The following is a 115,343-nucleotide window of genomic DNA, read 5'->3' as shown; positions in this document are numbered from 1 at the left end:
TACTTTGTAAGGTTTTTAAAAGCACTTTGTATTCTTTTAAAAATTTACTTCCCAATCCTTTTCTTCTTGAATTTAAGAAATCACGAGCTTCTTTCAAATCATTGGCAACTCTTGGGTCAGCAACTATTTGGTACTTAATCATGGTTAGCCTTCTAATTCTTCTATCATTTTAAAAGCATCAACAGGAGGTTCTTGATTTTCAATACGTTGTAATACAACATCTTTGTGCCACTGAGGCACATCTTGACTTTCTTGGGAATACTTAAATGCAAGAAAATCAATGTATTTTTCCACTTCTTCTACCAAAGCATCAGGTAAATTTTTGAGTTTGGAATTTACGTGTTTGATTGCTGATGTTGTCATAATAAATTAAAATTACAGAATACAAATATAATAAATATTCAATTCAACTTCCTCTAATTAAGGAACTTTAAGATTTAAAACTTCACCCCAAACATCACACCATCACCTTGATATCCGTTTTGGTAACTTCTTACATAATCAACACGCAAGAATCTAAATTTACCCCAACCAATGTTATCAAAACCAACAGTAAACTCTTGATACGGTTTCATATTTGGAATGTTCAATTGGTGAAAACCGCCAATTAAATTCCATTGCAATTTGTTTAACAACGGAATCTTATTCATAATATAACCTTTAAAGTTGTGTTCTATATGTGTTTCCAAATAAGCATCATTTGTAGAATGACTATAATAAGGTAATAAATTAAACGAGTTTAATGAATTATTCAACATATTCACGTGAGTTTGATTACCATTAAAGTGTTTATAATCGGCAAACGAAATATTGTCAGCATCAAAGAATTTCCCTGCTTTAAATCGCAGACCAAAATCACCTTTATTGCCTAATGTTTTATTGTAATCAACACTTCCTGAAACAAAACCATATTCATAATTGCTATCGGAAGCACCAAATGCTTTTTCATAATACAAACTCAAAATAGGATAGTCATCATTTTGAATGTTTATTTTTCCATCAGGACGAGAAATATATTTTTGTCCAAAACGAATGCGCGTTCCCAAACTTGCTTTCATAATATGATGTTTTTCAAACGGCACCGAAGTATAATTGTAAGGTTGTAACGGATCATTTGAAAAATATAAATCATCGTTTTTAATGATGGTGTAATCGGTATTATTAAAAAGTGCACGGCGATTTTCATATAGTAATTTACCCGAAGCAAAAATACCGTTGACAACTTCTTGACCATAGTTGATTTCGGCAAATTCTTTATTATACAATTTCATGTAGTTGTTTTTAAAGAATAAGGTTGCAACCGAATTGATTATATTGCTAATTGGTTGGTTTGGATTAAACTGACTAATTGCACTTCCGCCTCCAACAGCAATGTAAGCATTGTTTCTATTGTTGAATCGGTGATAAAAACGTCCGTTTACACGAAGACGATCTTCTGCAAAACCATAATTAAACGTCGATGAAATAGAAGTGAATTTACCGGTTTCTTCATTCCATTTTCTGAATGAAAACCCAGAATCTAAATTCCAACCTTGAACTGTATTAAAACTTAATGAACTTAAATTGGTTAATCCTTGATAGTTGAAATTCCACTTTTTATATGTGTTTTTATAAGTATAGCCAGTAAATATTTTCATGAACTTGAATTTATTCCCTTTTGCATCTATAGAATCCAAATAGGTTTGTGATTTTCTAATGGTTTGAATGCTGTCTTTTTTTACATAATTAGAAGTTTCTTCTTCTGTTAAAGGAACCGGACGATATTCTGTCCAATAACTGTCTTCTTTTTTATTGGCATTTTCGGCAAAAGTCACGATTTCTTTACCAAATGTTTTCTTTTCAAAAGCATCTTTAAAATTGTAATTCGTGAATACGTGGGTAAATTTTCCGGTGAATTTCATTCCAAATATTCCCGCGTTAAAATCTAAAGATTGAATGTTTTTAGCCCAAAGTTTATTTTCTACATTATAACTGAAATTTTGGGTAAGCTTCATGGTTTCTAAAATTGGTTGTTGCATACGATATCCTTTAATATCTAAATCAACACCATAAATTGCCCAAGAATCCTCTACTATATATAGGTAACCTTCAAAAACAGGTTCTTTATCTCGTTTAGGCGTAACTTGTATTTTATTGATAAGTTGGTTTTTATCGTCGTAAAAAGTGCTTTCTAATTTGTATCTGTAATAGTTAAATGCATTGTCAGCAATTGGCGAAACCATGTTAATACCAAAATCAACATAGTTTTCGTAAAAATCATAATTAGTGTTCAATGCCGTGTTGTAACTAAAACCATTGTCGTCTCCAGCAATTTTAGAAGCAATAATTTCTTCTTTTAAATCGTTTGGTTTTTGAAATTTGATTTTTGAAACGGTTTCCGATTGGTAAATAATACCGCTTCTTGTAGAATCTAAGTTGCCTTCTAAATCACCAATTTCAATTCCCATAAACTTTTTAGGAATGTCTTTAGCTCTAAAAATTCCTCTTGAATAAAAATCTGCTTCAAACTTATCAGTTTTTGCCGCGTTTTTCTTTTTGTCTCTTATTGCATTTCGAATAATTTCATTTGCAGGATTTTCACCATTTACAACTACAACTTCTTTTAATTGAAAATCTTCTTCTTGTAAAACAACATCAAATTCATATGGAAATTGAGTAATGGTAAGAATATGTTTTTGTGTTTTATATCCTAAATACTGGAAAATCAAATGAACATTTTTTTTATCATTTACATTCAATTCGTATTTTCCTAATTCATTAGAAGTTGTACCTATATAAGTGTTCTCAATATATATGTTTACAAAAGGGAGTGGATTTCCTTCTTTGTCTTTAATTGTTCCTTTTATTTGAGCAAATGAAATGGATGAAAAAATAAATAGTAAAGCAAATAGAATTTTATTCATAAGTTAAGTTTATTATATAGACGTTTGTACCTAATAAAAGGTTGTATTATAAAAACGATTTTATTGCTAAATCGTAACTCTGTAATCCAAATCCAATAATAATTCCTTTAGCATTTGGGGAAATATAGGATTGATGTCTAAACGATTCTCTTGAAAAAGTATTCGAGATATGAACTTCTATAACGGGAGTAGTAATTGCTTTTATTGCATCGCCTATACCTATAGATGTATGCGTATAAGCTCCAGCATTTAAAATAATACCATCATAAGAAAATCCGGTTTCTTGAATTTTAGTAATAATTTCACCTTCTATATTGCTTTGAAAGTAGTCTAAGTTTAATGAAGGAAATTGCGATTCTAATTTTTTAAAATACGTTTCAAAAGTTTCGTTGCCATAAACTTCTGGTTCGCGCTTTCCTAAAAGATTAAGATTTGGACCGTTTATAATGATGATGTTCATGTGGATTGTTTTTGTAAAAATAAAAAAACCATTCTTTCTAAGAATGGTTTTAGTAAAATATTGTGAATTTGTATTAAAACAGAAATCCTACAGAAAATTGTATCACTGAATTTTTCACATCGGCATCTTTTTTAGCTTCAGTTAAACCAGCAACATATCTTCCTGAAACAAATATACCATCGGTTATTTTATAACTTAAACCTCCAGCTAAACCAAAGTCAAAAGTATTACTATCATTTGTATCAACTTCATTACGCTCGCTTACCAAGGCAGAAAATTGTGGGCCAACTTCTAAACTGAACTTATTAGGTGTAAGATAAAATTTTGCTAAGACAGGTAAAGATAAATAGCCCAACTCGTTTTTAATTTGATCTCCTAATCCATCAAGTTCTGAACCTTGTGTAGAATACAAGAGTTCTGGTTGAAGTGCAAAATTTTCAAAGATCTTAATTTCGGAAACTACACCAGCATGATAACTAGTTATGGTGTTAAAATCTACTCCCGAAATATCACCGCCTGTATAGTTAGCAAAGTTTACACCGCCTTTAATTCCGAATTTTAGCATTTGAGCCTGTGAAAAACCAATTCCTAGAATTAGTAAAATCAATGTTGCAATTCTTTTTTTCATATATAAAGTATTTAGTGAACTGAAAGTTATAAATGATACCTTGTGATAAACTATAGAAACGCTTTATTTATAGTAATTGACAACGTTTTTGTACTTGTAAAAACGTTTTCTAGCGCTTTTTATTGTTTTTATCGACAAAATGCTAATTTTACCGATTTTAGGAAGTTGTTGAAAATGAAATAGTTGGTTAATTTTTTAATTTTTAAAAAAGAAAAAAAAGTATTAAAAAAACTTTAATTTATTATTTTTTATGCTTTTTAACTGCTTGATTATTAACCACATTGATTTTACTTGTTAATAAAATTGTTAATAACATAACAAATTTTGTTATTTTGTATAGAAAAATGCTATAAATTTGCCCTATTAACTTTAAATTTAAACTAAACATGAAAAAAGTTTTATTATCTGCTGTAGCATTATTGGCTTTTGGTTTTGCTAACGCACAAGAAGAAGAAAAAGGAAATGGTGGATTTTCTAAAGGAAGTATTTTTATGTCTGGAACTGTTGGATTTAGTTCAGAAAAACAAGATGATGTAAAAGTAAATGAATTTACAGTTGCTCCTAAAGTAGGTTATTTCGTAACAGAAAACATTGCGTTAGGATTAGGATTAGGATTAGGAAGTGGTAAAGTTGATGAAGATGGAGATACAGCTGCTGAAAACAAAACAACTTCATTTGGAGCTTTTGGTAGATATTACTTAAAAACTTCTAAATTTGCACCGTTTGCAGAATTAAATGTTAATTATGCTACAACAAGTACTGAGTATGTGGAATTTATGGGGGGATTAACTCCATTTGGATCTGGAGAAGATGTTAATACATTCTCTATCAATTTAGCTCCAGGTTTTAACTATTTTGTTTCTGATAATTTTGCATTAGAAACTTCAGTTGGTATCTTAGGTTATTCATCATCTAAAGAAGATGTATCTGGTGCTGAGGCTAAAAACAAATTCCAATTAGGATTAGATTTCGCTTCAATCAATTTTGGTTTAGTTTACAAATTCTAATTTGTATAACAAATAAGTCAAAAATCCCGCTTCGGCGGGATTTTTTTATTACATCAAATTGCTTACATTTGATACATGAGTACATGGCAATCGTATATTAAAGAATATCAAAATTATCTGCGATTAGAGCGTGGTCTTTCTAAAAATACCATTGAAAACTATACGTTTGATATTGAAAAATTAGTGTTGTTCTTACATCAACACGATATTGCCGTTTCTCCAATTCATATTTCAGAAGAAACCATTCAGCAATTCATTTACGAAATTTCATCAAAAGTAAATGCACGAAGCCAGTCGCGAATAATTTCTGGTTTAAAAAGCTTCTTTAATTATTTAGTATTTGAAGATTATCGTAACAACACTCCTTTAGAATTGATAGAAGTGCCTAAAACAGGTCGTAAATTACCCGATACTTTAGCAACAGAGGAAATAGATGCTTTAATTAACGCCATTGATTTATCTACTCCAGAAGGAGAACGCAACAAAGCTATGTTAGAAACGCTATACAGCTGTGGTTTGCGAGTGTCAGAATTGGTGGGTTTAAAGATTTCAGACCTTTTTTTTGAAGAAGGTTTTATTAAAATTACAGGAAAAGGAAATAAACAACGTTTTGTGCCTGTAGGAGGCTCTACAATTAAATATATTACTTCTTATGTAAACTTAATACGAGTGCATTATCCAGTTCAAAAAGGGCATGAGGATACGCTTTTTTTAAACAGGAGAGGGAGGCAATTAACGCGCGCCATGGTTTTTACGATTATTAAAGATTTAGCCGTAAAAATCAATTTAAATAAAACAATCAGTCCACATACATTCCGACATTCTTTTGCAACGCATTTATTAGAAAATGGAGCCGATTTACGTTCGATACAATTAATGCTCGGACACGAATCAATTACTACTACAGAAGTATATATGCATTTGGATAGAAAATTCCTTTCTGAGGTGTTAAATAATTTTCATCCTAGGAGATAAAAAAAAGACACTAATTTGATAATTAATGTCTTTTTAAAAGATTTAAAATTTAAAACCTAATCCTACTTGAAATACTGAATTTTTAGCATTGGAGTTTTTGACGACTTCATTTAAACTATAGGTATATCTTCCAGAGATAAATACAGAATCAAAATTCAGTGATATTCCTGCCGCCAATGCTGTGTCAAAAGCATTAACGTCATTTGTTTCAGTTGTAGAATTATTAGTTTCTACATTTTCGTTTATTTTTAGACCAAATTGAGGTCCAGCTTCAATAGCAAATGTTTTGCCTAAATATATTTTGGCTAAAACCGGAACATTGATATAATCAATTTTATATGTGGTTTTGTAATTGTTTCCCAGAAGTGTAAAGTTGTTTTCAAAACCTTGTCTCGAATAAATGAATTCGGGTTGAATAGAAAATACTTTGTCAATTAAAGGAATTTCTGAAAAGAAACCAATATGAAAACTTGTTCTTGGATCTGGTCCTTCGTCAAAATCTCCTTGAGTTACTGTTGAGTAGTTTAAACCACCTTTAATACCAAAACTTCCCTCGCTTTTTGTTTTTTCTTGTCCAATAACATTTTGTGTTCCAATAAAAACTAGGACTAATAAAATTACTTTTTTCATATCTATAGTTTTATGATTACCATTTTAGAACGAAAAAATTGTGCCAAAATTGCAAATCATGTTATCAGAATTAAAAAAAGACCTGTTAAATGAATAACAAGTCTTTTGCGTTTTGTATGATGTTTTATCCTTTTATTTGGCAATATTTACTGCTCTAGTTTCTCTAATTACAGTAATTTTTACTTGACCAGGATAAGTCATTTCCGTTTGGATTTTTTGTGAAATATCAAATGATAAGTTTACTGCAGCATCATCAGATACTTTTTCACTTTCTACAATTACACGTAATTCTCTACCTGCTTGAATCGCGTATGCGTTTTTAACACCACTAAATCCAAATGCAATATCTTCTAAGTCTTTTAAGCGCTGAATGTAAGAATCTAATACTTGTCTTCTTGCTCCAGGACGTGCTCCAGAAATAGCATCACATACTTGAATAATTGGAGAAATTAATGATTTCATTTCAATTTCATCGTGGTGGGCTCCAATAGCGTTGCAAACTTCTTCTTTTTCACCATATTTCTCAGCCCATTGCATACCTAAAATTGCGTGAGGTAATTCACTTTCAGTATCAGGAACTTTTCCAATATCGTGTAATAAACCAGCTCTTTTTGCTAATTTAACGTTTAATCCTAATTCAGCGGCCATAATACCACAAAGCTTCGCTACCTCTCTTGAGTGTTGTAGCAAGTTTTGTCCGTAAGATGAACGATATTTCATTCTACCTACCACTTTAATTAATTCAGGGTGTAATCCGTGGATTCCTAAATCAATTACCGTACGTTTACCAGTTTCGATGATTTCTTCATCAATTTGTTTAGCTGTTTTAGCAACTACTTCTTCAATACGAGCTGGGTGAATACGACCATCAGTTACTAATTTGTGAAGTGCTAAACGAGCGATTTCTCTTCTTACAGGATCAAAACAAGATAAGATAATTGCTTCAGGTGTATCATCAACAATTATTTCAACTCCTGTTGCAGCTTCTAAAGCTCTAATGTTACGACCTTCACGACCAATGATTCTACCTTTAACATCATCTGATTCAATATTGAAAACAGAAACACAATTTTCAACTGCTTCTTCAGTTCCAACACGTTGAATTGTATTAATGATGATTTTCTTAGCTTCTTGCTGTGCTGTCATTTTAGCCTCTTCAACAGTGTCTTGAATAAATGACATAGCATTTGTTTTGGCTTCAGCTTTTAAACTTTCAACCAATTGATTTTTAGCTTCTTCAGCAGATAAGCCAGAAATAGCTTCTAATTGCTCAACTTGACTTCTGTGAAGCTTCTCGATTTCTTGTTGCTTTTTCTCTAAATACTCAATTTTAGTGTTGTAATCAGCAATTTTGTTTTCTACTTCTTCATTAACTTTTTTAGTTTTAGCTAATTCGTTAGAAATTTGCGATTCTTTATCACGTGTTCTTTTTTCGGCTTCAGCCATTTTTTTGTCACGCGCTAAAATAACTTGTTCATGTTCTGCTTTTAATTCTAAAAACTTCTCTTTAGCTTGTAGAATTTTATCTTTTTTCGCTGCTTCAGCTTCTGTTTTAGCGTCTTTTAAAATCGAAGCTGCTTCTTTTTTTGCGTTTTTAATTAGGTTAGAAACATTGCTTTTTTCTAAAAACTTAGCAATTCCAAAACCTCCAGCAAGACCGACAACAATTCCAATTATTATACTTAGTATATCCATATGTGTTAAAAAAATTATATAAAAAAAGCCTACATTAGATGTTTGTATAAACTCGGTTATACAAGATTTGAGCTAACCTGCAGTTCAAACTTCCCACTGAAGGGCCTGTTATAGTTGCAAAGATTCACTCGTTTAATTTGTTAGTGTTGAGTTTATCAAATATATACTAATGTAGGCAGTATCGTATTTATTATGTAAGAACGTATTTATTTTGAGAGAAGTTCGCTCAATTTTTTATCTAGACTTTGTAATCTAGTTATGTTTGATTCATTATCCTGAGATTTATTGATTTGTTTTTGCTCTACTTGTGCAGCAAATTGCAAAGCGCACATGGCTAAAACGTCTTGTTTGTCTCTTACGGCATAGCTTTGTTCAAACTGCTTTATCATAGCATCTATTTTCTTAGAAGCAATTCTAAGTCCTTCTTCTTGAGACGGATCCACAGTTAAGGGATATACTCTGTCTGCTATAGATATTTTAATTTTCAGTTTCTCACTCATACGGTTCTAATCCGAAAGTTGGGCTATGCAATAATCGATTTCTCTGATTAATGAATTTATTTTGAGTTTCGTTTCTCTTTTATTTTCTTCACTGCCTAGTAATGAGTTTACCATTTTTAGAGTATCTAATTGGTTTCTCAAAGCTTCAATTTCACCAGTTTGCTTTTGTTGATTTTTTTTAGAAAGCAACAATTCATCCTGCAATTCTTGGTTTTTCTTTTCAAGCTGTACCACTTTTTGGTTAAGCTTAAAAAATTTAACTTCGAGAGAATCAATTAATTCAGATAATCCATTCATTAATGATAAAATTCATTTCATTATTTCACAAAGTTAGCATTAGTAATCAAAAATAGCAATACTTTTTCTTAAATTTTGTGAATAAATTTTTATTATTTCTAACTGTTTGATTTTTAATCAATTCAACAAGGTATGGTTTTTGTTTACTTTATATAAAAATATTTTATTATTTTAGCACTAAACACAAGCACTATGAAATTTGTATTAGCCTTTTTATTTATTCCGTTTATCATTTTTAGCCAAGATTATCCTCAAGATTACTTTCAATCTCCTTTAGATATTTCATTAGATTTATCAGGTTCGTTTGGTGAACTTCGAAGCAATCATTTTCATTCCGGTTTAGATTTTAAAACAAAAGGTATCGAAGGATTGCCTGTTTATGCTGCTGGAGATGGTTATATTTCACGTATTAAAATTTCTACTTTTGGTTATGGAAAAGCAATTTATATAACACATCCAAATGGTTATACTACTGTATACGGACATTTGCAAAAAGCCAATGGTGCTATTGAGAGCTACATAAAAAATAAGCAATACAAAGAACAATCGTATGAAGTAGAAATGTATTTGTATCCTACTGAATTGCCTGTTAAAAAAAGAGATATTATTGCTTTTACTGGAAATACCGGAGGAAGTGGTGGGCCACATTTGCATTTTGAATTCCGAAACACAAAATCGGAAGAAATTTTAAATCCAATGCAATTTGGTTTTAAGAAAATCATTAACGATGAACGAAAACCTGTAATTCAAGGTGTGGTAGCGTATCCTTTGGATTCTACAGTGGTAAATAAATCACAAAAGCCTATTGCAATTAATTTTTCTAAGCAATCCGACGGAAGTTATTTGAGTACTAAGATTCAGTCTAATGGGAAAATGGGAATTGGAATAAATGCGTATGATTTTTGTACCAATGCCTACAATAAAAACGGATTGTATAAAGTAAAAGCGTATTTAAATGGTGTTTTATATTACCAGTATGGGTTTGATGGATTTGCTTTTGATGAGTCGCGTTATATTAATAATTTTATGGATTACGAGCGTTTTCATTTGATGGGACAACGTGTTCAAAAATTATTTCAATTATCCGATTATCCGCTTTCAATTGTTGCAGGAAATAAAAAAGATGGAACCATTAAAGTGCAACCAGGCGCTAATTATACTTATAGAGTAGAAGTGTTTGATTTTCATGGAAATAAAGTAGAATTAGTCATTCCAATTGAGTTTTATTATGCGCAAGCCACTATAAAAAATACCGTTCAAAAAACACCTTACTACGTAAAAGCAAAAAACGAATCTATTTTTGAAAAAAACAATGTAACGGTTCAGATTCCTGAGAATGCGTTTTACAATAATTTTTATTTAAATTTTGATGTTAGTAATGATATTTTGACGCTTCATGATGATAGTGTTCCAGTACATAAAAATATTACCGTTACTTTTAGTGATGTTCAAGGATTAACTGAAGAACAAATGGCTAAAACGTACATCGCTACTTTAGATGGCTATAAGTTAGAATACAATAAAACTTATAGAAAAGGCAATACGTTTTCGATTAGAACGAGAACATTAGGTAAATTTAAACTGGCTCAAGATACTACGCCACCTAGGATTTATAACGTAAATTTCGTTGAAGGTAAAACCATAAAAGATCAAAAAACAATTAGTGTTTCAATCACTGATTTGCATTCAGATATAGATACTTACAATGGTTATATCAACGGAAAATGGATTTTGTTAGAATACGATTACAAGACAAAAAAGCTCGTACACAATTTAGATGATAATATTTGCGTTCAAGGAAGAAATGATTTAAAGATTGTTGTTACTGATAATTTACAAAATTCTACTACCTTTGAATCTTACTTTTTTAGATAATTAAAATACATTCTTTTGAAAAATATATTTTTTGTACTATTTGTTGGTCTGTTTTCACTAACGGTTTCGGCTCAAAAGGCTAGGGTAAAAGGCGTTATTTTAGATGAATTCAATAATCCTGTTGAAAATGTAACGGTAAAAGTTGGTGATAAGGGAACGGTTACTAACGAAAACGGATTTTACATTTTGGAAATCGATGCTAATAAAAAAGTAACTATTACATTTTCGCATGTTTCGTTAAAAAAAATCACTTTAGAGATAAATTTAAAACCCAACGAAGATTTTGAATTAAATCCTGTGATGAATTCAAAAGTTGAAGAATTTGGTGAAGTTTTGGTTACGGCAAATAGTAAAAAACGTATTGAAGGTATCACCACCATTGATCCTGTAATCATTAGAACTATTCCAGGGGCAAACGCAGGTATTGAGAATATCATAAAAACTTTACCTGGTGTATATTCTAATAACGAATTAAGTACTTCGTATGCTGTTCGTGGTGGTAACTACGATGAAAACTTGGTTTATGTAAACGAAATTGAAGTTTATCGTCCGTTTTTAATTCGTTCAGGTCAGCAAGAAGGTTTGAGTTTTACGAATACCAATATGGTGCAAAATGTAGATTTCTCTGCTGGAGGATTTCAATCGAAATTTGGCGATAAATTATCATCTGTTTTAGATATTACTTATCGAAATCCAAAACGTTTTGGCGCTAGTTTGGAAGCAAGTTTATTAGGCGGAAGTTTAACAGTTGAAGGTGTTTCTAAAAATCAAAAATGGAGTAACATTACAGGTGTTCGTTACAGAGATAACAGTTTGTTAGTCAACAGTCAGGAAACAGAAACCAATTTTAGACCCACTTTTTTTGATGTTCAGACTTTGTTGAATTTTAATGCTTCAACCAAATGGAACTTTAGTTTTCTCGGAAATATTTCGCAAAACAGATACAATTATCAGCCTTTAACGCGTCAAACCAACTTTGGTACTATTGATCAACCTATTGCTTTGTTGGTATTTTATCAAGGACAAGAAAAGGATAAATACCTAACTTTTTTTGGTGCCGGAAAAGCCGTTTATCAATACAATGAGAAAAATAAATTGAAGTTTATCCTTTCCGGATATCATACACAAGAACAGGAATATTATGATATTTTGGCGCAATATCGTTTAGGTGAAGTGGATGCAAATATCGGTTCGGAAACCTTTGGAGATGTTGTTTTTACGCGCGGAATAGGTTCGCAATTAAATCACGCTCGCAACGATTTAGATGCTTTAATCGTAAATGCAGAAGTTAAAGGTTTTCATGAAATTAATGAAAAATCGCAAATTGAATGGGGAGCCAAATTTACGCTTGAAGATATTAGAGATCGTTTAGTAGAGTGGGAAGTTGTGGATTCTACAGGATTTTCGCTGCCTGATCCAGATTTAAATTATCAAAATGACCAACCTTACAATCCTTATGTTGGACCTTTAGCACCATATCAAAACATTAGAGCGACAAATTTTACTAAAATAAATCGTTTTTCTGGTTATACACAATGGAATTATAGAGGAAATATCGGAACACATGAGTATTGGTTAAATGCAGGTGTTAGAACACATCAATGGCAAGTTACTGCTGATGGAAGACCAGATGGTGATAGTCAAATTACATTCTCACCAAGAGCTCAATTTGCTTTCAAACCTGATTGGAGTAAAGATATGATGTTCCGTTTGTCAGGAGGTTTGTATCATCAACCGCCATTTTATCGAGAACTTAGAGATTATAATGGTACAGTACAAACGAATGTAAAAGCCCAACAGTCGATTCATGTAGTTTTAAGTAATGATTACAGTTTTAAAATGTGGTCGCGACCTTTTAAACTTATTTCAGAAGCGTATTACAAAAATATTACGGATGTAAACACCTATACTATTGATAATGTTCGCATTCGATACAGAGCTAACAATAATGCTGAAGCTTATGCTTATGGATTTGATGCGCGTTTGAATGGGGAATTTGTTCCAGGAACAGAATCTTGGTTTAGTTTTGGCTACTTAAAAACTGAAGAAAATCAAGATGGAAAAGGTTTTATAGCGCGACCAACTGATCAAAGATTGAAATTTGGTATGTTGTTTCAAGATTATATGCCTAATATTCCAAATTTAAAACTGTATTTAAATTTAGTTTATAACACAGGATTACCTGGCGGTGCACCATCTTACGTAGAAGATTCATACGCTTATCAAATGAGATTGAACGATTATCGCAGAGCTGATGTTGGTTTTTCTTATGTGTTTAAAGATGAAGGCATCAAGTCGACAAAAACTTGGTTGAAACCTTTTAATGAATTCTCTTTAGGATTGGAAATTTTCAACATATTCAACAATCAAAATGCGATTACGAATACTTGGGTTCGCGATGTGTACACGAAATCTCAATACGGAATTCCTAACTACATGACCACTCGTGTTTTCAATATCAAATTAATTGCTCGATTGTAAGCCAATAATTATTTTAGTATATTTGACTATAAAATTCAAACAGATGAAGCGTATTCTTTTCACTTTTAGCTTGGTTGCAACTTTAATGAGTTGTAAAGAAGAAACGGAAACTCCAAAAGTTATCTACGAAGAAGGAAAAACTAAGGTAGAAGCAGAAACGAGAGATACGTCATCTATCAAGGTGGCTGATTTGCCAATTTTGATGGAAGGAACCAAGTATTTGATTCATCCTATTGGTGATGTTCGTGTGTATGACTCGAATAGTAAAGTGTATGGAAGCAGCAAAACCAACCAAGTAAGCTATGCGATTTCCAATTATAACCGATTTGAAATTACAGGTTACTTCGATAATTTGAATTTTCAACACATTGATTCTACGAATGTAAAACCATTAACCGATAAGAAAATCCAAATTCAAACGGCTACTTTTTTAGACGGAATTGCAGCTAAAACGAAAAAGCAAATTATCGTTTATACTTTAGTGGATTCAGATACTAACAAAGATGGAAAAATTAATCAAAATGATATTCGTTCGTTGTATTTAAGTACTATTAGTGGTGACAACTTTACTAAACTTTCAGAAGAATTTCAAGAATTAATCGATTGGAATATTATTGAAGCTCAAAACCGTTTGTACTTTAGATGTATTGAAGATATCAACAAAAACGGTGCTTTTGATAAAAATGATAAAGTACATTACCACTTTGTAAACTTGTTAGCTGACGAGTGGAAAGTGGAAGTTTATACTCTGAATTAGTTTTTCAATAATTGATGAGAATCAAACTGATTTTTCTTTCCTGTTTTATCTTGTTTTGTAATTTATCTTTTGCAGAAGGTCAAGATGGATTGGAAAATATTTTGAGTTTTGGAAATTTCTTAATGGTTATCACCAATCTTTTAGTTTACATTTTTGTGCTAGGTATTCTTGTAAAGTTTCTTTTTTATAAAGGAAATTCAAAAAATGGATTTACTAAGTCTTTTTTGATTTCTACACTAATCTCGCTTTTACTTTTAGTAATTTTTAAAGACGAGTTTACTTTTTTACTTTTTAATGTTTTATAAAGATAATGGTAAAATATGTCATCCCTAAGGGATTTTAGTTACGATTGATAATTTTTACCAACATTTCATGCCTAACGGCATTTTTAAATTCTGAAGCTGACTTGTGTTTATATAAAGTTCCGTAGGAACGAAATTTTGGTAAAAGCAATCCTAAGTATGAACAGAAGTCCAGTAGGGACGACATCAAAACATAAATAATAAAATCAGTTTTTATTTGCGTTGCAAAGCATCCGTTTCATCCGCGTTCTATTCTAAATCAAAATATCACTCTCTAAATCCGATTTTTCAATTTCAAAATCAAATCCTAATTTAGAAACCAGTTGAATTACCAAATTCTTATACCAGTTTTCACTTTTAGGGTGAATGTAGATTTTTTCGATTAATTGATTTAGATTAACATCGACTTTTAAACCGTTATCGATTTTCATTCCATTAGCTGAAACGTCTGAAATAATACGAATTTCTCTTTCGTATTGAAAACTTTTACGCTTAAACAAAAACGGGAAAAAGGTATCTTCAAACGGAATAAATTCTTTTTTGTAATCGATGTAATTTACAGCACCAATATATTGTTCGGTTTGTCTTTCAGGTTGTAAGGCTTCTTTTAGTCTGCCAATTGTAGTTTGAATGGCTAAACCTTCTGTGTTTTGAGTAAAAATTTGCCACATCGCAAACGATTCGTACTCGTTGATGTGCCAACTACTAATCACTACTTTCTCACGATGCGATTTGTAGTAATCCAAAAACTTCGGATTGTTAGCAGCAATTTTCTTGATTTCCTCAAAAGTGGGTTCCGAAAATGTACCTTCGTATTGATCTTCAAACTTATCCGAACGCGACATAAACAACTGTTGCGATAACAGCATGTCTAAAAACTTAGACAAGTCCAAATACTTCCAAACAACGGTGTCATTGTCATCGGGTAATGTGATATTTGGATGGTTTACGTACATAATTGTTTAAGTTCAAAAATCAAATTCAAGTTCAAAATTCAAGTTTTGGAACACAGATTTAAGAAATTTACATAATCTAAAAAATCTTGAAAATGAGATTAATTTATTTTGCTAAACTCCTAACTTCCATCTCCCAACTCTTCACTTTTATTCGAAACTTTGCATCATCACTAACTTCGAATATGTTCCATTCAAAGCTAATAATTCGTCGTGTGTTCCTTGTTCTACGATTTCACCTTTCTGCATTACGACAATTTTATCTGCTTTTTGAATCGTAGATAAACGGTGCGCAATTACAATTGACGTTCGGTTTTGCATCATGTTTTCTAACGCCACTTGAACGAATTTTTCACTTTCGGTATCCAAAGCCGAAGTGGCTTCATCTAAAATCATAATCGGTGGATTTTTTAAAACGGCTCTCGCAATCGATAAACGTTGTTTTTGTCCACCCGAAAGTTTGCCACCAGCATCACCAATATTCGTTTCAATTCCGTTTGGTAAGTCTTTTACAAATTCGTAAGCATTTGCCACTTTTAAAGCTGCAATTATTTCTTCATCGGTTGCGTCTTGCTTGCCTAATAGAATATTGTTTTTAATTGTATCATTAAACAAAATAGAATCCTGAGTAACCAATCCCATTAAATGACGTAACGATTCTAATGTCATGTCTTTTATGTTAATGCCATCGATTTTCACGCTGCCTTCTTGAACATCGTAAAAACGCGTTAATAAATTAGCAATCGTACTTTTTCCAGAACCTGATTGCCCAACTAATGCTACTGTTTTTCCTTTTGGAACTTCAAGTGAGAAATTTTTAAGTACGTTTTCTTCTTCGTATTTAAAGTTGATTTTTTCAATAGTGATGGAAGTGTCAAAAGAAGTTTTTATAATTGCATTTTCTTTATCAGTAATAGTGTTTTCTACTTCTAATACATCAAAAACACGTTCGGCAGCAGCTAAACCACTTTTAACTTGATAAGAAGCTTTAGAGATTGCTTTTGCAGGTGTTAAAATGTTGTAAGCTAATCCCATATAAGCTATAAATTTAGAGCCTTCTAGAAGAGGAGAACCATCTGCAAAAGTTTCTACCAAAACCATATTTCCACCATACCAAAGTAAAATAGCAATAACCACAATTCCCATGAATTCACTCATTGGAGAAGAAAGGTTGTTTTTTCTTCCGATACTATTTGTTAAACGATATAATCTTTGAATAGAATTATTGAATTTATTTGTAAAGCTAGTTTCAGCATTGTAACTCTTTACCACTTTTAATCCGCCCAAAGTTTCTTCAACTACCGAAATTAAATAGCCATTTTCATCTTGCGCTTTTTTTGATTTTGCTTTTAGACTTTTACCTATTTTAGAAATGATGAATCCGGAAATTGGGATAAAAATGAATACAAAAAGTGTTAATTTAAAGCTAATAGCAATCATAGCACCAATAGTGAAGACAATTGTCATTGGTTCTTTGATAACTAACTCTAAAATGTTGAAAAATGAATTTCTTACTTCATTAACATCACCAAGCATTCTAGCCATCATATCTCCTTTTCTTTTTTCAGAATAATAGGAAATTGGAAGACTAATAATTTTGTCAAACATTTTATTGCGTAAATCTTTTAGAACGCCATTTTTTAACAACATTAAATGGTTTAATGCTAAATAGTTAAAAAGATTTTTTAGTAAAAATGTAGATATGATTATAGAAACTACTAAAAGTAATGCATATTGCGCACCACTTTCGCTAGTTAGTTTTGTTATGTAATAGTACAAATAATCATTTCCATATTTTGCAATTTCCCAAATAGACTCAAGTTTTGGTTCTTCGGTTATTTTTTCAGCATCTTTAAATAATACATCTAACATTGGTATTAGTGCAATAAAAGATAGTGTACTAAAAAGTGCGTAAAGAATATTGTAAAAAACATTCATTACAATGTCTTTCTTATACTTCAGTGCAAACGGAATTATTTTCTTTAAATTTTCGTCCATTTAGTTTAATTTCATTGCCGAAATGATACCAGCAATTTTGTTATCTAATTCTTTTTCTACTGATTTTGCATTTTCAACATTATCTAAAACGCCATTAACACTAAAGTAGAATTTTATTTTTGGCTCTGTACCACTTGGTCTTGCACAGATTTTACTTCCGTCTTCCAAATAGTAAATTAAAACATTTGATTTTGGAATTAAAATATCAAATTCTTCATTATTCATGAAGTCTTTTCCTTTAGAAGCTTGATAATCCTCAATGCAAATCACACGTTGTCCGTTGATTTCTTTCATAGGATTTTCGCGTAAATCAATCATCATTTGCTTGATTTCATTCGCACCTTCAATTCCTTTTTTGGTAATCGAAATTAAATGTTCTTTATAGAAACCAAAATCAACATATAAATTCAATAATTCTTGATATAACGAACTTCCAGAAGCTTTTGCTTGTGCCGCGATTTCACTTACTAATAAGATAGCAGCAACTGCGTCTTTATCACGAACAGCATCTCCAACCATATAACCAAAACTTTCTTCACCACCTCCAATAAATTTCTGATTTGGAAAATCTTTAATGAATTTTGCAATCCATTTAAAACCTGTTAATCCAACCTTGCATTCTACATCATAAGCAGAAGCCAATTCCAACATCATTGGAGTAGAAACTATAGTTGAGCCAATGAATTCGTTTCCTTTGAATTTATCAGCACGTTTCCATTGTTCCAATAAGAAAGCAGTCATGATAACCATCGTTTGGTTTCCGTTTAATAATTTGATGTTTCCATCTAAATCACGAACCGCAACACCTAAACGGTCAGAATCTGGATCGGTTCCTACGACCATATCCGCACCAATTTTCTCTGCCAAAGCAATTGCCATTGACAACGCTTCTGGTTCTTCTGGATTTGGAGAAACTACGGTTGGGAAATCACCATTAGGTTCTGCTTGTTCTGGAACGATATTTACATCAGTATAACCTGCTTTTGCTAACACGTTTGGAATCGCTTTAATCGATGTTCCGTGTAATGAAGTATAAACAATTTTTAAATTTGCTTTTGCATCAGAAGGCGTATTAAAGCTTGCGTTTTCAACGGTTGATTTTGCAAATGCTTCATCTACTTCAGTATCGATATATTGGATTAAATCGTTATTAGCTTCAAATTTAATATCGTTATATTTTAAATCTTCAATTACTTTGATGATTTCTGCATCTTGTGGCGGAACTAATTGACCTCCATCTTGCCAATATACTTTGTATCCATTGTATTCTGGTGGATTGTGAGAAGCGGTTAAAACAATTCCTGCATGGCAATTCAAATAACGAACAGCAAATGATAATTCAGGAGTTGGGCGCATATCCGAAAACAAATACACTTTAATTCCGTTTGCTGAAAACACATCAGCAACCACTTTAGCTAATGTATTACTGTTGTGGCGACAATCGTAAGCAATTGCCACTTTTAATTGTTCGTTTGGAAACGATTTGTGTAAATAATCCGATAAACCTTGCGTGTTTTTACCTAGTGTATATTTGTTGATACGATTTGTTCCAACACCCATAACACCACGCATTCCGCCTGTTCCAAACTCTAGGTTTTTATAAAAACATTCTTCTAGCTCTTTAGGAGCAGAAGTCATCATTTCTTTAATAGCATCTTGAGTAGCTTCGTCAAAAGTTGGTGTCAACCACTCGTTTACTTTGTTTAAAATATCTTGTTCGATGTGCATATACAATCTGTTTTGAGATATGGAATATCTCTAAAATTATAATTCTTCTGAAATTTTGTAACGTTCTTCGTTGTTTTTTGTTCTTAGGATAATTTCTCCTAAAAATCCAGCTAAAAACAATTGTGTTCCTATTAACATTGCTGTTAATGCTAAATAAAATTGAGGTCTTTCGGTAATCAATCGACCGGTAGTGTTGATGAATAATTTATCGATTCCTAAATAGAAAGCAAAAAGGAATCCGATGGCAAACATAATAGAACCTAATAGTCCAAATAAGTGCATTGGTCGTTTTCCAAAAGTTGAAAGGAACCAAATTGTAATTAAATCCAAAAACCCATTGATGAAACGGCTCATTCCAAATTTAGAACTTCCATACTTTCTTGCTTGATGAATAACTACTTTTTCACCAATTTTTCCAAATCCAGCATTTTTTGCCAAAACCGGAATATAACGATGCATTTCGCCAGAAACTTCAATATTTTTAATTACGATATTTTTATACGCTTTTAATCCGCAATTGAAATCGTTTAGTTTAACACCAGAAGTTTTTCGAGCGGCCCAATTGAATAATTTTGACGGAATATTTTTCGCCACAACCGAATCGTAACGTTTTTTCTTCCAACCCGAAATTAAGTCAAAATTGTCGTTCATAATTAAATGATACAATTCTGGAATTTCGTCTGGACTATCTTGTAAATCGGCATCCATAGTAATAACAACATCACCTTGTGCTTTTGCAAATCCGGCATGTAAAGCTTGCGATTTTCCGTAATTTCTTAAAAAACGAATTCCTTTTACATTTGGATTTTCTTTCGATAAATTAGAAATTACTTCCCAAGAACTATCGGTACTACCATCATCTATAAAAAGGATTTCATACGAATAGTTGTTAGATTGCATGACTTTTACAATCCAGTTGTGTAATTCTGGTAACGATTCTTGTTCGTTAAGTAATGGGATAACTATGGATAAATTCATTATTTAGAATACAGGTTTGTTTTTTTTGAAAATTGCAGCTAAGATTAATCCAAAAATAATAGATCCTAATAATGATTTTAAAACTCCATACAATAGACCAGTTGTAGAAAATTGTGGATTTTCTTTCATACCTTCAACTACTTTCTTTATTTCAGAAGAAGGAACATTCCACTTTTGAAGATTTTCTACTTGGAACGTAATTAATGCATCATGTATTAAATCTCTTGTTTCTGTATCAATAACATTAAATAAAACAATTGAAAAAGTAGTAGAAATTAATATTCCGATAAGAGCAGCCACAAAATAACCGCTAAAACCTTCTTTAAAAGTCATGAAGCCTCCTAAGTTTTTTCTTAATTCTGATAACTGAAAAATACCAATTGCTAAAAAGCCTAATAAAATTGCTAGTCCTAACCAAATGTTAATGAATAGTTTGTAATCAATAATGTATAATATTAATACATAAAAAACACTAAATAAGCCACTGATTACTCCAAATTTAATTCCGTTTTTTTTGATAATTTCGTTCATAGTTTGTTTTGGTTTAAATAATTTACAAATATAAGAATTCTAATCGTTGTACTATTAGAGTTAAAAAATAAAAAAAAGTTACACAAACATTGTTAGATTAAAAAATAAATGTAATTTTGCACTCTCAAAATAAAATGTTTATAAACCAAAAGGTTATAAGTTGTTTACACCTCTGCTAAAGTAGAGCCGCGAAATAAGTTATAATCGCTTAATAAAAGATTTACAAAATGAAAAAAGGTATTCACCCAGAAAATTACAGATTAGTAGCATTCAAAGACATGTCAAACGAGGATGTTTTTATTACTAAATCAACAGTTGAAACTAAAGAAACTATTACACACGAAGGTGTTGAATATCCAGTGTATAAAATGGAGATTTCTAGAACTTCTCACCCTTTCTATACAGGTAAATCTAAACTTATTGATACTGCTGGTCGTATCGATAAATTCAACAGCAAATACGCTAAAAAAGCAAAATAATTTTTTGCTTTTTATAAATAAGAATAAAGCCTTACATTTTGTGAGGCTTTTTTTATTGCTCAAATCTTCCTACTTTTGAGTATTGTTTCAAACAATTTATCACACTAACAATTCTACAAAATGAACTACATACTTTTTGATGGAACTATTCGCAATGCATTACTTCCATTCACATTCACTCGTCCTGTTGCAGATATTCGCATTGGAATTTTAACCATTCGCGAAAAATGGGAAAAATACTTGGGATATACCACAACAACTTTAACTGAAGAGTATTTAATGGAGAAATATCCAATGGTTGAAATGGAAGAAAACATTATGATTAATGCTTCTTTTTTACCAAATCCTATTTTAGTTGACATGGTTCAAAATTTGAATCCGAAAGAAGCCATTCTTTATGGAGAGGAAATTATCGCTTTTCATACGCATGACACTCAAGAAGATATCGATTTTGATGAGTATGAACTGATTGAATACGAAGGTGATGTGCTTAGGATTGAAAACACTTGGGATATTTTTGCTAAAAATGATGCCGCAATAAGAGAAGATTTTGAATTGTTAACGGAAGATAGATTCTCTCAACCAATTCCAAAAAGTGTAAATGTAATTGCACCTGAAAATATATTTATTGAAGAAGGAGCAAAGTTAGAGTTTGTGACTTTAAATGCATCAACTGGACCAATTTACATCGGTAAGAATTCCGAAATTATGGAAGGTTCAGTTATTCGTGGACCATTTGCTTTGTGTGAAGAAGCACAAGTAAAATTGTCAACTAAAGTTTATGGAGCTACAACAGTAGGGCCGCATTGTCGTATTGGTGGCGAAGTAAATAACTCGGTTTTATTTGGTTATTCTAATAAAGGGCATGACGGATTTTTAGGAAATTCTGTTTTAGGAGAATGGTGTAACATTGGTGCCGATTCTAATAATTCAAACTTAAAAAACAACTACGAAGAGGTGCGTTTGTGGAGTTATGAAACAGAAGGTTTTGCTCGTACAGGTTTACAATTCTGTGGATTAATGATGGGCGATCACAGTAAATGTGGCATTAATACCATGTTCAATACAGGAACAGTAGTGGGTGTTTCTACTAATATTTTCGGAAGTGGATTCCCTAGAAATTTTGTTCCAAGTTTTTCATGGGGTGGAGCTTCAGGATTCACAACTTATATTACTAAAAAAGCTTTTGAAACTGCTAAAATTGTAATGAGTCGCCGTCATGTAGAATTTACAGAACAAGATGCTAAGATTTTAGAACACGTTTTTGAAGAGACTAAAAAATATAGAAAAGAGTAATTAAAAATCAGGCTGGATTCCTACCCAATGTAAATTACTTACTAGATAAATTATTAGTATAGCAGCTATTAAAGAAAGAAACGCTAATAGAATTTGGTGTTTCTTTCTTTTTTTGTTTTCTAACTGCATGCGAATGCGAATAGCTTCCAATTGTTCAGGAGTAGATTTAATAGGGTCGTAACCAACTTCATCTTTAGTTCCCAAATAGTTTTTCCATTCTGAACGTTTAGCTTTGTTTCTTAAAGCTAAATTATTTTTCAAACTTATTATAGCTCCCATCATGGAGCCACCGCCTCCCATCATAATTTTATTTTATTAATTGTACGGGCAGTTTAAAAAAAAGTTACAAATCAATTAAAATAATTGACCAATTGTTGTATTGCCTAATTGACACATTAGCATTATCTTTGCACACTCAATTTTTTGACAACGATTTCATTAATTGAGCTTTACTTATGGAAAACAAGAAAAAAGTCGCATTCTACACTTTAGGATGCAAATTGAACTTCTCAGAAACGTCTACTATTGCACGTGATTTTCAAAATGAAGGTTTTGAGCGTGTTGATTTCGAAGAAATTGCAGACATTTATGTAATCAATACTTGTTCGGTTACTGATAATGCCGATAAACAATTCAAACAGATTGTAAAAAAGGCAATGAAGCTAAATGATAAAGCTTTTGTTGCTGCTGTGGGTTGTTATGCGCAACTAAAACCAGAAGAATTAGCTGCTGTTGATGGAGTAGATTTAGTTTTAGGAGCTACAGAAAAATTCAAAATCACAGATTACATCAACGACTTGTCTAAAAACGATATGGGTGAAGTACATTCATGTGAAATTGAAGAAGCAGATTTTTACGTAGGAAGTTATTCTATTGGTGATAGAACCCGTGCCTTTTTAAAAGTGCAAGATGGTTGCGATTATAAATGTACGTATTGCACCATTCCTTTAGCTCGTGGTATTTCTCGTAGTGATACAATGGAAGGTGTTTTAAAAAATGCTAAAGAAATTTCTGCAAAAGGAATTAAAGAAATTGTATTAACAGGAGTAAATATTGGTGATTACGGAAAAGGAGAGTTTGGAAATAAAAAACATGAACATACTTTTCTAGATTTGGTTACCGAATTGGATAAAGTTGAAGGAATTGAGCGTTTGAGAATTTCTTCAATAGAGCCAAATTTACTAAAGAATGAAACTATAGAGTTGGTTTCAAAATCAAGAGCGTTTGTGCCACATTTTCATATTCCATTACAATCGGGTTCAAACGATATTTTGAAAAAAATGAAGCGTCGTTATTTGCGTGAATTGTATGTTGATCGTGTGAATAAAATAAGAGAAGTAATGCCTCACGCTTGTATTGGTGTTGATGTTATTGTAGGTTTTCCTGGTGAAACAGACGAACATTTCTTAGAAACGTATCATTTTTTAAATGATTTGGATATTTCTTATTTACACGTTTTTACCTATTCGGAGCGTGATAATACAGAAGCTGCTGAAATGGAAGGAGTTGTTCCTGCGAATGTGCGTTCAAAAAGAAGTAAAATGCTTCGTGGACTTTCGGTTAAGAAGAGAAGAGCTTTTTATGAAAGTCAAATAGGAACTAATAGAACGGTTTTGTTTGAAGGAGAAAATAAAGAAGGTTACATTCATGGTTTTACCGAAAATTATGTAAAAGTAAAAACACCTTGGAATCCGGAATTAGTAAATACATTACACGATATCCAATTAACAAAAATTGATGAAGATGGTAGTGTAAGAATGGAATTTATAAACGTAGAAGCATAAAAAAATCCCGATTTACTCGGGATTTTTTATTGTTTATATTTTGATACCAGGAGGTAACATTTCCTGAAATCTTCTGTTTTTTCTAAAGAAACTTACGAATTTGGAATGCGTAGGTACTACTTTTAGTTTTCGTTCTTCTGCTAATTCTAACACTGTTTTAATAAACTCATTATGCAATTCTTCATCTTCGTTATTGTTGTTGCAAAATTTGGTTAAAAACAGTTTTCGTTCTTGAACAGAATACTCGATAGCAACCAAGCCAGTTTCTGTCATAATTTCAAATTGTCTTAAAAGTTCATTATCTTTGATTTCCATGATGCCTTTCAATTAAGGTGCAAATTTACGAAACTTTTTTAAAATAATGGTAATGAGTAAGATTCCAGTTTATTTTATGCCTGGTTTGGCAGCAAGTCCTGCAATTTTTGAGAATATTAAATTACCAGAAGACCAATTTGAAATGCATTTTTTGGAATGGTTTTTGCCCAATGATAAGGAAAGTATAGAAAGTTATGCGTTGCGAATGACTGAAAAAATTCAGCATGAAAATCCGGTTTTGGTTGGAGTTTCTTTTGGAGGAGTTTTAGTTCAAGAAATTGCAAAACAAATAAGTGTAAGTAAGGTTATAATTATTTCAAGTGTAAAGTCAAACGTCGAATTTCCACAACGATTTAAAGTAGCCAAAACAACAAAAGCGTATAAATTAATTCCAACTCAATTATTATCGGATATTGAAAAATTGGCTAAATATGCATTTGGAGATAATATTGTAGCCAAACGATTGAAATTGTACGAAAAATACTTATCGGTTAGAGATAAAAAATATTTAGATTGGGCAATAGAAACTATTTTGTGTTGGAAACAAAATAAAATCAATGATTCTGTAGTTCATATACATGGAGATGCAGATGAGGTTTTTCCGATAAAGAATATTAAAGATTGTATTGTTCTTAAAGGAGGAACTCATATAATGATAATTAATAAGTTTAAATGGTTAAATGAAAATTTACCAAAAATAATTTTAAAGTAAAGAAATGATGAAAAAGTTAATGACAAGAAAAGTTGCTGTAGTTCTTTTAATGGCAGCTTTGGGAAGTTTTTTTATTTATGGAGTAGTTTCAGATAAAACAAAATATGCTCCAATAGGGTATAATCTGAAAATGGATTTTGCAGGGGAAGAAGTGCCTACTTTTATGGCGGATGTTCAGGAACGTTTGGATAAAGAAATGATAACGAATATGAATTATCATACAAATACAACTTTAGTTATCAAGCGAGCAAATAAAGTTTTTCCGGTTATTGAACCAATTTTAAAAAAATATGGTGTTCCAGATGATTTTAAATATTTAGCTGTAATTGAAAGTAGTTTGGTTAATGCGGTTTCTCCAGCAGGTGCAAGAGGTGTTTGGCAATTTATGCCAGCAACAGCAAAAGAAAAAGGAATGGAGGTTAGCGATGAGGTTGATGAAAGATATAATTTAGAAAAATCTACTGAAGCGGCTTGTAAATATTTACTAGTAGCTAAAGAAAAATTTGGTTCTTGGACATTGGCTGCGGCATCTTATAATGGCGGAATGGGTGGAATTTCTAGAAAAATGGATGAGCAAGGAGTAGACAATTACTACGATTTATTACTTACTGAAGAAACATCTCGTTATGTGTTCCGAATTTTGGCATTAAAAGAAATTATGTCGCAATCAGATAAATATGGTTTTAGTATTCCAAATGAGGCTTTGTATTATAGTATTCCTACCCGTAAGATTGTTGTAGATACGTCAATAACTGATTTGGCCAAATTTGCAAAAACACAAGGAGTGAATTATAAAATATTAAAGATTCACAATCCGTGGTTGCGTGATAAAAAGCTTACAGTTACTTCTGGAAAAAAATACGAAATCGAAATCCCAACGGCTGGATATAGCAAACAATAAGAATAAAAGAAGTTGATTTGCTTTTTAGGAAGTAAAAAACCATACAGAAAATCAATAGGTTTTGAGAATGTAGAGTAGAATTTAAGCGACTCAAAAGGGTGTTTTTCTGTATGGAAATCTTATGTTTTGTTTTTCAAAGCTTTTTAAACTATTGGTTTATACGTTAAAAAGCCATACAATTGAGAGATGAAGTTTTTAAAATCTTTACTTAACTTCTTTTTTTAGACCAACGAGTGTGCGATTCTCTTATATATAAAAGCGTTGAAATCTTAAAGCATTTTTAATTGTATGGCTTTTGTGTTTTTGTCGTTTTTGTTTTAAAAAAACCACTATAATTTTTAATTTTATTCATGTTTATTTGTTATTTCGTTTTTAAGATGGAATTTCCCCCCTTTGCATCTTTTATAAAGAAATTTTTCTCATAAAAATTATAGTGGGTAATTTATTCTTAGGGGAATTTGCATTCATTTTTACATTGGTAAAGCTATGAAAATGAATTGTTTAATTGTAAAAAACTCGTTCAACAAAAAAATAATTCGATTATTAACAATAAAAGCACCTTTATAGGTGCTTTTTTAAATTATAAAATGATTGAGTTACATTTTTTTCATTTGCTCTTTCATCATTTTTATCTGATCTTTAAGCATATTTTGTTTGTCAAGTTTTTTAGCTTCATTTAATAATGAAGTAGCTTCCATTTTTCTTCTTTTAGTCATGGCAATTCCGGCTAACTGTAATTTTGCTAAAGCTAAATCTTGATCCATAGATAAACCTAATGAAATTGCTTTCTTAAAATAACGCTCAGCTTCGTTTAAATTAGTTTGAGAAACCATTAATCCGTGTAAGTAGTTAAAATAACCTTGTTGTTTAGTTACTAAAGCTGCTTCTGGGTTCTTAATATGTGATAACCATTTTTGTGCTCCAGGAAAATCTTGTTTTCTTAATTTTAAGAAAGCCAATAAAATAAACTCGTTTTTAAAATATAAGAAAATGAAAATAGTAGAAAACAATAATAAGAATATACCATTTCCTATGTTGTTTTCAGTAAATTGATAAATTCCGAAAGCTATAATTAATGCAGCTAAAACTAATTTGATATTTTTGTGAAACATATTGTATTTTTTAGTTGTGTGCAAAGGTAATAAAATCAATTAAAAATATTTTTAAAAAAGTGCTTGCGAATGAAAAAAGTCTTTGTATATTTGCACTCGGTTTTCAAGAAAGGGAACCTATGAGTTTAAAAAAGATTTTTATTTATAGATTTTAAAAGATACTACAATGAGTAAGAGAACGTTTCAACCATCAAAAAGAAAAAGAAGAAATAAGCACGGTTTCATGGATAGAATGGCTTCTGCTAATGGAAGAAAAGTGCTTGCTCGTAGAAGAGCTAAAGGTAGACACAAATTAACTGTTTCTTGCGAACCAAGACACAAAAAATAATGTTTAGCTTAAACAATATATCAGCCGTTACTTTTATTAGTAACGGCTTTTTTTTAAACTGTTTATAAAATAAGAATAAGTTTTTGTCGTAATTGAATCTCAAATGCCTCAAACTTAGTAATTTTATACCCAACAAGACTACAAATACAACAACACAAAACAACATACAATGCCTAAAGACACAACTATCAAATCGGTTTTAATTATTGGATCTGGACCAATCGTTATCGGTCAAGCTTGCGAATTCGACTACGCAGGTTCTCAATCAGCCCGTTCATTAAGAGAAGAAGGAATTGAAGTTATCTTAATTAACTCAAATCCGGCAACTATTATGACAGACCCTTCGATGGCTGATCATGTTTATTTAAAACCATTAACAACAAAATCAATTATTGAAATCCTTAAAGCGCATCCGCAAATTGATTCGGTTTTACCAACAATGGGTGGTCAAACAGCATTAAATTTATGTTTAGAAGCTGATGAAAAAGGAATTTGGAAAGATTTTAATGTAAAAATGATTGGTGTTGATGTAAATGCCATTAATATTACAGAAGATAGAGATCAATTTAAAAAGCTTTTACAAGATTTAGGAGTAGGAGCTGCACCTGCTAAAATTGCCAACTCTTTCTTAAAGGGAAAAGAAATCGCTCAAGAGTTTGGGTTTCCATTAGTAATCCGTCCTTCATTTACTTTAGGAGGAACAGGGGCTGCTTTCGTGCATACTAAAGAAGAATTTGACGAAAAACTAACGTATGGTTTAGAAATGTCTCCAATTCACGAAGTACTTATCGATAAAGCACTTTTAGGATGGAAAGAATATGAATTAGAGTTACTTAGAGATAAAAATGACAATGTAGTAATTATTTGTACTATCGAGAACATGGATCCAATGGGAATTCATACTGGAGATAGTATCACTGTAGCGCCGGCTATGACATTGTCTGATACAACGTTCCAAAAAATGCGTGATATGGCCATCTTAATGATGCGTTCTATCGGAAATTTTGCTGGAGGTTGTAATGTTCAGTTTGCTGTTTCTCCAGATGATAAAGAAGATATTGTTGCAATCGAAATCAATCCTCGTGTATCGCGTTCTTCTGCATTAGCATCAAAAGCAACAGGTTATCCAATTGCAAAAATTGCTACAAAATTAGCTTTAGGATACAACTTAGATGAATTGCAAAACCAAATTACAAAATCTACTTCAGCTTTATTTGAGCCTACATTAGATTATGTAATCGTAAAAATACCACGTTGGAATTTTGATAAATTTGAAGGTTCTGATAGAACTTTAGGTCTTCAAATGAAATCGGTAGGTGAAGTAATGGGAATTGGACGTTCGTTCCAAGAAGCGTTACATAAAGCTACTCAATCATTAGAAATTAAGCGTAACGGTTTAGGAGCTGATGGTAAAGGTTATAAAAATTACGAGCAAATTATCGAAAAACTTACTTATGCAAGTTGGGATAGAGTATTCGTAATTTATGATGCTATTGCTATGGGAATTCCATTAAGTAGAATTCATGAAATCACAAAAATCGACATGTGGTTCTTGAAACAATACGAGGAATTATTCTTATTAGAAAAAGAGATTTCTAAATTCACTTTAGATACACTTCCAAAAGAATTGCTTTTAGAAGCAAAACAAAAAGGATACGGAGATCGTCAAATTGCACACATGTTAGGATGTCTTGAAAGTCAAGTTCATGCTTTGCGCGATAAGATGAATATTCAACGTGTTTATAAATTAGTAGATACTTGTGCTGCAGAGTTTAAAGCAGTAACACCTTATTTCTACTCTACTTTTGAAGCAGAAATTGAAAAAGCAGATGGAACTAGATATGTTGCTAACGAAAGTATCGTAACTGATAAGAAAAAAGTAGTTGTATTAGGTTCTGGACCAAATAGAATTGGACAAGGAATTGAGTTTGATTACTCTTGTGTTCACGGAGTATTAGCTGCAAAAGAATGCGGTTATGAAACTATCATGATTAACTGTAATCCTGAAACAGTTTCTACAGATTTTGATACAGCTGATAAATTATATTTCGAACCTGTTTTCTGGGAGCATATTTATGATATTATCCAACATGAAAAGCCAGAAGGCGTAATTGTTCAGTTGGGTGGACAAACAGCATTAAAGTTAGCGGAAAAATTAGCAAAATATGGAATCAAAATCATCGGAACTTCTTTTGATGCTTTAGATTTAGCAGAAGATAGAGGAAGATTCTCAGAATTGTTAACCGAATTAAATATTCCTTTTCCAAGGTTTGGAGTAGCTGAAAATGCTGAAGAAGCTGTAAAATTAGCTGACTCATTAGATTTTCCACTTTTAGTTAGACCATCTTATGTATTAGGAGGTCAAGGCATGAAAATTGTCATCAACAAACAAGAATTAGAAGAACACGTTATAGAGATTTTAAAACATATACCAAATAATAAATTATTATTAGACCACTACCTAGATGGTGCTATCGAAGCAGAAGCAGATGCAATTTGTGATGCTGATGGAAATGTTTACATCATTGGTATTATGGAACACATTGAGCCATGTGGAGTTCACTCTGGAGATAGTAATGCAACATTACCACCTTTCAACTTAGGAGAATTTGTAATGCAACAAATAAAAGACCACACTAAGAAAATTGCGGTTGCTCTTAAAACGGTAGGTTTAATTAACATTCAGTTTGCGATTAAAGACGATACGGTTTATATCATCGAAGCAAATCCAAGAGCATCTCGTACCGTGCCATTTATTGCAAAAGCGTATGGAGAGCCTTATGTGAACTATGCTACTAAAGTAATGTTAGGTCATAATAAAGTTACTGATTTTGATTTCAATCCACAATTAAAAGGATATGCAATTAAACAACCAGTATTTTCATTTAGCAAATTCAAAAATGTAAATAAAGCTTTAGGTCCTGAAATGAAATCAACAGGTGAAAGTATTTTGTTTATTGATGATTTAAAAGATGATCAATTCTATGATTTATATTCTAGAAGAAAAATGTATTTAACGAAGTAATTGGTTAAATAAAAAATAAAAAATCCCAATCGTAAGATTGGGATTTTTTTTACAACTCGATAAAATTATACACCCAAATTAACAAATCAAGTTGTTTAATTTAAACAATGAAATGGATTAATCATCGCTTAAATTAGTTAGTGAAATTTTTAACCCCTTAAATATTTTCACCAACGATAAATTAAACTATAATATAAGAAGGAATATAGTTTACTAGAACTTTTAATTCGTATAGTTCAAAATTAATTTAAATAAATTTAGGTGTTGCTGTAGTTTTTCTGCAGTTTGTGTTAAAATTTCGATTCTCTTTTGAGTAGTTACAAAAAAAGTCTAACATCTGTTAGACTTTGTTATTATCAATTTTTGTTAGAATTTAAATCTTGCTAATAGCAGTTTCGTATTTAGCATTTACTACATTCCAATCAATCACATTGAAAATAGCAGTTAAATATTCATTACGCTTGTTTTGATAATGTAAATAGTAAGCGTGTTCCCAAACGTCTATAGCTAAAATAGGGGTTCCTCTTACTTCTGCGTTTGGCATTAAAGGATTATCCTGGTTAGCAGTACTTGTAATGGCTAATTTTCCATCTCTTGTTACTACAAGCCAAGCCCAACCACTTCCAAATTGTCCTGAAGCGGCATCGGTTAGTTGTTTTTGTAAGTTGTCAAAAGAACCTAGTTCTGCAGTGATGGCTTCTGCTAAAGCGCCTGTTGGATTTCCGCCTCCTTTTGGATTTAAAATTTCAAAGAAAAGATTGTGGTTGTAGTAGCCACCAGCATTATTTCTGATTTCTTTGTTATTGGTATCAAGGTTTTTAAGAATATCTTCAACCGTTTTTAATTCTAAATCGGTTCCAATTACAGCTTTGTTTAATTTGTTTGCGTAACCCAAATGATGTTTTGAATAATGAATTTCCATTGTTCTGCCATCGATATGCGGTTCTAAATCATCGTAAGCGTATTTTAATCCACGCATTTGAAAAATGCCACCTTCGGTAACTTTTACATCGGCTGGATTTCCTAATGCAGAAATTTTAGTTTCAACTTCAGGATCTGGAATTTTTACTTCTTCTAACTGATTTTCTTTCTTACAGCTTGTCATCATTAACGATACACAAGCGATCCATAACAATGACTTTTTCATTTGTAATGTAAATTATAAATTACGCTCTTTCAGTAATTGATTGATGATTTTAATGTATTCTTTTTTTGCTTCTTCAGGCTTGATGTGTTTTACCTGCATCCAAGCATTTAATTTGAAAGCGTTTCTAAGGTCTTGAGGATTTTGAAATAATAAAGGGTTTGACGTTTCGGAAGTTGCTTGTTTGTACAAACCATACAATATTAATTGCATATCCTGTGGCACTGATTCTTGAGGAATCAATTGTGCATTAGCAAATGCTTCGTCAAATAAAGTATTTAAATCCTTTTCGCTCATGCTTTATGCTTTTTTACTAATAATGGTTTTATTTCCTATAGCTTTATCGCCTAATTTTACATTTACTTCTGTTCCTAATGGTAAATAAATATCTACTCTAGAACCAAATTTAATGAAACCTGCATCTTTACCTTGAACAACTCGCATTCCTTCTTCGGCATAGTTTACAATACGTCTTGCAAGAGCACCTGCAATTTGACGGTATAAAATTTCACCATAGATACGATTGTTAATAACAACAGTAGTTCTTTCGTTTTCTTCACTTGCTTTTGGATGCCAAGCTACTAAATATTTTCCTGGGTGATATTTGCTGTATTTTACAATTCCATTTACACAATATCTTGTAACATGAACGTTTATAGGGGACATGAAAATAGAAACCATTAAACGTTTATCTTTAAAATACTCAGGTTCGTAAACTTCTTCAATAACTACTACTTTACCATCAACTGGGGCTAAGATGTGATTATCGCTATTATCTGCAACTCGTTTTGGGTTTCTAAAGAATTGTAAAACCAAAACTAATATTACTAATGCAAATAGGTATAAAATTGTTTGTAACCAACTTACAGATACAAAAGTGTCGGTTAAGAAAATAATTGCAACTACTAAAAGCAGTGTAATGAAAATGATTTTTGAACCTTCTTTATGAAACATAATATAAAATTAAATAAAATAAGTTAATAAATGGAATTACAAATATAATACTATCTAGTCGATCTAAAATACCACCATGACCTGGCATGATATTTCCGGTGTCTTTAATTCCGGCAACTCGCTTTAATTTGGATTCGATTAAATCGCCTAATGTGCTGAAAATGCTAACAATAGAAGCAATGATAATCCAAATGTAAAGATTTGATGTCATGATGTAAAAATGTGCTAAAAGTGCTCCACCAATAATGGTAAACACGATTCCGCCGATAAATCCTTCAATTGTCTTTTTTGGAGAAACACTTGGAAAAAGTTTGTTCTTTCCTAAATTTTTACCAACTAAATATGCAAATGTATCGTTTGTCCAAATAAGTATAATAACTGAAATAAGAATTTTAGGATTGTATCCTTTTACTCCCATAGCTACGTAATTTGCTAATATGAATGGAAGAATGATATATCCAAACAACAAGAAATAACGTGTATAGGTTTTAAAATGGGTTTTGTTGTGATTAAAAAGATAGAGTAGGAGTTTTATCGAAATTATAATAGCAATTGCTGTAAGTGCAGTATTTGTGTTTAGATCCGAATTTTTATTCCATAAATAAAAATAAGAACCTCCTGCTAATGGAATACTAATAAAGTAATTTAGTCCGCACATTTTGCAAAACTCGTATACTCCAATAATCAGAAAAGCGCCAAAAAGAATTGCTAAACCCTCTCTAGAATAAGAAATACAGCCTAATAATAAAATTACATAAACGGCTCCAGATAATGCTCTTTTTAGCGTTTCGTTCATTATAAGTCCTCTAAAAGAAGTAGGTAAAGGTTTTTATGACAACTTCCGTAATGTAAAAAATCTTGTTCCTTAACTTCTTCAAAATATTTTATGGTTGTAATATTAGAAGGATAGTTTTTTTCGTGCATGTTCTTAATTCGCCTCAAGCCATCACTCTTACTATTCACAATTTGACTGGTAGTTGCAAAAATTACCATATTAGTTGGTAATTCATTTGGTTTGTAGTGTTTGAATTGGTTTGATGAAAACAATATAGAACCTTCATCTGCAATTAAATTTTCGCAAGAAGAAAGAAAAAATACTGCTGGTGAAGCATTGTTGTAAGTTAATTTGTTTTCGTCTAAAAGATGTAATAATCTCGAATTATAGCAATGAGCATTGCATTCGAACCAATCGTTTTCGGCTAATATATTTTCGAAATTTTCGGCGATTTCATCTAAGTTTTCACAATAGATAAACTTTCCTCCATTATTTTTAAAATTGAAAGTGAATTGTTCGTCTATAGGCAAAGTAATATCGGGAGTATAAGGACTTTTAATTTCTTGTTTTTTGTCGTTATCCTCTTCTTCTCCTAGGCTGCCAAAAATTTTTCTAAAAAGACTCATGTATCTTTCGTCGCTTTTTATAGTGTGAAAATCAAAGATAAAAAAAAACTTAGTTCTTTCAATAAGGAACTAAGTTTTTTATTAATATATTTTTGTTGATAAGTCCTTATTCTGTAACAGGAATTTCGCCTTCTTTTTCAAAGAATCTTTTTCCAAAAATTGTTTCTAAATCATCTTTGAAAATTACTTCTTTTTCAATCAGAATATCAGCTAATTGAATAAGTTTATCTTTATTAGTTTCCAAAATATGAATTGCTCTTTGGTATTGCTCTTCAATTAATTTTGAAATTTCAGTATCGATAACTTTAGCTGTTTCTTCAGAATATGGCTTAGAGAAATTGTAATCCGATTGACCTGTAGAATCGTAATAAGTAATATTTCCTAGCTTATCATTCAATCCATAAATCGTAACCATAGCTCTTGCTTGGCGAGTTACTTTTTCTAAATCACTTAATGCACCTGTTGAAATTTCGTCAAAAATTACTTTTTCAGCAGCTCTTCCTCCCATAGTAGCACACATTTCGTCTAACATTTGATCAGGACGAACAATTAAACGCTCTTCAGGTAAATACCAAGCAGCTCCTAAACTTTGTCCGCGAGGAACAATTGTAACTTTTACAAGTGGTGCAGCATGTTCCAACATCCAACTTACAGTTGCGTGTCCAGCTTCGTGAATTGCAATTGCACGTTTTTCTGCCGGAGTAACAATTTTATTTTTCTTTTCTAAACCACCAACAATTCTATCAACAGCATCTAAGAAATCTTGTTTGTCTACTGCTTTTTTATCTTTACGAGCGGCAATTAAAGCAGCTTCGTTACAAACATTTGCAATATCAGCTCCTGAGAATCCAGGTGTTTGTTTTGCTAAGAATTCAGTATCTAATTCCTCTGATTTTTTCAAAGGTTTTAAGTGTACTTCAAAAATTTCTTTACGCTCTCTAATGTCCGGTAAATCTACATAAATCTGTCTGTCAAAACGTCCAGCACGAAGTAATGCTTTGTCTAATACATCAGCACGGTTTGTTGCAGCTAATACAATAACATTTGAATTAGTACCAAAACCATCCATTTCTGTTAATAACTGGTTTAACGTGTTTTCTCTTTCGTCATTGGCTCCAGTCATGTTGTTTTTACCACGCGCTCTACCTACAGCGTCAATTTCGTCTATAAAAATAATTGCAGGTGATTTTTCTTTCGCTTGTTTGAATAAATCTCTAACACGAGAAGCTCCAACTCCAACAAACATTTCCACAAAATCAGAACCTGATAAAGAGAAGAAAGGAACTCTAGCTTCACCAGCAACAGCTTTAGCTAATAATGTTTTTCCTGTTCCTGGAGGTCCAACTAATAAAGCGCCTTTTGGGATTTTACCTCCAATTGATGTATATTTTTCAGGATTTTTAAGGAATTCCACAATTTCTTGAATTTCTTCTTTTGCACCTTCTAATCCAGCAACGTTTTCAAAAGTTACTCTGGTATCATTCTTTTCGTCAAATAATTTAGCTTTTGATTTTCCAATGCTAAAAATTTGACCTCCGCCACCACCAGAACCACCTGACATTCTTCTCATCATGAAGATCCAAAGTCCAACTAATAAAACAATAGGTAAAAGCATTGAAATTACTTCACCCCACATGCTTTCTGGCTCTTTTTCGTAGTCAGTTAATTTGCCTTCTTTAGCCGCTTTTTGTAAATTTTCTTGGAACGTTTTTAAATCACCAATTTCAAAGAAATAGTGCGGTCCTTTTGTATTTGGTTTTCCTAAAACATCATTTTTTACTTTATCATGAACTTTGTCAGTCAAAGCCGATTTTTTAAGAAATACTGTAGCTTTATTATTCGTGAAAACTACTTTTTCTACTTGGTTTTTATCTAAAAATTGATAAAATCTTGAAATTGTTGTTGGCGCAGGATTGCTTAAATCAATTCCTTTTGTAAATAAACTTATTGTAAAAAAAATAGTTAGGACAAGTACAATACTCATCCATGGACTAAACTTAAAGTTAGAATTATTATTTTGTGCCATAAGAAATTTTAGTATTTAGTTTCAATGGTTGTGATTTTAGCATCACCCCATAAACTCTCAATTCGGTAGTATTCGCGTATATGTTTTTGGAATACATGAACTACAATATTTACATAGTCCATTAAAACCCACTCGCCATTTTCTGCACCTTCAACGTGCCATGGTTTGTCTTTTAATTCTTTAGAAACGATTTTTTGTACAGAACCTACAATAGCGTTTACTTGTGTATTTGAATTACCATTACAAATAACAAAATAATCACATACCGTATTGTCTATTTCTCTTAAATCAAGAATATCAATATTTTCTCCTTTTACTTCTTCAATTCCTTTGATGATATTCGCTAATAGATCATCATTATTAATCTGCTTATTCGCCATTTATTATTTTTCTATTTATGCAAAGGTATCATTTTTTGTGATTATTTTTGAACCTTAACATAAGATTAAATTTTGTTATTGTATTATGAAGATAATCAAACTCGATGCCATAGATTCTACTAACCTTTTTTTGAAAACTCTTGCAGCTCAAGAAAGTTGCGAAAATTTCACTGTTGTAAGTACAGAATTGCAAAAAGAAGGTAGAGGACAAAGAGGTGCTGTGTGGGCTTCTGAAGTGGGTAAAAACTTAACATTTAGTGTTTTATATCATCAAAAAATAAATCAAATTACAAGTCTTTTTGCTTTAAATATTGTGGTAGCTTTAAGTGTAGTTGATGCATTAAAAAGTGTCAGTAATTTGAATTTTAAGATAAAATGGCCAAACGACATTTTGGCAGAAAATAAAAAAATTGGTGGCATTTTAATTGAAAATACGTTCAAAAATCAAAATGAAGTACAATCCATAATTGGGATAGGTTTGAATGTGAACCAAGAAAATTTTCAGAATTTACCTCAAGCATCTTCAATTTATGTTTTAGAAAATAAAATTTTAGACAGAGATACTTTGCTAATTTCGATTGTAAATCAGTTGGAAATGAATTTAAAACAACTTTCAATTGTTGGTGAAGATTATTACTGGGATGCATATCATACAATTTTGTTTAAAAAAGATATGGTTTCAACTTTCGAAGATATTTCTGGAAAGCGTTTCGTTGGTAAAATACAACAAGTTACTCCAGAAGGAAAACTAGAAGTAATGTTAGAAGATGATGCTGTTATTCATTTCGATATTAAAGAAGTAAAAATGCTTTATTAAATGAATCGTATATTAAAAACATCAAACCTTTGTTAAACTTCTAAAAAAAGTTTTTGTTTTTGAGTATATTTGTGCCAATTTAAAAAAACGTATTCCCAACTATCTCATGGAGAAAAAAATACTATCCCTTTTATCATCTACTCGATTAATGGCCGTTTTGTTTATTCTTTTTGCATTGGCCATGGCAGCAGGAACTTTTATTGAAGATGCTTATAATACTGATACTGCACGTGTTGTAGTTTACAATACAAAATGGTTTGAAGTTATTATGGTGTTTTTTGTGATTAATTTTATTGGAAATATCAAACGCTATCAATTGCATAAAAAAGAAAATTGGGCAACTTTAATTTTACACCTTTCATTTATTCTAATTATTGTTGGAGCATTTGTGACTCGTTATATTAGTTATGAAGGAATGATGCCAATTCGCGAAGGAGAATCAGCTAATATTATTTATTCAGATAAACCGTATTTGACTGTCTTTGTAGATGGAAATCATGAAGGAGAAATGCGTCGTAAGACATTTGAAAAAAGTTTGTATTTAGCTCCTGAAGTTAAAGATGACGCTTTTTTAAACACATTTGCTGGTAATCATTTTTCAATTGATGAAGAATTTAGTGGAATTCCATTTGAAGTGGAACATGAAGAATTTATTTTGAATGCTTCCGAAACTGTTGTTCCGTCTGAAAATGGCGAATTGATGATAAAAATGGTAGAGTCAAGTGGAGGAACACGCCATGAGCACTACTTAAAAGAAGGCGAAGTTCAAAATTTACACAATGTACTTTTTGCTTTCAATAAATATACACAAGGTGCAATTAATATTACTAAAATTGCTGATGCTTATACTATTCAAACACCTTTTGAAGGAGATTTTATGCGAATGGCAGATAAGTTACAAGGTAAGGTAGTAAAAGATTCTGTTCAGCCATTAATGCTTCGCTCATTGTATAATATTGGAGGTGCTCAGTTTGTATTTCCAGAACAAGCGATTAAAGGAGAATTAGCTTTTAAATCGAATAATGATTTTAAAGACAAGCAAACGGATGATGCTTTAAAGGTTAAAATCAAGACACAAGGAAAAGAAGAAGTTATAACTTTAGTTGGTTCTAGAGGAAAACAAGGAATGCCACAAAGTGTTAAGATTGGCGATTTAGAATTTACGTTGTTCTTTGGAAGTAAAATTTACAACACACCTTTTACAGTAAAATTAGATGATTTTATTGCGGATAAATATCCAGGAACAGAAAAAAGTTATTCGGCTTTTAAAAGTAAAATTGAAGTTGCCGATTCTGAGCAAGGAAAAACTTTCAAAGACAGTGTTTTCATGAATCATATTTTAGATTACAGAGGATTCCGATTTTTTCAAGCAGGATTTGATCCAGATGAAAAAGGAACGCAATTATCGGTTAGTCACGATTTCTGGGGAACTTGGATTACTTATATTGGATATTTCTTGTTGTACTTTGGTTTAATGGCCATTTTGTTTACAAAGAATAGTCGTTTTACAAGTTTAAAAGAAAAATTAGAAAAAGTAAAAGCAAAGAAAGCTGGTTTGTTAAGTGTATTTTTAATTTTGTTCTCAACATTTACATTTGCGCAAGAACACAATCATGTTCCTAGTAAAGATGAAGTTTTAAAAATATTGAAGAAATACGAAGTTTCTGCTGATCACGCTAATGAGTTTGGAAAAATAGTTATTCAAGATGGTGGTCGTATGAAACCTATCAATACGTTTTCATCTGAATTACTTCGTAAAGTATCAAAAAGCGATTCGTATGAAGGAATGAATTCTGACCAAGCTTTTTTATCAATGACTCAATATCCTCAGTATTGGTATTCGTTACCAATTATCTATTTAAAAAGAGGAAATGATAGTATTCGTAATTTAATTGGAGTTGAAAAAGAAGCAAAATATGCACCATTAATTGCGTTTTTTGATGAAACTGGAAACTATAAATTGTCAAAGTTTTTAGAAGATGCTTACAAAGAGCCAGTTCCTAATCAATTTCAAAAAGATTTTATTGAAGCAGATAAAAAAGTAAATCTTTTATATTCGGCTTTAAGCGGACAAATTTTAAAAGTTTTCCCTGTTCCTGGTGATAAATCAAATAAATGGGTATCCTATTTAGAAGTAAATCAACCAACAGGGACTGCTTTGGATTCGATTAAAAACGTAATGCCTTTTTACTTGAATGCATTAGAAAAAGCATCTCAAAACAACGATTACAAATTGCCAAGTAGTTTATTGAAAGGCTTGACAGAATATCAAAAGAAATACGGGAAAGCAGTTATGCTTTCAGAAAGTAAAATCAACTCTGAAATTACTTATAACAAATATGATATTTTCAAGAGATTGTATTATTTGTATATGACGGCTGGAGTTTTAATGTTGATTTTCTGTATAGTTCAATTATTCAATAATTCAAAGTTTGTAAAAACAACAATCAATGTTTTTCATGTGCTAATAGGAGTGTTTTTTGCTCTTCACTTGGCAGGATTAATTGTTAGATGGTACATTTCGGGTCACGCTCCGTGGAGTGATGCATATGAAAGTATGATTTATGTAGGTTGGGCAACTATGTTTTTTGGATTGGCATTTGGAAGAAAATCTAAACTTACTGTAGCATCAACAGCATTTGTAACTTCTATGATTTTGATGATTGCGCATTGGAATTGGATGGATCCATCAATTGGAAACTTACAACCCGTTTTAAATTCGTATTGGTTAATGATTCACGTAGCCGTTATTGTTGCGAGTTACGGACCATTTACATTAGCCATGGTTTTAGGTTTAGTTTCATTATTCTTGATGATTTTCACCAACGAAAAGAACAAAGCAAAAATGAAATTAAGTATAGATGAAATCACCTACATCAACGAAATGGCATTAACCGTAGGTTTGGTTATGTTAACTATAGGAAACTTCCTTGGCGGACAATGGGCAAACGAAAGTTGGGGACGCTATTGGGGGTGGGATCCAAAAGAAACTTGGGCATTAATCAGTATTATGGTGTACGCTTTTGTAATTCACGCTCGTTTTGTACCTGCATTAAGAGGAAGATGGATTTACAACGTAATGAGCGTTTTAGCTTTTGCATCAATTTTAATGACTTATTTTGGAGTAAACTTTCACTTGAGCGGTTTACATAGTTACGCTTCTGGAGAAAAACAAAATGTAACATATTATATTTATATTTTATTAGGAGTATTGATAATAGCTGCATTAGCGTATTTTCCATACAAGAAATATTATAAAAAATAAAAAAGGGTCGCTAATTAGCGACCCTTTTTTATGAAATGTTTATCAGAATAAAACAAATTAAAAGCTTAAATTTGAAATAAAAAGAAATATGAAAAAACTAGTAACCTTGTTTTCAGTAGTAGCTTTGTTTTGTAGTTGCCAAAATCAAGCGCAAAAAAAGCCAACTGCAACAACAGCAAAAACAACACCTATGGCAAAAGAAACAATTTATCAGTTTAAAGTAGAAGATTTAGGCGGAAGTGATTTTGACTTTTCAACGTTAAAAGGAAAGAAAATTTTAGTTGTAAATACGGCTTCTGAGTGTGGTTTAACACCACAATACGAACAATTACAAGCTATTTATGAAAAATACAAAGATCAAAACTTCGTAATTGTAGGTTTTCCAGCAAATAATTTTGGTGCTCAAGAGCCAGGAAGTAATACAGAAATCGCAACTTTTTGTCAGCAAAATTATGGTGTTTCATTTCCAATGATGGCTAAAATTTCTGTAAAAGGAGATGATATGCATCCAGTTTATAAATTCTTAACACAGAAAACTAAAAACGGATTAGAAGACAGTGATGTGAAATGGAATTTTCAAAAATACCTAATCAATGAAAATGGTGAATTGGTTGATGTAGTGGATCCAAGAACATTACCAACAGATCCAGTTATTATCAATTGGATTGAAGGGAAATAATTTAGTTTTCAGTTTTCAGTCTCAGTTTGCAGAATTTGTTGACTGCGACTGAGAACTGCGACTAATTCTAAAGCATTTTTTGCATAAAAACAGAATGCAACCATCGGTTAAACTTAAAGCCTGATTCTTTAATAAAACCAACTTCCTCGAAACCAAATTTCTTATGAAAATCGATGCTGTTCGTGTTTTCTGAATCGATTACACCAATCATGGTATGCAAATTTTGTTTTTTGGCTCTTTCAATTAATTCGGTGAGTAATAATTTTCCAATTCCTTTACCAATGCAGTTTTTATTTGCATAAACTGAATGCTCAACAGTGAATTTATACGCTTCTCTAAAGCGAAATTCACTATAGTAACCAAAACCTACTATTTCATTATCTAATTCGGCTACAATTACAGGAAATCCTTTATGAAGTTTTTCTTCAAATATAGCTTTTTGTGTGTTTAATGTTCGAACATTGTAATCGTACAAAGCAGTTGAGTTTAAAATTGCTTCGTTGATGATGTCTAAAATTGCAGGGCAATCTTGTATTTGGTAGTCTCTAATTTTTATATCCATTTCGTAAAGAAATTACGTAGTAAAAGTACTAAAAACCTTTTCAACTTCGTAACTTTGTAGCTCAGTTATTTTTAAAAATGATGTATCCAAAAATTCCTTTAGCGCAAAGCATTATCGAAATTTGCCAACAAAAAGGAGTCCAACATATCGTAATTTCACCAGGTTCGCGCAATGCTCCTTTGACAATTGGATTTACTAACAATCCGTTTTTCAAATGTTACAGTATTGCTGACGAGCGTTGTGCTGCATTTTTTGCTTTGGGAATTGCCCAACAAATTCAGAAACCTGTTGCTGTTGTTTGTACTTCGGGTTCTGCGGTTTTGAATTATTATCCTGCGGTGGCAGAAGCTTTTTATAGCCAAATTCCGTTAGTTGTTATTTCTGCGGACAGACCACAAAATAAGATTGATATTGGCGATGGACAAACGATTCGTCAGGAAAATGTTTTGGGGAATCATTGTTTGTATAATGCCAACTTGAATGAAGAAGTTTCTGTTGAAAACGACAATCACATTCAAACAGCATTGCATGTTGCTATTTCGAAAAAAGGACCAGTTCATATCAATGCACCATTTGAAGAACCTTTGTATGAAACAGTTTCTGAATTACAAGTACAACCTGAAATTAATAATTTCAATAAAGTAGAAAAGCCTTTTTCATTAGAAACTAGTATAAAAGAATCTTGGACAAAAGCCACTAAAAAATTGGTTTTGGTAGGAGAGTTGTTTCCAAATTCGGTTGAACAAAAGTATTTAGATATCTTAGCGAATGATCCAAGTGTGGTGGTGCTAACGGAAAAAACATCCAATTTGCATCATCCGTCATTTATAGATCAGATTGATACTTTGATTACACCATTTTCAGATGAAGATTTTAAAGCTTTTCAACCTGAAATTCTTTTAACTTTTGGAGGAATGGTAGTTTCTAAACGTATTAAAGCGTTTTTAAGAAAGTACAAACCTGCTCATCATTGGCATGTTGATACATTACGTGCTTATGATACTTTTGGTGCGTTAACCAATCATTTTGAAGTTGAAATCAATCCTTTTTTCAAGGAATTACTTGAGGTAAATTCTGTTGAAAGTAACTACAAATCGAAAATTGCGGAAATTTGGAAAGATAGAGTAGTGAAACATAAATCTTATTCGAAACAAATTCTGTTTTCTGATTTTAAAGTATTCGATTTTATTTGTAAAAATATTCCAGCGAATATCCAATTACAAGTTAGTAATAGTTCGGCAATTCGTTATTTGCAATTGTTTGATTTAGACAAAAGTGTACAAGTGTTTTGCAATCGAGGTACAAGTGGTATTGATGGAAGTACTTCAACTGCCATCGGAGCAGCATTAGTTTCTGATTTGCCTACAATGTTAATTACAGGTGATATCAGTTTTTTATACGATAGTAACGCTTTGTGGAACAATTATATTCCAAAAAACTTCAAAATCATTTTATTAAACAATAGTGGTGGTGGGATTTTTAGAATTTTACCAGGTCATCAAGAAACCGAAACGTTCAATACCTATTTTGAAACGTCACACCAATTGAATGCTTCGCATTTATCCAAAATGTTCGGATTTGATTATTTTGAAGCAAATGATGAAACTTCGCTTGCAAAACAATATCAATTATTTATTAGTCAGAACGAAAAGCCAAGTATCTTAGAAATTTTTACTCCTGAAAAAGAAAACAATGGTATTTTGTTGGAGTTTTTTAGAAGTTTGAAATAAATAAAAGCGCAACTTTTCGGTTGCGCTTTTTGTTTTAAAAGTTATTAGCTATTAGATTTATTAGTTACTCTTTTATAAATTTATGCGTAATGGATTGTCCGTTGTTTTTATAGAAATGACAGATATACATTCCTTCAGAAAGTTGGGTTAGATTAATTTTATCATTTTGAATAGAACCTTGCATTACATTTTGTCCAATTACATTAAAAATTTCAAACTTTTCTATTTCGGTTGAATTCAAAATATTCAATTCATCTTTAACAGGATTTGGATAAAAAGAAATAGCAGTATTCTCAAAGCTTTCTGCACTTAATGTACTACATGGGAATAAGATTGGATTTGCATAAGAAGTAGCAGTTCCATCTCCTAAATAACCGCCACTATAACCCCAAGCATATAAAGTGTTGTCTTCTTTTACAGCATAAGAACTAGAATAACCTGCTGAAACTGATTTCCAATTGGTATCAGTTCCTACTTGAACTGGTGCATGACTTATTGGAATCATTATACTACCGTTTATCCATCCATAAGAACCCCATTGCCAAAGTGTTCCATCCGATTTTATTCCGATAGCATGAAAGTTTCCAGCCGCAATATCTTTCCAAGTGCTGTTTCCAATTTGAACAGGTCCAGTTCTATTAATAGTTGTACCATCTCCTAAACGGCCATTTTCATTATTTCCCCAAGCCCAAAGTGTTCCATTAGTTTTTAATGCAAGTGTATATCGATCACGAGCAGCCGAAATTTTCTGCCAATCAGAATCTGTTCCAATTTGCGTTATATTATAAACAGTGATGGTAGAACCAACTCCTAAATCTCCAGAATTGTTTCTGCCTATTCCCCATAAAGTTCCATTGTTTTTGATAGCAAATGTTTTGAAATAGCCACCATAAATTTTATTCCAATCGGTATCTGGACTTAATTGAACAGGACTTGTAACAACGTTTGAACCGCCATTTTTTAATTCGTAAGCGCCGTTATTTCCCCAACCCCAAAGTGTGCCATTTGATTTTAATGCAACTGTATGTAGATTTCCTGGAGATATTACAGACCAATCAGAATCAGTGCCAACTTGCACTGGAACATAACTATCTGTTGTAGTTCCGTTGCCAAGTTGTCCAACAGCATTGTTTCCCCAAGTCCACAAAGTTCCGTTTTGATGAATCGCTACTGTGTGCATACGCGCATGATTGATGTCTGCCCAATCGCTTCCGTTTATTGTTGGAATTGGTGAACTTTGTAGTGTAGTTGTATTGTTGCCTAGCTGACCGTATTGATTTTTTCCCCAAGTAAGTGTAGTTCCATCAAGAAGAAATATTGTTATGGTGTCATCAGAGCAAACAACTTTGTCAACACAACCTTGTGAGTAATTGTAAATAGAAAAAAAAGTAAAAAAAGAGAGTAGAATTTTTTTCATTTGAGTTGATTTTAATTGTTAGTAGCTGTTTTTATTTTGCCTTAATCATGTATTAGTTATTATAATTTATTTCATTCTATTTAATTCTGTTGCATCATGAATTGCACCAATAGCTTCAAAAACTTCATCTTGACATTGTTTTTCAGACCAACCTTTTGACGATAATTCTTTTCTAACTTCAATTTCAGTTTTATCTTTTACTAAATGATAATAAGCAAAATCAACAACTTCAGTTGGAATTCTTTCTAATTGATAAACAGTTATAGATGTTATTAATTTTAAAAGCCCAAAATAATATGTAATTACAAATTGTAAAACCCAACTAATTACTAGACCTATCCAACCTGTATTTAATTTTTTAATAGTTAGGCCATGTTCTAATCTAAGCTTAATAAATTCAAAGAATCCAATTCTATCATAGTTGTTTTCTCTTAAAATTATTTCATATTGGAAATATTGATTTAGAACATAAATTAATATAACCATTCCAATTAGCAAATATTGAAGCTTTTTAAATTCTGTAAAATTTGATAACTTAATCATTTGGTTTAATGAAAAACCAATTATAAAAGCAACTACAAATTCAAAAAGACCAATTATATAAAATCCATTTGTCGATAGTTTAGCAATAATAAAACTTATAATTATAGAAATAATTAGTCCTCCTATGACAGGAATAGTAAAGTCAGGTTTTTTATTTTTTGTTGGATTAGGAAGGCTGTCGGGTATGATATAGTCATCCCAATTATTTTTTTTATCAACTTCTATTTCTATTTTTTCTAAAGCTTCTTTATCATAATTTTTTTCTATTTCTTTTAAAGTATGAATAAATAATTTAACTCTTTTTGAGTTACGTCCATTATCCCACATTTCATTTCCTAATGATTCACTTTTAACGTTAACTTTGCCGTGACTAAAGTTAATTGTAATTGATTCTGTCCATTTATCAAAACCAAAATTATTTTCTTTTCGTCTAGCTTCAATATTTGTTTGATCTTTATAAACTAAATCCCATTCTAATTTTTCAATAGTTTTCTCAGCAATTGGAATAAAAGTCTTTTCGCTTAAATTAGTTCTAAATTCTTCTTCAAATTTTGGTGACCAACCAAAACTGTGTTTTTTTTTAATCGTTTTTTCGTAAGCTTTTAAACTTTCTTCCATTTTTTATTTGTTAATTCCTTTGCAATATAGCAAAATTCGTACAAAGCTAAGTTGTAGTTTTTCTACAGTTTATGTTAAAATTTAACTTGTTGTTATAAAAAAAAGCCTCAAATTAATGAGGCTTTTTTTAGAGTAATATTGTGGCAAACTACCAATCGCTTTTTGATGCGTTAGATTTAGCCATTTCTTTTTTAATGTCGCTTTTAATGGTTGCAATTGTAGAATTGATTTCTGCATAATATGCTTTAAGAGTTTCCATTAATTTTGGATTATCTACTGCTTTTTCCGAAGCCAATTTATCAAACATTTTCTCTACAGTTGTTTCAGCACTCGACTTTACAAAGATATTTTTTATTTCGTATTTATATTTGCCATCTTTTGACATAATAGAAATAGTATAAAATAATTTTACTTTTGTCTCGCTTCCGTTTGCCTTAATTGTCATGAAAGAATATTGGGTATCACTAACCGATAGAGCTTCCTTGTCCTGTTTAATCTTATCCTGTGTTTCTTTATAAATATTTACAAAGAACATTTTGGAGTTACTAAACAAGTCGTCTTTTGTTTTTCCATCCGCAGATACAACTTCCGTGAAAATAATCTGCCCGTTTTCATTCAATGGAAATTCAAATTTTTCTTGGGCATTCATGGTGAACGAAGTCAATACTAATAATAAAAGGATTTTTTTCATATTTATGGAGCTTGGTTAAATAATAGTTTAGTTGAATACAATGATAATATATTTTTTTTAAAATATAAAAACCTTTGAAATAAAATACGTTTTCAATTTAGCCTATTATTAATTAATACAAGTAATCATGAATTATTACCATTTAAAAGGTTGTCTTATTATAAATTGTTTTTTTGTATGAAAATAATGAAGTAGCCATTGAAGCAAACCGCTGTTTTGTGAAGCCATTATCAGAGGTTATATATAAATGATAAACGGATTGGAATATTTTGTATATCATTAGCTTCGTTGTCATAAATAATAGGCGTAAAATAAATTTTAATCCATGTTGTACTTTTTTCTGAATTACTCCAACCAAGTATATGAGCGTAACTTATTTCTCCCAATATTCTATCATAATTTGATTTTGGTCGAACATCATGTTTATCTGAAACCACTAGAATTTTAGAATAGCTAATTCCAACTCCAATATTATTCGAGGGTGAAAATTTCCATAAACCTTCAGAGATTAAGTTTAAATGCATGAAACTAGGGACAGACGAGTTGTTTGTCTGATTAGTATTTTTATCATCATTTGAGCCAGGAACATATCCTATTTTAGGTCCTAGATTTATTGAAAAATTACTAGTTGAAATTACAGATCTAGTATATCCTACATTTGCAAATCCCAAGTTTCCCAAAATTCCAAACTCAATATTATTTTTCAAATTTTGTTCAAAAGAAAAGTAGCTACAAATTGTCAAGTTTAAAAAGATTAAGATTTTTATTTTCATTGTAGGTTTATGGTTTTATACAACGTTTCACTGTTTGATTTCAGTGGCGTAAACCAGCCCAAACCCTAAGAAAAACAAACTTATTTTATAAGATTCGGAGAATTTTTAAAATAGTAATAAAAAAAACATTACTTATAACTTTTGTTATCTAATTTTTTTTAATTTTTAGTTCCAATCCAATTGCCATTCATTTCAGCTTCAGAATTGTTCCAAATTCCGTTAGCGTTATTTCCATTAAGTTGTCCAATAAATTCACCACCAACATCAGAAGTGCCAATTGTAGCTGTTAATTCTCCATTGTTATTAACACTTCCTTGAATTTGATAGTTATCTGAAAAAGTTATTGAATAAGCAGTTCCACTGACAGTTCCATTTGAAGACACATTCACATCCCATGTGCCCGTATCATCACCATTAAATGTTCCACTCCAATTACCAACGAAATTACTGTTAATATTAGAAGATGAATCATCATTATTTAAACACGAAAAATTAATAATTAAAATTAGAATTAAGACTGCTTTTTTTAATAAATTTTTCATGAATTTTAGTTTGAAATTTTGTGATTTGTATATACGCTACAAACATTCGCTTATCAATCCTAATTTTGTTAGTTAAGCGCTACTGAGTTGCGTTTTTCAAATATAAAAAAAAAGTTGCAACTTACTTCAAAAAAAAATCCCCAATTGCTTGAGGATTCTTAATATCAATTAGAAAATCAAATTATTTTCTTTTCATTACTTTTTCTACTGCTTCAACAATCGCTTGATTGTTTAATTTGTATTTTTCCATTAATTGGTCTGGTGTTCCACTTTCTCCAAAACTGTCGTTTACTGCCACAAATTCTTGTGGTACTAGGTGGTTTTGAATTAATGTTCTAGAAACACTTTCTCCTAAACCTCCAATAATGTTATGTTCTTCTGCTGTAACTACGCAACCTGTTTTCTTAACCGATTTTAAAATCGCTTCTTCGTCTAACGGTTTAATCGTGTGAATGTTGATTACTTCAGCTGAAATTCCTTTTGCTTCTAATACTTCTGCCGCTACTAAAGCTTCCCAAACCAAGTGTCCAGTTGCAATAATAGTTACATCTGTTCCTTCGTTTAACATAATCGCTTTTCCAATTACGAAAGGCTCATCTGCAGGCATAAAGTTAGGCACTACGGGACGACCAAAACGTAAGTAAGCAGGTCCGTGGTGATCTGCTAAAGCAATTGTAGCTGCTTTTGTTTGGTTGTAATCACAAGTGTTGATAACGGTCATTCCAGGTAACATTTTCATCAAACCTATGTCTTCTAAGATTTGGTGAGTAGCTCCGTCTTCTCCTAATGTTAATCCAGCGTGAGAAGCACAAATTTTTACATTTTTATCTGAATATGCTACCGATTGACGAATTTGATCGTAAACTCTTCCTGTAGAAAAGTTAGCAAATGTTCCTGTGAAAGGAATTTTACCCCCAATTGTTAATCCAGCTGCAATTCCAATCATGTTTGCTTCAGCAATTCCAATTTGGAAAAAACGCTCTGGGTGATTCTTTTTGAAATCATCAAATTTTAACGATCCAATTAAATCAGCACAAAGTGCAACTACATTTTCGTTTTTTTGACCTAATTCAGTCATTCCAGCTCCAAATCCCGAACGAGTATCTTTGCTTCCTGTGTTTATATATTTTTTCATTTGTTTGTCGCTATATGCTTTATGCAGTATGCTTTAAGCGAATTACATAATTGCGTATTGCTTATGGCATATTGCTTACTGCTATTAATAATCTCCTAAAGTTTCAACATTTTGTTCTAACGCTTTTGCTAGTTGCTCATCATTTGGCGCTTTACCATGCCAAGCGTGTGTGTGCATCATATAATCTACACCGTTACCCATTTCTGTATGCAATAAAATACAAACTGGTTTTCCGTTACCCAATTTTGATTTTGCCTCAGCTAAACCAGCTTTGATAGCGTCAATGTTGTTACCTTCTTTAATTTCTAAAACAATCCAATCAAATGCTTCAAATTTAGCTTTTACGCTACCCATTGCCAAAACTTCGTCTGTTGTTCCGTCAATTTGTTTACCGTTTAAATCGATTGTTGCAATTAAGTTATCTACTTTTTTTGCAGAAGCATACATAATAGCTTCCCAGTTTTGACCTTCTTGTAATTCACCATCACCTAAAAGTGCATACACTAAATTGTTGTCGTTGTTCAACTTTTTAGCTTGTGCAGCTCCAATTGCTACCGACATTCCTTGTCCCAATGAACCAGATGCCATTCTTACTCCAGGTAAACCTTCGTGAGTGGTAGGGTGTCCTTGTAATCTTGAATTAAGTTTTCTAAATGTTGCTAATTCAGAAACTGGGAAATAGCCACTTCTTGCTAAAACACTGTAGAAAACGGGAGAAATATGTCCGTTTGATAAGAAGAATACATCTTCACCAATTCCGTTCATATCAAAACCTTCTTTGCGTTTCATAACGTCTTGGTAAAGTGTAACCAAAAATTCAGCACATCCCAAAGAACCTCCTGGGTGACCTGAATTTACGGCATGAACCATACGAAGAATGTCTCTTCGAACTTGTGTTGTAAAATCCTGTAGTTGTTGCGTGTTAGACATTATAAAATGTATATAAGTTAATTAATTGCAAAAGTAATTTTATTTTTTGGTGTTACAAATCATTTTAAGAGAAGTTATTAATAATCAGTGTTAATCATAAATAATTCTAAAATCTAAATTCTAAAATCTAAAATAAATTATCTTTGCGGTTCGTAAAAGCACAATATGAAGTTTGATTTATTAAAGAAAGACCCAAAAAGTCAAGCAAGAGCAGGTGTTGTCACAACAGATCATGGTGTGATTGAAACTCCAATTTTTATGCCTGTAGGAACGGTAGCTTCTGTTAAAGGAGTTCACCAAAGAGAATTAAAAGACGATATTAATCCTGATATTATATTAGGGAATACATACCATTTATACCTTCGTCCGCAAACTGATATTTTAGAAAAAGCAGGTGGATTGCACAAATTCATGAATTGGGATAGAAATATTTTAACCGATTCTGGTGGATACCAAGTGTATTCTTTGTCTTCCAATAGAAAAATTAAAGAAGAAGGTGTAAAGTTCAAATCACACATCGACGGATCGTATCATTTCTTTTCGCCAGAAAATGTAATGGAAATCCAACGTACTATTGGTGCCGATATTATTATGGCATTCGACGAATGTACGCCGTATCCATGTGATTATCGTTATGCAAAACGTTCGATGCACATGACACATCGTTGGTTAGACCGTTGTATCAACCATTTGGAAAAATTACCTTTTAAATATGGGTATGAACAAACATTTTTTCCAATTGTTCAAGGAAGTACTTATAAAGATTTAAGACAACAATCAGCTGAATATATTGCAAATGCAGGTGCTCAAGGAAATGCTATTGGAGGATTATCAGTAGGAGAACCAGCAGAAGAAATGTATGCAATGACAGAAGTTGTTACGGCAATTCTTCCAGAAGATAAACCAAGATATTTAATGGGTGTAGGAACGCCTATCAATATTTTAGAGAATATCGCGTTAGGAATTGACATGTTCGACTGTGTAATGCCAACTCGTAATGCAAGAAATGGTATGTTGTTTACAGCTAATGGTTCTATTAATATCAAAAATAAAAAATGGGAAGCCGATTTTTCTCCAATTGACGAAATGGGACATACTTGGGTAGATACAGAATATTCAAAAGCGTATTTACGTCACTTGTTTGCTTCAAATGAGTTTTTAGGAAAACAAATTGCTACTATTCATAATTTAGGATTTTATATGTGGTTGGTTCGTGAAGCAAGAAAACAAATTCTGGCAGGAACTTTTAGAGAGTGGAAAGATAGAATGGTGGTTCAAATGAGTCAACGATTATAAAATAAGAATATAGAACTGAGAATATAGAACAAAGAAGGCAATTTAAGATTTGGTTTAAGCAAAATTGTCTTTAATCTTTTTTCTATTCTCTTTACTCTTGCAAGATGAGAATAATAGATAAGTACATTTTAAAGCGCTATTTAGTCACTTTTTCGGTGATGTTGATTATGTTTATTCCTATTGGAATTACAATTGATGTTTCGGAGAAAGTCAACAAAATGATTGAAAAGAAAATTCCATTTGTAGATATTTTGGTTTACTATGGAGATTTTACAGTGTATTTTGCCAATTTGTTATTCCCAATATTTTTATTCTTATCCATTATTTGGTTTACTTCAAAGTTGGCCAACAATACTGAGATTATTGCGATTTTGAGTTCGGGAATTTCTTTCTATCGATTTTTAAGACCATTTATGTATGGAGCTGTAATTGTTTCCATTTTTGCGTTATTAATGGGATTCTTTTTGGTGCCAAAAGCAAGTAAAGGTTTTAACGATTTTAGATACCAAAATTTAAAAGGGAATTCGCAAACTAGAGAAACAGCGGATATTTTTAGACAAATTAAAAAAGATGGAAAGCTTGAGGAGAATATTTATGTAAGCAATTACAATTATTTATCACAAACAGGTTTCAGCTTTACTTTTGAGAAATTTGAAGATAACGTATTGGTTGAAAAAGTAACAGCAAATAGAATTCATTATGATGAGAAAACCAAAAAGTATGAACTTTATGGATATAATCAACGAATTGTAGGTGTAACGGATGATATTATAAGATCAATTGATAAAAATGAAGTTGCATACAATTTTGAACCAGATGATTTAACTCCAGTAGTTTATATTGCCGAAACCATGACGATTGGTGAACTGAATTCGTTCATTAATAAAGAAAGAGCTCGTGGAAATGCAAACATAAATACGTATTTGGTAGTTTTTTATAAAAAGTTTAGTTTACCAATTTCAGCTTTTATTTTGACGATTATTGCCGTAGCTGTTTCTTCAATGAAACGCAGAGGAGGAATGGGAATAAATTTAGCGATTGGAATTGTTATTGCTTTTACGTTTATTTTCTTTGATAAGGTTTTCGGAACTTTAGCTGAAAAATCGAGTATTCCTCCATTCTTAGCAGTTTGGCTTCCTAATTTAGTTTTTGGAATTTTAGCAGCTTACTTACTTCGCAATGCAAAACGATAATTTAAAAAGCTACTTACATCTTCACGTAATTGTTTTTATTTGGGGATTTACTGCCATACTTGGTAAGTTAATTTCATTACAAGCTTTAGATTTAGTTTGGTATCGTATGGTATTTGCTTCATCAATCATGACGGTTGTAGTGTTGTTGAATAAAGAAAAAGCAAAAGTTCCGTTTAATATTTTTGTTGGCTTTGTTGTTGCCGGAATTATTATAGCAGTACATTGGCTCACGTTTTATCAAGCTATAAAGGTTTCTAACGTTTCTATTACATTAGCATGTTTGTCTACAGGCGCTTTTTTTGCCTCTATTTTAGAACCCATTTTTTACAAGCGAAAGATAATTTGGTACGAATTGCTTTTTGGAGTAATTGTAATTGTTGGTTTAGGAATCATATTTAATGTAGAAACCAAATTTAAAGCTGGAATTTATCTTGCAGTAACGTCTGCCTTTTTATCTGCATTATTTTCTGTGATAAATGGGAAATATGCGAAAGAATACGATCCAAATATTATTTCTTTGTACGAATTATCAAGTGGCGTATTCTTTTTAAGTTTGTATTTGTTTTTTACAGGAAGTTTTACACCAGCATTTTTTAGTATCTCAGTTAACGATTTAATCTGGTTATTTTTATTGTCATCTATTTGTACAGCTTATGCTTTTTCAGCTTCAGTAAAAGTGATGAAATTTTTGAGTCCGTTTACTGTTATGCTGACAATCAATCTAGAACCTATCTACGGAATCATTTTAGCCTTATTAATTTTTGATGATACCGAAGAAATGTCGCCCTTATTTTATATAGGAGCTTTGATAATTTTAGCTACTGTTATTGCTAACGGAATTGTAAAAAGTTATAAAAAAGTAGCAACTAATTAACGATTAGTTTACTATTGTTAATTGAAAATTTTATCTTTGTCACAACAAACACAAACCCTAATAAACCGATTTATGGAATATTTAGATTTTGAATTACCAATTAAAGAGCTTGAAGACCAATTAGATAAATGTCAAATTATTGGTCAAGAATCAGACGTAGATGTGTCTAATACATGCAAGCAAATTGAGAAGAAATTAGAAGAAACTAAGAAAAAAATATACAAAAATCTTACAGCTTGGCAACGCGTTCAATTATCGCGTCATCCAAATCGTCCTTATACGTTAGAGTATATCACAAATTTAACAAATGGTACTTTTTTAGAATTATTTGGTGATAGAAATTTCAAAGATGATAAAGCCATGGTTGGAGGTTTAGGTCAAATCAACGGACAATCGTTTATGATTATTGGTCAGCAAAAAGGTATTAATACTAAAATGCGTCAATACAGAAACTTTGGGATGGCTAATCCTGAAGGATATCGTAAAGCTTTACGTTTGATGAAAATGGCTGAAAAATTTAATATTCCTGTTTTAACGCTTATTGATACTCCTGGAGCTTATCCTGGATTAGAAGCAGAAGAAAGAGGGCAAGGTGAGGCAATTGCAAGAAATATTTTTGAAATGGCTCGTTTAAAAACTCCTATTATTTCTGTAATTATTGGAGAAGGTGCTTCTGGAGGAGCATTAGGAATTGGAGTAGGAGATCGCGTATACATGTTAGAAAATACATGGTATTCTGTAATTTCTCCTGAATCTTGTTCTTCTATTTTATGGAGAAGTTGGGAATACAAAGAGCAAGCTGCTGAAGCATTAAAATTAACATCGTTCGATATGAAAAAACAAAACTTAATCGACGATATTATCCCAGAACCGCTTGGTGGCGCTCACTATGACAAAGAAACCACATTTAAATCAGTAGCTGAATATGTAACTAAAGCTTTTAATGAGTTAAAAGATTTATCAACAAAAGATTTAGTTGTACAGCGAATGGATAAATACAGTAAAATGGGTGAATTCAAACAATAACCACTTATTTTTAAATAATAAAAAAAATCCGGAGCATTAAGTTTCGGATTTTTTTTGGCTTATCAACATTATTTTTGAGTTATTAACACTATGCTATTAAGAACTCAAAAGGAATTTTTATAAATTTTGGTTAACTTCGCAATATGGAAAATGTCAGAAATATAAACCCGATAAAAGTAGATAAAACTACAATTATCAATTTGGAAAAAGGAAAACTACCTCCTCAAGCGCTAGACCTTGAAGAAGCTGTACTTGGCGCCATGATGATTGATAAAAAAGGGGTTGATGAAGTAATTGATATTTTGCAACCAGATGCCTTTTATAAAGACGCTCATAAGTACATTTTTGAGGCGATTGTTCAGTTGTTCAATGAAACTCAGCCTATCGACTTATTAACTGTTTCTGCCCAACTTAAGAAAAACGGCAAATTAGACTTATCTGGTGGGGATTTTTATCTAATTCAGCTTACACAAAAGATATCGTCTTCGGCTCACATTGAGTTTCACTCACGTATTATTCTGCAAAAATTCATACAAAGAAGTTTGATAAAAATTTCAAGTGAAATTATTGAAGAATCATATGATGAATCGACTGATGTTTTTGATTTGTTAGATAAAGCCGAATCTAAATTATACGAAGTAACGCAAGGAAATATCAAGCGTAGCTCTGAAACGGCTCAAAGTTTGGTAATTCAAGCAAAAAAGCGAATCGAAGAAATTGCAGGTAAAGAAGGTTTAAGTGGAATTCCAACAGGTTTTCACAACTTAGATAAGTTAACTTCTGGTTGGCAACCATCCGATTTAATTATTGTTGCAGCTCGTCCTGGTATGGGTAAAACAGCTTTTACCTTATCAATGGCTCGAAATATGGCAATTGATTATGGAGCTCCAGTTGCGTTTTTCTCTCTTGAGATGTCATCAGTACAGTTAATTACACGTTTGATTTCTTCCGAAACAGGTTTGTCTTCTGAAAAACTAAGAACTGGAAAGTTAGAAAAACACGAGTGGGAACAGCTTTCTATTAAAGTAAAAGATTTAGAAAAAGCACCACTTTATATCGATGATACACCATCGCTATCCATTTTTGATTTACGTGCAAAGGCTAGACGTTTGGCTTCGCAATACGGAATTAAAATGATTGTAATTGATTACCTTCAGTTGATGACAGCTGGTGGAAATGGTAAAGGTGGCGGAAATCGTGAGCAAGAAATTTCGACCATTTCTCGTAACTTAAAAGCTTTAGCAAAAGAGTTAAATGTTCCGGTTATTGCACTTTCTCAGTTATCTCGTGCAGTTGAAACACGTGGATCGAGTAAAAGACCTTTACTTTCTGATTTAAGGGAATCTGGAGCGATTGAGCAAGATGCTGATATCGTATCGTTTATTTACCGCCCGGAATATTATAAAATTGACGAGTGGGATGATGAAGAGCGTTCTCCAACACAAGGTCAAGCGGAGTTTATTGTAGCAAAACACAGAAATGGTGGTTTAGATAATATTCGATTAAAATTCGTTGGAAGTTTAGGTAAGTTCGATAATTTGGATGATTTCAGTTCTCCTTTTGATGCTTTGCCTTCTAAAATGAATTTAGATGATAGTAATCCTTTTATTACACCAAATTTACCAACACCAAATGAAGCTTTTGGAAGTACAATGAATTCATTTGATGATGATTCGGATGTTCCGTTTTAATAAAAAGATAATTTTAGTATATTAAACAGGCTTTTGGCCTGTTTTTTTTATAATTTTTTTATTACATTTATAATTCAATTATAAAAATTATACAATATGCCAAATTACACAATTACTCTCGATGAAGCTAAAGAATGGACATCATCATGGAGAACTAACCCCCCAAAAGATTTAGCAAAAGGTCATTTAATTCCTGGAGATGCTCTAAGAGAATTATTAGCAACTGATGGAGTTGTTGATGTTAGAGCCTACATGGGTGTTGATTCAACTGGAACACAAAAATTAATGTTTGTTGGTGTTGATGTAAACGGAAACGATATGATTGACAATAATAATTTAATTTACGATTCTACAAAACCGTGTCCTCCAAATTGTGATCCTACAAGCCCTTTATACAAGCCATAATTTTGTTAGACTCAAATTATTTATATTTTACATCAGCAATATTATGCTTACTTTATCTTATAGGTTTTTTCAAGAATGGGAAAGCCTATAAGATTTTTGCTATTTATATATCGGGAGTTCTTCTAATAGATTTTATTGGTTCAAACTTATGGAGTTGGTTCAGAATTTATAATGTTTTTATGCATCATTTTTATGAATTGTTCCAATTTGTAATATTGAGTTATTTTTTTTCCCTATTATTAAAAACAAGAGCACAATTACTTACAGTTTATATATTACTAATTGTACTTCCAATATTTTTATTATCACGATATCTTATTGATCCTAATTTGTTTTTAGAATATAATCTTTTAGAAACATACTTAACAACAATGCCTTTAATTATTTATTCAAGTATGCATTTGTATAATAATCTTGGGGAAAAATCAGATTTTTATTATAGTAATCTTGGTTTGTTATTTTATTTGTTTACAAGTACTTTTATTTTCTTATTATACAAATTATATGTTGTTTTGGATATTGAAGATAATTTAAATGATATGATGGTTGATTTGAATATTACGCTTCAGTATATAAAATTTGCATTTTTCTTTTATCAATGGAAATTAATTTATTTTAATAAAAATGAACACATTTAATTTAGAAAATAGTGAAGTAATTCAAGTGGTACTTTTTATACTACTGGCTTTTATATCCATGTTTTTGGTGTTGATATTGTTTTTCTATTTTTCTAGAAGAAAAATTGTTCAAATAGAAGTAGCCAAGAAAAACTTAGAAATTGATCATCAAAAAGAGTTGTTAAATTCTATCCTAATTACACAAGAAGAAGAACGCAAAAGAATTGCTCAAGACCTGCATGATGATATTAGTTCAAAACTAAATGTAGTTTCATTAAATAGCCATTTGTTAAAAACACCTAATCTGAATGAAACAGAGCAATTAGAAATAACTAATAATATTATTGAGTTAACTCAAAAAGCTCTCGAAAATTCTAGACGCATTGCTCACGATTTATTACCACCTGTTCTGGAGAAATTTGGTTTACATGCTGGTATTGAAGAACTTGTTGAAGAGTTCAATAGTACCAAAAGTGTTAAAGTTTCGTATGAGAATAGTATCGACTTTGAAAGCTATCCTGTTGAAAAACACTTACATATATTTAGAATTTTACAAGAATTGTTAAATAATTCGTTACGTCATGGAAAAGCTACTATAATTTCAATTCATTTTACTACTTTCGAAAACCGAAAAACCTGTGTCTATGTTGATAATGGATTGGGTTTTGATAGTTCAGATAGTGAAAATCAAAAAGGATTGGGAATGAAGAACATAGAAAGTAGAATTAACTTCTTAGGAGGGAATTTTAGTTTTACTTCAAAACCAAACCAAGGAGTAAAAATGGAATTTAATTTCAATTAATGGAGAATAAGATTAAAATAATATTGGCTGATGACGAAGAATTATTCCGTAAAGGGATATACTTTTTATTGCAAAGAGAGCCAAATATTGAGATTATTTTTGAAGCTTCAAATGGAAGTGAATTGATTGAACATTTAAAAACAACATCTGAACTTCCGGATATTATTATGATGGATTTGAAAATGCCATTATTAAATGGTGTTGAAGCAACTAAACTTATTCATAAAGATTTTCCAGGAATTAGAATTATAGCACTAACTAGTTATAATACAAAATCATTTATTGCGAATATGATTAATGTGGGAGCAGCTTCTTATTTAGTTAAGAATGCTTCTCCGGTTGATATGATTAAAACAGTAAATGAAGTCGCTCAAAAAGGATTTTACTATAACGAAATTGTTATGGATGTAATTCATCATAACATGCTTTCAAATGCGAATTCGAAAACTGTTTTAGATGATAATTTCTTGACTGAACGCGAAAAGGAAGTGTTAGAGTTAATCTGTAAGCAATATAGTTCAACAGAAATTGGAGAAAAAATGAACTTGAGTGCTCGCACAGTCGATGGTCATAGAAACAACCTTTTATTAAAAACTAACTCAAAGAATATGGCTGGATTGGTAATCTTTGCCATCCAAAATAAAATCATAAACTTAGAAGACTCAAATAGTGATATTGAATCTTAAAAGGTAGTATTTTGTTTAAGAAATTAATAATTTCTGCAGAATTGAAATACTAAAATAAAATATGCTAGGATAGTTACAATAAGAACAATATATCCGATTTTCTTTAATAATTTCATTTCTCTTGAGTTTATTAGCGATAAATTACTGCTGTTTGCGTCCATCTTTTTTTCTATTTTGATATAAGTCAAAGCTAAAGCAAAAAAAAATCCTGTGTAAGAGTAAAAATACCTGATTTTCAAACCAGGTAATTTTACGGGGGTAACCAGGTAAATTTACGGGGGTGGTACTTTAACATTTCAATAAATGTTATTTGCTAGAAATGTTTTAAATTAGTCCAATTATATTACGAAACCATGAAATTTAAAGCCTTAAGCTTATATATATTGTTGTTTTTTCTTTGCTCATTAACAAGCAAGGCTTCCTTTGTTTTACTTCCTATGGAAGCCGAAGGACAACAAAATCACTTAAAAGCATACGGAATTACTTATTGGGCTTTAGATAAAAGTTACAAAGTAAGCTGGCTTTTAAATTATAGAGGCGGTTCTTTTTTATTGCCAGATGCACCTGAAATTAGAAAAGAATGCCAAATTCGCGGTGTTACTTTTGAAGTTTTATCAGATGCGGCTGCTAATTCAATATTAGAAGATATAAGTTCGCCTTCTCAAAATATGGAAACAGTTGTATTAGAGAAAGCTCCAAAAATAGCAGTTTATACACCTAAAGGGAAACAACCTTGGGATGATGCCGTTACTATGGTATTAACTTATGCAGAAATTCCATACACTGAAATCTATGATGAAGAAGTATTGTCAGATCAATTGTTGCTTTATGATTGGTTGCATTTACATCATGAAGATTTTACTGGTCAATATGGTAAATTTTTTGGAAACTATAGAAATACGCCTTGGTATATTCAACAAAAAGCAGAATCAGAAGCTTTGGCTAAAAAGTTGGGTTATAATAAAGTTTCAGAAGAAAAGTTAGCTGTTGCAAAGAAAATAAGAGATTTTGTTATTGGTGGCGGATTCATGTTTGCAATGTGTTCGGCAACGGATAGTTTTGATATAGCACTTTCGGCTGATGGTGTTGATATTTGCGAACCAATGTTTGATGGAGATGATTCGGAAGCTAATTATCAATCTAGAATTGACTACTACAATACATTTGCATTCAAAAATTATACTTTGGAAAGAAATCCTATCGTTTATGAGTTTTCGGATATCGATACTACCGATGAACATGGGAAAGGTTCGTTTAGTATGGATAAAGATTATTTTACATTAATGGAATATTCTGCAAAATGGGATCCAATTCCTACAATGCTATGTCAGAATCATACACAATTAATCAAAGGTTTCATGGGACAAACCACAGCTTTTGATCCTGAAAAAATTAAATCAAATGTTTTGGTAATGGGAGAGTGTAAGATTAATGGTGAAGCACGTTACATTCATGGAACAAAAGGAAAAGGAATGTTTACTTTTTATGGTGGTCACGATCCAGAAGATTACCAACATAGAGTAGGAGACGCGCCAACTGTTTTAGATTTACATCCAAATTCTCCAGGTTATCGTTTAATTTTGAACAATGTTTTATTTCCTGCAGCTAGAAAGAAAAAGCTAAAAACATAATTAATTATTAAAAAAAAGGCTACAATTAAGTAGCTTTTTTTGTTATTCGTATACAAAATACTGCATTTCGTACCAAATTTGAATTCTGAATTTTATTTAAAATTAACTTTATGGTACTAAAAATTAATATTTTGAGTCATTTGAAGATATATAATTACAAAATGTTAGTGCTGTTATTAGTACTAATAGTTCTAATACTAAACATCATTTATGTTTTAAATTGATGCTTTCAAAATATCATTAATAATAAGCAAGTGATGTTTGGTGTGCAATACTAGAAAGTTTTCTGTTTCCTTCTTGTTTAAAATCCCAAAATAAGGATGCGGAAAATGAGCATTCTTATCCAAACTTTCCCAATTCATTAAGTTTTCATTTACTTTCTTCAAACTTAGGTGTAAAGTTTCTATAGTAATATCGCCTTCAGGTCTAACGATTTTTGGAGCTTTTGCTTTTCCTCTTGGAATCTTTTTCGCTACTGACATAATCAAAAAGCGTTTAAAATTAAAATGCCATTGATATTCCGATGGGTTCGAATGTTTACAAGCCGTTACAATTTGGTCAATCGTTTTTAAGCTATGAGCAATATGCCAACCCACACTTCCCGAAGAAACCGCTAAATTCACTTTGTCAAAAGACGAAATATCCGATTGTAATTGATCTAAAAGCTTATGTAATTCTTGCATAATGTTATTTGTTAATATATTACTCTTACGTCACTTCGAGTGTTTTGTATTTGTAAATCCTAAGATTTATAAATACAAAATGTATCGAGAACTATAGAAACATTTAATTTTTTTTTACTCCTTAAACGTCCAAAACAAAATTCTACTCACTTTATTTCCGTGTTTCATTTCTGTAATTTGGTATGTAGCTTTTACTTTTTTAAGATGTGAAAGCAACGGTTTCAAATTATCCTTTTTCGAAACTAACGACGAAAACCATTTTACTTGCGCTTTAAAATGCACACTTTCATAAATCATATTACTGATGAACGCTAATTCGCCACCTTCGCACCACAACTCGTTATTTACACCACCAAAGTTTAACGTAGGTTTTTTCGAATCTTCAATACCTAAATTCTTGTTTTTTCGAATCGTGCCTTTATTCGCTTCTTCCTTTGAACTATGGAAAGGCGGATTACAAATCGTCATATCAAATTGATCTTCTGGAAGAATGATATTCTTGAAAATATTTCGTTTAGAAGTTTGCAATCGCAACGTAACGTTTTCTTTTAATTTTTGATTCGAATTGATATTTTCCTGAGCCGCTTCAAAAGCTTGTTTGTCGACTTCGCTACCCACAAAACGCCAATCGTATTCCGATACACCAATAATCGGATAAATGCAATTCGCTCCAATTCCGACATCTAGAATGCGAATTTTGTGCTTGGTTTGAATCGTGCCATACGTATCTTCTAAAACATCGGCAACTTGATGAATATATTCCGCTCGTCCTGGAATAGGCGGACAAAGAAAACCTTTTGGAATATCCCAATTTTTCAAATCATAATAATGCAACAACAACGCTTTGTTTAACATTTTCACCGCATCTGGATTCGCAAAATCAATCGTTTCGGTGCCAAATTCATTTATCGCAACAAATGGCGCTAAATCAGGATTAGCCGCAATTAAAGTTTTGAAATCATATTTGCCGTGGTGTTTGTTTTTCGGATGAAAGCCGGTTATGGTTTTGGTAGTATTCAAATTGTAAGTGTTTTATGCAAAGTTAGCGTTTTGCAATTTAAATGAGTAGAAGAAAGGAGTTTTATAATTGCATAAAATGATTTGAATGAATTTTAGTATATTGCTGTTTTTTTACTTAATCAGATTAATACATTTAAAAATAATAAGTTGGTTTGATTTTGTCGAAAAGATTATTTTTTACTTTTATTTTGAACAAAATTTATGATTTTATGAACTCAAAACCTGCACAATATTTAGATAAAATTCTTGAAATTCTTGCAAAGGATTTTGGAAAATCATTTTCAATTCAGGAAATTCAAAATGAATTGACACCAATAGAGCTTTTTGGTAAAAAAGGGAATGTTTTATTTAGTTCAGATCTTTTAGTTGACTCTCAACATGCAATCGAGTATCTACGAAAATTAGACTTAGTTATAATTAGTCCTGGTGATGGAAAAGTAACTTTAAGTTATGAAGGATTTATGAAAATTAAAACAAACAGTTTTTCTAAAGAAGTCAGGGATAAATCTGCAAATCAATTTCTACAGCGTTTGGCATGGATTTTACCAATAATAATTTCTTTAATAGCTTTAGGCCTTTCATTATCAAAAAAATCAAACGAGTATAAACCAATAAACAAACAGAAATTTTCGCATAAACATTGTATAATGAAAAATATAGAATAGAATTTTAGTTTTAAACAATTAAATAACATAACAGAATTTTTAATATATTTGATATTGAAATGTCATTTGTTTGAAGCTTACAATATTATTAACATAATAATGAAAGATTTATTAAGTTCTATGCTTCTTGAAAAAAAATAATTTTTTTAATAATATAATCACATATGAAAAAAATACTTTTAATTTCAATTTTATTTTTCAATTTTAGTTTTGGTCAAAGTAAAAAAGAGACAGAAGAATGGATTGCATCAAAATATGATTTTTATAAATCAGATATTTATTTTGAAAAGAATAATACTCTTTTATTTGACAATGGTAATTTATATGTAATGACTCAAAATACAGACGAGATAACTTATCAAAAAATAAGTTTAAAAGACATATCAGAAATTTTTATTGAGTATACAGGTGAAAAAATAAAAAGTGAAAGATATCATATTGAATTAATATGTAAAGTCAATCAAAATTGTATTGAGCATGGAAAATATGTGTCCGGTAATTTTATTCCTGAAAGACAAGGTGGAAGGTGGAAAATAGAAGGGAAAAATAAAAAATATTTTCTAACATTAACTTTGGATAAATCGTTTAAAAAAGATGATTTACCGATGAGAATGGAAAAAGCCTTATTTCATTTGATAAAATTATATGGCGGCAATGCTAAAAAGTACGTGCATCCAAAAGAAACTTTTTAAAAAGCCAGATTGCGCAAAATCCCGATAGTGCGGAATCACATTCGTTCCAACAATCCAAACACACTGCAAATAAAAAACCCCGATTTTCATCGGGGTTTAATATATAAGTAAGATAAACTGAGTTAGACGTAATTATTTAATTTTGTTAACGATAGCTGTGAAAGCTTCTGGGTGGTTCATAGCTAAATCAGCAAGAACTTTACGGTTCAATTCGATGTTGTTAGCTTTGATTTTACCCATAAATTGAGAATAACTCATACCATGTAAACGTGCACCAGCATTGATACGCGTAATCCATAAAGCACGGAAATTTCTTTTATTTTGTTTTCTATCACGGTAAGCATAAGCCATTGCTTTTTCTACCGCGTTTTTAGCTACAGTCCAAACGTTTTTACGTCTTCCAAAGAAACCTTTGGCTTGTTTTAATACTCTTTTTTTTCTAGCTTTAGTAGCTACTGAATTTGTTGCTCTTGGCATAATTTTAAATGTTTTTTGAAGTAAGGCGGTTTCTCAACACTTTTAAACGTAGAACATCATACTTTATACTTTGTACTTTTAACTTTGTTCTTCATTCAGCCCACTCCAGGGTTACTAAATTGTTTTAACCAAACAACTAATTAAATAATATTCAATTGTTGTTTAATGCTTCTCTCATCTGTTGGGTGAACCAATGTAGAGTGAGTTAAAGCTAATTTACGCTTTTTAGATTTTTTAGTCAAAATGTGACTTTTAAAAGCGTGTTTTCTCTTGATTTTTCCAGAGCCAGTAACTTTGAATCGTTTCTTAGCACTAGATTTTGTTTTCATTTTAGGCATTTTCTTCCTGTATTTATAATCTATCTTACTTATTATTTTTTAGTTTTCAGTCTCTGTTTTCAGATTAACTACTGAACACTGCGACTGCTAACTGCTTACTTTTTCTTTTTCGGAGCAATATACATAATCATACGTTTTCCTTCTAAAACTGGCATGGCTTCTACTTTTCCATATTCTTCCAATTCTTGAGCCAAACGTAATAATAAAATTTGACCTTGCTCTTTATAGATAATCGATCTTCCTTTAAAGAATACAAATGCTTTTAATTTTGCACCATCTTGTAAAAATTTAAGGGCATTCTTTTTCTTAAATTCATAATCATGCTCATCGGTTTGAGGTCCAAAACGAATCTCTTTAATTACGATTTGAGTTGATTTAGCTTTAAGTTCTTTATCTCTCTTTTTTTGTTGGTACAAAAATTTACCATAATCCATCAACTTACAAACCGGTGGTTCAGCATTTGGAGAAATTTCAACCAAATCAACTTCTTGCTCTTCAGCTAATCTAAGAGCTTCTGCTATTTTGTAAACTCCAGGCTCAATATTTTCGCCTACTAAACGTACTTCAGGAACACGAATCAAATTGTTGATACGGTGCGCTGCTTTTTTCTCTTCGCGAGGTTGAAAACCTCTGTTGTTTCTAATTGCTATGGCTGTAAAATTTTAGTTAAACTTAAAATTGTTTTAATGTTTTGTTTATTTCTTCGTTAATTATTGCAGCAAATTGCTCAATAGTTACCGATATATTTCCTTTTCCTTCTTGACCACGTTGTCTCACAGAAATGGTTCCGTTTTTCTCTTCTTCCTCACCAACAATCAGCATAAACGGGTATTTGTTCATTTCCGCTTCTCTGATTTTTTTACCAATCGTTTCGTTTCGGTTGTCAATTAGGGCGCGAATTTCGTGATTTTCTAGCAAATCTAAAACTTTTTTCGCATAATTTTCATATTTCTCACTCAAAGACAAGATAATAGCCTGTTCTGGCATCAACCAAATTGGGAAATTTCCTGCAGTGTGTTCTAATAAAATCGCGATAAAACGCTCCATTGATCCAAAAGGCGCTCGGTGAATCATAACAGGGCGATGTAACTTGTCATCAGCTCCTTTATATGATAATTCAAAACGCTCTGGTAAATTGTAATCTACTTGAATTGTTCCTAATTGCCAGCTTCTACCTAAAGCATCTTTTACCATGAAATCCAATTTCGGGCCATAGAAAGCAGCTTCTCCTGGTTCAATCACATAATTTAAACCTTTGTCTCTTGCAGCACTGATAATCGCATTTTCAGCTTTTTCCCAGTTTTCAACGCTACCTATATATTTATCCGGATTGTCTAAATCACGAACAGAAACCTGAGCAGTAAAGTTTTCAAATCCTAAAGATCCAAATACATATAATACTAGGTCAATTACATTTTTAAACTCAGCATCCAATTGGTCTGGTGTACAGAAAATGTGAGCATCGTCTTGAGTAAATCCTCTTACACGAGTTAAACCATGTAATTCTCCCGATTGCTCATAACGATAAACTGTTCCAAATTCAGCATAACGCTTAGGTAAATCTTTATATGACCAAGGTCTTGCATTGTAAATCTCACAGTGATGAGGACAGTTCATTGGTTTTAATAAGAACTCTTCTCCTTCAGCAGGTGTATGAATTGGTTGGAAACTATCAGCACCATATTTTGCATAGTGTCCAGAAGTTACATACAAGTCTTTCATTCCAATATGAGGAGTAACTACTTGTTCGTATCCTGCTTTTTTCTGTGCTTTTTTCAAGAATTGCTCTAATCTATCGCGTAAAGCAGCTCCTTTTGGTAACCATAAAGGTAAACCTTGACCTACTTTTTGTGAAAAATGGAATAATTCCAATTCTTTTCCAAGTTTTCTATGATCTCTACGTTTTGCTTCTTCAAGTAATTCTAAGTAATCCGTTAAGTCTTTTTGTTTTGGGAACGAAATTCCGTAAACACGAGTTAACTGTTTGTTCTTTTCATCACCTCTCCAGTAAGCACCTGCAACAGATAAAATTTTCATCGCTTTAATGATTCCTGTGTTAGGAATATGTCCACCACGACATAAATCGAAGAAGTTAGAGTGGTCACAAAAAGTAATTGTTCCGTCTTCTAAGTTCGAAATTAATTCTGTTTTGTACTCGTTATCTTTATAAACTTCTAATGCTTCTGCTTTAGAAACCGGACGCATTTTAAATTCGTGTTTCTCTCTCGAAATTTCTAAAACGCGATCCTCAATCTTTTTAAAATCTGCATCCGTAATTTTTTTATCGCCAAAATCAACATCGTAATAGAATCCATTATCAATCGCAGGACCTAATGTTAATTTAATTCCTGGATAAATTTCTTCTAAAGCCTGAGCCATTACGTGCGATGTAGAATGCCAAAAAGCTTTTTTACCTTCTTTGTCATTCCAAGTATATAATATAAGAGTACCGTCCGTGGTCAAGGTTGTGGTTGTTTCAATAGTAGTACCATTATAGGAAGCAGAAATAACGTTTCTAGCCAATCCTTCACTAATGCTTTTCGCAACATCCATCGGAGTAACTCCTTGAGCCATCTCCTTAACCGAACCATCGGGTAAAGTAACTTTTATCATTTTTTAAAATTTATAAGCTGCAAATATAAACCATAAATAAAATCCATACAATATATATAAGGTATAATATCAAAAAAGATTCGTAGCACACCTATATATTATGGTGCTACTTGTCCCGCTGTTTGCTACAATCTGTCATTGCGAGCCTGTGGAGCAATCCTATATATATAAGAGTAAAACTCATTTTTTAAAAAAGATTATCACGTCTACTATAATATATAAGTAAAGAGAATCTCATGTATTATATATATAAGATAAAGGGATAATGTCTTTCTTGTTTATGAAGTACAAAAAACATCAAAAAAACTTTCATGTATTAAGTTCTTGTTATCAGTGAGTTAAGAAAAAAGGTGAAAAAAAGACAAAAAAAGATTGGTAAAAGGCTTGTGGTTATGAAAAAGATTCCTACTTTTGCACCCGCATTAAAGCAGAAGTTCATACACAAACTGAGAAATTAACCAAGTCAAAAAAACTTTAAAAAAAGTTGAAAAAAGATTTGGATAATAGAAAGTAAAGGTAGTATCTTTGCCGACCCGAAACGAAAGAATTGGGGAGTGCAGGTTCTTAAAAATAGTGGAAAAGTGGTCATGAAAAAATAATCAAAAAATTTTTTCAAAAAAGCTTGCCAGATTAAAAAAGAGTTGTACTTTTGCACCCGCTAATCGAATGAGAGGCGAGATTAAAAAAAAGAATGACACGTTCATAGACATATTGAATTGACAGCACAAAATTACAGTGATGTAATTTTGAAAATAAGAGAGAGTAAGATTTTTCGAGTAAATTGAAAACAACCTAGCGACTTGAATCGAATAAAACAAGATAGAGTAATCTATCAAACAATATACGATGAAGAGTTTGATCCTGGCTCAGGATGAACGCTAGCGGCAGGCCTAACACATGCAAGTCGAGGGGTAGAACACTTCGGTGTTTGAGACCGGCGCACGGGTGCGTAACGCGTATGCAATCTACCTTGTACAGGGGAATAGCCCAGAGAAATTTGGATTAATGTCCCATAGTATTACGAAACGGCATCGTTTTGTAATTAAAGTTCCAACGGTACAAGATGAGCATGCGTCCCATTAGTTAGTTGGTAAGGTAACGGCTTACCAAGACGATGATGGGTAGGGGTCCTGAGAGGGAGATCCCCCACACTGGTACTGAGACACGGACCAGACTCCTACGGGAGGCAGCAGTGAGGAATATTGGTCAATGGTCGCAAGACTGAACCAGCCATGCCGCGTGCAGGAAGACGGTCCTATGGATTGTAAACTGCTTTTATACAGGAAGAAACCCTCCCACGTGTGGGAGCTTGACGGTACTGTAGGAATAAGGATCGGCTAACTCCGTGCCAGCAGCCGCGGTAATACGGAGGATCCAAGCGTTATCCGGAATCATTGGGTTTAAAGGGTCCGTAGGCGGTCTTATAAGTCAGTGGTGAAAGCCCATCGCTCAACGATGGAACTGCCATTGATACTGTAGGACTTGAATGCTTAGGAAGTAACTAGAATATGTAGTGTAGCGGTGAAATGCTTAGATATTACATGGAATACCAATTGCGAAGGCAGGTTACTACTAAGTGATTGACGCTGATGGACGAAAGCGTGGGGAGCGAACAGGATTAGATACCCTGGTAGTCCACGCCGTAAACGATGGATACTAGCTGTTCGGCGCAAGTTGAGTGGCTAAGCGAAAGTGATAAGTATCCCACCTGGGGAGTACGCACGCAAGTGTGAAACTCAAAGGAATTGACGGGGGCCCGCACAAGCGGTGGAGCATGTGGTTTAATTCGATGATACGCGAGGAACCTTACCAGGGCTTAAATGTAGATTGACAGGACTGGAAACAGTTTTTTCTTCGGACAATTTACAAGGTGCTGCATGGTTGTCGTCAGCTCGTGCCGTGAGGTGTCAGGTTAAGTCCTATAACGAGCGCAACCCCTGTCGTTAGTTGCCAGCGAGTCATGTCGGGAACTCTAACGAGACTGCCAGTGTAAACTGTGAGGAAGGTGGGGATGACGTCAAATCATCACGGCCCTTACGTCCTGGGCCACACACGTGCTACAATGGTAGGTACAGAGAGCAGCCACTGCGCGAGCAGGAGCGAATCTACAAAACCTATCTCAGTTCGGATCGGAGTCTGCAACTCGACTCCGTGAAGCTGGAATCGCTAGTAATCGGATATCAGCCATGATCCGGTGAATACGTTCCCGGGCCTTGTACACACCGCCCGTCAAGCCATGGAAGCTGGGGGTACCTGAAGTCGGTGACCGCAAGGAGCTGCCTAGGGTAAAACTAGTAACTGGGGCTAAGTCGTAACAAGGTAGCCGTACCGGAAGGTGCGGCTGGAACACCTCCTTTCTAGAGAAGATTTAACCGTTAGGTTTGATTGAAAGGGAAATATTACTCTCGCTGTTAATTTAAAGAATAAGAATAAGCAAAAAACAGAGTCTCGTAGCTCAGCTGGTTAGAGTACTACACTGATAATGTAGGGGTCGGCAGTTCGAGTCTGCCCGGGACTACTTTTTAAGCTTTATTTAAAGGAAATTCTAGAAGTTGGGATTCATAATTCGTAATTCTGAATTCATAATTCTGAATTCAAATTGGGGGATTAGCTCAGCTGGCTAGAGCGCCTGCCTTGCACGCAGGAGGTCATCGGTTCGACTCCGATATTCTCCACAACGGCTATGAAGTCAAAGCTGATAATTTTTGTCAGTGGCGACGCGCCACAAGTTCATTGACATATTGAGATAAAATACATTTAAAAAGTAGAAAGTACAGTAGATGTGTAGCAATACACATTTATAAAGAAAGTCCTAGTTTTATTATATAAAATTAGGCGGCACATAAGCAAAATAAGGGCGTATGGGGGATGCCTAGGCTCTCAGAGGCGATGAAGGACGTGATAAGCTGCGAAAAGCTACGGGGATTGGCACACACGAATTGATCCGTAGATATCCGAATGGGGCAACCCGGCATGTTGAAGACATGTCACACCGATAGGTGAGCAAACCCGCTGAACTGAAACATCTAAGTAGGCGGAGGAGAAGAAAACAAAAGTGATTCCGTAAGTAGTGGCGAGCGAACGCGGATTAGCCCAAACCAATGTTGTTACGGCAATGTTGGGGTTGTAGGACCACGACATTCTATGCGGATTGAACCGGAATAATCTGGAAAGGTTAACCAAAGAGGGTGATAGTCCTGTATGGGTAAGAGAAGATATAGATAGTGGTATCCTGAGTAGCGCGGGGCACGTGAAACCCTGTGTGAATTTGGCGGGACCATCCGCTAAGGCTAAATACTCCTGAGAGACCGATAGTGAACCAGTACCGTGAGGGAAAGGTGAAAAGAACCGTGAATAACGGAGTGAAATAGATCCTGAAACCATACGCTTACAAGCGGTCGGAGCCCTTTAGTGGGGTGACGGCGTGCCTTTTGCATAATGAGCCTACGAGTTACCGTTGCTGGCAAGGATAAGTACTTCAGGTATGGATCCGTAGCGAAAGCGAGTCTGAATAGGGCGCTTTAGTCAGTAATGGTAGACGCGAAACCGTGTGATCTACCCATGGGCAGGATGAAGCTGTGGTAACACATAGTGGAGGTCCGAACCGGTTGACGTTGAAAAGTCTTCGGATGACCTGTGGGTAGGGGTGAAAGGCCAATCAAACTCGGAAATAGCTCGTACTCCCCGAAATGCATTTAGGTGCAGCGCTGGGTATAAGTTATATAGAGGTAGAGCTACTGATTGGATGCGGGGGCTTCACCGCCTACCAATTCCTGACAAACTCCGAATGCTATATAATGTTTACCAGCAGTGAGGGCATGGGTGCTAAGGTCCATGTCCGAGAGGGAAAGAACCCAGACCATCAGCTAAGGTCCCCAAATGTATGCTAAGTTGAAAAAACGAGGTTTGTCTGCCCAGACAGCTAGGATGTTGGCTTGGAAGCAGCCATTCATTTAAAGAGTGCGTAACAGCTCACTAGTCGAGCGGACGAGCATGGATAATAATCGGGCATAAGCATACTACCGAAGCTATGGATTTAACGTAAGTTAAGTGGTAGGGGAGCATTCTAAACTGGGTCGAAGGTGTGATGTGAGTCATGCTGGACTGTTTAGAAAAGAAAATGTAGGCATAAGTAACGATAATGCGGGCGAGAAACCCGCACACCGAAAAACTAAGGTTTCCGCAGCTATGCTAATCAGCTGCGGGTTAGTCGGGTCCTAAGGCGAACCCGAAAGGGACAGTCGATGGCCAACGGGTTAATATTCCCGTACTACTTATAATTGTGATGGAGAGACGCAGTGGTGAAAGTACCGCGAACTGACGGAATAGTTCGTTAAAGCACTTAGCTATAGGCCCGGTAGGCAAATCCGCTGGGACTGGTGAAATGCGATAGTACTCAGAGTCTTCGGACAACGAGATAGTGTACCTAAAGGCTGCCAAGAAAATCTTCTAAACTTCAGATTATAAGTACCCGTACCGTAAACCGACACAGGTAGTTGAGGAGAGAATCCTAAGGTGCTCGAGAGATTCATGGCTAAGGAATTAGGCAAAATAGACCTGTAACTTCGGGAGAAAGGTCGCCAGCAGCAATGCTGGCCGCAGTGAAAAGATCCAGGCGACTGTTTATCAAAAACACAGGGCTCTGCAAAATCGTAAGATGAAGTATAGGGCCTGACACCTGCCCGGTGCTTGAAGGTTAAGTGGAGATGTTATCTTCGGAGAAGCATTGAAATGAAGCCCAAGTAAACGGCGGCCGTAACTATAACGGTCCTAAGGTAGCGAAATTCCTTGTCGGGTAAGTTCCGACCTGCACGAATGGTGTAACGATCTGGATACTGTCTCAGCCATGAGCTCGGTGAAATTGTAGTAGCGGTGAAGATGCCGCTTACCCGCAGTGGGACGAAAAGACCCTGTGCACCTTTACTATAGCTTAATATTGACCTTGGACACGTGATGTGTAGGATAGGTGGGAGACTATGAAGTGGCGTCGCTAGGCGTTGTGGAGTCATTGTTGAAATACCACCCTTTGCTTGTCTGAGGCCTAACCCCGAAACCGGGGGACATTGTTTGGTGGGTAGTTTGACTGGGGTGGTCGCCTCCAAAAGAGTAACGGAGGCTTCTAAAGGTTCCCTCAGCACGCTTGGTAACCGTGCGTAGAGTGCAATGGCATAAGGGAGCTTGACTGAGAGACATACAGGTCGATCAGGTACGAAAGTAGAGCATAGTGATCCGGTGGTTCCGCATGGAAGGGCCATCGCTCAAAGGATAAAAGGTACGCCGGGGATAACAGGCTGATCTCCCCCAAGAGCTCATATCGACGGGGGGGTTTGGCACCTCGATGTCGGCTCGTCACATCCTGGGGCTGGAGAAGGTCCCAAGGGTTGGGCTGTTCGCCCATTAAAGTGGCACGCGAGCTGGGTTCAGAACGTCGTGAGACAGTTCGGTCTCTATCTACTGTGGGCGTTAGAAATTTGAGTGGATCTGATTCTAGTACGAGAGGACCGAATTGGACTAACCGCTGGTGTATCTGTTGTTCCGCCAGGAGCACTGCAGAGTAGCTACGTTGGGAAGGGATAAGCGCTGAAAGCATATAAGCGCGAAACCCACCACAAGATGAGATTTCTTTTAAGGGTCGTGGAAGATGACCACGTTGATAGGCTATAGATGTAAAGGCAGTAATGTCATAGTCGAGTAGTACTAATAACCCGTTAGCTTATGTATAAGACTCCCCCTTCGGGGGGAGTGAAACTTTCTTTAAATTAATTTATCTCAGTATGTTAAGATATTGTTCAATGGATAATTAGTAATTAACTATTGAAAAATTGCTCAAAGCAATTTAACCTCTTAAGGTGGTTATTGCGTCGGGGCTCACCTCTTCCCTTTCCGAACAGAGAAGTTAAGCCCGACTGCGCAGATGGTACTGCAGTTATGTGGGAGAGTATGTCGCCGCCTTTCTTTTGAAAACCCTTCATCATGCGATGAAGGGTTTTTTGTTTTGTAATGAATCTAAATACTTGAAGTTCATGAGATTCATTTTTGTTAATATCAAATGCTCATTGGAATAATCTTGATCATTTGAAAATCCTTCATCTAATAATGAGATTTATTTGTTATTCATTTTTATAGATTTCATTTTTTATAAAATTAGCAAATTCTTCTGAATCTTCTTTTGCAACACCATTAACAACTATTCCAAAAGATTTGCCCATGCAAATAGTATCAACTCTTTCTGGAGAATGTACTAAAAAATGTATTCTAGCATCAAATCTTTCATCTTTTGCATCTTTTAAATTCTTATAGTACGAAATTACTTTTTCAGTAAATTCCTTATCATTGATTTTTTTATAATTTGGTTTACTATCAGTTTGTCCGCTTGTTAATTTTCCACAAGAATAACTCATAGGATATTTTGCATGCTCATTGTGATAGAAAAATTCAACAAAAGAAGTATTATCACTCTGTTTATTTGATTTTGAATTATTACAACTTAATAGTGTCATTGTTGATATTAAAAAAAGATAATATTTCATTATGGTAGATTTAATTGAAGAATTATTTCTTTAAATATAATCTCTATATAACAAATAAAAAAATATTTATAAAAGTGTTTGAAGGTACTTTTAATTATGAAATAATGAAAATTTTAATTCTTAGAATTAGTATAATATAAAATATGATATAAAAAATCCGACTCTTTTGAAGTCGGATTTATATTTTATAGTATTTTTTTTATTTCAAAGTGCTCGGACAAACATAAGCCGTTAAAGGAATTTCGGTAGTTCTTATTCCAGCCATTCCTTTTTCTACGTTAATCATGTTATGGTAACCTCTTGCTTTTAAGATTGATGACATGATTACTGAACGATATCCTCCTGCGCAATGAATGAAGAATTTTTCATCTTTTGGTACTTCGGCTAATTGTTCGTTAACGTAATCTAATGGAATGTTTTTAGCGTTTACCACATGTTCTGCTGTGAATTCTCCTGGTTTTCTTGAGTCGATTACTGGAGCAGTTTCGTATTGTGTTGCAAAAATTTCAGGAGAAATAGATTCAATACTATCTGTTTCATAGCCAGCTGCTTTCCATGCTTCGATTCCGCCAGACAAAAATCCTAATGTATTGTCAAAACCTACACGAGACAATCTAGTAATGGTTTCAACTTCTTTTCCTTCTGGTGTAATTAATAAAATAGGTTGTTTAGTATCCCTAATTAAAGCACCAACCCAAGGCGCAAATTGCCCATGTAATCCAATAAAAATTGATCCTGGAATATGTTCTTTTACGAAATCATTCTCATTTCGAACATCTAAAATTAAGGCATCTGTTTGATTTGCAACGGCTTCAAATTCTTTTGGATGTAAAGGTGTTTCTGCTTTTGACATTACCGCATCTAAACTTTCATATCCTTGAATGTTCATCAATACATTTTGTGGAAAATAAGCAGGAGGAGGCGTTAACCCATCTAATAATTCTTTAATGAATTCTTCTTTAGTCATATCGGCTCTTAAAGCGTAATTGACTTTCTTTTGATTGCCTAAAGTATCGGTGGTTTCCTTACTCATGTTTTTTCCACAAGCACTTCCAGCACCGTGATTTGGATATACAATTAAATCATCGCTCAAAGGCATGATTTTATTACGTAATGAATCAAATAAATGACCCGCTAAAATTTCTTGCGTTAAATCTTCTACCAATTCTTGTGCTAAATCAGGACGACCTACATCACCAATAAATAAAGTATCTCCAGTGATAATTCCGTGTTGTTTTCCAGTTTCATCTGTAACTAAATAACACGTACTTTCTAACGTGTGACCTGGAGTGTGAATCGCTTTAATAGTTACTCCGCCCACTTTGAACTCTTGTCCATCAGCGGCAACAATGCATTCAAAATTAGGTTTTGCAGTGGGACCATAAACAATTGAAGCTCCTGTTTTCTTAGCCAAATCTAAATGTCCCGAAACGAAATCTGCATGAAAATGCGTTTCAAAAATGTACTTTATAGTCGCATTGGCTTTTTGTGCTTTTTCAATATATGGTTGTACTTCTCTTAATGGATCAAAAATTGCTGCTTCTCCATTACTTTCAATGTAGTAAGCTGCGTGAGCGATACATCCTGTATATATTTGTTCGATTTTCATAAGTTCAATATTAATTTTTACAAATTTACTTTCTAATTTTTATTTGGTAAGTGATAAATGTCACTTTATATTTCTTTTAACAAGATGATTGCGGCCATTATTAATACAAAGTAAGCAAAAATCTTCTTTAATTGGTTTTCGTTTGTGTATTTTGTAAGATACATTCCAATAAAAATTCCGGTAACTGAAATTGCCGAAAATAGTAACAAAAATGCCCAATCTATTGTTATGTTTTGTACATCGCCTATAAATCCTACTAATGAATTCATAGCAATAATAAATAATGAAGTTCCAACAGCTTTTCGCATTGGTAATTTAGCAAATAGAATTAAAGATGGGATAATTAAAAATCCACCACCTGCACCAACTAATCCTATGATAATTCCGATTATAAAAGTTTGAATTCCAATGAAAATTATACTTTTATTTTCTTCCTTACTAGTGTTTTTATTTTTTAGGACCGAAAGTGCTCCAAGTACCATAATTACTGCAAAAAATACCATTAAAAAAGTGTTTTTGCTTAATAGAATTGGCGTTTCTATTATGATATCTGGAATTTCTGGAACTATGAATTTTCGAGTTAAATAAACCGCAACAAATGATGGAATTGCAAAAATGAATCCGTTTTTGATGTCGACTAAGTTTTTACGATAATTTTGAATGGCTCCAAAAGTTGACGTTGTTCCTACAATAAATAATGAATAAGCTGTTGCTGTAACAGGATTAATACTCATTAAATAAACTAAAATTGGAACAGTTAAAATAGAACCACCACCACCGGTTAGTCCTAAAACTAAACCAATGAACAAAGCACCAATATATCCTAAGATCTCCATTAGAATTGAAGAATTTCTATTTTATTACGATGTAACTTGATCTTTCCTTGTAGCTCTAAGGCTTTCAGTAATCGTGAAATTACAACTCTAGAAGTATGCATTTCATAAGCAATTTCCTGATGCGTATTTTTGATTTCGGTATCGCCAATAACTTTTGCTTTATCAGTCAAATATTTGTACAAACGTTCGTCTAAATTCATGAAAGCTAAAGTGTCAATCGCTTCTAGCATTTCGTTTAAACGCACGTTGTAGCTGTCAAAAACGAAGTTTCGCCACGTTTTATATTTGGTTAACCATTCTTCCATTTTTTCTACAGGAATCATTAACATCGCGCCATCAGTTTCGGCAATAGCACGAATGCGACTTTTCGATTGTCCCATGCAACAAGTTAAAGTCATTGCACAAGTATCTCCGCGTTCTAAGAAATACAATAATAATTCATCTCCATTTTCATCTTCTCTCAATATTTTAATAGCACCAGTAAGCAATAAAGGCATAGTTTTGATATAATCACCAATTTCAATTAAGTAATCATCAGCTTTAAATTCTTTATAAATTGCCACTTTAGCAATCTCATCTAATAGCGCTTCTTCAAAAATATAGCTGTAGGCCTGATCTAAAATATCTCTCATTTAAAATCCTTTTTGTAAAGATACTACTAATCTTTAAAAATGTAATGTTACTTTTGTTACAAAGAAATCTATTTAGCTTATATGACTTCAAAAAAATACAATAAAACCAATTTTCATAAACATACTTTTTGTGAGTTTACAGAAGTTGATTCTATGACTGTTTCTGAATTAAAATGGGATTACAAAAGTAAATCAGGAAGTAGTTATAGTTTTACTAATGAAGGGGTTTATCGTATTTCAAATCATTGGGGAAGAGCAGCAAATTGTAGATGGCGTTTGATTTCAAATAGTAATTTAAAAGTCAATAATAGTCAAGCCCGAATAGGTTATGCAAAATGGTCTGATTTTTATCCGAACAATGAAACTGAAAATCTTTTTTACATTGAAGTTAATTTCAATACAAATGAAGTAACATTTCAGCATAAAAATAATCCAAAATACAATAGCAAAGCTGTTTTAAGAAATGCTTCAGAAACGGCAAAAGTTATCCGACAAATAAAAGAAATTTTGGAAACAGATGCTTGGGCAAAATATTTAGATTTTGAGAATTTAGACGAGTTGCGAAAAGAAATCTGTATTAAACTTATTGAAACTTCTATTTCGTTTGCCGAGATTAAAAGAAGTTTATTGTAAACTGAAACATAATTTTCATAAATTTGAGAACAAACCTCTCAATTTATGATGAAACGAAACCACTTACGTGAAGCTATTTTTAGACATTTAGACGGAATAGTTGTTGTACCTGTTGCATATTCTTTGTTTAAGAAAGGTATTTTAGCTCATATTTTAAAAGAAAAGAAGACAGCTTTAACGCAATTAACAAAAGAGTTTAAAGCCAATGAAGGTTATTTGAATGTAGCATTACGTGTCTTGGCTTCACAAGGTTTTTTAAACTACAAGGGGGATAATTCCTCAGGAGAAATTACAATTTCAATTTTAGATACTAGCGAATTTGCTTTCAAACAGTTTTCTATTTACGAAGACACTTTTCAGTTGTTAACGCAAACATCTGTTTTTACTGCAAATAAAATTGATTCGGATTCTATTACGTTAATTGAACCAATATTAAAAAAGTTTACCGAAAACTATCATATTCATTTTGAAGATAATGAAAGTTTAAGAACTATTCAAGAGCAAATTTTAACGCATATTGAAGGTTATTTGGTTGGACCAATTGTGGTTAACTTAGGAATGACCGGAATGTTTCATAAATATTTTATGGAAAGTTCGTTTCGAGCCGATGAGTTTCATAAGCATCCTGAAGCTTTTTCTAAAATACTCGACTTTTTTGTTCATTTGGGATGGTTTTCTAAAAAGAACGAAAACTATCAATTTACTGAGGATGGCTTTTTCTTTGCAAAACGAGCTTCTGCTTATGGTGTTACGGTTTCGTATCTTCCAATGTTTAAGCATATTGATAGTTTGTTGTTTGGAAATGCAAGTGAGTTACGAAATATAGCTAAAAACGAAGACGAAATTCACGTAAATCGCGAAATGAATGTTTGGGGAAGTGGTGGTGCGCATGCTACTTATTTTAAAGTAATTGACGATATTATTATTGAATTGTTTAATAAACCAATAGCCGAACAACCAAAAGGAATTTTAGATATGGGTTGCGGAAATGGTGCATTTTTACAACATATTTTTGAAGTAATCGAACGTCAAACTTTGAGAGGTAAAATGTTAGATGATTATCCTTTATTTCTCGTTGGTGCCGATTATAATCAAGCAGCGTTGAAAGTTACTAGAGCCAATCTGATTAAAGCCGATATTTGGGCAAAAGTCATTTGGGGCGATATTGGTAATCCAGATTTATTAAATAACGATTTACAAGAAAATTACAATATCGATTTGAAAGATTTGTTGAATGTGCGCACATTTTTAGATCACAATCGCATTTGGGAAACACCAAAAGTTACTACAAAAGGAAGAGTAAGTTCTTCAAGTGGAGCATTTGCACATAGAGGTGTTCGAATATCAAATAATGATGTAGAGGATAATTTATTAGAACATTTTACAAAATGGAGTCCTTATGTTCGTAAATTTGGACTTTTAATAATAGAATTGCACACCATTGCACCAGAATTAACAGCTTCTAATCTTGGAAAAACTGCTGCAACTGCTTATGATGCTACGCATGGTTTTTCGGATCAGTTTATTTTAGAAATAGAAGTTTTACAAAAAATTGCAGCTGAAGCTGGATTGCATTCGGATGCCAACTATTTTAAAAAATATCCAGATACCGATTATGCAACAGTAAGTATTAACTTATTGAAAGGAAAAAATTAAAAACAAGAATGGAAGAAAAATTTGATGCAATTAAAAAAGATATTCAATTGATTATTGATAATATAGCGTATAAAAATTTTCCAGAAGCTAGTATCAAATTAATTGAGGTGAGTGATAATTTAGATGATATGATGGATGCTACTGATGACGAAGTAGTTTTGAGAGAAATCAGTAAGTATCAAGTTTTATTGAATCATTTGCAAATTAAGATGAGCACTACAGAATAATTAAAATAACGTCCATTCATTTTCAATTGGTGGTATTTTACTTTCAAAAGGTATGGTTTCTAAAATATCGTATTGCTTTCTTTCAGTATTAAATTTTCTGATAGTAATTCCTGAACAAACAAATTGCAATTGAATAGTAGAAACTAAATTGTAAGCTGTTTTTAATTGTTCAGGTTTTAGTTGTCTACCAATTGAAATATGTGGATTTGAACTTTTATGAGTAACAGGAAATTGAATAATTTTAGGAATTTCCTTCATTATTTCAGCTAATAATAATTTGCTTTCTTGTTCTGGAGCGATAAAAAAGGCACCATTAGTATAATTATTAAAAGAGTTAAAAGTTACGTCAAAAGGTTTTTTATACTGGGCAAAGTTTGAAAGTCTTTCCGCAATTTTCATGTATGAATCCGAATCATAATCAAATTCGCAAATGGTTATATGAGCCAATGAATTCTTACTGGGAAACCAACCAATTTTGTCACTCAATTGTTGTTTGAGTTCTTTTACTGTCTCTATCACAGCATCTGATGGATGAAATACAATTGAATATTTTGCCATTTAATTTCCTTTTATTCGAGTAAAAATCTTCTGCAATAATGCTTTTCCATCTCTTTTAGCTTTTGGGACTTCTTTAGCCCAAAACATTCCATCTGATATTGGAATCATTTGGTAACTAAATGCAAACTGAGGATTTTCGGGAGTATCATTCAACAAACCAAATCGCAAATCATTAAAATACAAACGTTGATTTTGTATGTTAACTAAATACCAACCTTCGCTAATTTTTTTAAGTTTTTGAAAATCAAATGAATTTACTAAAATTTCTTCTAATTTTTTATTTTTTGGATAGAATTTAAAACGAATTGGTTGCGAATCGAAGAAAGAATAATCCGCTAAATAATAACCTTCTGTCGTGGAAATATTTGCATTCCAAAGAATAGAGTTAAAAGCCGTAGGTTTTACAATCAGTTCTTTGTAATTTATTTTTTGACTTTCTAAAGCTTTTTCAAATTGATTTAAAGCACAAAGTTTTAAAATACAAGTCAACAATAAATAAGAAGAACTCATAATCAAACCTCTAATAAGGAATTTTCTTCGTTTGATATGGTCTTTATTTCTCCAAATTAAAATCAATGATATTAAAAGTGGAATTGTATACAACGGATCAATTACAAAAATCGTTTTTAAGGCAAATCGGTAGTCGTGTGGCCATAAAATTTGAGTTCCCCATGAAGTGAATAAGTCAAGAAAAACATGAGTTGTTAAACACCAAAAAGCCAATAATGAAGCCTTTTTAAAATTAATTTTATCTTTTTCGATTTTAGAAATCAACCAACCCAAAACAGGTGACAAAAACCCAAAAAAGAATAGGGAATGACTCAATCCTCTATGAATAGCAACACCATCCACATCACTCAGAAATTTACCAATTACAATGTCTAAATCAGGTAAAGTACCCAAAACAGCACCATATAAAAAGGTCTTGTTTTTTAGTTTTTTACCGGCTACCAATTCAGCAGTAGCAATTCCGAGTACAATTTGAGTAAATGAATCCATTTTTAAGAGCAAATATGCTTTTGTAATATTTAACTTATTTATTTAAATTTAGCACTATAAAATTACAAAATGAAAATGAAAAGCAATTTTAAAAATACTATTGTAGGTTTTGCGTCTATTTTATGGGTGTTTTTATTGTTTTCTTCTTGTAATTCTTCTGATAGTGAAACTGTTGCTTCAGAAATAGCTTCTAATTTTAAAGTTGAAAAAAAACAAGCTACAGATACAATTCAATTAAAACAATTAATAAAAGAAGCTGAAACCCTTAGTGAAGAATCTAAATTTAGAGAAACAATCTATGTTTTAAAAAAGATTGTAACAGATTATGAAGATTATCTTTTAGAAAATAATCCTAAAGATTTAGCCAATGTATATTTAGATTTATCTTTTAATTATTCGAGTATTCACAATCAAAAATACGAATTGGTTTACACCAAAAAAGCAATTGAAATTTGTGAGAAGAAAGGATTAATAACTACTACAGATTATCTTACAGCTTATAATAATTTATATGTTTTTCAGCAAAATTATGGCGATTTAAAAAGTGCAAGTGAAACAATTAATGCATTTGAAAAGTATATCGAGAAACTAAATAAAGGAGAAGTAATTTTAAGTGAAAAAGACGAGATTTACGCCAAAAGGATATTTTACAGAATGGAAATATCTCGCATGGATATTAATACACAACAAGAATTAATAGAAAAGAAGCTTCGAGATTTTTCCAAATTTGCATTGGATAGTGGTAATGAAAGAGAAGAAAACTTGAATTTTTATTTATCTACTTATGATGAATTTTGTTATAGATTGTACGAAACAGAACAATACTTTTTAGCAGAGAAACATCTAAATCGATTTAATGAACAAGCATTAGCCTATAATTTTCTTTTTTACAGTATGAAAGCTAATGCAATTTTAGGTTCCGTCTATTATTTTTTAAATAAATATGAAGAAGGATGTAAAAAAATAGATATTGCACTTAATACTATCGAATTTGGTCGTTTTAATTCGAGTAAATACTCTCTTGAAACGATTAAAGCAATGAATTTGGTAGGTTCAAGGAAATTTTCTGAAGCATCTAATTTAGTTGAGCAGAATATAATCGATTTAGTTCAAAATCATACGCAAAAAAAAACTGAAATAGTTGATTTAAAATTTAATTCTTTTAGAGATTTAAATTCTCATAATTACATTAATATTTTTGCTACTTCGGCTCTTATTTTTAAAGATAGTTACATCAATAGTAAGGATATTGATGATTTGAATAAAGCTGAAAAACTGAGTTTAATTGCTGCCGAAATGTTTAATGAATTTTATTTGAATGGCAGTTATAATCCTACTCTAAATAAACTACAAGATAAAATTTCAGAAGGCTTACTTTTTGTGATTTCTGAAAAATATCAAAAAAATGTACCTAAGAAAATTGAATTGCTCAATTGGATTGAAAGAAATGCTTCACAACATTTGTATAAAGAAGTGCAAAAGAAATTTCTTTTGGCAAACGAATCTTTATCTAAAATTTACGATGAATTTACGGAATTAGAAGATAAGAAAAAATATCTGGAAGGAATTAAACAACAAGGAAATCAAGCAAATAAAGAATTAAACGCTATTTCAAATAGAAGTAACCAATTGAAAGCTTTAATTAAGAATAAATTCCCCAATTTTATTCAAGTTAATATTGATTTCGATATTACTTCAATTAAAAATAAAATAGCAGATGCTAATTTGATAAAGTATTATGTTGCTTTTGAAAATGTGTATGTTCTTTTAGTAAATGCAACTTCAATTGAAATAAAAAAAATAGATAAGGTAGATAGAATTTCGCTAGAATTAGAACAACTAATCAAAGAATACAAAGAGCCAGATGTTGGTTACAAGAATGAAAACAAAGCAATTTCAAGCCAATTAGTTCCTTTTAATATTGATGGAAAAATTACGATAATTCCAGATAAGTTTTTAAATTATTTACCTTTTGAAAGTTTAGAAGTAAATAACAAATTATGGATTGAAAGCGCACAAATTACTTATGCTTATTCTTTTCCGCTTTGGTTGCTTTCAAAAGAGAATAAAAGCAAGTCGGAATTCAATTTGGTTAGTTTTGCTCCTAAATACAATAAAAGTAAATTTCAGTCAAATAGTGTTGTGAATTTACCTTTTGCAAAAGAAGAATCTGAAAAAATTTGCGACATTACAAATGGTAGTTTGTTTTATGATAATCAGGCTACAAAATCAAATTTTATAAAATCATTTACAAACTATTCTATTTATCATTTGGCAATGCATTCGTACTTGTATGCGAATGATTTTGAAAAGTCGTGTTTACTTTTTGCTAATAACGAACCATTATATTTTTATGAATTGTATGAGCATTTTCTACCTGCAGATTTAGTGGTTTTAAGTGCTTGTGATACAGGAAATGGAACGTTAATTAAAGGAGAAGGTATTATGAGTTTATCAAGAGCTTTTGCTTATAGCGGAGTTAAAAGTGCTGTGGTAAGTTTATGGCAAGTTCCAGATAAAGAAACATCTGATTTGATGATTTTGTTTTATGAAAACCTCGAAAAAGGATTAGAAAAAGATAAAGCGTTACAATTGGCTAAATTGGAATTTTTAAAGCAAAATCCTTTAAAATCGCATCCGTATTATTGGTCAGGGTTTGTTTTAAACGGAAACAACAGTGCATTAAAAACAAAATCCTATTATTGGTTCTTTATAATAGGATTTGGATTATTTACGCTTTTAATTTTATTAAGAAAAAAATTAATCTAACTTAGACAATAATTCTTTCGATTTTGACTGAAAAGGATTTACGGTTTTAACGACTTCGTTTAATAGCTTTTTAGAATTTTCAATGTCATTTTCTTTTAAATAACACAAGGCTTTGTACCATTTTACGTAGTAATAAAAGTTGTTATTACTATCACCTTCAAAAAGTGAAAATGTGTTTATCGCTTTTTTATGCTCATTTAATTCCATTTCAGATAATCCGATATAAAAAATAGCATAATCGGTTTTTTCTACTTTATAAATTTCTGAAAACAATTCTGTTGCTTTTTTATAATCTTTAGAATCATAAGCATAAAAAGCTTCACTTTTAATATTTAAATTGTTTTCACCTCTAGTTGTTGGTGCTTCAATATTTGGAAAAGTCTCATAGAAATCAGCATATAAATCATCATTTGTAGTTGAACTATTCCAAAAGAATATAAAACCTAAGCTTAAAACGACAACAATACTAGCCGCAATTGATAACCAAGTTTTGTTATTATTTTTTAGTTTTCTAGAGTTTTCAATTTCTTTTAATTGGTTTTTCAATTTTTGTCGTTCGCTTAAGGCAACGGCTACTTTTGCTTTCTTTTGAAATTCAAATTCCGTTTTAAATTCCGAATCATTTGCAAGCAATTCGTCAAATTGTTGTTTCTCTTTTTCAGAAAGAATGCCTTCAAAATAGTTGTTTAATAATATATCTTTATCCATGACTAATTATTTTTTTATTAAGTCTTTGAGTTGTTTCATACATCTCGATTTCTGACTTTTTAATACATCTTTATTGGTGTAATTAAGAATATTCAATATCTCATCTAATTTTTTTTCTTCATAATAAAAGAGTTGAATCACCTTTTTACATTGTTCACCTAAGTTCTCAAAAGCAGTTTGTAATAATTTAATTTCAGTATCTTCTTTTTCTTCCTCATACGATTCAAATTCATAATCAACTAAATTAAAATCGTCAACTACATGCATTTTTTTTTCTTTTTTAAGCAATTGAAAAATCATAAACTTACCAATACTAAATAAATAAGTGCTTATTGAACTCTGTATACTATCAAGTTTGCCTTTTTTTGCATTTTCGCATAGAGCAATAATCGCATCTTGGTATACATCCAAGATAACATCACCATCTAAATTATACTGAGAAGCAAAAGCAATAAATTTTTTTCTATTGTCCTCATATATCTTTTTGATTGTCCTACTATCATTTTCTTTTAATAGTTGTATCAACGATGATTCTTTATTCATTAGTGTAGACTTTTTTCAAAAGTAAACAAAATTCAAAATCGATGTTTACTTTTTTTTATTTCAAACACTAAATAGAAAATCATAACATAAAATAACTCATTATGAAAAAAAATGTTTATACTTTAATTTTATTAGGACTTAGTTTTTTTATAACTAACGCACAAGAGACTGTTGGTGGTAGAGTAATAAAAAATGCAAAAGACAAGACTTACAATAAAGGAGAGCAAAAAGGAGATGAAACAGTTGATAAAGTTCTAAACAAAGCTGAAGAAACTTTAACTAATATCTTTAAGAAAAAAGATAAAAAGAAAAAGAAAGGAAAAAATGAATCAGATAATGAGTCATCTAATATTAATTATGATCCACCAATAACTAAAACAGATGAAGCGGGTAATACAGATTACTCTGCTTACAAAGATTTTGAATTTGTGCCAGCAGAGAAAATTATTTTCTTTGAAGATTTTGCTGATGGTTCTAAAAGTAGATGGAAAGCTTATGATAACACCCGCATAAATGTAAGAAATATAGAAGGTAAAAACTGGCTTGAATTGAATGATGGTGGGACATTCTTTCCTATTGCTTTAAAAACTTTACCAAACGATTTTACCTTAGAATTTGATGTATATACACCCAATACAGAAACAGGTACTTTAAGTGTACGTTTTATTGAAAAAGCACAGGCAGGAAGATTAGAAGACCCCAACTTTGATATAAGTAGTGGGATAGATTTAAGTCCTATCACTCAAATACCTAAAACAGGTTTGGTACAATATTCAGTAAAATCTGATGGAGTAGTTGTAACATCGAAAGAAGGTGTCAACTTCTATAGTTGGCAACCTGAATTAGGTAATTTTTATGCAAGAATTAGTTTAAAAAGAACTGGAAATAAATTATCAGCTTGGGTAAATAAGGAAAAAATAATGGACAATGAAGAATTCTTTTTAAGTAATAAAGAATATTATTTAACATTCCAACATGATATTTATTTTGTAGATGCATTTAAAATGAATTTTTCCAACATTCGCTTAGCTACAGGTAATGCTAATCCTAAAAGCGATATAACCACTAAAAAGAAGTTTGTTACTCAAAACATCTTCTTTGATGTTAATTCTGATGTTATTCGTCCAAATTCTTACGCAATCTTAAAGCAAATTGCAGAAAGCATTCAATCTATCGAAGGCAACATTAAAATTGTAGGGCATACTGATAGTGATGGAAAAGATACCGATAATTTAATCTTATCTCAAAAAAGAGCAGAATCGGTAAAGAGAGCTTTGGTAAATGAATTTGGAATTGATGCTAACAAACTAACCACTGAAGGAAAAGGAGAAAGCGTACCATTAAATAAAAATGCCAATGCTTCAGAAAAAGCTCAAAACAGACGTGTTGAATTTATTAAACTATAGTATGAGAAAGTTACTATTTATATTTCTGTTATTGCCCATATTTGGGATAGCTCAAAATTGGGAGCAAATTATTATAGCTTCAGGAACAAATAGTTCAAATCCAATGTTTTTTACAGAATATAATGGCGAATTGTATTTCTCTGCTACAGGTACAAATGTTAGTGGAATTGGAACTGAATTATATAAAACTAATGGAGCTCAAGCTGGAACAAGTTTGGTTGTGAATTTGAATCCAAATTTTTCGGGAAGTAGCTATCCTAGCAATTTTACAGTTTTTAATGGCGAATTGTATTTTACTGCAGAGGACGGAGTGCATGGAAGAGAGCTTTTTAAAACTGATGGAACAACTATTACTTTAGTAAAAGACATTAATGTAGGTTCTGGATCTTCTTCAAATCATTCAGATAACATGATGGCAATGTTAGAAGTTAACGGTTTTCTATATTTTTTTGCGGAAGACACATCAGGAACTGGATACGATTTGTGGAAAACAGACGGAACCGAAATAGGAACTGTAAAGGTTTCGGAACTTAATACAAACGAAAGTTCAGGTTTAAACTTGAATTTTAAGAAGTTAGGAAATGATTTATACTTTGTTTATACAGATAATAACACGGGACATCGTCAGATTTTTAAATATGATGTGTTAACAAACAACAATACTTCTGTTTTAGATGTTTATCCATCTAATAATACAAATGGCTATCTTTATTTAACCATTTTTGATAACAAGTTATTTACAGTTGCTGATGGTAAATTATATTATACCAATGGAACAACAAATAATTTTGTAACTCTAGGCACAACCGGAATAACATCATTTGATAAATTAACAGTTTTAAATGATGCAATATTTTTCTTTGGTAACACAGCAACTTATGGAAATCAAGACGTTTATAAATGTTATTACAGTGTTGCAGATAACGATTACAAAGTAGAAATAGTTTACAACTTCAATGCTAGTGGGAATAATTTTTTAACACCAGTTTCGGGCTATTTAGCAGATGAAGGAATCCCCTATTTCACTGCACTAAACAACAAACTTTATTTTGCGGCTAAAGAGCAATCGTCTCCAAATGGAGGTTTAGTGTATCAAATTTACGAAACAGATGGTATTACAACCCAAGTTTCAATTCCTGTAACACACAGCGGTTCACCAAGTTCACGACGTATTTATTGGATTACAGCTAATGATAATAAATTATATTTTTTAATGAGTGGCGATAATAGCCCAGAGCAACTTTGGGAAGCTAATCCAACAAACGGAAATTTTACACAACTTTCATCTTACACAGGTCCAACCACGCAGCCAAGTCAAATTTTTACAAGACCATTAAAATCTTGGAATAATGAAATGTATGTAGTAGGAACAACATTACCAGAAGGTTATGAATTATGGAAATTTGGAACGGGAACTTTAGGTGTTGATGAGGTTACTTTAGAAGATAAAATTAAAATCTATCCGAATCCAACTCAAGATTACGTAAAACTTACAATTGAAAATATAGAAGTTTATCAAATTGATATTTTCAATGCTGTTGGTCAAGAAATAAAGTTAAGAATCAATAATGAAACTATCGATTTTACTTCAGTACCAGAAGGATTTTACTACATCACAATTTCAAATTCAACAACTAATAAAAAAATCACTCAAAAAATCATTAAGAAATGAGAAAATTAATTTTCATTATAACGTTACTAATAAATTTAATTAGTAATGCTCAAGAAATAAAATGCGATTCTATTATGAAACAAATGGATGTTGAAATAGAAAACGCAAAGAAAAATGGAGCAGATGCTACCATGATAAAATATCTTGAACAAGCAAAAGAAACCTTACGTGAACAGTATTGTAAAAATCAAGTTTTTTATAATAATGGAGGAAATAATGGAGGTAGTTCAAATTCAAATGGAGATTCAAATGGATCTTTAAACGAGAATAATAACCCTTATATCAAAACAAGACCTTATACTGGAACACCTTTTTACGGGAAACAAAAAATTTCAATATCAGTTAAAAACTATGGTGCAGAAGGAAGTGCTTTTGCAAATTATGATTATTACGTAAATAAAGAAGGTACACTTATTTTGTTAGACAAACAAAGTTTACAAGGAAGTTTGAGCTTAGTTCCTGCTACAGATATGATTGACGGCGGAGGTCAATTTCAATATTGGGCCATCAGAAATGATGGATTGAGTACGGTTTTTGCGCTTTCAGATAAAAATGAAAAAATAGCAGTTACTACTTATACTAAGAATTTTATGTTTTCTCCAAATAGCAGTAAACCAACAATGAAAAAGTTAAATCAAACGAAAGTTATAGCAGGTCATTTATGTAACGCTTATCAAATAACGGCACAAGATGAAAAAGGAAGCATGACAATGACTTGGTGGATTACAGTAAAACCTTTGCCTTTTTATCATGATGTAATGCCTTTTACCACCATGTTTATGGCAGATAAAGTAGGCTTTCCAAATTTGAAAAATCACGGTGTTTTAGAAATTGATGGTAAACACGGAACCGAATCTATCAATTTAAAAGTAACCAAAATTGAACCGGCAACAAAGTCAGTTCAGTTTAACGGTTATAAAGAGTATTTCTTTGAATATTAATAAAATAAAGAATTTAAAATGAAAAAAATATTATTAATTATAGCGTTAGCATTTAGTTTAATTTCTAATGCGCAAAATTGGCAAGGCACATTTCAAACAAAATTTGGAACATTAAAATTAGTAGAAGAAAATGGTATGATTTACGGAGATTATGCAAATAATGGAACCATTTTAGCCTATGAAGTTATTGATAGATATAAAACAACACTAAACGGGATTTATTTTAACGGAAATGAAAGAGGGAAATTTCAATTAATTAGAAATAGTTATAGTGGTAATTATGAAGATAAATTCATAGGATATTATGGAGCTTCCGATAATTCTACATGCATTGCAGATATAAAAGCTAACAGTAAAAATTGGACATTTACAATTGAACCTAATTGGCAATGGACAGGAACTAAACAACCAAGTGGACAACCTAATGATTTACAAACTGCTGTTTGGAACGGAAAATGGAATACCACTTTTGGTGAAATAAACCTTGAACAAATTGGAAAAAAAGTTAAGGGAAAATATAGCAATTTAGGAGATATAGATGCTGATTTTGATAAAGTAACAAAAAAATTAAAAGGAACTTTTACCAATAAAGGAAAAAAAGGATATTTCGAGTTCAGTTTTGAAGGAAATTCATTTAAAGGAAAATGGGGTTGGAATACTTCAATGGCAGAAGGTATTTGGGATGGCACAAAGGTTGTTAAGACAAATAAAATTATTGCTACTTCAACTACGTCAACAAATGCTTTAACAACTCAATCAAATACGGCTACAACTAAATATACAGTAAGTGCAGTTTCTATATTAACAGGTGAATCAAATATTTATGGATTTTGGGGATTTAAATTGTTTAAAGTAACGCAAGATGGTAGAGTTCAAGTACCGAATTTTGGTAACAAATCCTCTGATGTTTATAATGAAACAGAGAACAGCAGCAAGATTATCAAATCTTCTAGTTATAATTTTCCAAATAGTCCTGAGTTTTTTAGAGAATTCATTATTCCAAATACTGATATCAATAACCCTAATATTAAGTATGAATTGGAAGTTTATGTACATGCAAAAAACAAAGTGCTAGGTACTAATACCAATTATGGCTATCAAAAACAAATTTACCGACTAGATAATATTCAATTTAATAAAAATATTAGAATATCACTCTCACAGCAAAATTCAAGTCTAATAGGAGGATATATTGGTTTTTTTGAATTCAAAATTGTGAAACAATAGTATGAAAGCAATTTATTTTTTACAATTATTATGGTTAGTATCACTCTTGTCCTGCAATAAAGCCAAAGAAAGCATGCAAGATGCGGTTACCGATGCCATGGAAAATGCTATAGAGCGTAAAACTGGTACTCAAATAGATTTGCCAGATACAAGCGAAATGGCTGATAATGGTGGTTTTATCAACTATAAGTCTGCAACTAAAACGTATCTTACTGAAAAGGAAAAAATGCAAGCAACCGTAATTTTTCAAAAAGACAATGACGGATTGTCAATTGCTTTTCAAATGACTGGTGAAAACGGGAAATCTTTTGTTACAACGATAAGTCACATTTCTGAAAAATTCAAATTGCCTTTAAAAGCAAAATTTGCAATCAGTAACAAATATGACGGTGAAAATCCGACTGCAAATATAACTTTCATGGAAGTTAACGATACTGGAATGAAATCTTCAGAAGTTCCTTTTGAAGGAAAAATGGTCATAACAAAACTTTCAAAAGACGAAGTTGTATTTGAAATTAACGGAAAAGGAAGTGATGCAATGAATATCGATAGTCCTTCTAATTGGAATGAAATAACAGGTAACGGAAAACTTGTTCATCCAATTATTTTGAGTTACGGAATTGATAAAAATAACATTTTAAAATAAACAAACATGAAAATAGTACAACTCATATTATTAAGTATTTTTCTTTTTGCCTTTTCGTGTAAAGAAGAGAAGACAAACGAAATAGAAAATCAATTAGAAACAGCGATTGAATCGTCTGGTGGAAAAACTGCTGAAGAATGGAATGGTAAATTAGACCTATTATTTACACTTGAAATGGCGGCTAATGTTACACATTACAATGCTTCAGAAGCGGTTAAAGATTATAGTCAAGTACTAAAAAATCCTCAAACACATAGTATTCAATATAAATGGGATAAAGGCAGAATAGAAGTTTCTGATAAAGTTAAAAACCCAATAACTGGTAAACCTATGGAAATTCCAACAAATGATTATGTTGAGGTTTCATGGGTTAAAACAATTACTTTAAAAGAATTTAAGCACAATTATCATACACCAACAGAAGAAGAATTAGCTAATGCAGACAAGGCTATAGATTCAAAATTACAAGAGATGCAAAATGAAGGTAAAGCAAATTCACAACAAACAAATATGGCAAAAGAAATGGCATCTGCATTTGCTAATGGATTGAGTTATGATGAAATACCAAATGTTGGAGATTATTCGGTGTGGAACAATAAAGACAAAAAATTATGTGTGTTTTATAAAGGACTACAATTTCAGGTTTATGCTAATTTGGGTAATGCCAATAAAAATAAAGAAGCTTGTATAGCAGCGGCAAAATTAATAATAACCGAAAAACTTCAATAAAATGAGAATAACTTTTTTGTTTATTGCCTTGTTCTTTGCGCTTAGTTCGCAAGCACAATTGCAGTTTTGGAACACAAATGCTACATCTAATATGCCATTATTTGAGGTAAAATGGGGTGAAAAAACAACTATTTACTCGAAAGTAGGATATGAAACCAAACCTACCTATGTTTTTAATAAAGTGGCACCACAAGTTTACAATGGCGACGGCAGAACAAAATTTAAAATGATTGTAGAATCGGTGGATAGTGTTGCTAAACGAATTTTTGAAATTCATTATACACATTATCGTCAAACGAATTATTATTTGGGCTACATCAAAGCTACCTATATCTACCACGATAAAAGACCTATAAAAGTTTTAGAAGAACATTATGAAACCGTTAAAAACCCGTAATATGAATTCGTTAAAAAAAATAATTGTAACATTACTTTTAATAGCAACTTCAAATAGTTTTGCTCAATATGTTCAAGGCGAAATAAAAGTAAAAGAACAATCAAAACTTGAAATAAGTTTAAAATCAAATAAAGCAGTAAATCTATTTGCCGATTTTAGAGAAAATAAATTTCCTATACAATTTGTGTTCACTGGGAATTCGTTACCATTAAATTCTGATAAGAAGATTGTTGTGTCATTTGTTTTTACAACAACTTTGAAAAAGGATGGTAAAGTAATCGCTTCAAGTAAAAGAAGTCCAATGCCTTTTTTTCCGGGCGATATGTTAATGCCAGTTGAAACCTTTGATTTTATTTCAATGTTATCTTACTTAAAAGAAAATTCAGATGCTACAGTTTCTGAAATCCCTAAAGGGAATTACGAAATCATCTTAGAAGCAAAACCAGTAGGAGTTAAAGGAGAAATTAGTGTAGCAAAATTGAATTTAAAAATTAATTAATTATGAAAAAAGTTATAGATGGAACTAAAGTTGAAAGAAGTAAATAGAAAACCGAACAATCTTGATGATATAGAATATTAATAAAGATCATATCAAAAAAATATAGTTTACCAAAATAGGTTATCTTTAGATAACCTATTTTGGTAAACGTCTAATAAATTATTGAATAGTATTACTTCCCAATACAGAAGTTTGCAAATATATTACCCAAGAGCTCGTCGTTAGTAACTTCTCCAGTAATCTCTCCAAAATAGTGTAGAGCAGAACGAATATCAATCGCCATTAAGTCAGAAGAAAGTCCCGAGTCTAATCCCCATTTTACTTTTTGTACTTCTTCTAATGCTTTTAATAATGAATCATAGTGACGTGTATTGGTAACAATCGTTTCATTATTTCTTAATGCACCAGTGTTTACGAATGAGAGTAAAGTGTTTTTTAATTCATCTATTCCTTCTTTATGTTTAGCACTTAAAAAATGTATATTGTCGATTGTAGCTTGTATAGTATTTTTTTGTTCCAATGAAAGTAAATCAGCCTTATTAGCAATAACTACAACAGTTTTTAAAGGATATTTGTTTTTAATCTGTTCAGTTTCATTTTTTAGCAAAGCTAAACTGTCAACAGACAACTTAGAACTGTCAACCAAGAAAAGAACTACTTGCGCTTGCTCAATTTTCTCAAATGTCTTCTGAATTCCAATACTTTCCACCACATCCTTTGTTTCACGAATTCCAGCCGTATCAATAAATCGGAAACCAATTCCATCGATTACTAATTCATCTTCAATCGTATCACGAGTTGTTCCTGCAATGTCAGAAACAATGGCGCGTTCTTCATTCAATAAAGCATTCAATAAAGTCGATTTTCCAACATTTGGTTCGCCTACAATAGCTACTGGAATTCCGTTTTTAATTACGTTACCAACAGCAAACGAATCAATCAAACGTTTTAAAACGAATTCAATTCTTTCCAATAAATCATGAAATTGTGTTCTATCGGCAAATTCCACATCTTCTTCTGCAAAGTCTAATTCTAATTCGATTAGAGAAGCAAAATTCAATAATTCTTCACGCAATTTAGCAATCTCGTTACTGAAACCGCCACGCATTTGTTGCATCGCAATTTGGTGACTCGCTTCATTGTCAGAAGCAATCAAATCAGCCACCGCTTCCGCTTGTGATAAGTCCAATTTCCCGTTTAAAAAGGCTCGTAAAGTAAATTCACCCGCTTGTGCCATTTTAGCGCCTTTACGAAGCAATAATTGGATGATTTGTTGTTGAATAAAAGTAGAACCATGACACGAAATTTCAATCACGTTTTCCCCTGTATACGAATTCGGGCCTTTGAAAATCGAAAGTAACACTTGGTCGTACACTTTGCCAGCCTGTCCTGAGCTTGTCGAAGGGTCTACAATATGCCCTAAGTGAATCGTATGCGTCTTCTGTTTCGTAATATCTTTCCCTGAAACCGATTGAAATACTTCAGCAGCTATCGTAATAGCATCTTTACCAGATAATCGAATAATAGCAATCGCACCCGCTCCAGACGGTGTAGCTAACGCAACTATGGTTTCTTGTGGAATCATGTTCTAAATTTAGATTGCAAAGATAAATCAAAGTCAGAAGTTAGAAGTTAGAAGTTGGAAGTTTTTTTAGTGTTACACAAAGTCTCACGAAGTTTAGCGCTAAGTTACACCAAGTTTTTCTTTGCGTTCTTTGCGACCCGAGACCAAAAGTCGAATTGACGAAGTAAAAAGCTTTTTGTTCTTTGCGTTTAAATTTATTCTAAAAATTAAAAAACCACTAAAGCCAAAGCCAAGTGGTTTTTAAGTTAGTTAAGGTTGGTAATAAGATTCTCAGTTAAAACTGTAAAATCAAATATTTTTGAATTAGTTGCTCAACATTACTGGCATTACTAGCATCGTAACGGTTTCGCCTTCGTCTAAGCCATCTACTGGAGTTAAAATACCCGCACGGTTTGGCATCGACATTTCTAATTGGATTTCATCACTTGATAAATTATTCAACATTTCGGTTAAGAAACGTGAGTTGAACCCGATTTGCATATCGTCTCCTTGGTAATCACAAGTTAAACGCTCATCGGCTTTGTTAGAGTAATCGATATCTTCTGCCGAAATATTCAATTCAGTTCCTGCGATTTTTAAACGGATTTGGTGCGTAGTTTTGTTAGCAAAGATTGCCACACGACGAACCGAGTTTAAAAACTGAACTCTGTTGATTAATAATTTGTTTGGATTTTCTTTTGGAATAACCGCCTCGTAGTTTGGATATTTTCCATCGATCAAACGACAAGTTAATACATAATTCTCGAAAGAAAAAGTTGCATTAGAATCGTTATATTCAATAGCTACTTCAGCATCTGATGCTGCTAAAATTCCTTTTAAAATGTTTAAAGGTTTCTTTGGCATAATAAAATCCGCTACTTGAGATGCTTTTACATCGGTGCGAGCATATTTTACTAATTTGTGTGCGTCTGTAGCAACGAAGATTAATCCTTCTGGTGAAAATTGGAAGAAAACACCACTCATTACAGGGCGTAAATCATCGTTTCCAGCTGCAAAAATAGTTTTACTCACAGCTGTTGCTAAAACTTCAGCAGGAACAATAGTTTTTGAAGGATCATCTAAAACAACCGCTTTAGGGAACTCTTCTCCTGGTGCATAAGCAATGGCATATTTTCCAGAGTTTGAACTAATTTCTACAGTTGAATTGTCTTCAACAGTAAATGTTAATGGTTGCTCTGGGAATGTTTTTAAGATATCTAATAAAAGTTTTGCAGGAATAGCAACACTTCCTTGACTTGTAGAATCGATTTCTAACGTAGCCGTCATCGTTGTTTCTAAATCAGAAGCAGAAACTTTTAATTGGTTGTTGTTTAATTCAAAAAGAAAATTATCAAGAATTGGCAAAGTATTACTACTGTTGATAACACTTCCTAAAACCTGTAATTGTTTTAATAAATACGAACTCGATACTATAAACTTCATCATCTTGTATTTTAAAATCGTGATTTGATTTTATATTTCACAAATATATTCTAATTATGCTCAACCGCAAAAACAATTTTATTAACAACTAGCGGCTGTATTTTATTTTGCGTAGGTAGGTGAATAAAAATCCAAACAATGCCAAAATAACTATTGGTAATCCGACAGTTACCATTTGTGCCATAGTGTAATTTTTATAGACTTCTTCCTTGTTTAAAAGTGGTAAATCGACATCTTTACTTCGGATGTTAATAAGTCCGTTGTCATCTAAAAGGTAATTTACGCAGTTCATTAAGAACTCTTTGTTACCATATAATTGATTGGTCCATTTGTCAAAACCTAACTCTAATGGCACGCCTTTGTCTATTTGATTTTTAATCACATCACCATCCGAAATCACAATCATCTTGTTTTCTTTTCCAATCGCTTGGAATGAATTGTCTTTAAAAGGTAACACGCGATTTTGATACATCGATTTGAATTTTCCTTCTAAAAGTACTGCTACTGGAAGTAATCCTTTTCCTTCGTATTCTTCTGGAGTAGTTTCTTCTGTGACCATGTCTAGTGAAATAGGACTTGGTGTTCCAATGGTTTTCGAATATTCAGACGAACTCAATAAAACGGTTTTTTTAATATCGTTTTTCAGGATTTCGATTGGAGAAGCAAATTCAAACTTAATCCCTTCCATGTTTTTTACAATTGGATTCGTTGAAGTTGGATAGATAAATGGAGCAAATTTCCAAGTATATTCTTGCATTTGCGTTTCGCTTCCTTGATTTCCTGTTGCTAGTTTGATTGGCGTTGCATATTCGTCTTTTACCAATAACGGATTGATACGGATTCCGTATTTGAAGAACATATCGGTTAAATTCAATTCGCGTTGTGCGGCTAAAATGGTGCCAGTTTCGTTGTATAAACTGTCCATATCAGCTGAAACGGCATCTACTAACCATAAAGTTTTTCCACCGTTCATGATGAACTGGTCTAACACTTGTTTTTCTTCTTCTGTGAACGCTTCGGTTGGTTTTGCAATTACAGCTAAATCATATTTTTTAAGTGCTTCTAAAGTCTGAATAGGTTGTTTTGCTACCGAATCCAATGTAAAAGGTCCGATGTAATAACTTTCTTTAACCGTTCTTAAGAAATCGGCCATGAAAGGTTCTAAAACTTCTCCGTTACCTTTAATTACGGCAATTTTCTTTTGTTTTTCTTTCGAAATTTTATTGATAGCTTCTGCAAAACCAAATTCCAAATGCTGTACCGAACTAATTACTTTTTGTTCCGTAGAAGCTCCCATTAAGTTTTTCAATAAAGCCACTTTCGTGAATTTATCACCATACGTCGCTTGTGCCCAAGGGAAAACCACTTCTTGCGATTGTTTACCTTTGTCTTCCACGGTGATGCTCAATGGTTGCATGCCTTTCGCGTAGAATTCTTTCATTTTTTCTACTCGTGTTTCCTCTTTTTCAATCGGATTTTTGAAGTTGAAAATGATGTTTGAATTATAAGCCGTGAATTCCTCTAAAAGTTGTTTGGTTTCGTTTTGTAAACGCTTGAATTCTGGTGGAAAATTTCCTTCCAAATACACTTCAATGTATAATGGACTTTCTACATCTTTTATGATGTTTAAAGTCGTTTCCGATAAAGTATAGCGTTTGTCTTGCGTTAAGTCAAAACGTTTGAAAAAGAAGTTGCTAATTAAATTGATAACGATGATGGCTAAAAATACAATTCCTAATTGCTTTAAAGCTTTTGATTTGTTCTCCTTCATTACCATTTCAAAGATTTAAGTTGATAAACCGTTGCTGATAAAAATAAAAACGTCACACTCACAAAATACACAATATCACGCGTATCTAACACACCGCGACTCATACTTTTAAAGTGATAATCCATTCCTAAAGCAGCAAACATCGAACTATAATTTCCAAGGAATGAAGCAATGCCATCAAACCCGAAATAGAAAAAGAAACAACAAAAAACAGCAATAATAAACGCTACAATTTGATTGTCTGATAAAGTAGAAGCAAAAATTCCAATCGCAGTATAAGCCGCAATTAAGAACAACAATCCGAAATACGAACCAAGTGTACTTCCCATGTCAATATTGCCTTGCGGATTTCCAAAATGCGAAATCGTCAAAACATAAATAATCGTTGGAACAATCGCTAAAATGATTAACACCAAAGCACCTAAAAATTTTCCGTTTACGATGTCCCAATTCGAAAGCGGTTTGGTAAACAACAATTCAATCGTTCCTTGTTTTTTCTCATCCGAAAAACTGCGCATGGTTACTGCAGGGATTAAGAAAATTAAAATCCATGGCGCCAATTTGAAAAACGGACTCATATCGGCAAAACCTGAGTTTAATATGTTGAATTCGCCTTCAAAAACCCAAAGAAATAATCCGTTGAGTAAAAGAAAAATCCCGATGACTAAATATCCAATCGGCGAACCAAAAAAGGATTTTATTTCTCGTAATAATAATGCTTTCATTTTTTATTGTTTAACTGTTGAAACGTTTAATTGTTTAACTGTTTTATTCTAATGTTACCAATCTGTCCACACTCCAAGCTTCTGGTTTGTCGCTGAATAAGGTTTTAGTATAACTCCAAACACCATCAAACAAAGCCGATTTTCTATATTTTTCTAAGGCTTCTTCGTTTTCCCAATAACTATACGTAAAGAAAATACGCTTGTCGTTTTTGTCTTGATACAATTCTAAAAAACGATTTCCTTCGAAGTTTCGTATGTGCTGTTTCACTTCTTCAAAATTATTTAAAAAAGCTTCGATTTTATCTTCTTGAAAACGCATTTTTACAATTCTTATGAACATAGTTGTATTATTTAAACTTTACCGAAATACTATCTCTAAAATGAAGGCCTAACAAAGTAGCTGCTGAACCAACAGTCTTTGGATTACTTTTATAAATGGCAATTTCCAAATAACCATTTTCATTGAATAACGCCAAAAAATCGCCTTCTAAATCTTTCAGTTGTTTTGGATCTGAAACTGGAAAATCCGAATAGTTTTTATGTAAACGAGTTATTTTTTTATTCTTAATGATGATTTCAAATTTTCTACCTCTAACCGTTTCGTTAAATTGCTTTTGCGAAATATTAGTAACGCAATTTCCAAACGAATCGATATAAACGATTTGTCCTTTTATTCCCGATAAATCATCAGAAATGATTGAAGTCAGCGTATTGACTGGTTTTAGTGTTTTAATTTCCTTTCCAATAACATTCAATAAACCACCTCTGGCTATATGACAAGCCACTGCTACAAAAACATCCATATCGCTAACATCGGTATTCAATCTGTCATGAATAGTAATGGCAACAATTTTCTGTGGAATTTTTTTCTGAATCAAAGTATTCAAAATACCATTATCGGCACAAATGAAGTAATGATCGTCCCATTGCATTGCAATATGTTGGGCGTCACCTATACGTTCGCTATCAACACCAATAATATGAATAGTCCCTTTTGGGAAATTAGAATAAGCCGCTTCAATACAGTAACTTGCTTCTAATGTGTTGAATAAGTCAATTTCGTGAGAAATATCGACAATAACCGCTTCTTTATGCTCCGATAGAATTTTTCCTTTCAAAGCGCCTACGAAGTAGTCTTTGTGTCCAAAATCGGTAATTAGCGTAATTATTGACATTATTTTGTTTATAACTTATTTAAAATGCAACAGTAGTTTTTATTAAATTTGATTGCAAAGCTAGTATAATTTTAGCGTTTCAAAAATAATTAAAAAAAGAAAGCCTTTGAACGAAAGAATCATTGAATTAGTCGACATTGCTCCAAAAGAATTTTGGGGTGCGCAAGATACTCATCTTGAAACGATTAAGAAGTATTATCCAAAACTTAAAATTGTAGCTCGTGGTACAACTTTAAAAGCTTTTGGAGAACCTGAAATCTTAGATGAGTTTGAAAATCGCTTCAAAAGATTGATGCATCATTTTACACGCTACAACAGTATTGATGATAACGTGATTTTGAGAGTCTTAGAAACCAGTCATCAACACGATGCAGAACACATGCACGATCGCGATAAGATTTTAGTGCACGGTGTAGGAGGTAAGTTAATTAAGGCCATGACGCCAAATCAGCAAAAACTGGTTGATTATGTGCATAAAAACGACATGGTGTTTGCTATTGGTCCAGCCGGAACAGGAAAAACCTACACGGGTGTTGCCATGGCAGTAAAAGCATTAAAGGAAAAACAAGTCAAGCGAATCATATTAACGCGTCCGGCAGTTGAAGCGGGTGAAAACTTAGGTTTTCTTCCTGGTGATATGAAAGAAAAACTTGACCCATACATGCAACCGTTATACGATGCGTTGCGCGATATGTTGCCACCACAAACGTTAGAAGATTATATCTTAAAAGGAATTATCCAAATAGCACCGTTAGCGTTTATGCGCGGACGAACGTTAGATAATGCCTTTGTAATATTAGACGAGGCACAAAATACCACGCATTCGCAAATGAAAATGTTCTTAACACGTATGGGTAAAAACGCCAAATTCATCATCACGGGCGACCCAGGTCAGGTGGATTTACCACGAAGAACGATTTCAGGATTGAAAGAAGCTATTTTGGTTTTGAAAGATGTTGAAGGCATTGGAATCATTTACTTAGACGACAAAGATATCGTACGCCACAGATTGGTTAAGAAAATTATTGATGCATATAAGAGTATTGAGAATAATGATTAAATAATTTACAAAAACAGACGCTTTTATTAGCGTCTTTTTTTTACTTTTGCACCACACAAACAACAACACAACATAATGAACACAATTACGACTACCAATTTCAATTTTCCAGGGCAAAAATCGGTGTACCGTGGAAAAGTTAGAGAAGTTTACAATATCAATGATGACTTATTAGTAATGGTCGCTACCGACCGTCTTTCGGCATTTGATGTGGTTTTACCAAAAGGAATTCCTTATAAAGGTCAAATTCTTAATCAAATTGCTACGAAGTTCATGGAATTAACTTCTGATATTGTACCGAATTGGTTAGTAGCCACTCCAGATCCAAACGTGGCGGTAGGACATTTATGTGAGCCGTTCAAAGTAGAAATGGTAATTCGTGGGTATTTATCAGGACATGCAGCGCGTGAATATGCAGCAGGAAGAAGAATCCTTTGTGGTGTGGAAATGCCAGAAGGTTTAAAAGAAAACGATAAATTCCCAACACCAATCATTACTCCAACTACAAAAGCAGATAATGGTTCGCATGACGAAGATATTTCTCGTGAAGCTATTTTAGCCAACGGAATTGTAACCGAGGAAGATTATCTAGTTTTAGAAAAATACACAAGAGCTTTATACCAAAGAGGAACTGAAATTGCAGCGTCTCGCGGTTTAATCTTAGTTGATACCAAATACGAATTTGGGAAAACAAAAGACGGACAAATCGTATTAATCGATGAAATTCATACACCTGATTCATCACGTTATTTCTACGCTGAAGGATATGCTGAAAGACAAGCAAATGGCGAAGAACAAAAACAATTATCAAAAGAATTCGTACGTCGTTGGTTAATTGAAAACGGTTTTCAAGGAAAAGAAGGCCAACAAATTCCGTTTATGTCAGACGAATACATTGAAACCGTTTCAGAACGTTACATTGAGTTATTCGAAAACATCATTGGAGAAAAATTCGTAAAAGCGGATATTTCCAACATCAATGAAAGAATCGAGAAAAACGTTTTGAATTATTTACAAAATAGATAATCCATACTTTTACATAGAAAGAATCCTGAGTTAGCTCGGGATTTTATATTTTATAAATTCTTACAACTTTTTTGCGTTTTTTTTAATCTTTTAAAGTTTTAAGTTGTTGGATTGCATCGCGTTTAGTCCAATAAATAGATGGAACTACTTCCCTTCCATTACGGTTAATAAAACCATAAGAACCTGAAACACTTTTTACTAAAGCATATTTTCCTAAACCTTCACTAAATTTTTCAATTTTTTCATAGATTGGTTGAACTACTGTTTTGTTATTTCTGTCAATAAATCCATAAGTACCTGAAATAGTTTTAACTAATGCCCAGTCTTTGTTATATTCGTCATATTTATATATCTTTTTGTATCCATTTTGAGAAAAGCAAAAAAATGAAATTGTAATAACGAAAAATGTAAATATTTTTTTCTTCATGTCGTTTATAATTTTGGTTAATAATTCGTTTCGCTACTATGAATATTGTTTGATGATACTATAAATTTAATAAGCAATAATTTCTCCAGAACCTGTAATTACTTTATCTACAGATTGCGGTTTGCTTTTGTATTTTATGGTGCCACTTCCTGCTACTTTTGCTTCTAAGAAAGTGGTGCAGTTTACTTTTATTTCACCCGAACCTGTAACTATTACGTTTGCATTTGTGGTAATTAACTTTGAAGAATCGATTTCTCCTGAACCTGATACTGTTTCTTCTAATTCTTTTACTTCTCCTTTAATTTCAATTTCTCCTGAACCTGATAAGGTTGTTTTTAAACGAGTTGCACTAATGTCAAAATTACCTTCTCCAGAACCAGTAAATGCAATATTAAAATTAGTGGCAGTAATCGTGTTTTTGGTTTCAATTTCACCCGAACCTCCAAAGGATACCGAACTAATTTCTTCAAACGGAATCGTAATTGTAATACTTGATTTGTAAGTATAGTTTTTGTTTTTATCAAAACGAACAATTAAAGTATTGTTTTCAACTTCAGTTACAATATGCGGAATAATGTTTTCATCGCCATCAATAGTAATGTTGCCTTCTTTTCCAGAAACTAATACAACTTTAAAAGAACCACTTGCGCTAATTGCATCATAAGTAGAAGTAGTTCGTGTAATAGTTGTTTTTATTCCAGATTCTTTAATTTTTTCATTTTTCCAATTTTGAGCCTGAGCAATTGAAAGGCTTAAAAGCGCTAATATAAATACTGTTTTTTTCATGTTTTATTTAGTTAAAAGTTGAAGACTTCCGTAGTTAGTAGTTACGTTAATTTTAGATTTTCCTTGTGCAATGTGATATCCTGTAAATGATTTTGAGGTGTTTTTTTCATATTTATCAGTGTATTTAATCCCTATTTCGTCCTTAAAAGAGCCATATTTTAATTCTACCTGAACATCAAATGCATAATCATGAGTACATATTATTTTAGTGTGGGTGTAATTTCCATCTATTAAAATAGCATCCGTATTTTTATTTGCACCTATTTGAACATCGCTATAATTTGACTTTATTGTTGTTGAATTTCCAATCTCTCCCAGTTTTAAAGTAAGATAATTTCCATTAATAACTGATTTTGAAACCGTTGTGGCTTTTAATTTGGTATAATTCGAGTATAAATTTAAACTTCCAACAGATTGAAATTCAAAAGTGTTATAATTTCCATCAATATTAATTTGATTTCCTTTCTGAATTTCAACTTCTGAATATTGACTGTTCAAATTCAATTTGTCAACACTAGTAATGGTTGAGTTCTGTGAATAAGCTATAGTAATATTGTTTGATTTTCCACTCAACTGACCTAAAAACAAGCTTCCATATTTACAATCAATGGCTAAGTTTCCGTTTAATTTATCAATTGAAATGTTACCATATTTATTATTTAAATCAACGTTTCCGTTTTTAGGAATTTTTACCACATAATTAATTTCATAGCTAAGATTGTTGTTGCCTTGCCAATTTTTCCCGTTTATTTCGGTTATTGCTGCTACTTTATTAGATGTTGCTGCAAAACTTACATCAATATCGTTGATGCGATCAGTAACTTTTTTGTCGTTATTGCCCGAAACTTTAATTTGAACTTGAATAGAAATTTTATTCTCGTCCCATAAGTACACATTTACATTTCCATATGAATTTGTAACACTTAAAAGCGCATCATTACTAACTTCAAAAGTTTTTGAAATTGTTTTTTCTTTATTAATTGCTTTTTTTTCATCTGAAGCCATTCCTATAGAAGGAATCAAAATGAAAAGGAGTAAGAGTTTAAATATATTTTTCATTGGTATTCGTTTTTAAATTGTTAATCTGTTCTACTTGTTCTAATACGGTTTTGATAAACGAAATTCGAGTTTGCATATTTGTTATCATTGCAAATACAATTTGTTTGTTTTCTCCATTCTTAATAATTTCATTTTTTAAAGATTCGTAATCTTTTTCAAGTGTTTCCATTTCTTTTAAAGCATCATTTATAAGAATTGCAGTTTCAGGATTTTCATGCTGTTGTAAATTTTTCAATTCAGAATTAATCACTGATGAAAAATAATCGTGAGTTTCTTGAACTGGCGGAGAAAAAACAACTTCTGGTTGAGTGCTAAAGTCATTAAAATAGATAATTCCAAAACTCAATGCTAAAGAAGCGGCTATAGCAATTGGTATCCAAGCTCTTTTCTTTTTCTTAGGCTCTTGAGATTTAAGTTTAGACAAAAAGCGATTTTCGTGGCCTTCGTTTGGCGTTTCAAAATCCCAGTTAGTGTGTTTGTCAAAAAGTTGGTTCATATTATCTTTCATTGTCATTTAGTTTTTTTCTTAAACTTTCCTTTGCTCTGCTCATAGTTGTTCTACAATTTTCATTTGAGATATTTAAAATCGATGAAATTTCCTCTAAATCATAACCTTCAATAAAAAACAAAGTCAAAATAATTTTATAGTTAGATTTTAAGCTTTGTATTGTTTTTAAAATCTGCTCTGCTTTTAATTCATTATAAGAAATGATGTCATTTTCATTAATGTCTTCAAATTCATTCCCATCATTTAAACTTTCAAATTGAAATTGATTCGCTTTTTTTAATTCGTTAATACTAGTATTGATAACAATTTTTTTTAACCAAGCTCCAAAAGTTACCTTTCCGCTGTAAGAATCTAATTTCGTAAAAGCTTTTAAAAAGCTATCCTGCATTATTTCTTCTGCCAGTGTTTTGTCTGAAACAATTCTAAAAGCCACATTAAACATTGCACTACAATACATATTATAGAGTGCGAGTTGTGCTTTTTGATTATTTTCTTTGCACTGTTGCAATAGAATTGCTATTTCAGAATTTTGGGTTTTCAAGTTCGTTATCAGATTAATCTATTCTAAAGACAATTGCTTTTTGTAATTGTTACAGTTTTACAATTTTATTTTCATAAAAATAAAAAATCCGAATATTAAATTCGGATTTTATGAACTATGATGTATATTTTTTTACTTAAAATAACTAAACGTTTCGTTATTTTCAATTTTCAATAGCGTTTCGTAAATCAATTTAATTACATTTTCAACGTCGTCTCGGTGAACCATTTCTACAGTGGTATGCATATAGCGCAACGGTAACGAAATCAAAGCCGAGGCAACTCCGCCATTGCTGTACGCAAAAGCATCGGTATCGGTTCCCGTAACGCGAGAAGTGGCATGGCGTTGGAAAGGAATTTTGTTTTCTACCGCTGTGTCCACAATCATTTCACGTAAAATGTTTTGTGTCGCAGGAGCATAAGCTATAACTGGTCCGCGTCCCATTTTCAAATCACCTTCAATTTTTTTGTCAATCATTGGAGTAGTGGTATCGTGGCAAACATCGGTTACTATGGCAACGTTGGGTTTAATGCGTTGGGTAATCATTTCGGCACCACGCAAACCAATTTCCTCCTGCACCGAGTTTACGATGTACAATCCAAACGGTAATTTCTTTTTGTTCTCCTTTAATAAACGCGCTACTTCGGCAATCATAAAACCACCCATGCGGTTATCAATAGCTCTACACACAAATTTATCGTGGTTTAAAATTTCAAAAGTATCTGGATACGTAATCACACAACCCACATGAACACCTAAAGCTTCCACTTCGGCTTTGTTAGAACAACCACAGTCAATAAATATGTTTTCAATTTTTGCTGATTCTTCTGCTTTCCCGGCTCTTCCTCTAGTGTGAATTGCTGGCCAACCAAAAACGCCACGAACAATTCCTTTCTTCGTGTGAATGTTTACTCTTTTAGATGGCGCAATCTGATGATCCGAACCTCCGTTTCTAATTACGTATATCAATCCATCATCAGTAATGTAATTTACGTACCACGAAATTTCGTCAGCGTGACCTTCAATCACTACTTTATAAGGAGCATCCGGATTTATAACGCCTACAGCACTTCCGTATGTATCGGTAATAAAAGTATCAACGTATGGTTTTAGATACTCCATCCACAATTTTTGACCCGAAGCTTCCCATCCAGTTGGCGAAGCATTATTTAAATAATTTTCTAAAAAAGTCATCGACGACTTCTTTAATATCGATTTCGTACTCATTTTAAATATAATTTTTTGCTAAAATAGAAATAAGTAATTAGAGTTTCATAATATTTCGATATTTTTGGTTTACTTTTTGCTATGTGTAAAAGAGTATAAATACAAACAATATGTACAAGTTATTTTTTAGCAGTTTTATATTTTTATTAGGAACTGCTTTTTCTTTTTCTCAAACAGAAACAGATACTTTGCAAATGACGCAGCAAGACTCGTCTATTATATATTCTATCGAGTTAAAAGAAATTATCTTTACGCCCGATAATGTTTACACTACAGACGAAGACAAAAAAGCCAAACTTATATTAAAGAGAAGAATATTTAAAGTATATCCGTTTGCTAAGTTAACTGCAGAAAAGTTAACACAGTTAAATGCTACTATGGCAAAACTAAAAACCAATCGCGAAAAAAAGAAATACTTTAAAATAGTAGAAAAATACTTAGAAGAAGAATTCGAACCGCGTTTAAAAAAACTATCGCGTAAAGATGGGCAGATTTTGGTAAAACTCATTTACCGTCAAACAGGGCATACTACTTTCGATTTAATTAAAGACTACAAAAGCGGTTGGAAAGCCTTTTGGGCAAATTCTACAGCCCGACTATTTGATATCAATCTTAAAACAGAATACAAACCGTACGATGTTAAAGAAGACTATCATATAGAAGGAATACTAAATGCTGCTTTCAATCAAAATCACTTATCTAGACAAGAGGCTTCAAAACCCATCGATTTTGATAAACTAAACGAACATTGGATTAATAAAATCAAAATCAAATCCAAGGAAACACCTAAAGAATAGTTTTTTTAGTAGCACACCTATATATATTATAGTACTACCTGTCCCGCTGTCCGTTGCAATCTTTTTCTTTTTTTGTAGCCTGAGGTCCTCGAAGGAAAAAAAAGAAAAAGGATTTCCGCTTCCATCGGGGCTATTCATTACGTTTGCTATTTCATAAGACTATGCGCTAAAGTCATTGCGAGCTTGCGAAGCAATCCATACACCTATAATAGTATAAAAGGAAGTTTAATTTTTTCAAACCTTCTTTTACGAACTTTTCACTATTATATATAAGTAACAAAATACTTCTATGACTTATATGTTTAAGAACCTCTTTGCGCCCTTTGCGCTTTCTTTGCGTTCCTAGTGATTAAACCTCAAAAAAACTTTCCTGTATTAAGTTCTTGTTATCAGCGAGTTAAGAAAAGAAGTAAAAAAAAGACAAAAAAAGTTTGGTAAAAGGCTTGTGGTTATGAAAAAGATTTCTACTTTTGCACCCGCATTAAAGCAGAAGTTCATACACAAACTGAGAAATTGACCGAGTCAAAAAAACTTTAAAAAAAGTTGAAAAAAGATTTGGATAATAGAAAGTATAGGTAGTATCTTTGCCGACCCGAAACGAAAGAATTGGGGAGTGCAGGTTCTTAAAAATAGTGGAAAAGTGGTCATGAAAAAATAATCAAAAAATTTTTTCAAAAAAGCTTGCCAGATTAAAAAAGAGTTGTACTTTTGCACCCGCTAATCGAATGAGAGGCGAGATTAAAAAAAAGAATGACACGTTCATAGACATATTGAATTGACAGCACAAAATTACAGTGATGTAATTTTGAAAATAAGAGAGAGTAAGATTTTTCGAGTAAATTGAAAACAACCTAGCGACTTGAATCGAATAAAACAAGATAGAGTAATCTATCAAACAATATACGATGAAGAGTTTGATCCTGGCTCAGGATGAACGCTAGCGGCAGGCCTAACACATGCAAGTCGAGGGGTAGAACACTTCGGTGTTTGAGACCGGCGCACGGGTGCGTAACGCGTATGCAATCTACCTTGTACAGGGGAATAGCCCAGAGAAATTTGGATTAATGTCCCATAGTATTACGAAACGGCATCGTTTTGTAATTAAAGTTCCAACGGTACAAGATGAGCATGCGTCCCATTAGTTAGTTGGTAAGGTAACGGCTTACCAAGACGATGATGGGTAGGGGTCCTGAGAGGGAGATCCCCCACACTGGTACTGAGACACGGACCAGACTCCTACGGGAGGCAGCAGTGAGGAATATTGGTCAATGGTCGCAAGACTGAACCAGCCATGCCGCGTGCAGGAAGACGGTCCTATGGATTGTAAACTGCTTTTATACAGGAAGAAACCCTCCCACGTGTGGGAGCTTGACGGTACTGTAGGAATAAGGATCGGCTAACTCCGTGCCAGCAGCCGCGGTAATACGGAGGATCCAAGCGTTATCCGGAATCATTGGGTTTAAAGGGTCCGTAGGCGGTCTTATAAGTCAGTGGTGAAAGCCCATCGCTCAACGATGGAACTGCCATTGATACTGTAGGACTTGAATGCTTAGGAAGTAACTAGAATATGTAGTGTAGCGGTGAAATGCTTAGATATTACATGGAATACCAATTGCGAAGGCAGGTTACTACTAAGTGATTGACGCTGATGGACGAAAGCGTGGGGAGCGAACAGGATTAGATACCCTGGTAGTCCACGCCGTAAACGATGGATACTAGCTGTTCGGCGCAAGTTGAGTGGCTAAGCGAAAGTGATAAGTATCCCACCTGGGGAGTACGCACGCAAGTGTGAAACTCAAAGGAATTGACGGGGGCCCGCACAAGCGGTGGAGCATGTGGTTTAATTCGATGATACGCGAGGAACCTTACCAGGGCTTAAATGTAGATTGACAGGACTGGAAACAGTTTTTTCTTCGGACAATTTACAAGGTGCTGCATGGTTGTCGTCAGCTCGTGCCGTGAGGTGTCAGGTTAAGTCCTATAACGAGCGCAACCCCTGTCGTTAGTTGCCAGCGAGTCATGTCGGGAACTCTAACGAGACTGCCAGTGTAAACTGTGAGGAAGGTGGGGATGACGTCAAATCATCACGGCCCTTACGTCCTGGGCCACACACGTGCTACAATGGTAGGTACAGAGAGCAGCCACTGCGCGAGCAGGAGCGAATCTACAAAACCTATCTCAGTTCGGATCGGAGTCTGCAACTCGACTCCGTGAAGCTGGAATCGCTAGTAATCGGATATCAGCCATGATCCGGTGAATACGTTCCCGGGCCTTGTACACACCGCCCGTCAAGCCATGGAAGCTGGGGGTGCCTGAAGTCGGTGACCGCAAGGAGCTGCCTAGGGTAAAACTAGTAACTGGGGCTAAGTCGTAACAAGGTAGCCGTACCGGAAGGTGCGGCTGGAACACCTCCTTTCTAGAGAAGATTTAACCGTTAGGTTTGATTGAAAGGGAAATATTACTCTCGCTGTTAATTTAAAGAATAAGAATAAGCAAAAAACAGAGTCTCGTAGCTCAGCTGGTTAGAGTACTACACTGATAATGTAGGGGTCGGCAGTTCGAGTCTGCCCGGGACTACTTTTTAAGCTTTATTTAAAGGAAATTCTAGAAGTTGGGATTCATAATTCGTAATTCTGAATTCATAATTCTGAATTCAAATTGGGGGATTAGCTCAGCTGGCTAGAGCGCCTGCCTTGCACGCAGGAGGTCATCGGTTCGACTCCGATATTCTCCACAACGGCTATGAAGTCAAAGCTGATAATTTTTGTCAGTGGCGACGCGCCACAAGTTCATTGACATATTGAGATAAAATACATTTAAAAAGTAGAAAGTACAGTAGATGTGTAGCAATACACATTTATAAAGAAAGTCCTAGTTTTATTATATAAAATTAGGCGGCACATAAGCAAAATAAGGGCGTATGGGGGATGCCTAGGCTCTCAGAGGCGATGAAGGACGTGATAAGCTGCGAAAAGCTACGGGGATTGGCACACACGAATTGATCCGTAGATATCCGAATGGGGCAACCCGGCATGTTGAAGACATGTCACACCGATAGGTGAGCAAACCCGCTGAACTGAAACATCTAAGTAGGCGGAGGAGAAGAAAACAAAAGTGATTCCGTAAGTAGTGGCGAGCGAACGCGGATTAGCCCAAACCAATGTTGTTACGGCAATGTTGGGGTTGTAGGACCACGACATTCTATGCGGATTGAACCGGAATAATCTGGAAAGGTTAACCAAAGAGGGTGATAGTCCTGTATGGGTAAGAGAAGATATAGATAGTGGTATCCTGAGTAGCGCGGGGCACGTGAAACCCTGTGTGAATTTGGCGGGACCATCCGCTAAGGCTAAATACTCCTGAGAGACCGATAGTGAACCAGTACCGTGAGGGAAAGGTGAAAAGAACCGTGAATAACGGAGTGAAATAGATCCTGAAACCATACGCTTACAAGCGGTCGGAGCCCTTTAGTGGGGTGACGGCGTGCCTTTTGCATAATGAGCCTACGAGTTACCGTTGCTGGCAAGGATAAGTACTTCAGGTATGGATCCGTAGCGAAAGCGAGTCTGAATAGGGCGCTTTAGTCAGTAATGGTAGACGCGAAACCGTGTGATCTACCCATGGGCAGGATGAAGCTGTGGTAACACATAGTGGAGGTCCGAACCGGTTGACGTTGAAAAGTCTTCGGATGACCTGTGGGTAGGGGTGAAAGGCCAATCAAACTCGGAAATAGCTCGTACTCCCCGAAATGCATTTAGGTGCAGCGCTGGGTATAAGTTATATAGAGGTAGAGCTACTGATTGGATGCGGGGGCTTCACCGCCTACCAATTCCTGACAAACTCCGAATGCTATATAATGTTTACCAGCAGTGAGGGCATGGGTGCTAAGGTCCATGTCCGAGAGGGAAAGAACCCAGACCATCAGCTAAGGTCCCCAAATGTATGCTAAGTTGAAAAAACGAGGTTTGTCTGCCCAGACAGCTAGGATGTTGGCTTGGAAGCAGCCATTCATTTAAAGAGTGCGTAACAGCTCACTAGTCGAGCGGACGAGCATGGATAATAATCGGGCATAAGCATACTACCGAAGCTATGGATTTAACGTAAGTTAAGTGGTAGGGGAGCATTCTAAACTGGGTCGAAGGTGTGATGTGAGTCATGCTGGACTGTTTAGAAAAGAAAATGTAGGCATAAGTAACGATAATGCGGGCGAGAAACCCGCACACCGAAAAACTAAGGTTTCCGCAGCTATGCTAATCAGCTGCGGGTTAGTCGGGTCCTAAGGCGAACCCGAAAGGGACAGTCGATGGCCAACGGGTTAATATTCCCGTACTACTTATAATTGTGATGGAGAGACGCAGTGGTGAAAGTACCGCGAACTGACGGAATAGTTCGTTAAAGCACTTAGCTATAGGCCCGGTAGGCAAATCCGCTGGGACTGGTGAAATGCGATAGTACTCAGAGTCTTCGGACAACGAGATAGTGTACCTAAAGGCTGCCAAGAAAATCTTCTAAACTTCAGATTATAAGTACCCGTACCGTAAACCGACACAGGTAGTTGAGGAGAGAATCCTAAGGTGCTCGAGAGATTCATGGCTAAGGAATTAGGCAAAATAGACCTGTAACTTCGGGAGAAAGGTCGCCAGCGCAAGCTGGCCGCAGTGAAGAGGTCCAGGCGACTGTTTATCAAAAACACAGGGCTCTGCAAAATCGTAAGATGAAGTATAGGGCCTGACACCTGCCCGGTGCTGGAAGGTTAAGAGGAGATGTTATCTTCGGAGAAGCATTGAATTGAAGCCCCAGTAAACGGCGGCCGTAACTATAACGGTCCTAAGGTAGCGAAATTCCTTGTCGGGTAAGTTCCGACCTGCACGAATGGTGTAACGATCTGGACACTGTCTCAGCCATGAGCTCGGTGAAATTGTAGTAGCGGTGAAGATGCCGCTTACCCGCAGTGGGACGAAAAGACCCTGTGCACCTTTACTATAGCTTAATATTGACCTTGGACACGTGATGTGTAGGATAGGTGGGAGACTATGAAGTGGCGTCGCTAGGCGTTGTGGAGTCATTGTTGAAATACCACCCTTTGCTTGTCTGAGGCCTAACCCCGAAACCGGGGGACATTGTTTGGTGGGTAGTTTGACTGGGGTGGTCGCCTCCAAAAGAGTAACGGAGGCTTCTAAAGGTTCCCTCAGCACGCTTGGTAACCGTGCGTAGAGTGCAATGGCATAAGGGAGCTTGACTGAGAGACATACAGGTCGATCAGGTACGAAAGTAGAGCATAGTGATCCGGTGGTTCCGCATGGAAGGGCCATCGCTCAAAGGATAAAAGGTACGCCGGGGATAACAGGCTGATCTCCCCCAAGAGCTCATATCGACGGGGGGGTTTGGCACCTCGATGTCGGCTCGTCACATCCTGGGGCTGGAGAAGGTCCCAAGGGTTGGGCTGTTCGCCCATTAAAGTGGCACGCGAGCTGGGTTCAGAACGTCGTGAGACAGTTCGGTCTCTATCTACTGTGGGCGTTAGAAATTTGAGTGGATCTGATTCTAGTACGAGAGGACCGAATTGGACTAACCGCTGGTGTATCTGTTGTTCCGCCAGGAGCACTGCAGAGTAGCTACGTTGGGAAGGGATAAGCGCTGAAAGCATATAAGCGCGAAACCCACCACAAGATGAGATTTCTTTTAAGGGTCGTGGAAGATGACCACGTTGATAGGCTATAGATGTAAAGGCAGTAATGTCATAGTCGAGTAGTACTAATAACCCGTTAGCTTATGTATAAGACTCCCCCTTCGGGGGGAGTGAAACTTTCTTTAAATTAATTTATCTCAGTATGTTAAGATATTGTTCAATGGATAATTAGTAATTAACTATTGAAAAATTGCTCAAAGCAATTTAACCTCTTAAGGTGGTTATTGCGTCGGGGCTCACCTCTTCCCTTTCCGAACAGAGAAGTTAAGCCCGACTGCGCAGATGGTACTGCAGTTATGTGGGAGAGTATGTCGCCGCCTTTCTTTTGAAAACCCTTCATCATGCGATGAAGGGTTTTTTGTTTTTATATGGTGTACTGAAGGGACTATAAATAATAAATCCTAACTTTTATCGGTTAGGATTTATTATTTTTACTATTAAAAAAACGGCATTTCTGAATCATACCTCAATGCCGTTTAATCTTTTGCGAACTAGTTAACTAATCCTAGTTTAATTTAGAATTTTTGAATGGTTGTATTTCTTAATCTGAAACATTACCTAAGTATGAGTTTATTTTTAAGAATTGAGATATAAAATAAACATAACTATCGATAAAATCAAAAAAACTATTCCAAAAAAAATTAATCCTAAAGTACGATTGTATGTCATCAACTTTATCGAATCACTAATATACTCAGAAAAACTTTCTCTTTTAACACCATACTGTGGACTATAGTTCTTTTTCTTATACTGTTTATATAAAACAAAACCTATTAAAAATAAGATTATACCTATAACGGATGAGATTTGAGCTCTCTCTAAAAATCCTTCTTTTGTAATTGTAATTAAAGTCATAATAGTTAATTATTTATTTGATGTTGGAGTAGGTTTTAAAAAAGGTGAGGCAACTTTTTCATAAATAAAAAAGTTTATTTTAAATACTGTTTGTTCTATACTGTGTTTCGCTCCTGGTATTCTCTCTAGAGCCTTTCCAGTCCCTAAGGTAATTGCGAATTTTGTTCCTCTGAAGGCAAGACTTTTGTAGTCTCCCTCAATAATATCTATTACAGAGTTACCAGCAGTTCCAACAGCAGCATGCCAAAAACCTACAGTTTCTAATGCTAAAGAACTCCCCCCTGTAAATGGAGCTAATACAACACCTGTAATTTCCATCCATCCACCTATTTCTTCAAGAACGTCAAATCCTTTTCTTAAATCAACAATTGTTTGTTCTCCACTTGAAATTGAAGTAATTGTGTTACCTGTTGTCAACGTAGTACTTTCACCTAAAGCCAAATCTTCATTTGTATTCAAATCCGTTACAGTGCCATCTTCATTGAGATGATGTTTTGTTTCAACATTTTTAACGCTACCATCTTCGTTTTTCCCATATCCTGAAACTACAGTATTAGTCTTTCCAACATACTCTTCACCTTCTTTCAATAACTTTGACGCATTGTCCTTTGTTAGTTTATAATCATAAACATAATTACCTTCTACTGTTTTTTTCCAATCAAAAGCTCGCATCCCATCGGGGTCAACAAACACTAAAGGATTATTATAAGCATAATTGTAAGGATTCCATCTTCTTGATGTTTCCGCAAGCGGGTCAATATTCATCCATCTACCAAGTGCAGGGTCGTAATTCCTAGCTCCATAATCATACATGTTAAGTCCTAGTTCGTCTTGATATTCCTTTCCGTTGTATTTATACTCATATAACAGACATCATTTGATAACGAAAATAATCAAAATAACGATTGAAATTAGGTTAATATTACTAAAAAAGGTATATCTATTTTAAATACATCATTTGTGTAATCACTTTCATGAAAAAATCCGACTTCAAAAGAGTCGGATTGGATATTTATTGATTTAGTACGATGACTATTTTATTAAAGTCGGCTGCAGCGTTGATGACTGCTTTGTACGAATCGAAGTGTTCTAAAGGATAATTGATAACATTGTAATATTCTGTATTCTCAATTAGAATTTCGTCGCCCTGCGTCTTGTAATTGCTTACAAAAGCTGCTTCTGTTTTACCATTGATATCGGTTTTATGATTCATGGCAAATTTCTCTAAGTTTTTAACCGTAGCTCCTTTTGGTAATTTGATTTTGATTTTACGTAAATAGGAGTGAGGATAATCGATTTCTACTGGCATCATACGTTTATTTTCTTGGTACAATTCCATTTGAGAACCGATAGTTTTTCCTACAGAGAATAAATAATTGTCACCAGCTTTTTGAACCAAATCTTTTCCGTCAAATGTTACTTTTAAAACAAAAGGTTTTTTACCAATAAATTCTGTTCCATCATTTTCAGTTGTTAACGAAGAGTATTCTTCCTGAATGGTATAGTTTTCAGCAATGCTTTTTAAAATTTCTTTATATTGTTCTGCAGGAACGAAATCTTTGATAGGTTGGAAATTTAAAGCCGCGTAACCTCCGAAAGAAATTTCATTTGTAATCGTTGGATTTTCGATGTCTTTTGTAAAATCGATTGTGATATCCATAACATCGTGTGTGATTTCAACTCCAGGAATCGGAATAAAATTGATTTCACCAATTCCCATTTTAACTCCTGCAAACTCTTTTCCTTTGATGAAAAGTCCGTTGTTATTAGCCAAATTGTTTGGAATTAATGGAATTCTATATTCAATTTCTGTTGGAGTCATGAACTTGTTTATAGAAGGGAAAAAGAACAACAATTCATCTAAATTTTCATAACTCTCAAATTCAGGATCAAATGCAATATCATAACGATCTGAAGCAAAAACGATTTGGTGATCGATTTTAAAATGTTTGAAAATAGCTAAATACAACAATAAAATCTCTGTTTGATTTGCTTGTTTTGTTTTGATAACATCGGCTAACGTTTCTTTAGAATCGAAATAACGGTTGTATGGAATGGTCTTTTTTACTTTGTTTTCGATGTTCCAAATTTGCTCTTGTAAATCATTCGATTTTGGTATAGATTTACAAAAATCATCAACTGCTTTTTGACTTTTCTTGTCTAAATCTTTATTGAATCTTTCATAAACATTTGAAGCAAATTCTTTGAAGTTGTATAGGTTTTTAGAACCATTGTATAAGTTTCCGTCTAATTTGTAACGGAAATATTTGATGTTTGCTTTCCAATTTGAATACTTTTCGTCGTCTTCTAATTTTGGAACATTGGTTTCTTTAACTGAAATTGCAACTTTGTCTTTGTATAATTTATCATCAACAACGGCTTCTGCTAAATTGTTGTAACCTTTCGTTTTGAATACTAAGTGATTTGGGAATATTAATTCGAAATTAATATCCATAATAGGCAAATCGTCTTGCATTCTAAACGATTTTCCGTTTAGTTCTGGAGCT

At 32.8% G+C, this 115,343-nt stretch carries 103 protein-coding genes, 4 tRNA genes and 6 rRNA genes (2 of these 113 running past the window's edge); 53 read left to right on the top strand and 60 right to left on the bottom strand.

Annotated features, from left to right (window positions below; translation table 11 throughout):
* The 5 genes from LOS89_RS09365 to LOS89_RS09345 form a co-directional block, all read right to left on the bottom strand.
* Positions 1-142 carry the 5' portion of a hypothetical protein gene (locus LOS89_RS09365; RefSeq protein WP_231835005.1) on the bottom strand. 155 nt of this gene lie to the left of the window's left edge, so the window shows 142 of its 297 coding nt (coding positions 1-142); the start codon lies at positions 140-142; the stop codon falls past the left edge of the window.
* A gap of 2 nt (positions 143-144) precedes the next feature.
* Entirely contained in the window at positions 145-363 is a 219-nt protein-coding gene (locus tag LOS89_RS09360) for a DUF2281 domain-containing protein (RefSeq protein WP_026724783.1), read from the bottom strand.
* A 74-nt stretch (positions 364-437) separates the two neighbouring features.
* Complete coding sequence (locus LOS89_RS09355) at positions 438-2,903, bottom strand: DUF5686 and carboxypeptidase regulatory-like domain-containing protein (RefSeq protein WP_231835004.1); 2,466 nt, start codon at positions 2,901-2,903, stop codon at positions 438-440.
* Positions 2,904-2,949: 46 nt separating this feature from the next.
* Positions 2,950-3,363, bottom strand: a complete 414-nt coding sequence (gene aroQ, locus LOS89_RS09350; RefSeq protein WP_231835003.1) for a type II 3-dehydroquinate dehydratase — start codon at positions 3,361-3,363, stop codon at positions 2,950-2,952.
* Between the two features lie 73 nt (positions 3,364-3,436).
* Positions 3,437-3,991, bottom strand: a complete 555-nt coding sequence (locus LOS89_RS09345; protein WP_231835002.1) for a porin family protein — start codon at positions 3,989-3,991, stop codon at positions 3,437-3,439.
* Between the two features lie 386 nt (positions 3,992-4,377).
* On the opposite strand from LOS89_RS09345, the gene LOS89_RS09340 reads away from it, so the two are divergent.
* Complete coding sequence (locus LOS89_RS09340) at positions 4,378-4,998, top strand: outer membrane beta-barrel protein (protein WP_231835001.1); 621 nt, start codon at positions 4,378-4,380, stop codon at positions 4,996-4,998.
* Between the two features lie 75 nt (positions 4,999-5,073).
* Positions 5,074-5,973 carry a site-specific tyrosine recombinase XerD gene (xerD, locus tag LOS89_RS09335; RefSeq protein WP_231835000.1) on the top strand — a complete coding sequence of 300 codons (900 nt, stop codon included), beginning with the start codon at positions 5,074-5,076 and terminating at the stop codon, positions 5,971-5,973.
* A gap of 42 nt (positions 5,974-6,015) precedes the next feature.
* On the opposite strand, the gene LOS89_RS09330 is transcribed toward xerD, so the two are convergent.
* From LOS89_RS09330 to LOS89_RS09315, 4 genes are all read right to left on the bottom strand, one after another.
* Positions 6,016-6,603, bottom strand: a complete 588-nt coding sequence (locus LOS89_RS09330) for a porin family protein (protein ID WP_231834999.1) — start codon at positions 6,601-6,603, stop codon at positions 6,016-6,018.
* A gap of 132 nt (positions 6,604-6,735) precedes the next feature.
* Positions 6,736-8,298 (bottom strand): ribonuclease Y, encoded by a 1,563-nt coding sequence (gene rny, locus LOS89_RS09325; protein WP_231834998.1) that lies wholly within the window; start codon positions 8,296-8,298, stop codon positions 6,736-6,738.
* A 206-nt stretch (positions 8,299-8,504) separates the two neighbouring features.
* On the bottom strand, positions 8,505-8,798 hold the full coding sequence (locus LOS89_RS09320) for a cell division protein ZapA (protein ID WP_231834997.1): 294 nt from the start codon (positions 8,796-8,798) through the stop codon (positions 8,505-8,507).
* Positions 8,799-8,804: 6 nt separating this feature from the next.
* Positions 8,805-9,095 (bottom strand): hypothetical protein, encoded by a 291-nt coding sequence (locus LOS89_RS09315; RefSeq protein ID WP_231834996.1) that lies wholly within the window; start codon positions 9,093-9,095, stop codon positions 8,805-8,807.
* 192 nt (positions 9,096-9,287) lie between these two features.
* On the opposite strand from LOS89_RS09315, the gene LOS89_RS09310 reads away from it, so the two are divergent.
* Genes LOS89_RS09310 through LOS89_RS09300 form a run of 3 tightly spaced genes read left to right on the top strand, consistent with a single transcriptional unit; the run spans position 9,288 to position 14,208 of the window.
* Positions 9,288-10,970 (top strand): M23 family metallopeptidase, encoded by a 1,683-nt coding sequence (locus tag LOS89_RS09310; protein ID WP_231834995.1) that lies wholly within the window; start codon positions 9,288-9,290, stop codon positions 10,968-10,970.
* Between the two features lie 15 nt (positions 10,971-10,985).
* A complete protein-coding gene (locus LOS89_RS09305; RefSeq protein WP_231834994.1) occupies positions 10,986-13,451 on the top strand; it encodes a TonB-dependent receptor in 2,466 nt (821 codons plus the stop codon).
* A gap of 43 nt (positions 13,452-13,494) precedes the next feature.
* Positions 13,495-14,208, top strand: coding sequence for a hypothetical protein (locus LOS89_RS09300; RefSeq protein WP_231834993.1), 714 nt, complete (start codon positions 13,495-13,497; stop codon positions 14,206-14,208).
* Between the two features lie 556 nt (positions 14,209-14,764).
* Here LOS89_RS09300 and LOS89_RS09295 read toward each other — a convergent pair.
* The 5 genes from LOS89_RS09295 to LOS89_RS09275 all read right to left on the bottom strand — a co-directional run bounded on the left by LOS89_RS09295 (position 14,765) and on the right by LOS89_RS09275 (position 20,698).
* The gene (locus LOS89_RS09295; RefSeq protein ID WP_231834992.1) at positions 14,765-15,466 is read right to left on the bottom strand and encodes a hypothetical protein; all 702 of its coding nucleotides are present in this window, start codon (positions 15,464-15,466) and stop codon (positions 14,765-14,767) included.
* Positions 15,467-15,613: 147 nt separating this feature from the next.
* A complete protein-coding gene (locus LOS89_RS09290) occupies positions 15,614-17,461 on the bottom strand; it encodes an ABC transporter ATP-binding protein (RefSeq protein WP_231834991.1) in 1,848 nt (615 codons plus the stop codon).
* Positions 17,462-19,189, bottom strand: coding sequence for a phospho-sugar mutase (locus LOS89_RS09285; RefSeq protein WP_231834990.1), 1,728 nt, complete (start codon positions 19,187-19,189; stop codon positions 17,462-17,464).
* Between the two features lie 36 nt (positions 19,190-19,225).
* Entirely contained in the window at positions 19,226-20,167 is a 942-nt protein-coding gene (locus LOS89_RS09280) for a glycosyltransferase family 2 protein (protein WP_231834989.1), read from the bottom strand.
* Between the two features lie 3 nt (positions 20,168-20,170).
* Positions 20,171-20,698, bottom strand: coding sequence for a DUF4199 domain-containing protein (locus LOS89_RS09275; protein WP_231834988.1), 528 nt, complete (start codon positions 20,696-20,698; stop codon positions 20,171-20,173).
* A gap of 227 nt (positions 20,699-20,925) precedes the next feature.
* Here LOS89_RS09275 and LOS89_RS09270 point away from each other — a divergent pair, with 227 nt between their 5' ends.
* The gene (locus LOS89_RS09270) at positions 20,926-21,177 is read left to right on the top strand and encodes a type B 50S ribosomal protein L31 (protein ID WP_169523122.1); all 252 of its coding nucleotides are present in this window, start codon (positions 20,926-20,928) and stop codon (positions 21,175-21,177) included.
* Positions 21,178-21,297: 120 nt separating this feature from the next.
* On the top strand, positions 21,298-22,473 hold the full coding sequence (locus tag LOS89_RS09265; RefSeq protein WP_231834987.1) for a GlmU family protein: 1,176 nt from the start codon (positions 21,298-21,300) through the stop codon (positions 22,471-22,473).
* Here the strand turns inward: LOS89_RS09265 and LOS89_RS09260 are convergent, their stop codons facing one another.
* Positions 22,474-22,776, bottom strand: coding sequence for a hypothetical protein (locus LOS89_RS09260; RefSeq protein ID WP_231834986.1), 303 nt, complete (start codon positions 22,774-22,776; stop codon positions 22,474-22,476). It lies immediately after the preceding gene.
* A gap of 152 nt (positions 22,777-22,928) precedes the next feature.
* Here LOS89_RS09260 and mtaB point away from each other — a divergent pair, with 152 nt between their 5' ends.
* Positions 22,929-24,257, top strand: coding sequence for a tRNA (N(6)-L-threonylcarbamoyladenosine(37)-C(2))-methylthiotransferase MtaB (gene mtaB / locus LOS89_RS09255; RefSeq protein WP_231834985.1), 1,329 nt, complete (start codon positions 22,929-22,931; stop codon positions 24,255-24,257).
* Between the two features lie 33 nt (positions 24,258-24,290).
* Here mtaB and LOS89_RS09250 read toward each other — a convergent pair whose 3' ends face one another.
* Positions 24,291-24,572, bottom strand: a complete 282-nt coding sequence (locus tag LOS89_RS09250; protein WP_231834984.1) for a GNAT family N-acetyltransferase — start codon at positions 24,570-24,572, stop codon at positions 24,291-24,293.
* 52 nt (positions 24,573-24,624) lie between these two features.
* Here LOS89_RS09250 and LOS89_RS09245 point away from each other — a divergent pair, with 52 nt between their 5' ends.
* Both LOS89_RS09245 and LOS89_RS09240 read left to right on the top strand, forming a co-directional pair.
* The gene (locus tag LOS89_RS09245) at positions 24,625-25,284 is read left to right on the top strand and encodes an alpha/beta hydrolase family protein (protein ID WP_231834983.1); all 660 of its coding nucleotides are present in this window, start codon (positions 24,625-24,627) and stop codon (positions 25,282-25,284) included.
* 7 nt (positions 25,285-25,291) lie between these two features.
* Entirely contained in the window at positions 25,292-26,185 is an 894-nt protein-coding gene (locus tag LOS89_RS09240) for a lytic transglycosylase domain-containing protein (protein WP_231837059.1), read from the top strand.
* Positions 26,186-26,781: 596 nt separating this feature from the next.
* Here the strand turns inward: LOS89_RS09240 and LOS89_RS09235 are convergent.
* Positions 26,782-27,297, bottom strand: a complete 516-nt coding sequence (locus LOS89_RS09235; RefSeq protein ID WP_231834982.1) for a DUF2892 domain-containing protein — start codon at positions 27,295-27,297, stop codon at positions 26,782-26,784.
* Positions 27,298-27,463: 166 nt separating this feature from the next.
* On the opposite strand from LOS89_RS09235, the gene rpmH reads away from it, so the two are divergent.
* A complete protein-coding gene (rpmH, locus tag LOS89_RS09230; protein WP_007136275.1) occupies positions 27,464-27,625 on the top strand; it encodes a 50S ribosomal protein L34 in 162 nt (53 codons plus the stop codon).
* Positions 27,626-27,794: 169 nt separating this feature from the next.
* Complete coding sequence (gene carB / locus LOS89_RS09225; protein ID WP_231834981.1) at positions 27,795-30,650, top strand: carbamoyl-phosphate synthase large subunit; 2,856 nt, start codon at positions 27,795-27,797, stop codon at positions 30,648-30,650.
* A 373-nt stretch (positions 30,651-31,023) separates the two neighbouring features.
* Here the strand turns inward: carB and LOS89_RS09220 are convergent, their stop codons facing one another.
* The 7 genes from LOS89_RS09220 to rsfS form a co-directional block, all read right to left on the bottom strand.
* Entirely contained in the window at positions 31,024-31,797 is a 774-nt protein-coding gene (locus LOS89_RS09220; protein ID WP_309508543.1) for a superoxide dismutase, read from the bottom strand.
* Positions 31,798-31,809: 12 nt separating this feature from the next.
* Complete coding sequence (locus LOS89_RS09215) at positions 31,810-32,091, bottom strand: acyl-CoA-binding protein (RefSeq protein WP_231834980.1); 282 nt, start codon at positions 32,089-32,091, stop codon at positions 31,810-31,812.
* Between the two features lie 3 nt (positions 32,092-32,094).
* Positions 32,095-32,748 carry a phosphatidylserine decarboxylase family protein gene (locus LOS89_RS09210; protein ID WP_231834979.1) on the bottom strand — a complete coding sequence of 218 codons (654 nt, stop codon included), beginning with the start codon at positions 32,746-32,748 and terminating at the stop codon, positions 32,095-32,097.
* The gene (locus tag LOS89_RS09205; protein WP_231834978.1) at positions 32,738-33,544 is read right to left on the bottom strand and encodes a phosphatidate cytidylyltransferase; all 807 of its coding nucleotides are present in this window, start codon (positions 33,542-33,544) and stop codon (positions 32,738-32,740) included. Before LOS89_RS09205 ends, LOS89_RS09210 begins: the two co-directional genes overlap by 11 nt.
* Positions 33,544-34,149: an LUD domain-containing protein gene (locus LOS89_RS09200; protein ID WP_231834977.1), complete on the bottom strand. Its 606-nt coding sequence runs from the start codon at positions 34,147-34,149 to the stop codon at positions 33,544-33,546. The genes LOS89_RS09205 and LOS89_RS09200 overlap by 1 nt, the downstream gene beginning before the upstream one ends.
* 106 nt (positions 34,150-34,255) lie before the next feature.
* Positions 34,256-36,175, bottom strand: a complete 1,920-nt coding sequence (gene ftsH / locus LOS89_RS09195; protein WP_231834976.1) for an ATP-dependent zinc metalloprotease FtsH — start codon at positions 36,173-36,175, stop codon at positions 34,256-34,258.
* 8 nt (positions 36,176-36,183) lie between these two features.
* A complete protein-coding gene (gene rsfS / locus LOS89_RS09190; protein WP_231834975.1) occupies positions 36,184-36,555 on the bottom strand; it encodes a ribosome silencing factor in 372 nt (123 codons plus the stop codon).
* Between the two features lie 85 nt (positions 36,556-36,640).
* Between rsfS and LOS89_RS09185 the strand changes: the two genes are divergently transcribed.
* The 3 genes from LOS89_RS09185 (at position 36,641) to LOS89_RS09175 (ending at position 41,316) form a co-directional block, all read left to right on the top strand.
* A complete protein-coding gene (locus LOS89_RS09185; protein WP_231834974.1) occupies positions 36,641-37,372 on the top strand; it encodes a biotin--[acetyl-CoA-carboxylase] ligase in 732 nt (243 codons plus the stop codon).
* Between the two features lie 106 nt (positions 37,373-37,478).
* Entirely contained in the window at positions 37,479-40,637 is a 3,159-nt protein-coding gene (locus LOS89_RS09180; protein ID WP_231834973.1) for a cytochrome c biogenesis protein CcsA, read from the top strand.
* An 88-nt stretch (positions 40,638-40,725) separates the two neighbouring features.
* The gene (locus LOS89_RS09175; protein WP_231834972.1) at positions 40,726-41,316 is read left to right on the top strand and encodes a glutathione peroxidase; all 591 of its coding nucleotides are present in this window, start codon (positions 40,726-40,728) and stop codon (positions 41,314-41,316) included.
* 67 nt (positions 41,317-41,383) lie between these two features.
* Here the strand turns inward: LOS89_RS09175 and LOS89_RS09170 are convergent, their stop codons facing one another.
* Positions 41,384-41,878: a GNAT family N-acetyltransferase gene (locus LOS89_RS09170; protein ID WP_231834971.1), complete on the bottom strand. Its 495-nt coding sequence runs from the start codon at positions 41,876-41,878 to the stop codon at positions 41,384-41,386.
* Between the two features lie 77 nt (positions 41,879-41,955).
* Here LOS89_RS09170 and menD point away from each other — a divergent pair, with 77 nt between their 5' ends.
* Positions 41,956-43,608, top strand: a complete 1,653-nt coding sequence (gene menD / locus LOS89_RS09165; RefSeq protein ID WP_231834970.1) for a 2-succinyl-5-enolpyruvyl-6-hydroxy-3-cyclohexene-1-carboxylic-acid synthase — start codon at positions 41,956-41,958, stop codon at positions 43,606-43,608.
* Between the two features lie 64 nt (positions 43,609-43,672).
* Here menD and LOS89_RS09160 read toward each other — a convergent pair whose 3' ends face one another.
* The 7 genes from LOS89_RS09160 to LOS89_RS09130 form a co-directional block, all read right to left on the bottom strand.
* Positions 43,673-45,025 carry an RCC1 domain-containing protein gene (locus tag LOS89_RS09160; RefSeq protein WP_231834969.1) on the bottom strand — a complete coding sequence of 451 codons (1,353 nt, stop codon included), beginning with the start codon at positions 45,023-45,025 and terminating at the stop codon, positions 43,673-43,675.
* Between the two features lie 66 nt (positions 45,026-45,091).
* Complete coding sequence (locus LOS89_RS09155; protein ID WP_231834968.1) at positions 45,092-46,186, bottom strand: hypothetical protein; 1,095 nt, start codon at positions 46,184-46,186, stop codon at positions 45,092-45,094.
* A gap of 148 nt (positions 46,187-46,334) precedes the next feature.
* Positions 46,335-46,877 (bottom strand): DUF4468 domain-containing protein, encoded by a 543-nt coding sequence (locus LOS89_RS09150; protein ID WP_231834967.1) that lies wholly within the window; start codon positions 46,875-46,877, stop codon positions 46,335-46,337.
* 230 nt (positions 46,878-47,107) lie between these two features.
* The gene (locus LOS89_RS09145) at positions 47,108-47,650 is read right to left on the bottom strand and encodes a hypothetical protein (protein WP_231834966.1); all 543 of its coding nucleotides are present in this window, start codon (positions 47,648-47,650) and stop codon (positions 47,108-47,110) included.
* 158 nt (positions 47,651-47,808) lie between these two features.
* A complete protein-coding gene (locus LOS89_RS09140) occupies positions 47,809-48,192 on the bottom strand; it encodes a hypothetical protein (RefSeq protein WP_231834965.1) in 384 nt (127 codons plus the stop codon).
* A gap of 181 nt (positions 48,193-48,373) precedes the next feature.
* Positions 48,374-49,327, bottom strand: a complete 954-nt coding sequence (locus LOS89_RS09135) for a transketolase family protein (RefSeq protein WP_231834964.1) — start codon at positions 49,325-49,327, stop codon at positions 48,374-48,376.
* A gap of 84 nt (positions 49,328-49,411) precedes the next feature.
* On the bottom strand, positions 49,412-50,260 hold the full coding sequence (locus LOS89_RS09130; RefSeq protein WP_231837056.1) for a transketolase: 849 nt from the start codon (positions 50,258-50,260) through the stop codon (positions 49,412-49,414).
* A gap of 162 nt (positions 50,261-50,422) precedes the next feature.
* On the opposite strand from LOS89_RS09130, the gene tgt reads away from it, so the two are divergent.
* From tgt to LOS89_RS09080, 10 genes are all read left to right on the top strand, one after another.
* Positions 50,423-51,553, top strand: coding sequence for a tRNA guanosine(34) transglycosylase Tgt (gene tgt, locus LOS89_RS09125; RefSeq protein WP_231834963.1), 1,131 nt, complete (start codon positions 50,423-50,425; stop codon positions 51,551-51,553).
* 104 nt (positions 51,554-51,657) lie between these two features.
* Complete coding sequence (locus LOS89_RS09120; protein ID WP_231834962.1) at positions 51,658-52,746, top strand: LptF/LptG family permease; 1,089 nt, start codon at positions 51,658-51,660, stop codon at positions 52,744-52,746.
* Positions 52,733-53,620: a DMT family transporter gene (locus tag LOS89_RS09115; RefSeq protein ID WP_231834961.1), complete on the top strand. Its 888-nt coding sequence runs from the start codon at positions 52,733-52,735 to the stop codon at positions 53,618-53,620. Before LOS89_RS09120 ends, LOS89_RS09115 begins: the two co-directional genes overlap by 14 nt.
* A 72-nt stretch (positions 53,621-53,692) precedes the next feature.
* A complete protein-coding gene (locus LOS89_RS09110; RefSeq protein WP_231834960.1) occupies positions 53,693-54,646 on the top strand; it encodes an acetyl-CoA carboxylase carboxyltransferase subunit alpha in 954 nt (317 codons plus the stop codon).
* 143 nt (positions 54,647-54,789) lie between these two features.
* Positions 54,790-56,337, top strand: a complete 1,548-nt coding sequence (gene dnaB / locus LOS89_RS09105; RefSeq protein ID WP_231834959.1) for a replicative DNA helicase — start codon at positions 54,790-54,792, stop codon at positions 56,335-56,337.
* Positions 56,338-56,433: 96 nt separating this feature from the next.
* Positions 56,434-56,742, top strand: coding sequence for a hypothetical protein (locus tag LOS89_RS09100; RefSeq protein ID WP_231834958.1), 309 nt, complete (start codon positions 56,434-56,436; stop codon positions 56,740-56,742).
* A gap of 371 nt (positions 56,743-57,113) precedes the next feature.
* Positions 57,114-57,380, top strand: coding sequence for a hypothetical protein (locus tag LOS89_RS09095; RefSeq protein WP_231834957.1), 267 nt, complete (start codon positions 57,114-57,116; stop codon positions 57,378-57,380).
* A complete protein-coding gene (locus LOS89_RS09090; protein WP_231834956.1) occupies positions 57,367-58,161 on the top strand; it encodes a sensor histidine kinase in 795 nt (264 codons plus the stop codon). Before LOS89_RS09095 ends, LOS89_RS09090 begins: the two co-directional genes overlap by 14 nt.
* Positions 58,161-58,847 (top strand): response regulator transcription factor, encoded by a 687-nt coding sequence (locus LOS89_RS09085; protein ID WP_231834955.1) that lies wholly within the window; start codon positions 58,161-58,163, stop codon positions 58,845-58,847. The genes LOS89_RS09090 and LOS89_RS09085 overlap by 1 nt, the downstream gene beginning before the upstream one ends.
* Before the next feature lie 353 nt (positions 58,848-59,200).
* Entirely contained in the window at positions 59,201-60,478 is a 1,278-nt protein-coding gene (locus LOS89_RS09080) for an asparagine synthetase B (protein WP_231834954.1), read from the top strand.
* Positions 60,479-60,693: 215 nt separating this feature from the next.
* Here LOS89_RS09080 and LOS89_RS09075 read toward each other — a convergent pair whose 3' ends face one another.
* Positions 60,694-61,161 carry a hypothetical protein gene (locus LOS89_RS09075; RefSeq protein WP_231834953.1) on the bottom strand — a complete coding sequence of 156 codons (468 nt, stop codon included), beginning with the start codon at positions 61,159-61,161 and terminating at the stop codon, positions 60,694-60,696.
* Between the two features lie 114 nt (positions 61,162-61,275).
* Entirely contained in the window at positions 61,276-62,181 is a 906-nt protein-coding gene (rlmF, locus tag LOS89_RS09070; protein WP_231834952.1) for a 23S rRNA (adenine(1618)-N(6))-methyltransferase RlmF, read from the bottom strand.
* Between the two features lie 209 nt (positions 62,182-62,390).
* Here rlmF and LOS89_RS09065 point away from each other — a divergent pair, with 209 nt between their 5' ends.
* Positions 62,391-62,846, top strand: a complete 456-nt coding sequence (locus tag LOS89_RS09065; RefSeq protein WP_231834951.1) for a hypothetical protein — start codon at positions 62,391-62,393, stop codon at positions 62,844-62,846.
* Positions 62,847-63,010: 164 nt separating this feature from the next.
* On the top strand, positions 63,011-63,538 hold the full coding sequence (locus LOS89_RS09060; RefSeq protein WP_231834950.1) for a hypothetical protein: 528 nt from the start codon (positions 63,011-63,013) through the stop codon (positions 63,536-63,538).
* A gap of 132 nt (positions 63,539-63,670) precedes the next feature.
* Here the strand turns inward: LOS89_RS09060 and rplT are convergent, their stop codons facing one another.
* The 4 genes from rplT to thrS form a co-directional block, all read right to left on the bottom strand.
* On the bottom strand, positions 63,671-64,015 hold the full coding sequence (gene rplT / locus LOS89_RS09055) for a 50S ribosomal protein L20 (protein WP_231834949.1): 345 nt from the start codon (positions 64,013-64,015) through the stop codon (positions 63,671-63,673).
* A 140-nt stretch (positions 64,016-64,155) separates the two neighbouring features.
* Positions 64,156-64,353 carry a 50S ribosomal protein L35 gene (gene rpmI / locus LOS89_RS09050; RefSeq protein WP_026726127.1) on the bottom strand — a complete coding sequence of 66 codons (198 nt, stop codon included), beginning with the start codon at positions 64,351-64,353 and terminating at the stop codon, positions 64,156-64,158.
* Positions 64,354-64,448: 95 nt separating this feature from the next.
* The gene (gene infC / locus LOS89_RS09045) at positions 64,449-64,997 is read right to left on the bottom strand and encodes a translation initiation factor IF-3 (protein WP_084329735.1); all 549 of its coding nucleotides are present in this window, start codon (positions 64,995-64,997) and stop codon (positions 64,449-64,451) included.
* 28 nt (positions 64,998-65,025) lie between these two features.
* Entirely contained in the window at positions 65,026-66,966 is a 1,941-nt protein-coding gene (gene thrS / locus LOS89_RS09040; RefSeq protein ID WP_231834948.1) for a threonine--tRNA ligase, read from the bottom strand.
* Positions 66,967-67,809: 843 nt separating this feature from the next.
* On the opposite strand from thrS, the gene LOS89_RS09035 reads away from it, so the two are divergent.
* The 5 genes from LOS89_RS09035 (at position 67,810) to rrf (LOS89_RS09015) (ending at position 72,921) form a co-directional block, all read left to right on the top strand.
* Positions 67,810-69,323: ribosomal RNA gene (locus LOS89_RS09035) — 16S ribosomal RNA — on the top strand.
* A gap of 87 nt (positions 69,324-69,410) precedes the next feature.
* A tRNA-Ile gene (locus LOS89_RS09030) sits at positions 69,411-69,484 on the top strand.
* A gap of 83 nt (positions 69,485-69,567) precedes the next feature.
* Positions 69,568-69,641 (top strand) — tRNA-Ala (locus tag LOS89_RS09025).
* A gap of 165 nt (positions 69,642-69,806) precedes the next feature.
* Positions 69,807-72,687: ribosomal RNA gene (locus LOS89_RS09020) — 23S ribosomal RNA — on the top strand.
* 124 nt (positions 72,688-72,811) lie between these two features.
* Positions 72,812-72,921, top strand: a 5S ribosomal RNA gene (rrf, locus tag LOS89_RS09015).
* The 16S, 23S and 5S rRNA genes sit together here with 2 tRNA genes alongside, the layout of an rRNA operon.
* A 155-nt stretch (positions 72,922-73,076) precedes the next feature.
* On the opposite strand, the gene LOS89_RS09010 is transcribed toward rrf (LOS89_RS09015), so the two are convergent.
* The 4 genes from LOS89_RS09010 to LOS89_RS08995 form a co-directional block, all read right to left on the bottom strand.
* On the bottom strand, positions 73,077-73,466 hold the full coding sequence (locus tag LOS89_RS09010) for a hypothetical protein (protein WP_231834947.1): 390 nt from the start codon (positions 73,464-73,466) through the stop codon (positions 73,077-73,079).
* A 229-nt stretch (positions 73,467-73,695) separates the two neighbouring features.
* The gene (locus LOS89_RS09005) at positions 73,696-75,105 is read right to left on the bottom strand and encodes an MBL fold metallo-hydrolase (RefSeq protein ID WP_231834946.1); all 1,410 of its coding nucleotides are present in this window, start codon (positions 75,103-75,105) and stop codon (positions 73,696-73,698) included.
* 65 nt (positions 75,106-75,170) lie between these two features.
* Entirely contained in the window at positions 75,171-75,941 is a 771-nt protein-coding gene (locus LOS89_RS09000; RefSeq protein ID WP_231834945.1) for a sulfite exporter TauE/SafE family protein, read from the bottom strand.
* Positions 75,941-76,573, bottom strand: coding sequence for a Crp/Fnr family transcriptional regulator (locus tag LOS89_RS08995; protein WP_231834944.1), 633 nt, complete (start codon positions 76,571-76,573; stop codon positions 75,941-75,943). Before LOS89_RS08995 ends, LOS89_RS09000 begins: the two co-directional genes overlap by 1 nt.
* A gap of 81 nt (positions 76,574-76,654) precedes the next feature.
* On the opposite strand from LOS89_RS08995, the gene LOS89_RS08990 reads away from it, so the two are divergent.
* Genes LOS89_RS08990 through LOS89_RS08980 form a run of 3 tightly spaced genes read left to right on the top strand, consistent with a single transcriptional unit; the run spans position 76,655 to position 79,089 of the window.
* Positions 76,655-77,206, top strand: coding sequence for a hypothetical protein (locus LOS89_RS08990; protein ID WP_231834943.1), 552 nt, complete (start codon positions 76,655-76,657; stop codon positions 77,204-77,206).
* A 45-nt stretch (positions 77,207-77,251) separates the two neighbouring features.
* On the top strand, positions 77,252-78,862 hold the full coding sequence (locus LOS89_RS08985) for a class I SAM-dependent methyltransferase (protein ID WP_231834942.1): 1,611 nt from the start codon (positions 77,252-77,254) through the stop codon (positions 78,860-78,862).
* Positions 78,863-78,870: 8 nt separating this feature from the next.
* Positions 78,871-79,089 (top strand): hypothetical protein, encoded by a 219-nt coding sequence (locus LOS89_RS08980; RefSeq protein ID WP_231834941.1) that lies wholly within the window; start codon positions 78,871-78,873, stop codon positions 79,087-79,089.
* On the opposite strand, the gene LOS89_RS08975 is transcribed toward LOS89_RS08980, so the two are convergent.
* Together LOS89_RS08975 and LOS89_RS08970 are read right to left on the bottom strand one after the other, a co-directional pair.
* Positions 79,090-79,647, bottom strand: coding sequence for a 2'-5' RNA ligase family protein (locus tag LOS89_RS08975; RefSeq protein ID WP_231834940.1), 558 nt, complete (start codon positions 79,645-79,647; stop codon positions 79,090-79,092).
* Positions 79,648-80,646 carry a metal-dependent hydrolase gene (locus tag LOS89_RS08970; RefSeq protein ID WP_231834939.1) on the bottom strand — a complete coding sequence of 333 codons (999 nt, stop codon included), beginning with the start codon at positions 80,644-80,646 and terminating at the stop codon, positions 79,648-79,650. It lies immediately after the preceding gene.
* 75 nt (positions 80,647-80,721) lie between these two features.
* Here LOS89_RS08970 and LOS89_RS08965 point away from each other — a divergent pair, with 75 nt between their 5' ends.
* The gene (locus LOS89_RS08965; RefSeq protein WP_231834938.1) at positions 80,722-83,415 is read left to right on the top strand and encodes a CHAT domain-containing protein; all 2,694 of its coding nucleotides are present in this window, start codon (positions 80,722-80,724) and stop codon (positions 83,413-83,415) included.
* On the opposite strand, the gene LOS89_RS08960 is transcribed toward LOS89_RS08965, so the two are convergent.
* Positions 83,407-84,123, bottom strand: coding sequence for a tetratricopeptide repeat protein (locus LOS89_RS08960; RefSeq protein ID WP_231834937.1), 717 nt, complete (start codon positions 84,121-84,123; stop codon positions 83,407-83,409). The genes LOS89_RS08965 and LOS89_RS08960 overlap by 9 nt on opposite strands.
* 6 nt (positions 84,124-84,129) lie before the next feature.
* The gene (locus tag LOS89_RS08955; protein ID WP_231834936.1) at positions 84,130-84,666 is read right to left on the bottom strand and encodes an RNA polymerase sigma factor; all 537 of its coding nucleotides are present in this window, start codon (positions 84,664-84,666) and stop codon (positions 84,130-84,132) included.
* Positions 84,667-84,767: 101 nt separating this feature from the next.
* Between LOS89_RS08955 and LOS89_RS08950 the strand changes: the two genes are divergently transcribed.
* From LOS89_RS08950 to LOS89_RS08915, 8 genes are read left to right on the top strand one after another with little or no spacing between them, the layout of a single operon-like run.
* Positions 84,768-86,072, top strand: coding sequence for an OmpA family protein (locus tag LOS89_RS08950; RefSeq protein WP_231834935.1), 1,305 nt, complete (start codon positions 84,768-84,770; stop codon positions 86,070-86,072).
* Between the two features lies 1 nt (position 86,073).
* A complete protein-coding gene (locus LOS89_RS08945) occupies positions 86,074-87,744 on the top strand; it encodes a T9SS type A sorting domain-containing protein (protein ID WP_231834934.1) in 1,671 nt (556 codons plus the stop codon).
* Positions 87,741-88,685: a hypothetical protein gene (locus LOS89_RS08940; protein ID WP_231834933.1), complete on the top strand. Its 945-nt coding sequence runs from the start codon at positions 87,741-87,743 to the stop codon at positions 88,683-88,685. The genes LOS89_RS08945 and LOS89_RS08940 overlap by 4 nt, the downstream gene beginning before the upstream one ends.
* Before the next feature lie 18 nt (positions 88,686-88,703).
* Positions 88,704-89,912: a hypothetical protein gene (locus LOS89_RS08935; protein ID WP_231834932.1), complete on the top strand. Its 1,209-nt coding sequence runs from the start codon at positions 88,704-88,706 to the stop codon at positions 89,910-89,912.
* A 1-nt stretch (position 89,913) separates the two neighbouring features.
* Positions 89,914-90,558, top strand: coding sequence for a hypothetical protein (locus LOS89_RS08930; protein WP_231834931.1), 645 nt, complete (start codon positions 89,914-89,916; stop codon positions 90,556-90,558).
* 6 nt (positions 90,559-90,564) lie between these two features.
* Positions 90,565-91,287, top strand: a complete 723-nt coding sequence (locus tag LOS89_RS08925; protein WP_231834930.1) for a hypothetical protein — start codon at positions 90,565-90,567, stop codon at positions 91,285-91,287.
* 1 nt (position 91,288) lies between these two features.
* Positions 91,289-91,684 (top strand): hypothetical protein, encoded by a 396-nt coding sequence (locus tag LOS89_RS08920; RefSeq protein ID WP_231834929.1) that lies wholly within the window; start codon positions 91,289-91,291, stop codon positions 91,682-91,684.
* 1 nt (position 91,685) lies between these two features.
* Positions 91,686-92,183 carry a hypothetical protein gene (locus LOS89_RS08915; RefSeq protein WP_231834928.1) on the top strand — a complete coding sequence of 166 codons (498 nt, stop codon included), beginning with the start codon at positions 91,686-91,688 and terminating at the stop codon, positions 92,181-92,183.
* Positions 92,184-92,355: 172 nt separating this feature from the next.
* Here the strand turns inward: LOS89_RS08915 and mnmE are convergent, their stop codons facing one another.
* The 6 genes from mnmE to LOS89_RS08885 all read right to left on the bottom strand — a co-directional run bounded on the left by mnmE (position 92,356) and on the right by LOS89_RS08885 (position 98,861).
* Positions 92,356-93,768: a tRNA uridine-5-carboxymethylaminomethyl(34) synthesis GTPase MnmE gene (mnmE, locus tag LOS89_RS08910; RefSeq protein WP_231834927.1), complete on the bottom strand. Its 1,413-nt coding sequence runs from the start codon at positions 93,766-93,768 to the stop codon at positions 92,356-92,358.
* 303 nt (positions 93,769-94,071) lie between these two features.
* Positions 94,072-95,190 (bottom strand): DNA polymerase III subunit beta, encoded by a 1,119-nt coding sequence (dnaN, locus tag LOS89_RS08905; protein ID WP_231834926.1) that lies wholly within the window; start codon positions 95,188-95,190, stop codon positions 94,072-94,074.
* A gap of 88 nt (positions 95,191-95,278) precedes the next feature.
* The gene (gene gldG, locus LOS89_RS08900) at positions 95,279-96,961 is read right to left on the bottom strand and encodes a gliding motility-associated ABC transporter substrate-binding protein GldG (protein WP_374107721.1); all 1,683 of its coding nucleotides are present in this window, start codon (positions 96,959-96,961) and stop codon (positions 95,279-95,281) included.
* Positions 96,961-97,686 (bottom strand): gliding motility-associated ABC transporter permease subunit GldF, encoded by a 726-nt coding sequence (gene gldF / locus LOS89_RS08895; protein WP_133610940.1) that lies wholly within the window; start codon positions 97,684-97,686, stop codon positions 96,961-96,963. The genes gldG and gldF overlap by 1 nt, the downstream gene beginning before the upstream one ends.
* Positions 97,687-97,729: 43 nt before the next feature.
* Complete coding sequence (locus tag LOS89_RS08890) at positions 97,730-98,026, bottom strand: putative quinol monooxygenase (protein WP_231834924.1); 297 nt, start codon at positions 98,024-98,026, stop codon at positions 97,730-97,732.
* 7 nt (positions 98,027-98,033) lie between these two features.
* On the bottom strand, positions 98,034-98,861 hold the full coding sequence (locus LOS89_RS08885) for an SAM hydrolase/SAM-dependent halogenase family protein (RefSeq protein WP_231834923.1): 828 nt from the start codon (positions 98,859-98,861) through the stop codon (positions 98,034-98,036).
* A 106-nt stretch (positions 98,862-98,967) separates the two neighbouring features.
* Here LOS89_RS08885 and LOS89_RS08880 point away from each other — a divergent pair, with 106 nt between their 5' ends.
* Positions 98,968-99,921, top strand: coding sequence for a PhoH family protein (locus LOS89_RS08880; RefSeq protein WP_231834922.1), 954 nt, complete (start codon positions 98,968-98,970; stop codon positions 99,919-99,921).
* A gap of 75 nt (positions 99,922-99,996) precedes the next feature.
* Positions 99,997-100,947, top strand: a complete 951-nt coding sequence (locus tag LOS89_RS08875) for a phosphoribosylaminoimidazolesuccinocarboxamide synthase (protein WP_231834921.1) — start codon at positions 99,997-99,999, stop codon at positions 100,945-100,947.
* 82 nt (positions 100,948-101,029) lie between these two features.
* On the opposite strand, the gene LOS89_RS08870 is transcribed toward LOS89_RS08875, so the two are convergent.
* The 6 genes from LOS89_RS08870 to LOS89_RS08845 all read right to left on the bottom strand — a co-directional run bounded on the left by LOS89_RS08870 (position 101,030) and on the right by LOS89_RS08845 (position 105,495).
* Positions 101,030-101,374 (bottom strand): WG repeat-containing protein, encoded by a 345-nt coding sequence (locus LOS89_RS08870; RefSeq protein WP_231834920.1) that lies wholly within the window; start codon positions 101,372-101,374, stop codon positions 101,030-101,032.
* A 66-nt stretch (positions 101,375-101,440) separates the two neighbouring features.
* Positions 101,441-102,160, bottom strand: a complete 720-nt coding sequence (locus LOS89_RS08865; protein WP_231834919.1) for a head GIN domain-containing protein — start codon at positions 102,158-102,160, stop codon at positions 101,441-101,443.
* Positions 102,161-102,163: 3 nt separating this feature from the next.
* On the bottom strand, positions 102,164-103,219 hold the full coding sequence (locus tag LOS89_RS08860) for a hypothetical protein (RefSeq protein WP_231834918.1): 1,056 nt from the start codon (positions 103,217-103,219) through the stop codon (positions 102,164-102,166).
* On the bottom strand, positions 103,203-103,727 hold the full coding sequence (locus LOS89_RS08855; RefSeq protein ID WP_231834917.1) for an anti-sigma factor: 525 nt from the start codon (positions 103,725-103,727) through the stop codon (positions 103,203-103,205). The genes LOS89_RS08860 and LOS89_RS08855 overlap by 17 nt, the downstream gene beginning before the upstream one ends.
* Positions 103,717-104,268 (bottom strand): RNA polymerase sigma factor, encoded by a 552-nt coding sequence (locus LOS89_RS08850; RefSeq protein ID WP_231834916.1) that lies wholly within the window; start codon positions 104,266-104,268, stop codon positions 103,717-103,719. Before LOS89_RS08850 ends, LOS89_RS08855 begins: the two co-directional genes overlap by 11 nt.
* Before the next feature lie 132 nt (positions 104,269-104,400).
* Positions 104,401-105,495 carry a M42 family metallopeptidase gene (locus LOS89_RS08845; protein ID WP_231834915.1) on the bottom strand — a complete coding sequence of 365 codons (1,095 nt, stop codon included), beginning with the start codon at positions 105,493-105,495 and terminating at the stop codon, positions 104,401-104,403.
* Between the two features lie 110 nt (positions 105,496-105,605).
* Between LOS89_RS08845 and LOS89_RS08840 the strand changes: the two genes are divergently transcribed.
* The 6 genes from LOS89_RS08840 to rrf (LOS89_RS08815) all read left to right on the top strand — a co-directional run bounded on the left by LOS89_RS08840 (position 105,606) and on the right by rrf (LOS89_RS08815) (position 112,304).
* Entirely contained in the window at positions 105,606-106,292 is a 687-nt protein-coding gene (locus tag LOS89_RS08840) for a DUF4294 domain-containing protein (RefSeq protein ID WP_231834914.1), read from the top strand.
* Positions 106,293-107,194: 902 nt separating this feature from the next.
* Positions 107,195-108,708, top strand: a 16S ribosomal RNA gene (locus tag LOS89_RS08835).
* An 87-nt stretch (positions 108,709-108,795) separates the two neighbouring features.
* A tRNA-Ile gene (locus LOS89_RS08830) sits at positions 108,796-108,869 on the top strand.
* 83 nt (positions 108,870-108,952) lie between these two features.
* Positions 108,953-109,026 (top strand) — tRNA-Ala (locus tag LOS89_RS08825).
* Positions 109,027-109,191: 165 nt separating this feature from the next.
* Positions 109,192-112,070: ribosomal RNA gene (locus LOS89_RS08820) — 23S ribosomal RNA — on the top strand.
* Between the two features lie 124 nt (positions 112,071-112,194).
* Positions 112,195-112,304 (top strand): 5S ribosomal RNA (gene rrf / locus LOS89_RS08815).
* 541 nt (positions 112,305-112,845) lie between these two features.
* Here the strand turns inward: rrf (LOS89_RS08815) and LOS89_RS13095 are convergent.
* On the bottom strand, positions 112,846-113,706 hold the full coding sequence (locus tag LOS89_RS13095) for an RHS repeat-associated core domain-containing protein (protein WP_309508569.1): 861 nt from the start codon (positions 113,704-113,706) through the stop codon (positions 112,846-112,848).
* 142 nt (positions 113,707-113,848) lie between these two features.
* On the bottom strand, positions 113,849-115,343 hold the 3' portion of the coding sequence (locus tag LOS89_RS08805) for a DUF3857 domain-containing protein (protein WP_231834913.1). The gene runs 473 nt beyond the window's last position; the window shows 1,495 of its 1,968 coding nt (coding positions 474-1,968); its start codon lies beyond the right edge, outside the window — the gene reads right to left on this strand; it ends in the stop codon at positions 113,849-113,851.

The sequence above is a fragment of the Flavobacterium channae genome (assembly GCF_021172165.1).
In the GTDB taxonomy this organism is placed as follows: domain Bacteria; phylum Bacteroidota; class Bacteroidia; order Flavobacteriales; family Flavobacteriaceae; genus Flavobacterium; species Flavobacterium channae.
The sequence above is the reverse complement of the archived record's forward strand: the minus strand, read 5'-3'. Positions and strand labels throughout refer to the sequence as shown.

Bases quoted from the DNA above. Each gene is read 5' to 3' on its own strand.
- LOS89_RS09360 (WP_026724783.1), bottom strand. From the start codon at position 363: ATGACAACATCAGCAATCAAACACGTAAATTCCAAACTCAAAAATTTA.
- LOS89_RS09355 (WP_231835004.1), bottom strand. From the start codon at position 2,903: ATGAATAAAATTCTATTTGCTTTACTATTTATTTTTTCATCCATTTCA.
- aroQ (WP_231835003.1), bottom strand. From the start codon at position 3,363: ATGAACATCATCATTATAAACGGTCCAAATCTTAATCTTTTAGGAAAG.
- LOS89_RS09345 (WP_231835002.1), bottom strand. From the start codon at position 3,991: ATGAAAAAAAGAATTGCAACATTGATTTTACTAATTCTAGGAATTGGT.
- LOS89_RS09340 (WP_231835001.1), top strand. From the start codon at position 4,378: ATGAAAAAAGTTTTATTATCTGCTGTAGCATTATTGGCTTTTGGTTTT.
- xerD (WP_231835000.1), top strand. From the start codon at position 5,074: ATGAGTACATGGCAATCGTATATTAAAGAATATCAAAATTATCTGCGA.
- LOS89_RS09330 (WP_231834999.1), bottom strand. From the start codon at position 6,603: ATGAAAAAAGTAATTTTATTAGTCCTAGTTTTTATTGGAACACAAAAT.
- rny (WP_231834998.1), bottom strand. From the start codon at position 8,298: ATGGATATACTAAGTATAATAATTGGAATTGTTGTCGGTCTTGCTGGA.
- LOS89_RS09320 (WP_231834997.1), bottom strand. From the start codon at position 8,798: ATGAGTGAGAAACTGAAAATTAAAATATCTATAGCAGACAGAGTATAT.
- LOS89_RS09315 (WP_231834996.1), bottom strand. From the start codon at position 9,095: ATGAATGGATTATCTGAATTAATTGATTCTCTCGAAGTTAAATTTTTT.
- LOS89_RS09310 (WP_231834995.1), top strand. From the start codon at position 9,288: ATGAAATTTGTATTAGCCTTTTTATTTATTCCGTTTATCATTTTTAGC.
- LOS89_RS09300 (WP_231834993.1), top strand. From the start codon at position 13,495: ATGAAGCGTATTCTTTTCACTTTTAGCTTGGTTGCAACTTTAATGAGT.
- LOS89_RS09295 (WP_231834992.1), bottom strand. From the start codon at position 15,466: ATGTACGTAAACCATCCAAATATCACATTACCCGATGACAATGACACC.
- LOS89_RS09290 (WP_231834991.1), bottom strand. From the start codon at position 17,461: ATGGACGAAAATTTAAAGAAAATAATTCCGTTTGCACTGAAGTATAAG.
- LOS89_RS09285 (WP_231834990.1), bottom strand. From the start codon at position 19,189: ATGCACATCGAACAAGATATTTTAAACAAAGTAAACGAGTGGTTGACA.
- LOS89_RS09280 (WP_231834989.1), bottom strand. From the start codon at position 20,167: ATGAATTTATCCATAGTTATCCCATTACTTAACGAACAAGAATCGTTA.
- LOS89_RS09275 (WP_231834988.1), bottom strand. From the start codon at position 20,698: ATGAACGAAATTATCAAAAAAAACGGAATTAAATTTGGAGTAATCAGT.
- LOS89_RS09270 (WP_169523122.1), top strand. From the start codon at position 20,926: ATGAAAAAAGGTATTCACCCAGAAAATTACAGATTAGTAGCATTCAAA.
- LOS89_RS09265 (WP_231834987.1), top strand. From the start codon at position 21,298: ATGAACTACATACTTTTTGATGGAACTATTCGCAATGCATTACTTCCA.
- LOS89_RS09260 (WP_231834986.1), bottom strand. From the start codon at position 22,776: ATGATGGGAGGCGGTGGCTCCATGATGGGAGCTATAATAAGTTTGAAA.
- mtaB (WP_231834985.1), top strand. From the start codon at position 22,929: ATGGAAAACAAGAAAAAAGTCGCATTCTACACTTTAGGATGCAAATTG.
- LOS89_RS09250 (WP_231834984.1), bottom strand. From the start codon at position 24,572: ATGGAAATCAAAGATAATGAACTTTTAAGACAATTTGAAATTATGACA.
- LOS89_RS09245 (WP_231834983.1), top strand. From the start codon at position 24,625: ATGAGTAAGATTCCAGTTTATTTTATGCCTGGTTTGGCAGCAAGTCCT.
- LOS89_RS09240 (WP_231837059.1), top strand. From the start codon at position 25,292: ATGAAAAAGTTAATGACAAGAAAAGTTGCTGTAGTTCTTTTAATGGCA.
- LOS89_RS09235 (WP_231834982.1), bottom strand. From the start codon at position 27,297: ATGTTTCACAAAAATATCAAATTAGTTTTAGCTGCATTAATTATAGCT.
- rpmH (WP_007136275.1), top strand. From the start codon at position 27,464: ATGAGTAAGAGAACGTTTCAACCATCAAAAAGAAAAAGAAGAAATAAG.
- carB (WP_231834981.1), top strand. From the start codon at position 27,795: ATGCCTAAAGACACAACTATCAAATCGGTTTTAATTATTGGATCTGGA.
- LOS89_RS09220 (WP_309508543.1), bottom strand. From the start codon at position 31,797: ATGAAAAAGTCATTGTTATGGATCGCTTGTGTATCGTTAATGATGACA.
- LOS89_RS09215 (WP_231834980.1), bottom strand. From the start codon at position 32,091: ATGAGCGAAAAGGATTTAAATACTTTATTTGACGAAGCATTTGCTAAT.
- LOS89_RS09210 (WP_231834979.1), bottom strand. From the start codon at position 32,748: ATGTTTCATAAAGAAGGTTCAAAAATCATTTTCATTACACTGCTTTTA.
- LOS89_RS09205 (WP_231834978.1), bottom strand. From the start codon at position 33,544: ATGAACGAAACGCTAAAAAGAGCATTATCTGGAGCCGTTTATGTAATT.
- LOS89_RS09200 (WP_231834977.1), bottom strand. From the start codon at position 34,149: ATGAGTCTTTTTAGAAAAATTTTTGGCAGCCTAGGAGAAGAAGAGGAT.
- ftsH (WP_231834976.1), bottom strand. From the start codon at position 36,175: ATGGCACAAAATAATAATTCTAACTTTAAGTTTAGTCCATGGATGAGT.
- rsfS (WP_231834975.1), bottom strand. From the start codon at position 36,555: ATGGCGAATAAGCAGATTAATAATGATGATCTATTAGCGAATATCATC.
- LOS89_RS09185 (WP_231834974.1), top strand. From the start codon at position 36,641: ATGAAGATAATCAAACTCGATGCCATAGATTCTACTAACCTTTTTTTG.
- LOS89_RS09180 (WP_231834973.1), top strand. From the start codon at position 37,479: ATGGAGAAAAAAATACTATCCCTTTTATCATCTACTCGATTAATGGCC.
- LOS89_RS09175 (WP_231834972.1), top strand. From the start codon at position 40,726: ATGAAAAAACTAGTAACCTTGTTTTCAGTAGTAGCTTTGTTTTGTAGT.
- LOS89_RS09170 (WP_231834971.1), bottom strand. From the start codon at position 41,878: ATGGATATAAAAATTAGAGACTACCAAATACAAGATTGCCCTGCAATT.
- menD (WP_231834970.1), top strand. From the start codon at position 41,956: ATGATGTATCCAAAAATTCCTTTAGCGCAAAGCATTATCGAAATTTGC.
- LOS89_RS09160 (WP_231834969.1), bottom strand. From the start codon at position 45,025: ATGAAAAAAATTCTACTCTCTTTTTTTACTTTTTTTTCTATTTACAAT.
- LOS89_RS09155 (WP_231834968.1), bottom strand. From the start codon at position 46,186: ATGGAAGAAAGTTTAAAAGCTTACGAAAAAACGATTAAAAAAAAACAC.
- LOS89_RS09150 (WP_231834967.1), bottom strand. From the start codon at position 46,877: ATGAAAAAAATCCTTTTATTATTAGTATTGACTTCGTTCACCATGAAT.
- LOS89_RS09145 (WP_231834966.1), bottom strand. From the start codon at position 47,650: ATGAAAATAAAAATCTTAATCTTTTTAAACTTGACAATTTGTAGCTAC.
- LOS89_RS09140 (WP_231834965.1), bottom strand. From the start codon at position 48,192: ATGAAAAATTTATTAAAAAAAGCAGTCTTAATTCTAATTTTAATTATT.
- LOS89_RS09135 (WP_231834964.1), bottom strand. From the start codon at position 49,327: ATGAAAAAATATATAAACACAGGAAGCAAAGATACTCGTTCGGGATTT.
- tgt (WP_231834963.1), top strand. From the start codon at position 50,423: ATGAAGTTTGATTTATTAAAGAAAGACCCAAAAAGTCAAGCAAGAGCA.
- LOS89_RS09120 (WP_231834962.1), top strand. From the start codon at position 51,658: ATGAGAATAATAGATAAGTACATTTTAAAGCGCTATTTAGTCACTTTT.
- LOS89_RS09115 (WP_231834961.1), top strand. From the start codon at position 52,733: ATGCAAAACGATAATTTAAAAAGCTACTTACATCTTCACGTAATTGTT.
- LOS89_RS09110 (WP_231834960.1), top strand. From the start codon at position 53,693: ATGGAATATTTAGATTTTGAATTACCAATTAAAGAGCTTGAAGACCAA.
- dnaB (WP_231834959.1), top strand. From the start codon at position 54,790: ATGGAAAATGTCAGAAATATAAACCCGATAAAAGTAGATAAAACTACA.
- LOS89_RS09100 (WP_231834958.1), top strand. From the start codon at position 56,434: ATGCCAAATTACACAATTACTCTCGATGAAGCTAAAGAATGGACATCA.
- LOS89_RS09095 (WP_231834957.1), top strand. From the start codon at position 57,114: ATGCCTTTAATTATTTATTCAAGTATGCATTTGTATAATAATCTTGGG.
- LOS89_RS09090 (WP_231834956.1), top strand. From the start codon at position 57,367: ATGAACACATTTAATTTAGAAAATAGTGAAGTAATTCAAGTGGTACTT.
- LOS89_RS09085 (WP_231834955.1), top strand. From the start codon at position 58,161: ATGGAGAATAAGATTAAAATAATATTGGCTGATGACGAAGAATTATTC.
- LOS89_RS09080 (WP_231834954.1), top strand. From the start codon at position 59,201: ATGAAATTTAAAGCCTTAAGCTTATATATATTGTTGTTTTTTCTTTGC.
- LOS89_RS09075 (WP_231834953.1), bottom strand. From the start codon at position 61,161: ATGCAAGAATTACATAAGCTTTTAGATCAATTACAATCGGATATTTCG.
- LOS89_RS09065 (WP_231834951.1), top strand. From the start codon at position 62,391: ATGAACTCAAAACCTGCACAATATTTAGATAAAATTCTTGAAATTCTT.
- LOS89_RS09060 (WP_231834950.1), top strand. From the start codon at position 63,011: ATGAAAAAAATACTTTTAATTTCAATTTTATTTTTCAATTTTAGTTTT.
- rplT (WP_231834949.1), bottom strand. From the start codon at position 64,015: ATGCCAAGAGCAACAAATTCAGTAGCTACTAAAGCTAGAAAAAAAAGA.
- rpmI (WP_026726127.1), bottom strand. From the start codon at position 64,353: ATGCCTAAAATGAAAACAAAATCTAGTGCTAAGAAACGATTCAAAGTT.
- thrS (WP_231834948.1), bottom strand. From the start codon at position 66,966: ATGATAAAAGTTACTTTACCCGATGGTTCGGTTAAGGAGATGGCTCAA.
- LOS89_RS09010 (WP_231834947.1), bottom strand. From the start codon at position 73,466: ATGACACTATTAAGTTGTAATAATTCAAAATCAAATAAACAGAGTGAT.
- LOS89_RS09005 (WP_231834946.1), bottom strand. From the start codon at position 75,105: ATGAAAATCGAACAAATATATACAGGATGTATCGCTCACGCAGCTTAC.
- LOS89_RS09000 (WP_231834945.1), bottom strand. From the start codon at position 75,941: ATGGAGATCTTAGGATATATTGGTGCTTTGTTCATTGGTTTAGTTTTA.
- LOS89_RS08995 (WP_231834944.1), bottom strand. From the start codon at position 76,573: ATGAGAGATATTTTAGATCAGGCCTACAGCTATATTTTTGAAGAAGCG.
- LOS89_RS08990 (WP_231834943.1), top strand. From the start codon at position 76,655: ATGACTTCAAAAAAATACAATAAAACCAATTTTCATAAACATACTTTT.
- LOS89_RS08985 (WP_231834942.1), top strand. From the start codon at position 77,252: ATGATGAAACGAAACCACTTACGTGAAGCTATTTTTAGACATTTAGAC.
- LOS89_RS08980 (WP_231834941.1), top strand. From the start codon at position 78,871: ATGGAAGAAAAATTTGATGCAATTAAAAAAGATATTCAATTGATTATT.
- LOS89_RS08975 (WP_231834940.1), bottom strand. From the start codon at position 79,647: ATGGCAAAATATTCAATTGTATTTCATCCATCAGATGCTGTGATAGAG.
- LOS89_RS08970 (WP_231834939.1), bottom strand. From the start codon at position 80,646: ATGGATTCATTTACTCAAATTGTACTCGGAATTGCTACTGCTGAATTG.
- LOS89_RS08965 (WP_231834938.1), top strand. From the start codon at position 80,722: ATGAAAAGCAATTTTAAAAATACTATTGTAGGTTTTGCGTCTATTTTA.
- LOS89_RS08960 (WP_231834937.1), bottom strand. From the start codon at position 84,123: ATGGATAAAGATATATTATTAAACAACTATTTTGAAGGCATTCTTTCT.
- LOS89_RS08955 (WP_231834936.1), bottom strand. From the start codon at position 84,666: ATGAATAAAGAATCATCGTTGATACAACTATTAAAAGAAAATGATAGT.
- LOS89_RS08950 (WP_231834935.1), top strand. From the start codon at position 84,768: ATGAAAAAAAATGTTTATACTTTAATTTTATTAGGACTTAGTTTTTTT.
- LOS89_RS08945 (WP_231834934.1), top strand. From the start codon at position 86,074: ATGAGAAAGTTACTATTTATATTTCTGTTATTGCCCATATTTGGGATA.
- LOS89_RS08940 (WP_231834933.1), top strand. From the start codon at position 87,741: ATGAGAAAATTAATTTTCATTATAACGTTACTAATAAATTTAATTAGT.
- LOS89_RS08935 (WP_231834932.1), top strand. From the start codon at position 88,704: ATGAAAAAAATATTATTAATTATAGCGTTAGCATTTAGTTTAATTTCT.
- LOS89_RS08930 (WP_231834931.1), top strand. From the start codon at position 89,914: ATGAAAGCAATTTATTTTTTACAATTATTATGGTTAGTATCACTCTTG.
- LOS89_RS08925 (WP_231834930.1), top strand. From the start codon at position 90,565: ATGAAAATAGTACAACTCATATTATTAAGTATTTTTCTTTTTGCCTTT.
- LOS89_RS08920 (WP_231834929.1), top strand. From the start codon at position 91,289: ATGAGAATAACTTTTTTGTTTATTGCCTTGTTCTTTGCGCTTAGTTCG.
- LOS89_RS08915 (WP_231834928.1), top strand. From the start codon at position 91,686: ATGAATTCGTTAAAAAAAATAATTGTAACATTACTTTTAATAGCAACT.
- mnmE (WP_231834927.1), bottom strand. From the start codon at position 93,768: ATGATTCCACAAGAAACCATAGTTGCGTTAGCTACACCGTCTGGAGCG.
- dnaN (WP_231834926.1), bottom strand. From the start codon at position 95,190: ATGAAGTTTATAGTATCGAGTTCGTATTTATTAAAACAATTACAGGTT.
- gldG (WP_374107721.1), bottom strand. From the start codon at position 96,961: ATGAAGGAGAACAAATCAAAAGCTTTAAAGCAATTAGGAATTGTATTT.
- gldF (WP_133610940.1), bottom strand. From the start codon at position 97,686: ATGAAAGCATTATTATTACGAGAAATAAAATCCTTTTTTGGTTCGCCG.
- LOS89_RS08890 (WP_231834924.1), bottom strand. From the start codon at position 98,026: ATGTTCATAAGAATTGTAAAAATGCGTTTTCAAGAAGATAAAATCGAA.
- LOS89_RS08885 (WP_231834923.1), bottom strand. From the start codon at position 98,861: ATGTCAATAATTACGCTAATTACCGATTTTGGACACAAAGACTACTTC.
- LOS89_RS08875 (WP_231834921.1), top strand. From the start codon at position 99,997: ATGAACACAATTACGACTACCAATTTCAATTTTCCAGGGCAAAAATCG.
- LOS89_RS08870 (WP_231834920.1), bottom strand. From the start codon at position 101,374: ATGAAGAAAAAAATATTTACATTTTTCGTTATTACAATTTCATTTTTT.
- LOS89_RS08865 (WP_231834919.1), bottom strand. From the start codon at position 102,160: ATGAAAAAAACAGTATTTATATTAGCGCTTTTAAGCCTTTCAATTGCT.
- LOS89_RS08860 (WP_231834918.1), bottom strand. From the start codon at position 103,219: ATGAAAAATATATTTAAACTCTTACTCCTTTTCATTTTGATTCCTTCT.
- LOS89_RS08855 (WP_231834917.1), bottom strand. From the start codon at position 103,727: ATGAAAGATAATATGAACCAACTTTTTGACAAACACACTAACTGGGAT.
- LOS89_RS08845 (WP_231834915.1), bottom strand. From the start codon at position 105,495: ATGAGTACGAAATCGATATTAAAGAAGTCGTCGATGACTTTTTTAGAA.
- LOS89_RS08840 (WP_231834914.1), top strand. From the start codon at position 105,606: ATGTACAAGTTATTTTTTAGCAGTTTTATATTTTTATTAGGAACTGCT.